The sequence below is a fragment of the Paenibacillus sp. FSL E2-0151 genome, assembly GCF_037993015.1.
GTDB lineage: Bacteria > Bacillota > Bacilli > Paenibacillales > Paenibacillaceae > Paenibacillus > Paenibacillus amylolyticus.
Map to the genome: position 1 here is coordinate 6,454,211 of NZ_CP150308.1, position 115,343 is coordinate 6,569,553.

At 47.7% G+C, this 115,343-nt stretch carries 88 protein-coding genes (2 of these 88 running past the window's edge); 25 read left to right on the forward strand and 63 right to left on the reverse strand.

Going from position 1 to position 115,343, the window contains the following annotated elements; translation table 11 throughout:
- The 5 genes from MHI55_RS28675 to MHI55_RS28695 all read right to left on the reverse strand — a co-directional run.
- Nucleotides 1–642, reverse strand: the 5' portion of a protein-coding gene (locus MHI55_RS28675) for a sugar ABC transporter permease (RefSeq protein ID WP_017691891.1). 243 nt of this gene lie to the left of the window's left edge; 642 of the gene's 885 nt are visible here — the first part of the coding sequence; the start codon lies at nucleotides 640–642; the stop codon falls past the left edge of the window.
- A gap of 179 nt (nucleotides 643–821) precedes the next feature.
- Nucleotides 822–2,102, reverse strand: a complete 1,281-nt coding sequence (locus MHI55_RS28680) for an extracellular solute-binding protein (RefSeq protein ID WP_340387835.1) — start codon at nucleotides 2,100–2,102, stop codon at nucleotides 822–824.
- 147 nt (nucleotides 2,103–2,249) lie between these two features.
- Nucleotides 2,250–3,359 carry a response regulator gene (locus MHI55_RS28685; RefSeq protein ID WP_340387837.1) on the reverse strand — a complete coding sequence of 370 codons (1,110 nt, stop codon included), beginning with the start codon at nucleotides 3,357–3,359 and terminating at the stop codon, nucleotides 2,250–2,252.
- On the reverse strand, nucleotides 3,356–5,146 hold the full coding sequence (locus tag MHI55_RS28690; RefSeq protein ID WP_340387839.1) for a sensor histidine kinase: 1,791 nt from the start codon (nucleotides 5,144–5,146) through the stop codon (nucleotides 3,356–3,358). The genes MHI55_RS28685 and MHI55_RS28690 overlap by 4 nt, the downstream gene beginning before the upstream one ends.
- Nucleotides 5,147–5,493: 347 nt before the next feature.
- A complete protein-coding gene (locus tag MHI55_RS28695) occupies nucleotides 5,494–7,497 on the reverse strand; it encodes a beta-galactosidase (RefSeq protein ID WP_340387841.1) in 2,004 nt (667 codons plus the stop codon).
- Between the two features lie 275 nt (nucleotides 7,498–7,772).
- On the opposite strand from MHI55_RS28695, the gene MHI55_RS28700 reads away from it, so the two are divergent.
- Nucleotides 7,773–8,717 carry an AraC family transcriptional regulator gene (locus tag MHI55_RS28700; protein WP_340387843.1) on the forward strand — a complete coding sequence of 315 codons (945 nt, stop codon included), beginning with the start codon at nucleotides 7,773–7,775 and terminating at the stop codon, nucleotides 8,715–8,717.
- Here MHI55_RS28700 and MHI55_RS28705 read toward each other — a convergent pair.
- Complete coding sequence (locus tag MHI55_RS28705; protein ID WP_340387845.1) at nucleotides 8,687–9,316, reverse strand: molybdenum cofactor guanylyltransferase; 630 nt, start codon at nucleotides 9,314–9,316, stop codon at nucleotides 8,687–8,689. The genes MHI55_RS28700 and MHI55_RS28705 overlap by 31 nt on opposite strands.
- 163 nt (nucleotides 9,317–9,479) lie before the next feature.
- On the opposite strand from MHI55_RS28705, the gene MHI55_RS28710 reads away from it, so the two are divergent.
- Nucleotides 9,480–10,673 (forward strand): MFS transporter, encoded by a 1,194-nt coding sequence (locus tag MHI55_RS28710; RefSeq protein WP_036667790.1) that lies wholly within the window; start codon nucleotides 9,480–9,482, stop codon nucleotides 10,671–10,673.
- 187 nt (nucleotides 10,674–10,860) lie between these two features.
- Here the strand turns inward: MHI55_RS28710 and MHI55_RS28715 are convergent, their stop codons facing one another.
- Together MHI55_RS28715 and MHI55_RS28720 are read right to left on the reverse strand one after the other, a co-directional pair.
- Complete coding sequence (locus tag MHI55_RS28715) at nucleotides 10,861–11,418, reverse strand: stalk domain-containing protein (protein ID WP_340387847.1); 558 nt, start codon at nucleotides 11,416–11,418, stop codon at nucleotides 10,861–10,863.
- 258 nt (nucleotides 11,419–11,676) lie between these two features.
- Nucleotides 11,677–13,410, reverse strand: coding sequence for a glutamine--tRNA ligase/YqeY domain fusion protein (locus MHI55_RS28720; RefSeq protein WP_127548964.1), 1,734 nt, complete (start codon nucleotides 13,408–13,410; stop codon nucleotides 11,677–11,679).
- Nucleotides 13,411–13,690: 280 nt separating this feature from the next.
- On the opposite strand from MHI55_RS28720, the gene MHI55_RS28725 reads away from it, so the two are divergent.
- Nucleotides 13,691–13,933: a DUF2164 domain-containing protein gene (locus tag MHI55_RS28725; RefSeq protein WP_244988428.1), complete on the forward strand. Its 243-nt coding sequence runs from the start codon at nucleotides 13,691–13,693 to the stop codon at nucleotides 13,931–13,933.
- 127 nt (nucleotides 13,934–14,060) lie between these two features.
- The gene (locus MHI55_RS28730) at nucleotides 14,061–14,609 is read left to right on the forward strand and encodes a GNAT family protein (RefSeq protein ID WP_036612698.1); all 549 of its coding nucleotides are present in this window, start codon (nucleotides 14,061–14,063) and stop codon (nucleotides 14,607–14,609) included.
- A gap of 114 nt (nucleotides 14,610–14,723) precedes the next feature.
- Here MHI55_RS28730 and MHI55_RS28735 read toward each other — a convergent pair whose 3' ends face one another.
- Both MHI55_RS28735 and MHI55_RS28740 read right to left on the reverse strand, forming a co-directional pair.
- Complete coding sequence (locus MHI55_RS28735) at nucleotides 14,724–15,512, reverse strand: SDR family oxidoreductase (protein ID WP_047840749.1); 789 nt, start codon at nucleotides 15,510–15,512, stop codon at nucleotides 14,724–14,726.
- Nucleotides 15,513–15,538: 26 nt separating this feature from the next.
- Nucleotides 15,539–16,039 (reverse strand): GNAT family N-acetyltransferase, encoded by a 501-nt coding sequence (locus MHI55_RS28740; protein WP_340387849.1) that lies wholly within the window; start codon nucleotides 16,037–16,039, stop codon nucleotides 15,539–15,541.
- 261 nt (nucleotides 16,040–16,300) lie between these two features.
- On the opposite strand from MHI55_RS28740, the gene MHI55_RS28745 reads away from it, so the two are divergent.
- Nucleotides 16,301–17,500, forward strand: a complete 1,200-nt coding sequence (locus MHI55_RS28745; protein WP_340387851.1) for a methyltransferase domain-containing protein — start codon at nucleotides 16,301–16,303, stop codon at nucleotides 17,498–17,500.
- A 79-nt stretch (nucleotides 17,501–17,579) separates the two neighbouring features.
- Here the strand turns inward: MHI55_RS28745 and MHI55_RS28750 are convergent, their stop codons facing one another.
- Nucleotides 17,580–20,972 carry a cellobiose phosphorylase gene (locus MHI55_RS28750; protein ID WP_340387853.1) on the reverse strand — a complete coding sequence of 1,131 codons (3,393 nt, stop codon included), beginning with the start codon at nucleotides 20,970–20,972 and terminating at the stop codon, nucleotides 17,580–17,582.
- Between the two features lie 161 nt (nucleotides 20,973–21,133).
- Complete coding sequence (locus MHI55_RS28755) at nucleotides 21,134–22,123, reverse strand: LacI family DNA-binding transcriptional regulator (protein ID WP_127548952.1); 990 nt, start codon at nucleotides 22,121–22,123, stop codon at nucleotides 21,134–21,136.
- A 721-nt stretch (nucleotides 22,124–22,844) separates the two neighbouring features.
- Between MHI55_RS28755 and MHI55_RS28760 the strand changes: the two genes are divergently transcribed.
- The 3 genes from MHI55_RS28760 to MHI55_RS28770 all read left to right on the forward strand — a co-directional run bounded on the left by MHI55_RS28760 (nucleotide 22,845) and on the right by MHI55_RS28770 (nucleotide 27,421).
- On the forward strand, nucleotides 22,845–24,491 hold the full coding sequence (locus MHI55_RS28760) for an AraC family transcriptional regulator (RefSeq protein ID WP_340387855.1): 1,647 nt from the start codon (nucleotides 22,845–22,847) through the stop codon (nucleotides 24,489–24,491).
- A 110-nt stretch (nucleotides 24,492–24,601) separates the two neighbouring features.
- Nucleotides 24,602–25,630: an ABC transporter substrate-binding protein gene (locus tag MHI55_RS28765; RefSeq protein WP_340387858.1), complete on the forward strand. Its 1,029-nt coding sequence runs from the start codon at nucleotides 24,602–24,604 to the stop codon at nucleotides 25,628–25,630.
- 78 nt (nucleotides 25,631–25,708) lie between these two features.
- Nucleotides 25,709–27,421: an ABC transporter ATP-binding protein gene (locus MHI55_RS28770; RefSeq protein WP_127548945.1), complete on the forward strand. Its 1,713-nt coding sequence runs from the start codon at nucleotides 25,709–25,711 to the stop codon at nucleotides 27,419–27,421.
- A 53-nt stretch (nucleotides 27,422–27,474) separates the two neighbouring features.
- On the opposite strand, the gene MHI55_RS28775 is transcribed toward MHI55_RS28770, so the two are convergent.
- From MHI55_RS28775 to MHI55_RS28875, 21 genes are all read right to left on the reverse strand, one after another.
- A complete protein-coding gene (locus MHI55_RS28775; protein ID WP_340387860.1) occupies nucleotides 27,475–29,049 on the reverse strand; it encodes a hypothetical protein in 1,575 nt (524 codons plus the stop codon).
- A gap of 197 nt (nucleotides 29,050–29,246) precedes the next feature.
- Nucleotides 29,247–30,539, reverse strand: a complete 1,293-nt coding sequence (locus MHI55_RS28780) for an ABC transporter substrate-binding protein (protein WP_340387862.1) — start codon at nucleotides 30,537–30,539, stop codon at nucleotides 29,247–29,249.
- Nucleotides 30,518–32,293 carry a sensor histidine kinase gene (locus MHI55_RS28785; RefSeq protein ID WP_047840756.1) on the reverse strand — a complete coding sequence of 592 codons (1,776 nt, stop codon included), beginning with the start codon at nucleotides 32,291–32,293 and terminating at the stop codon, nucleotides 30,518–30,520. The genes MHI55_RS28780 and MHI55_RS28785 overlap by 22 nt, the downstream gene beginning before the upstream one ends.
- Before the next feature lie 92 nt (nucleotides 32,294–32,385).
- A complete protein-coding gene (locus MHI55_RS28790) occupies nucleotides 32,386–34,035 on the reverse strand; it encodes an ABC transporter substrate-binding protein (protein WP_340387864.1) in 1,650 nt (549 codons plus the stop codon).
- 27 nt (nucleotides 34,036–34,062) lie between these two features.
- On the reverse strand, nucleotides 34,063–34,932 hold the full coding sequence (locus tag MHI55_RS28795; RefSeq protein ID WP_036667808.1) for a carbohydrate ABC transporter permease: 870 nt from the start codon (nucleotides 34,930–34,932) through the stop codon (nucleotides 34,063–34,065).
- Nucleotides 34,933–34,947: 15 nt separating this feature from the next.
- A complete protein-coding gene (locus MHI55_RS28800; protein ID WP_017691858.1) occupies nucleotides 34,948–35,913 on the reverse strand; it encodes an ABC transporter permease subunit in 966 nt (321 codons plus the stop codon).
- A 226-nt stretch (nucleotides 35,914–36,139) separates the two neighbouring features.
- The gene (locus MHI55_RS28805) at nucleotides 36,140–37,687 is read right to left on the reverse strand and encodes a response regulator (protein WP_340387866.1); all 1,548 of its coding nucleotides are present in this window, start codon (nucleotides 37,685–37,687) and stop codon (nucleotides 36,140–36,142) included.
- A gap of 269 nt (nucleotides 37,688–37,956) precedes the next feature.
- Nucleotides 37,957–38,871 (reverse strand): class I SAM-dependent methyltransferase, encoded by a 915-nt coding sequence (locus MHI55_RS28810; protein WP_340387868.1) that lies wholly within the window; start codon nucleotides 38,869–38,871, stop codon nucleotides 37,957–37,959.
- A gap of 205 nt (nucleotides 38,872–39,076) precedes the next feature.
- On the reverse strand, nucleotides 39,077–40,300 hold the full coding sequence (locus MHI55_RS28815; RefSeq protein WP_340390657.1) for an MFS transporter: 1,224 nt from the start codon (nucleotides 40,298–40,300) through the stop codon (nucleotides 39,077–39,079).
- Between the two features lie 192 nt (nucleotides 40,301–40,492).
- The gene (locus tag MHI55_RS28820; RefSeq protein ID WP_340387870.1) at nucleotides 40,493–42,556 is read right to left on the reverse strand and encodes a molybdopterin oxidoreductase family protein; all 2,064 of its coding nucleotides are present in this window, start codon (nucleotides 42,554–42,556) and stop codon (nucleotides 40,493–40,495) included.
- A 426-nt stretch (nucleotides 42,557–42,982) separates the two neighbouring features.
- Nucleotides 42,983–43,834, reverse strand: coding sequence for a formate/nitrite transporter family protein (locus tag MHI55_RS28825; RefSeq protein ID WP_340387872.1), 852 nt, complete (start codon nucleotides 43,832–43,834; stop codon nucleotides 42,983–42,985).
- 377 nt (nucleotides 43,835–44,211) lie between these two features.
- The gene (locus tag MHI55_RS28830; protein ID WP_253503821.1) at nucleotides 44,212–45,573 is read right to left on the reverse strand and encodes an FAD-dependent oxidoreductase; all 1,362 of its coding nucleotides are present in this window, start codon (nucleotides 45,571–45,573) and stop codon (nucleotides 44,212–44,214) included.
- 484 nt (nucleotides 45,574–46,057) lie between these two features.
- A complete protein-coding gene (locus MHI55_RS28835) occupies nucleotides 46,058–46,537 on the reverse strand; it encodes a glutathione peroxidase (RefSeq protein WP_047840764.1) in 480 nt (159 codons plus the stop codon).
- A gap of 240 nt (nucleotides 46,538–46,777) precedes the next feature.
- On the reverse strand, nucleotides 46,778–47,662 hold the full coding sequence (locus MHI55_RS28840; protein WP_036612750.1) for an ABC transporter ATP-binding protein: 885 nt from the start codon (nucleotides 47,660–47,662) through the stop codon (nucleotides 46,778–46,780).
- Nucleotides 47,663–48,316: 654 nt separating this feature from the next.
- On the reverse strand, nucleotides 48,317–51,523 hold the full coding sequence (locus MHI55_RS28845; RefSeq protein WP_340387874.1) for a hypothetical protein: 3,207 nt from the start codon (nucleotides 51,521–51,523) through the stop codon (nucleotides 48,317–48,319).
- Entirely contained in the window at nucleotides 51,520–52,779 is a 1,260-nt protein-coding gene (locus MHI55_RS28850) for a hypothetical protein (RefSeq protein ID WP_340387877.1), read from the reverse strand. Before MHI55_RS28850 ends, MHI55_RS28845 begins: the two co-directional genes overlap by 4 nt.
- 90 nt (nucleotides 52,780–52,869) lie before the next feature.
- Nucleotides 52,870–53,517, reverse strand: a complete 648-nt coding sequence (locus MHI55_RS28855; RefSeq protein ID WP_340387879.1) for a beta-mannanase — start codon at nucleotides 53,515–53,517, stop codon at nucleotides 52,870–52,872.
- A 19-nt stretch (nucleotides 53,518–53,536) separates the two neighbouring features.
- A complete protein-coding gene (locus MHI55_RS28860) occupies nucleotides 53,537–54,820 on the reverse strand; it encodes a vWA domain-containing protein (protein WP_340387881.1) in 1,284 nt (427 codons plus the stop codon).
- 85 nt (nucleotides 54,821–54,905) lie between these two features.
- Nucleotides 54,906–57,353 (reverse strand): transcription initiation factor TFIID, encoded by a 2,448-nt coding sequence (locus tag MHI55_RS28865; RefSeq protein ID WP_340387883.1) that lies wholly within the window; start codon nucleotides 57,351–57,353, stop codon nucleotides 54,906–54,908.
- A gap of 1 nt (nucleotide 57,354) precedes the next feature.
- Nucleotides 57,355–60,744 carry a tubulin-like doman-containing protein gene (locus MHI55_RS28870; RefSeq protein ID WP_340387885.1) on the reverse strand — a complete coding sequence of 1,130 codons (3,390 nt, stop codon included), beginning with the start codon at nucleotides 60,742–60,744 and terminating at the stop codon, nucleotides 57,355–57,357.
- 241 nt (nucleotides 60,745–60,985) lie between these two features.
- Nucleotides 60,986–62,779 (reverse strand): VWA domain-containing protein, encoded by a 1,794-nt coding sequence (locus MHI55_RS28875; protein ID WP_340387887.1) that lies wholly within the window; start codon nucleotides 62,777–62,779, stop codon nucleotides 60,986–60,988.
- A gap of 408 nt (nucleotides 62,780–63,187) precedes the next feature.
- On the opposite strand from MHI55_RS28875, the gene MHI55_RS28880 reads away from it, so the two are divergent.
- Nucleotides 63,188–64,120, forward strand: coding sequence for a hypothetical protein (locus MHI55_RS28880; protein WP_076209727.1), 933 nt, complete (start codon nucleotides 63,188–63,190; stop codon nucleotides 64,118–64,120).
- Between the two features lie 494 nt (nucleotides 64,121–64,614).
- Here MHI55_RS28880 and MHI55_RS28885 read toward each other — a convergent pair whose 3' ends face one another.
- From MHI55_RS28885 to MHI55_RS28980, 20 genes are all read right to left on the reverse strand, one after another.
- Nucleotides 64,615–66,219, reverse strand: coding sequence for a DEAD/DEAH box helicase (locus MHI55_RS28885; RefSeq protein ID WP_340387889.1), 1,605 nt, complete (start codon nucleotides 66,217–66,219; stop codon nucleotides 64,615–64,617).
- Nucleotides 66,220–67,651: 1,432 nt separating this feature from the next.
- Nucleotides 67,652–69,103, reverse strand: a complete 1,452-nt coding sequence (locus MHI55_RS28890) for a SulP family inorganic anion transporter (protein ID WP_340387891.1) — start codon at nucleotides 69,101–69,103, stop codon at nucleotides 67,652–67,654.
- 517 nt (nucleotides 69,104–69,620) lie between these two features.
- On the reverse strand, nucleotides 69,621–71,291 hold the full coding sequence (locus MHI55_RS28895; protein WP_340387893.1) for an AarF/ABC1/UbiB kinase family protein: 1,671 nt from the start codon (nucleotides 71,289–71,291) through the stop codon (nucleotides 69,621–69,623).
- Nucleotides 71,292–71,672, reverse strand: a complete 381-nt coding sequence (locus MHI55_RS28900) for a phasin family protein (RefSeq protein ID WP_036612779.1) — start codon at nucleotides 71,670–71,672, stop codon at nucleotides 71,292–71,294.
- A gap of 72 nt (nucleotides 71,673–71,744) precedes the next feature.
- The gene (locus tag MHI55_RS28905) at nucleotides 71,745–72,383 is read right to left on the reverse strand and encodes a ThuA domain-containing protein (RefSeq protein WP_036667831.1); all 639 of its coding nucleotides are present in this window, start codon (nucleotides 72,381–72,383) and stop codon (nucleotides 71,745–71,747) included.
- A gap of 43 nt (nucleotides 72,384–72,426) precedes the next feature.
- Nucleotides 72,427–73,149, reverse strand: coding sequence for an SDR family oxidoreductase (locus MHI55_RS28910; RefSeq protein ID WP_315371814.1), 723 nt, complete (start codon nucleotides 73,147–73,149; stop codon nucleotides 72,427–72,429).
- Between the two features lie 178 nt (nucleotides 73,150–73,327).
- Complete coding sequence (locus MHI55_RS28915) at nucleotides 73,328–74,827, reverse strand: cobyrinate a,c-diamide synthase (protein ID WP_340387895.1); 1,500 nt, start codon at nucleotides 74,825–74,827, stop codon at nucleotides 73,328–73,330.
- A 206-nt stretch (nucleotides 74,828–75,033) separates the two neighbouring features.
- A complete protein-coding gene (locus tag MHI55_RS28920; protein WP_036667837.1) occupies nucleotides 75,034–75,864 on the reverse strand; it encodes a uroporphyrinogen-III synthase in 831 nt (276 codons plus the stop codon).
- 130 nt (nucleotides 75,865–75,994) lie between these two features.
- The gene (locus tag MHI55_RS28925) at nucleotides 75,995–77,197 is read right to left on the reverse strand and encodes an endospore germination permease (protein WP_076319283.1); all 1,203 of its coding nucleotides are present in this window, start codon (nucleotides 77,195–77,197) and stop codon (nucleotides 75,995–75,997) included.
- A gap of 56 nt (nucleotides 77,198–77,253) precedes the next feature.
- Nucleotides 77,254–77,475, reverse strand: a complete 222-nt coding sequence (locus MHI55_RS28930; RefSeq protein WP_036612790.1) for a hypothetical protein — start codon at nucleotides 77,473–77,475, stop codon at nucleotides 77,254–77,256.
- Nucleotides 77,468–78,667, reverse strand: coding sequence for a Ger(x)C family spore germination protein (locus tag MHI55_RS28935; RefSeq protein WP_051449524.1), 1,200 nt, complete (start codon nucleotides 78,665–78,667; stop codon nucleotides 77,468–77,470). Before MHI55_RS28935 ends, MHI55_RS28930 begins: the two co-directional genes overlap by 8 nt.
- Before the next feature lie 4 nt (nucleotides 78,668–78,671).
- Nucleotides 78,672–80,267, reverse strand: a complete 1,596-nt coding sequence (locus tag MHI55_RS28940) for a spore germination protein (protein ID WP_051447282.1) — start codon at nucleotides 80,265–80,267, stop codon at nucleotides 78,672–78,674.
- A 174-nt stretch (nucleotides 80,268–80,441) separates the two neighbouring features.
- The gene (locus MHI55_RS28945) at nucleotides 80,442–80,777 is read right to left on the reverse strand and encodes a hypothetical protein (protein WP_036612792.1); all 336 of its coding nucleotides are present in this window, start codon (nucleotides 80,775–80,777) and stop codon (nucleotides 80,442–80,444) included.
- A 44-nt stretch (nucleotides 80,778–80,821) separates the two neighbouring features.
- Nucleotides 80,822–81,523, reverse strand: coding sequence for a pirin family protein (locus tag MHI55_RS28950; protein ID WP_036612794.1), 702 nt, complete (start codon nucleotides 81,521–81,523; stop codon nucleotides 80,822–80,824).
- Between the two features lie 198 nt (nucleotides 81,524–81,721).
- Nucleotides 81,722–82,135: a DoxX family protein gene (locus MHI55_RS28955; RefSeq protein WP_100528505.1), complete on the reverse strand. Its 414-nt coding sequence runs from the start codon at nucleotides 82,133–82,135 to the stop codon at nucleotides 81,722–81,724.
- 50 nt (nucleotides 82,136–82,185) lie between these two features.
- On the reverse strand, nucleotides 82,186–83,046 hold the full coding sequence (locus tag MHI55_RS28960) for a M56 family metallopeptidase (RefSeq protein ID WP_340387896.1): 861 nt from the start codon (nucleotides 83,044–83,046) through the stop codon (nucleotides 82,186–82,188).
- Between the two features lies 1 nt (nucleotide 83,047).
- Nucleotides 83,048–83,464, reverse strand: a complete 417-nt coding sequence (locus MHI55_RS28965; RefSeq protein WP_017691824.1) for a BlaI/MecI/CopY family transcriptional regulator — start codon at nucleotides 83,462–83,464, stop codon at nucleotides 83,048–83,050.
- Between the two features lie 208 nt (nucleotides 83,465–83,672).
- A complete protein-coding gene (locus MHI55_RS28970; protein WP_047840780.1) occupies nucleotides 83,673–85,136 on the reverse strand; it encodes a catalase in 1,464 nt (487 codons plus the stop codon).
- 288 nt (nucleotides 85,137–85,424) lie between these two features.
- A complete protein-coding gene (locus tag MHI55_RS28975) occupies nucleotides 85,425–86,231 on the reverse strand; it encodes a winged-helix domain-containing protein (protein WP_340387898.1) in 807 nt (268 codons plus the stop codon).
- A complete protein-coding gene (locus MHI55_RS28980; protein ID WP_036612807.1) occupies nucleotides 86,207–86,602 on the reverse strand; it encodes a transcriptional repressor in 396 nt (131 codons plus the stop codon). Before MHI55_RS28980 ends, MHI55_RS28975 begins: the two co-directional genes overlap by 25 nt.
- A 272-nt stretch (nucleotides 86,603–86,874) precedes the next feature.
- Here MHI55_RS28980 and MHI55_RS28985 point away from each other — a divergent pair, with 272 nt between their 5' ends.
- Nucleotides 86,875–87,987 (forward strand): diguanylate cyclase, encoded by a 1,113-nt coding sequence (locus MHI55_RS28985; protein WP_340387900.1) that lies wholly within the window; start codon nucleotides 86,875–86,877, stop codon nucleotides 87,985–87,987.
- A gap of 140 nt (nucleotides 87,988–88,127) precedes the next feature.
- Here the strand turns inward: MHI55_RS28985 and MHI55_RS28990 are convergent, their stop codons facing one another.
- Together MHI55_RS28990 and MHI55_RS28995 are read right to left on the reverse strand one after the other, a co-directional pair.
- Nucleotides 88,128–89,066, reverse strand: a complete 939-nt coding sequence (locus tag MHI55_RS28990; protein WP_047840782.1) for an aldo/keto reductase family protein — start codon at nucleotides 89,064–89,066, stop codon at nucleotides 88,128–88,130.
- Between the two features lie 153 nt (nucleotides 89,067–89,219).
- Entirely contained in the window at nucleotides 89,220–90,857 is a 1,638-nt protein-coding gene (locus MHI55_RS28995) for a histidine kinase dimerization/phospho-acceptor domain-containing protein (protein WP_340387901.1), read from the reverse strand.
- Nucleotides 90,858–91,337: 480 nt separating this feature from the next.
- On the opposite strand from MHI55_RS28995, the gene MHI55_RS29000 reads away from it, so the two are divergent.
- The 3 genes from MHI55_RS29000 to MHI55_RS29010 all read left to right on the forward strand — a co-directional run bounded on the left by MHI55_RS29000 (nucleotide 91,338) and on the right by MHI55_RS29010 (nucleotide 94,861).
- Nucleotides 91,338–93,299 carry an anaerobic ribonucleoside triphosphate reductase gene (locus MHI55_RS29000; protein WP_340387903.1) on the forward strand — a complete coding sequence of 654 codons (1,962 nt, stop codon included), beginning with the start codon at nucleotides 91,338–91,340 and terminating at the stop codon, nucleotides 93,297–93,299.
- Nucleotides 93,296–93,805, forward strand: a complete 510-nt coding sequence (nrdG, locus tag MHI55_RS29005; protein ID WP_340387905.1) for an anaerobic ribonucleoside-triphosphate reductase activating protein — start codon at nucleotides 93,296–93,298, stop codon at nucleotides 93,803–93,805. The genes MHI55_RS29000 and nrdG overlap by 4 nt, the downstream gene beginning before the upstream one ends.
- A 216-nt stretch (nucleotides 93,806–94,021) precedes the next feature.
- Nucleotides 94,022–94,861, forward strand: a complete 840-nt coding sequence (locus tag MHI55_RS29010) for a methyl-accepting chemotaxis protein (RefSeq protein ID WP_036612816.1) — start codon at nucleotides 94,022–94,024, stop codon at nucleotides 94,859–94,861.
- Between the two features lie 96 nt (nucleotides 94,862–94,957).
- Here MHI55_RS29010 and MHI55_RS29015 read toward each other — a convergent pair whose 3' ends face one another.
- Nucleotides 94,958–97,780, reverse strand: coding sequence for a glycoside hydrolase family 3 C-terminal domain-containing protein (locus tag MHI55_RS29015; RefSeq protein ID WP_076253690.1), 2,823 nt, complete (start codon nucleotides 97,778–97,780; stop codon nucleotides 94,958–94,960).
- A 368-nt stretch (nucleotides 97,781–98,148) separates the two neighbouring features.
- Here MHI55_RS29015 and MHI55_RS29020 point away from each other — a divergent pair, with 368 nt between their 5' ends.
- The 5 genes from MHI55_RS29020 (at nucleotide 98,149) to MHI55_RS29040 (ending at nucleotide 102,606) form a co-directional block, all read left to right on the forward strand.
- A complete protein-coding gene (locus tag MHI55_RS29020) occupies nucleotides 98,149–99,693 on the forward strand; it encodes an FAD-dependent oxidoreductase (RefSeq protein WP_076253691.1) in 1,545 nt (514 codons plus the stop codon).
- Between the two features lie 295 nt (nucleotides 99,694–99,988).
- Nucleotides 99,989–100,318, forward strand: a complete 330-nt coding sequence (locus tag MHI55_RS29025; RefSeq protein WP_076253692.1) for a PadR family transcriptional regulator — start codon at nucleotides 99,989–99,991, stop codon at nucleotides 100,316–100,318.
- Nucleotides 100,311–100,904 carry a DUF1700 domain-containing protein gene (locus tag MHI55_RS29030; RefSeq protein ID WP_076253693.1) on the forward strand — a complete coding sequence of 198 codons (594 nt, stop codon included), beginning with the start codon at nucleotides 100,311–100,313 and terminating at the stop codon, nucleotides 100,902–100,904. Before MHI55_RS29025 ends, MHI55_RS29030 begins: the two co-directional genes overlap by 8 nt.
- On the forward strand, nucleotides 100,901–101,800 hold the full coding sequence (locus tag MHI55_RS29035) for a DUF4097 family beta strand repeat-containing protein (RefSeq protein WP_036667854.1): 900 nt from the start codon (nucleotides 100,901–100,903) through the stop codon (nucleotides 101,798–101,800). Before MHI55_RS29030 ends, MHI55_RS29035 begins: the two co-directional genes overlap by 4 nt.
- Before the next feature lie 86 nt (nucleotides 101,801–101,886).
- Nucleotides 101,887–102,606, forward strand: a complete 720-nt coding sequence (locus MHI55_RS29040) for a 3-ketoacyl-ACP reductase (protein ID WP_017691809.1) — start codon at nucleotides 101,887–101,889, stop codon at nucleotides 102,604–102,606.
- Nucleotides 102,607–102,901: 295 nt separating this feature from the next.
- Here MHI55_RS29040 and MHI55_RS29045 read toward each other — a convergent pair whose 3' ends face one another.
- Nucleotides 102,902–103,441: a cupin domain-containing protein gene (locus MHI55_RS29045; protein WP_076253694.1), complete on the reverse strand. Its 540-nt coding sequence runs from the start codon at nucleotides 103,439–103,441 to the stop codon at nucleotides 102,902–102,904.
- Nucleotides 103,442–103,508: 67 nt separating this feature from the next.
- Complete coding sequence (locus MHI55_RS29050) at nucleotides 103,509–103,874, reverse strand: glyoxalase superfamily protein (protein WP_047840788.1); 366 nt, start codon at nucleotides 103,872–103,874, stop codon at nucleotides 103,509–103,511.
- A gap of 228 nt (nucleotides 103,875–104,102) precedes the next feature.
- On the opposite strand from MHI55_RS29050, the gene MHI55_RS29055 reads away from it, so the two are divergent.
- From MHI55_RS29055 to MHI55_RS29080, 6 genes are all read left to right on the forward strand, one after another.
- On the forward strand, nucleotides 104,103–104,777 hold the full coding sequence (locus tag MHI55_RS29055; protein ID WP_076253695.1) for an alpha/beta hydrolase-fold protein: 675 nt from the start codon (nucleotides 104,103–104,105) through the stop codon (nucleotides 104,775–104,777).
- A complete protein-coding gene (locus MHI55_RS29060; protein WP_036612835.1) occupies nucleotides 104,777–105,547 on the forward strand; it encodes a class III extradiol ring-cleavage dioxygenase in 771 nt (256 codons plus the stop codon). Before MHI55_RS29055 ends, MHI55_RS29060 begins: the two co-directional genes overlap by 1 nt.
- Nucleotides 105,548–105,871: 324 nt before the next feature.
- Nucleotides 105,872–106,468: an SMI1/KNR4 family protein gene (locus MHI55_RS29065; RefSeq protein ID WP_101313528.1), complete on the forward strand. Its 597-nt coding sequence runs from the start codon at nucleotides 105,872–105,874 to the stop codon at nucleotides 106,466–106,468.
- 144 nt (nucleotides 106,469–106,612) lie between these two features.
- Complete coding sequence (locus MHI55_RS29070; protein ID WP_101313527.1) at nucleotides 106,613–107,614, forward strand: cation diffusion facilitator family transporter; 1,002 nt, start codon at nucleotides 106,613–106,615, stop codon at nucleotides 107,612–107,614.
- A 172-nt stretch (nucleotides 107,615–107,786) separates the two neighbouring features.
- Entirely contained in the window at nucleotides 107,787–108,062 is a 276-nt protein-coding gene (locus MHI55_RS29075) for an Abi family protein (protein ID WP_076253696.1), read from the forward strand.
- Between the two features lie 872 nt (nucleotides 108,063–108,934).
- Nucleotides 108,935–109,435, forward strand: coding sequence for a hypothetical protein (locus MHI55_RS29080; RefSeq protein WP_036667859.1), 501 nt, complete (start codon nucleotides 108,935–108,937; stop codon nucleotides 109,433–109,435).
- 331 nt (nucleotides 109,436–109,766) lie between these two features.
- Here the strand turns inward: MHI55_RS29080 and MHI55_RS29085 are convergent, their stop codons facing one another.
- Genes MHI55_RS29085 through MHI55_RS29100 form a run of 4 tightly spaced genes read right to left on the reverse strand, consistent with a single transcriptional unit; the run spans nucleotide 109,767 to nucleotide 113,553 of the window.
- A complete protein-coding gene (locus tag MHI55_RS29085) occupies nucleotides 109,767–110,840 on the reverse strand; it encodes an ABC transporter substrate-binding protein (protein ID WP_074092622.1) in 1,074 nt (357 codons plus the stop codon).
- On the reverse strand, nucleotides 110,837–111,646 hold the full coding sequence (locus MHI55_RS29090) for an ABC transporter permease (protein ID WP_036612847.1): 810 nt from the start codon (nucleotides 111,644–111,646) through the stop codon (nucleotides 110,837–110,839). The genes MHI55_RS29085 and MHI55_RS29090 overlap by 4 nt, the downstream gene beginning before the upstream one ends.
- Complete coding sequence (locus tag MHI55_RS29095) at nucleotides 111,621–112,454, reverse strand: ABC transporter permease (protein WP_017691799.1); 834 nt, start codon at nucleotides 112,452–112,454, stop codon at nucleotides 111,621–111,623. The genes MHI55_RS29090 and MHI55_RS29095 overlap by 26 nt, the downstream gene beginning before the upstream one ends.
- Nucleotides 112,444–113,553: an ABC transporter ATP-binding protein gene (locus MHI55_RS29100; RefSeq protein WP_036612848.1), complete on the reverse strand. Its 1,110-nt coding sequence runs from the start codon at nucleotides 113,551–113,553 to the stop codon at nucleotides 112,444–112,446. Before MHI55_RS29100 ends, MHI55_RS29095 begins: the two co-directional genes overlap by 11 nt.
- 255 nt (nucleotides 113,554–113,808) lie before the next feature.
- On the opposite strand from MHI55_RS29100, the gene MHI55_RS29105 reads away from it, so the two are divergent.
- The gene (locus tag MHI55_RS29105; RefSeq protein ID WP_076253698.1) at nucleotides 113,809–115,164 is read left to right on the forward strand and encodes an MFS transporter; all 1,356 of its coding nucleotides are present in this window, start codon (nucleotides 113,809–113,811) and stop codon (nucleotides 115,162–115,164) included.
- 49 nt (nucleotides 115,165–115,213) lie between these two features.
- Here MHI55_RS29105 and MHI55_RS29110 read toward each other — a convergent pair whose 3' ends face one another.
- On the reverse strand, nucleotides 115,214–115,343 hold the 3' end of the coding sequence (locus MHI55_RS29110) for a nitric oxide synthase oxygenase (protein WP_340387907.1). It continues 1,082 nt past the right edge of the window; 130 of the gene's 1,212 nt are visible here — the last part of the coding sequence; the start codon falls outside the window, past its right edge — the gene reads right to left on this strand; the stop codon is at nucleotides 115,214–115,216.

Consider the following 115,343-nt stretch of genomic DNA (forward strand, 5'->3'; position numbering starts at 1 on the left):
CACGGCATGAGTAATCATTGGCAACACCACATTGCGCAGTACCTGGAATGCGTTGGCCCCATCAATAACAGCCGCTTCTTTGAGACTTTTCGGCACACCCTGGAGAGCAGCCAGATAGATGATCATCATATACCCTACACCGTTCCAGAGCGATACGATCAGAATGGAGTAAAATGAAAACTTCGGATCACCCAACCATTGCTGGTCGAGGAACGAAAAAGCCAGTTTCTCTGCGAGCTGTGGCAGCACCTGAGAGAAGATGAAGGTCCACATGAAAGCACTGATGATTGTACTGATCATGTTAGGCATGAAGAACAGGGTCCGGAAGAGCCCTTTGCTACGCGTTCGTGACTCAATCAACACGGCGAGCAGCAAGGCGATTCCATTTTGCAGAATCAGCATAAATATTACATATTTCATCGTGAACCACAGAGAGTTCAGAAAGTCAGGATCTTCTTTGAACAATTCCACAAAGTTGCCCAGACCGATAAAGCTATAATCCCGATTAAGTCCGTTCCAATCCGTCAGGCTATAGAACATACCACTAAACGTGGGATACAGCAGGAAAATCGCATAGATGACAAAGGCAGGCGCAGTGAACGCGAGCAGTGACAGATACTTCTTGAACACATTCGTAGCCATTGGTTCTCCCCCTTTTCACTCGAAGCGGATGATTGTAAACGAGGGAACAAAGAACGTTCTGCCTGCCGTATCATCTGCTTGGAGACTCTGACGAAACAAAGTACCGCTCATTTGTTGACAAAACTCTCAGACCGTTGAGATTTGCCAACAAAAGCGGATACTCCATTCCTCACAGCTCCTTACTTGTTGACTTTGTTGTAGGATTTCCACGCCTTGTCGAGCGCATCGATAACCTGCTGTTGATTTAATTGCCCAGAGTAGTAACCTTGCAACGCTTTGCCTGACTCGTCTTTCACCGCTTGAGGGAGCGATGGGTCCTCATAAGCTTTACCTTCACTCACATATTTCTGGGCATCGTCTACCCACGGGAAGCTCTTGAAGTCATGGATCTTGGCAATCGGATTGAACTTGAGCGCTTCGAAGAATGCACTTGAATCCTTGTCATCGAGAATGTAGTTCACGAAATCGAGTGCCACTTCTTTGTTTTTGCTAGATGACGATACTGCCAGTGAAGTGGAGGTGCTCAGATTGATTTTGGTATCATCCGGATTGTCATTGATCGGCATTGGTGCTACACCAAAGTTCAAGTCCGGGTTGGACTTCAGAATGGTTTCGGCAAACCATGGTCCCTGAATCCACATCGCGGCGCTTCCTGATGCGAAGGCTGCTGAACCATCATCTCCGCCCACTTCCAGCGCTTTGTCCGTTCCATTGGCATTAACCAGATCGAAGATATCAAACAATGCTTTCATATCGGAGAAGGAGCCCTGATCCTGATTCATCTTCTCCACGAAGTCTTTGTGCTCAGACTGAGTTAATGCACCCACGGTAAGTGGCAGGAATAATTGCGGAATCCAGGCTTCTTTGTAGGACAGTTCAAACGGTGTAATGTTGGCTGCTTTGAGTTTCTCCACGACCGCTTTCATTTCTGTTAACGTCGTTGGCACTTCCAGCCCTTGCTCTTCAAAAATATCTTTATTGTACAGATAGCCCCATGATACTGTTTCCAATGGAACAGCTACGACTTTGCCCTCCGCATCCGTTATGGAAGGTTTAACCGAATCCAGCAGCTTATCGACAAAAGGTTGGCCCGAGAGGTCTTCCAGATATCCAGCTTTGCTGAATGGTGGAATCTCATTGACTGCATGTAGGGCGAACACATCCGGTGCATCATTGGAGGCGAGTCGTGTCTTCAGAATCTGAGGCGCATTGTCCGCTGGCGGCATCTCCAGTTGCACGTTCACCTCAATGTTTTTCTCTGCTTTCTCCTTGGCTTTGAACTGTTCTATATATTTATCGTAATGTTCTTTCAGCCGAGGTTGTGCAACGAATACTTTGAGTGATACCGTGCTGCCTGACGCCGATTCCTCCTGCCCATTTTCCGTTCCTGCATTGGAGCCGCAACCTGCGAGCAGAACACTGACCAGTACCGCACTTGCTACGCTTTTCCATACTTTCATCTCTTATGACCTCCCGGTGTGTAACTGGTTTGTCTTTCATAGGCTCATTATATATCAGTAAATGAAAGCGCTTCATTGGACAGAATTAGACTTGTGTATTGGATTATTTTAAACCTTAATCCTGCCGCAAATGCTCTATCAAACGACTCATTCCGTGCTACTGGCTGAATTGCCTGACATACGAGGCTGTCCCTTACGCATCTCCCCTGGGGAAACTCCGAAATGCTTTTTGAAAACACGATAGAAGTAGGACACATCTTCATAACCCGCCATCTCGGCAACATGCTTGAACGGAATCTGTTCATCCATCACCCATTCTTTCGCTCTCGTCATACGTAATTGGACAACATAGTCGGTCACATTCACCTCATACTCTTTCTTGAATACCTTGCTGAGATATTCCTTACTAACAAAAAAGATCTGGGCGAGATGCTCCAGCGTAATCATCTCCATACAGTGTTGCTCAATGTATTGCTTCACCTCATTCAGGTTCAGCTTGTTCTTGAATTTACGCTGCGCAATCAGCTGCTCCAAAGCTTGATAGTACGGACTCGAAATCCATGCGATCGTGGATTCAATGGAAGCCAGCGCAGCCGCAGGAGGTAGCGCCGTTGCTTCGGGCCGCTCGTACAAGCCATTGGAGACGCACAGTTCGTCCAGCAAAGCCTGTAATTCATGAGCCACCCTTCCAAGCTGCCGAGGTCTGTTAATCTCGCATCGTTCCAGCTTCTGCTGTAATTGCTGGAACCACTCCCGCAGACTCTGAACGTTTAGGTCATTAAACCGCAAGCGAGCCTGCTGCTGAAACAGGGAGAACTCACCTGCGAAAGAAGATGGGTACGATTCCCACGATTCAGGTGCTGATTCAACCTTTTCCAACTCCTTTGCACATTTAGCAAGTACACCATTCAGTTCATCCGGATTCACCGGTTTGAGCAGATAATCAGCAGCCCGATGGCGGATCGCATGTTTTGCATAATTGAAGTCATCATATCCGCTCACCACGATCACCTTGATCTGTGGGTATTGTCCGCTAAGCATCTGCAACAGCTCCACACCGTCTGTGCCGGGCATGCGCATGTCCGTAATGATAATGTGAGGCTGATGCTGCTTGACCAGTTGAATGGCCTGCTCGCCATCCTCTGCCTCACCTGCAACGGTCATGCCAAGTTCATTCCAATCTCCTAGGTTGCGCAAAATATCCCGGTTCCACGGTTCATCGTCCACCAACAGCACTCTGTACAGTTCCTTGTTCACAAGGCTTCGCCTCCTGTATTGCAGGGGATTCGTACCGTAACGCTTGTCCCCTGTCCGTATTCACTTTCTATGCTCATCCCATATTCAGGTCCAAAATGCATTACCATTCGTGAGGCCGCATTGACCAGTCCAATACTTGTACCTGAACTCCACACCCGATCTGCCTGCCGGGTAAGCCGCTCCAGTCTGGACTGCATCTCCGTTAGTCTCTCAGCATCCATACCTATACCGTTATCACGAATTCGAATGGTTACATCTCTAGGTTTACAGACGACCTCAATGCCCAGTTTCCACTCGCCCTGTTTTTTCTCCAGACCATGCAAAAATGCATTCTCCACAATGGGTTGCAAAGACAACTTGGGGATATAACACGCCCGAAGTTCTCCCGTAATCTCCAGTGTATATTCAAGCCTGCCGGCAAAACGTTGCTTTTGAATCAGCATATAATGCTCCAACTGATCGAGTTCAGACTGCAGGGGCACCAGTCCATCCGGCGCTCGCACAATATAACGAAACATCTCGCTTAAGGCTCGAATGACCTTGTAACTGTCTGCCGGTTTTTGCGAGTAGACCATGCCGCCAATCATCTGCAGTGTATTTTGTAGGAAATGCGGATGGATCTGGGATTGCAGTGCTTTGAGCTCGGCCGTCTGCTTCTCCAGATTCATTAGATAGTTGTCGCGAATATGTTCCCGGATACGACTAGCCATGCCGTGCAGATTTTTCTCCAGCAGACCAATCTCATCTACCCGGCCACTTCGCACCACTTCCCTGTCCTTGATCAGTTGAATACCCTTCATGGAATTCGCCAGTCTGACAATGGGTTTCGATGTACGCCAGGCTACGAGCGCAGCTAGTCCTACAGAAATGACGGTTGCCAGGCCACCCACAACCAATCCGTATTTCATCGTTTCCAAGGCACTTTCGTTAACGACATGGGCAGGTACAATCTTGATCACACGCAGTCCTGACGGCTCGATGGAGTGAAAGAATACATATTCTTTGGCTGTACGGATAAACCCCGAACTTTCTTTTGTGCCTGCCAATTTCTCCAGTGCTTCCGCTGAAGGCTGAATCTCTTGGTTTGGCTGATAGACCGGACTGCCCGTGCTGTCAGCAATGTATACCGCATAGTCACCCCGGCTATCCAGCAGCTCCAGGGTCTGGTTGAACTCAGCCCACTTGACCTCCAGACTGATGGCCCCGATCTGTGCCTGATCCTCGAAGCGGTTCATGCTGCGGGTCATGTGAAACTTTTGCGGATCGTCCGGATCATTGATAATCGTAAAATCTTTATGTTGTGCAAAAAGCTGATGATATCCTTCCGGTATTTCCGATACCGCCTTGATGCGAGAATCCATCGAGTTGAAGGTGAACAAGGTGTCCAATTCTTTCAGGTACAGTTCAACGCCAAATACATAATTGCCAGCAGAATAGTATACACTGTTCAGCATATTGAACATGGCCTTCTGTTCATCGAATCGGCTGGCCGCCGGCGCTTCCTCGTTCAACGCCAGATATTGATGCAATTCGTCACTGATCTGAATCGAATAGATAATGTTGTTCATGCGCGCGAACTGTTCACCCAGATAGATGGAGGCCCAGTTCATATTGGCTCGGTTGGTCTCCATAATCTCCTCTTCCATGGAAGAGCGGGTATTCTCAGCAGCCATAGCGGTCATGGCAATGACGGGCAGAACGGCCAGCAGCGTCATGGTAAGAATCAATTTATTGCGAATGCTGCGTTTGAAAGGATCTATCAGCTTCCGATAACATTCGGTAAACACAGCGCATCCACTCCTGAGCTAAAATAGACAAACGCCCCAGCATGGAAGCTGAGGGCGCTTTGGTCTTTATATTCGTTTGGAAATGTTAAAATATCACGTTATACAATAGAATGAATGGTTACACGAGATCACTACGTGGTCAGAACAACCCTCTGATCGCTGTTATCACCGGATTTTTTTGATTCCCTTTTCTAAGGGGAAAATCCGTTGATAAAGGCGAGGTATATGCTTCCGATGCAGCTTTCTTTCAGAAAGCTTTTAGCTCCGCTTCCTCAGGTTTCTTCTGCCCTCTCCGTTAACGTGTACATGTTGAATTCAACTTATATACCTATATTTATTATTTACTATTATTGTTCGATAATCCGTATGCCCCATGGCTCCAGTTCGATCTTCTCTCCTGCAGCAATCGGGGTTCCTGCCAGAAGTTCAGTCCCTTCTCCATAAGCATTCACGAAGGATGTTGCCTCATCTGCATAATTGAAATAATAGCGAATCGTGTTCCCTTGATCGTTCACACCTGTCTTCACAATGATAGGAAAAGCCAGCTCCTGATCCGCTCCCCATACGCCCGCTTCCTTCATGACACGTTCCAACACCTTACGGATCACCGCAGAACTGGTATAACATCCGACATAGGTTGCTTTGCCTTTTCCATAGGCATTCTGGGTAATTGCCGCATATTCACCCCAATGTGGATGATCATACCAAGCGAGTACTTCAGCCGTTGTCGGCGTAATCAGTTCCATCCAGGTGTGAACCTGGTTTTGCTCCTCACCAACCTCGAATGGATCATCCCGCAAGGACACATGTTTTGGCTCTACAAAAAGGTTATAGCTGATCCCGCATGCTTCACTAATAAGGCCGGGCTGGCGAGAAGAGCGTACCTTGATATGCTCATTTGTAAATCCACTTTTGAAAGAGTAGACGATATGTCCGCCATCCTCTACGAATTGATTCAATTTTTCCAGCAATGCATCCGAAGCAGCATACAGAGCAGGTACAACGAGCACATCATATTCCGCATAACTCTCAACCGATGGATCGATCAGGTCACAGCCAATGTTCATCTTGTACAATTCATCGTACATCCAGCGCACCACGTCATTGTAGTTCTTGTCACTGGTGAAGTTAAAACCAAACCACTTGATGGATGTCAGTGCCTCATTGCTAAACAGCACGGCCACCCGATTCTTTTTCTTCAGATTCACGAGCTGCGGACTAAGCCGGGCGAAATCCCTGCCAATGGTCTTCGCTTCGTTATACACCGGATTCGGTTCAAAGTCATGACTGAGCAATCCTTTCCAGTACGTCTCAAACGAATTGTGCAACGAGTGCCAGTGCCAGTAAGCGACCATGTTCGCTCCTGATGCCAGATGACTGAATGCCTGCAAACGCAGCTGTCCCGGATAGGGAACCCAATGCCAGAACGCCTGCGCTTCGGTCTCCAGTACCAGATAATTCGATTGTTTGGTCGAACGCGCCACATCCCCGCCGAATGAAATCTCAATGCCGGTCAGATCATCCTGGGAAGGATGGTAGATGTCCACACTGGTGATGTCAAAAGGTTTCGATGCGGCAAAATGGTCCACATCCCCTTGAATGCCGTAGGAATATCCACGCCAATCGAAGTCAAAATTCTGGGTAACAAACTGTCCTTCCTGTTTGTATTCATTCACGATCCCCACTTGCCAAGCCAAAAAGTTGGTTACCAGCTGCCGCTGGAACTTGGCAAATTCAGCGCCAAGACTACCGTTGATCGTTCCTACAACAGACGGGAAGTCTTCCCAGCTATTGATTCGATTGCTCCAGTAGTCGAGGCCAAATTCCTTGTTGAGTTCATCCAGAGAACTGAACTTGTTCCGCATGTATTTGACGAATTGCAGTTGTACATTATCTCCGGCCGTATTGTAATGCTTCGTCTCGTTATCTGTCTGATAACCGATGACCGCTGGATGTGTGCTTACCCGAGAGATCAGCTTGCGGATGATCCGTTCAGCATAGAATAGATAGGTTGGATGTGTAATATCCATGATTTGTCTTGCGCCGTATTTGCCAGGTCCCTGTGAGGTTGTAGCCAGCACGTCCGGATGTTCCTTGACCATCCATGTAGGAATAGCATAAGTTGGTGTGCCAACGATGACCTGAATCCCCGCCTCATGCATGGCATTGAGCACACGATCCACGGAAGAGAAGTCAAATACACCATTCTGCGGTTCATGGGTACTCCAGGTTGATTCTGCAATACGGACCACGTTAATCCCTGCATCCTTCATCATCTGAATGTCTTTGTCCAATCTTTCGTAAGGCATATATTCATCATAGTAAGCTACGCCATATAATAATTTGTCCATGATTTAATCTCCTTTTTAGGTGGAAAATATAATGATCTTGACGTGTGCAAGAGTTGACATATTCCAATCCGTAATGGTAGCGTTTACATTAATGTCGGTTGAAGAACTTGGATTGTTCAGCAACCACTTCAAACGCTGATGTATTCCATGGATTATCCATGCTTGCGTTAAACTGATTATAATGAAGTATACTACGGGTGCCGATTGTATAAGGCAAGTTGTTTTTACCCTTTTCCGAGGTGAATATGATGGATATCCGATCACAGCTCCGAGAAATGCCACACCATACGCTGGCCCACTGGCTGCCTATTATCGACTGTAATATCAAATTCTATGGTGCTCACAGCCAACAAGTACCCTTTGGATGGGCGATGCCGGAGGAATCACATCCGGGCTTTGAGATTATGTTGATCATCGAAGGTACGCAGGAGAGTGTGATTCATGGTTATACCTATACCGTGGAGGAAGGTTCCATTCTTCTCATTCCTCCCGGGTTCAAACATACGAATCAATGTGTATCCACGGAAGGCATGACTTATTTTAGCGCTCACTTTAATGTGGATGATCCGGTCTTCACCCTGAAGCTGATGTCACAGCACAGCCGAATCTACGCAGCAGGTACGGCAGATAATAGGAAGATGCGCGTTGTGCTGGAGAGTTGGATGGGGATGATTAACGTATCTGAAGCCTACACGTCCACTGACAAAATGATCATGCAGGCACGCATGTTTGAACTGTTCGCCCTGTTGTCCCAAGCCGCTGACAATGAACCGGAGGCCACCACTTCCGTTGCTGCTTCACATGCACCAGCTCCAACAGCCATGCATTATGCGGGAGCTATAGCGGAGGCAATCAAGCAGGCATTCCATGCCCAGCTTCGAACCAAGGAAAGCAGTGTATCCACGGTCAAAGTAGAGCAGATTATATCCTCGTTTGGCATCAGCCCGGGATATGGTCTACAGGTCTTTCGCAAGGTGTATGGACGATCGCCCAGGGCTTACCTGTCCAGCTTGAAGTTGCAGGAGGCCAAAGTGCTGATCGAACAGCCAGAGCTGTCGCTCGGGGAAATTGCGTGGAAGCTCGGCTACACCCATCTGTCCCATTTCAGCAGACAATTCAAACGTTGGACAGGCCAAAGTCCGCTTCAATATCGCAATCATCATGCAGATGCATCAGGTGATCCTGTATCCTACAGATCGGAATCGAGTCCAGAATCTTGATTACGGATACGTTCGTACTCTTCCGGCGTGTTCATATTACTCATTTGCATCGCTACTTGATGGACACCAGCTCTCTCAAGCTCTTCCACTTCGACATAACAGCACCCGATCTCTTCAAGCCATAGCATGACTCGAAGATGACCCTGCATCAGGCGCTGCTCCAGATCAGGGAGAACTCGTTTGTGGTAAGCCCCTGCAAGAGGGTGGACTTGTCCATCCACGCGTGGAACGATAGCAGAATAAGAGTCATGCGATTCGACCAGTTTTTTTATTCCATCAAAGAAAGACGTGTGCAGGAGCGGCATATCGCAGGCGCATACCAGATTCCAGTCTGTATCGGAAGCTTCCAGCGCCGCGTGAAGACCGGCGAGTGGCCCCTTCCCCGGATAGTGATCCTGAACGCAGTCGTAGCCCATTGTACTGTAGGTTGTCACATTGGGTCCGGCAGCCACGATGATACGGGATACAGCGGGTCTCATGGCATTTGTGACATGTTGCAGTACAACGGAACCATTCAGTTCCAGCATGGCCTTGTTGGTCCCCATGCGACTGGATAATCCTCCTGCCAATATGATGCCTGTCCATTCACGCGTGTTCATGTTGTTATCCTCCCTCCTGGAAACGATATGTGTTTGACTACATCAATTTCAAAACGTTCGCTATGCATTGAATCCCCTTTCAACAAATGATACATTGAACAATATGCATTTGAAAGGAATGGCTTAATTGGACAGACCTGCACCTTCAAGAGGCAATCCCTCATTGGTTTCTCTGAAACTATATAACTTTTTCATATATGGAGCCATCTCCATCTTCGCCGGATTCCTGCAGCTTTACCTGCAAGAGATTGGTATGACCAAACTGGAGATTGGCAGTCTGATGGCGATTGGACCCTTTGTATCCTTGTTTGCCAACCCGTTCTGGGGTTTCTGGAGCGATAAATCTCGCAACATTCGCATCATTCTGATGATTATGATGGGAGGCACATTTGTGCTCGCCCAGGGTGTATTCTATGCGCCCACTTATACATGGATCTACGTAGCCATGATTTTCTTTTATTTTTTTCAAAGTCCATTATTTGCTCAAACCAACAGTCTGATTCTCGGATATATCGATGGTACAACCCAAAAATTCGGGTCATTCCGGCTCTGGGGTTCACTCGGTTGGGCACTGACTGCCGTCGCAGCCGGACCGCTCATTGACCGTTTTGGCATCGGCAGTGTATCCATTATATTTGCGTGCATGATTGCCACCGCCTTTGTATTATCCGTATTTCTACCCAGACAGCCGATCGCTTCGGATACACCGGTGGTTACTTTTCGGCGGTTTGGCAAAGTCATGTTCAATCCGTATTTCATGGCATTTATCGGCCTGGGTGTACTCGTGTCGGTGCCTAATGCGATGAACAGCACATTTATGTCGCTATACATAGTAGAGATGGGTGGCGATAAACAGATGGTCGGCTGGGCCATCTTCACCTCATCCATTCTCGAAGTCGGCGTATTCCTGCTGCTCGACCGCTTGCTCAAACGCAAAATGAGCATGCTCTTGGCATCTCTCATTCTGATCAGTGTGCTGTTTGCACTTCGCTGGCAGCTCATGGCACTGGCTAACAACCCACTGGAGATTGTATTCATTCAGTTAATGCACTCCATTACGTTTGGTGGGTACTTCTATGTAGGCACACAGCTGACCATGCTGTTCATTCCAAGACCTTACCGTTCCTCCGGTCAAGCGGTCTACACGATGGCCTGGGGAGGTCTCTCCGGCGTGATTGCCGGTCTGTTCGGCGGCTGGTTGTTCCAGAGCTTCGGTGCAGAAATCATGTATAGCATTGGCGTATTCTTCTCGCTCATCGGCGCTGTTGGATTTAGCATCATGTGGTTATCGAATCGACGTAACGGCTATCAGCCGGTTGTGTTGACGGAGATGGGCAATATGGATGAGGACAGATAATCTTTTGTTAGAAAAAGTTGAAAAAGATTTCCACTGGAGCACTACGAGGACAGAAGAATCTTTCGATCGCTGTTATCCCCGGATTTTTTTGATTCCCTTTTCAAAGGGTAAAATCCGGGGATAAAGCGGAGCTGTAGTTCGTTCTATCATAATATGAACACGATGCTAGTTTCTCTATAGATTTTAACTAATCATTAAACTGAACAAACACATGCATATACTTATCTAATCCTGGAAAACCGGTTGTACCTTTGATATCCAAGAAATTCAGTTTCTCTTTCCAGTCCACTCTTTCTTGATCGGAGTCATCAGTCGAGAGTTCAAAAATATATGCTAAGACAAATGCATCCATACTCGAGATCCCCTGTTTCAATTGTACCCACTCTTGAGGGAGCACAACTTGATTGTTACCCGCTGTGATTTCTTTGCCAGAGAAATTAAGAATCAGTTCTTGTCCTTCATTTTTAATCGTGGTGATTTTTTTCTTTCCATCCCATTTAAACGTTGCTCCAGATCGTTTAAAAACATCTTTCACTGGGATATAAATGGATTTATAAGTTGTTTTTGTTGCCTTTCCATCCTTTATGACACTTAGTTCAACTTTTTTTAGTGATGAATTGTACACATTCGCCGCACGTTCCTTAAAAGGTAGATCCATTAGGGATTGGTCCAAAGCAGCAGAGGCAACAGAGCCTACACAGACAGCTAAAGTTAACATCAACAATAAAGAGACAAATCGCTTCATCTTGATTCCTCCTTGAAATTATTGTTCACATTAACTTAAACGCCGAAAGTTGGAAAAATGTTTATTTAAGTATCCCGTTGTATTAATAATTATTTTTTGTGTATCCACGCAGAACCAGGACTTGTATTAGTACAACCTTCTTTATCAATTGCAGGCGCACAAGAAAAAGGCGTCTCCATTGGCTTATTGCCCTGGAGACGCCTTTTTCGTTCATAGATTTAAGTTTACTGCTAACCTATCGTCCTACCTATGTTCACATTACGCCTTCGGCAGTTGGAACGAGCTTTTCAGGGATACGACCCGGTTAAATACCGGACGTCCTGGTTCGGAATGTTTCGGATCTACACTAAAGTAACCGTGACGGAAGAATTGGAATTTATCCTGAGCATTCGCTTCTTTCATCTCTTGTTCCACATACCCATTAACAATCTCAAGGGAGTTCGGGTTCAATTGATCCAAGAACGTTTTCTCCGGTTGCTCTTCCACAACCTCAGCTTCAGCCCCAGCTACTGCCACTTCCACCTCTGCTTCCGGTGCTTCATCCAGGATCAACGGCTCGTACAGACGGAATTCAGCAGGTACCGCTTGAGTCGCTTCTACCCAGTGGATTGTTCCTTTGACTTTACGGCCAGTGAATCCACTGCCGCTCTTCGTCTCCACATCATAGGTACAATGAATCTCGGTTACATTACCTTCTGCATCTTTGATCACATCGTTACATTTGATGAAGTATGCATGTTTCAGACGAACTTCGTTGCCAGGGAACAAACGGAAATATTTGTTCGGCGGATTCTCCATGAAATCGTCTTGTTCAATATAAATCTCACGGGAGAACGGAATTTGGCGATTACCCATCTCCGGGTTCTCCACATTGTTCTCTGCTTCAAGCCATTCCACTTGCCCTTCAGGGTAGTTGGTAATAACCACTTTGAGCGGATGCAGCACAGCCATCGTACGTGGAGCTTTCAGTTTCAAGTCTTCACGTACAAAGTGCTCCAGCGTTTGCAGGTCGATAACTCCATAGTTTTTGGAAATGCCTGTCTCATATACAAAATCACGAATAGCTTCCGGTGTATAACCCCGGCGGCGCAGACCCGAAATTGTCGGCATACGTGGATCATCCCATCCATCCACATGACCTTCGTCCACAAGCAGTTTCAGCTTCCGCTTGCTTGTTACCATCTGGGACAGATTCAGCCGACCAAATTCGTATTGACGTGGTTGGTTCTCCATCTCACACTCGGCAATAACCCAATCGTAGAATGGACGTTGATCCTCAAACTCCAGGGAACAGAGAGAGTGCGTCACACCTTCAATCGCATCTTCAAGCGGGTGAGCAAAGGCGTACATTGGATAGATACACCATTTGTCGCCCGTGTTATGATGATGTGCATGAGAAATCCGGTAAATAACCGGATCGCGCAGATTGATATTTGGTGCAGACATATCGATCTTGGCACGCAGCACTTTCTCTCCGTTCTTGAATTCACCTGCACGCATACGTGTGAACAGGTCGAGATTCTCTTCCACCGAACGATCACGGTACGGGCTGTTCTTACCCGGCTCCGTCAGCGTTCCGCGCATTTCACGGATTTCGTCGGCGCTTTGGTCGTCGATGTAAGCTTTACCTTTTTTAATCAACAAGACAGCACGGTTGTACATCTCGTCAAAATAATCCGAGGCAAAACGTTTCTCATTCCACTCGTATCCGAGCCATTTCACGTCTTCCTGAATCGATTGAACGTACTCTACATCTTCCTTGACCGGATTCGTGTCATCAAAGCGCAGATTCGTTTTGCCGCCAAATTCGCCGCCCAGCGTAAAGTTAATCCAGATCGCCTTGGCATGGCCGATATGCAGATAACCGTTCGGTTCCGGAGGAAAACGGGTAATAACTTCCTGGACTTTCCCAGACCGGAGATCTTCGGTAATAATATTTTTGATAAAGTTAGGTGGGGTTGTACGATTGTCCACAGGTATCAAACCTTTCATGAATGGATTGGAGCCTTAGGGAATTGCAGCAATTCCGGCTATAATTCCTTAATAACGAAGTCATTTCCTGAAAAAATCTATTTTCTTGGAAAGTTTCGTACGCGTTTCATTTAAATATACCTTTAACGGGGGAGGAGTTCAATAAAGAACGGCACCAAAGTCAGGATAAGCCGTGCATAAATAGGCCCTAAACCATTTTGACGGGTTGGCTCGAATCATGTAGCATGATAGTAAAAACAAATTAAAGGGAGGGTTTCCCATTCCATCGAACTCGCTTAAACTGACCAAAGAACAGCAGGATGAAGCCATTCGCACCATACAGTCGTATTTCGAAGAGGAACGTGGCGAAGAACTCGGCGATCTGGCCGCTTGGGGTGTCCTCGATCTGTTCATGACACAGCTCGCTCCCTACATATATAATCAGGCACTCCGTGACGCACGCACAACGGTTAATCAACGCATGGCCTCAATGGAAGAAGACCTGTTTGCACTGGAGCAAAAGTTGCCCAAGACCTCACGTTAATCCACTACAAATACGTGTTCAAAAAATCTGGTTTTCATATTCGATGCTGATAATGCCGCTAGGCATAATTCGTAATCAAAAGTGGACTTTTTTGAACAACACTATACAAAGAAAGAAGGTTGCATTCATGTTTACCTATTCATTGGATGAATATACCGAACTCCGGCCACTGGCCATGGAACATACCAAACCGCTGTTTGAACTGACGGATCGCTCGCGGGATCAACTGAGACATTGGTTGCCGTGGGTGGATCATGTGACAGAAGTGGAACACACCTCGAACTTTATTACCAACGCGTTAAAACAAGGTGCCGAGAATGGCGGATTCACCGCGGGAGTATGGTCAAAAGGGGATCTAGCCGGCGTCATCGGATTCCACGAGATTAACTGGACCAACCGCTCGGTAAGCATCGGATACTGGCTTGGCAAAGGTTTTGAGGGTCAGGGCTTGATGACAAGCGCTTGTCGCGTTCTGGTTGATTATGCTCTGGTGACCCTGGACCTGAATCGCGTCGAGATTCGCTCGGCAACGAATAACAAACGGAGTCGTGCTATCCCTGAAAGACTCGGATTTGTTCTCGAGGGTGTCATTCGTCAGGCAGAGAAACTGCCTAAAGGTTACGTGAACCATGCGGTGTACGGCATGCTTCAGCATGAATGGGAACTCTTGCGCTAATTCGCCTACATAATGAATCGGGAGTGATCTCTCCCAACATAATGGATCAACACGAATACCCTCGATCTCCACGAAATGTGGTGACAGAGGGTATTTTATTGTATTCAATGACTTTTATAGTGCTCGGACCATGCCACCATCCACGATCAATGAGGTTCCGGTAATGTACGTATTGGCCCCGGATAACAAGAACACCACCGCTTTGGCAAACTCCTCTGGTTGACCATAACGGCCCAGTGGAATCTCTTTACGGAATTGGTCAGATACCTCTTCCTCACTGATTCCATTCTGCTCAGCCCGTGCTGCATCCAGCTCACGTATACGGTCTGTTGCAATACGTCCTGGCGCCACCGTGTTGATCAAAATTCCGTATGGAGCAAGCTCTTGAGACAAGGTCTTCGCCAATCCAAACACGCCGGTACGGAACGTGTTGGACAGCACCAAACCCGGAATGGGTTGTTTCACTGAAGTTGAAGCGATATTGACAATGTGTCCTCCACTTTCTTTCATATAAGGAAGAGCACCGCGAATCAGCCTTACATAACTGAGTACATTTAATTCAAATGCACGTTCCCAATCCTCATCCGTCAGTGACTCAAATGAACCCGATGGCGGGCCACCCGAATTGTTCACCAGAATATCAATCTGTCCAAACAGCTCCGCTGTCTTGTGAATAAGAGCCTCAATATCTTCCTTGCGTGTCACATCGGTTGCACAATATTCCACACGTCCGCCACCACCAAGTGCCAGAAGCTCCTGCTTCACTGCTGCGAGCTTTTCTTCGCTCCGGCTGGCAAGCATGACGTCAGCACCTTCTGCTGCCAATTGAGCGGCTACCGCTTTGCCCAGTCCTCGACTGGAAGCCAGCACCAGTGCTTTTTTACCTTGAAGTCCCATGTCCATCGTTGTTCCTCCTCCTCAGCTACTTTCTATTTGTTCTGGATAAAATAACCCATAAGAATATCGTCCACATATTTGCCTCCGATATAAAACTCGGACACCAACCTGCCTTCCGTCACAAATCCACACTGTGTATAAAACGTGATGGCTCCCGGATTACTGGAAAGTACGCGCAGCCTGAGCTTGCGAACGCCTTGTTGGGCCGCATGCTGCTTAATGGCATCCATCAAAGCTGTAGCAATGCCACAACGCCGATCATGAGGATGAACTGCAATATGAATCTCGTAGACATGACGGTTGACCGGCATACCTGTGGCTGGCTGAAAGCCCACATAACCACATACCCGCTCTCCCTGCACCGCAATCAATTGACTGCCTGGCGGGCAATGTTGCAGATATTGTTGTCTGGAACGCCATTGCATCGGTGCAGGAGAGGTGTATTTGTCCCATACCAGGGCATCCAACTCCATTAGCTGGGCAGCATCTTTAATCTCGGATGGACGAATCGTAAATGTATGGCTGGTAAGCATAATGATTCAACCTTTCGTGCTATAGTCGACAACGCTGTGCGCTACAACGTCGGGAAAGTTAAGAGAGTTAAAAACGTTGAGAAACTTAGGAATACGTTGTTCGTTTGCTTCACTATTTAAGTTTTTTGTTCTATATATTGTAGCATAGCCTCAGCTTTGACTAAAATTCCACTCGGTATTGAACCTTTTCGCAAAATGAGATAAACACTTAACCTTGCCTTAACGTCATGGTTTATACTGATTCGATAAGGAGGGGGATGCATGATGAACATCAAAGAGGCAGCAAGCAGGCTTGGTATATCGGCGAGAGCCATTCGTTTTTATGAGGAAAAAGGATTAATTCTCCCCGCCAAACAGTCCAGTAACGGGTATCGTACCTATACGGAGAATGATATCTGGCGGCTTCAGACCATTGCTGCGCTGCGTGAGATTGGCATGTCGCTACAGGATATTACACATGCGCTCGGAGAGATTGATCAAGGGAATCAGCAGCGGCTGGAAGAATATCTGGAGCTGCAACAGGCCGTCATGTATGCCCAGTGGATTGAGCTCAAACGTATGATGGATACAACCCAGCGCATGATTGACCTGAATCGTCAGGACGGACCGCTGGATGTAAGCCATCTGCACGATCTGGCGGACAGTGCCCGTCGCCTGCGTGAAGCCCGGCAGAACTGGCATGATCGGTGGAATTATGACATGCAGGCAGCCATCCATGATCAGCGAGTGCAGGCAGAAGGCAGAGTCAGTACTGAACATCCCAATTCAGAGGACAATCATCATTCGGACAACGCCTCCCCTGTAAGCCATGAGAATGAAGTTCTACATCCACACCAGGATACAGATCATTCCACGCCGAGCGATTCCAATGATACGGTACAGTCTTCCTTTTATCTGTATCACAACTATGACGAAGCGCTCGAACAGACAGCTCATTGGATCTCTCCCGCCCTTGGTGAGAAAGGACTTGATATTGGTACAGGCACAGGTAATCTGGCTGGGAAACTGCTACAGCACGGCGCAGACATGACTGCAATCGACCAATCCCGGGAGATGCTACGCAGATGTCGTACCAAATATCCTGAGATGCATGTGAAACTTGGTAATTTCCTGGCGCTGCCTTTTGCCGATCATTCCTTCGACTTTGTTGTATCCAGCTTTGCTTTCCATCATCTGAGTCCAGATCAGCAACTATTGGCATTACAGGAGATGCAGCGGGTATTAACCTCGCGCGGACGTATCGGCCTAACCGATCTGATGTTTGTTGATGCGACTCACCGTGATTCCTATATTCGGCAGGCAGAAACCACAGGACACGAGGAACAGCTGCGCGCCTTACGCGAGCGTCACTTCCCTCTGCTGGATGAGCTATGCGGCTGGCTGGAGCAACAGGGCTACGTAACAAAACATGTGCGGCATAATGAGCTGTTGTACACGTTGCTGGCGGTCCCGCTGCGCTAGTGGATTATGAGCATATGCCAAAAAGGCCATCCCGCCTTGATTAAAGGAGGATGACCTTGGTGTACATCATGTTATGAAATTACATATAGATATCAACAACCGTACGCTCAGTTGCACTGCGTGCTTGTCTGAACTCATCCAGTGAGATGCTTACTCCGCCTTGACGGTAACGGTTCGCTGTACGCTCAGTACGAATGTCTTTGCCATTCACCGCTACACGGCTCACAGCACCTTCGTTCAAGTGATAGATAAACGTCACCGGCTCACCCGCATACTCAAATTCGAATTGCATGCCGTTCAGCTCAGCTGGCAATACCGGGTCAATGACCAGATCGCCGCCCTCTTGACGAATGCCAAGCGCATTGGAGATCAGCTGGTTCATGTAGATTCCAGGGCCACTGGAGTAGATTCTCCATCCGCCTTTCACTTGTACAGTCCCTTTACGAAGCTGGTCAAAATGCTCCTGTGCCTCGTAACGCGTATTAAACTTACCGTCCGAACTACTGAAGTATGAGTTCGCTTGGCGAATCTCCGCGTTAGGTACAACCTCGCCGATACCAACCGGGTTGATCATCGCGAGACCATTCCACACCTGATCTGTCTTACCCAGCTTCGCCATCGCTTCCACGTAACGGATATGGGCGTGCACATATTGCAAACCAATCTCACGTCCGAAGTTGGACGCTTGCTCTGCACGTTTGAAGTGTGTGCTTACACCACCAGCATATTGAGCTGGACGATTCATCAGACGCACGCCATCCGGGCATAGGAACTGCTCACGGATCAAGGCATAATGCGATTCTGCTTGCTCCGCATTCAGCAATTCACCGATCATGCTGCGCGTCATTGGCAACAGTCGATATTGAATGCCTGTCTCTGTGTCTGTTGGATGAAGCATCAGCTTCGCTTGGTCCGCTTCTTCCATGTATACAAAGCCTGGAATCACATCTGTGCCCAGCATGTAACGGTTAAAGTCCTCACGGATGCCTTGAGCCAGCACGTCAAGCTCCTGTGCAAAGTCCGCATCCTTGAATTTCAGCGCTTGCGAGAGCACATTCACGGACTGATACGTCAATGCCACCGTCCAACTGCTTACCATGTATTGCTTCAGCTGTGCATTGGCTGGTTGGAGCGTATCATCCCAGTCGCCATCTCCGTAGGAAGACAGGAACGTATCGTGCAGGAAGTGCGAACGGATATATTCGATCTCTTTTTTCGCGTGATCCAGTACCGTTGCCGTCTCTTCCGTGAACCCGAAGCTATGTTTGACGGTATAAGGTACTTTCTCATCCAGGATTGCATAGTCGCGAGTCGCTGTCAGGTAATCCGCCAATACTTTCAACGGCCATACGATGATGTCGCCATGACTCTCTTCCTGTTGGATCGCAAAGTATTTATCAAACATGAACCATTGCGGCCAGTTGCCATCATCTTCATATTGGTGGGTATACACCATTTTGATGATATCGCGAACTTGCTCATATTTTTGCGTTGCCATAAAGTACTCTACCGGACCTTGGCACACATCTCGTGTACCCCAAGCCGCGCCACCGTACTGCTCCAAACCGTGAGGCACAGAATAGTGAACCAGCATATTGTGGGTGTACCACCAAGCCAGCGCATTTACTTTGAACAGATCCTCAGCACTCTGGCCTTCGCCACGGGACAAACGGAACCCGTTCATCACACCTGCGAAGAACTCGCGGTATGCCTGCACTTCCTCTTCAAACGTCAGGCTTGAACCTGCTATCACTCCGCTGGCCGCTTGACCTTCCAATACCCCTTGTACCTTCAGCGTCCATTCAGCACTCGCTTCCAGACTAAGCGTAACCAGTGATGCGGAACCACTGCGGATACCACTTGCCAGCAACGTTTCGTCCCCTACATTCACAGCTGCGCCGTCCACCGACATGCGGTATTGCAGATCTGGGTACGTCCCTGCACTAATCGCTTGTGGATCAGCCTTGAAGATCAAAGTATCGCCATCCTGCGTCATATGCAACGGATACTCGTATTCATTCACATTCATCGTAATCTGGTTTGTTACCAGGTAACGGTAGGCTGTGCCACTTGTGGAGCGTACGTTCATGCTCACTTCGGTGGTGTGTGCCCCTGTATAGTTCGTTACGATAATCGTATCAGATGCCGTTTTGTAGATCCAACGTACATAGTTGAAGCCAATCTCGAACAGGGAAGGCATCGTCAGCAGACGATATTGTCCGTCCATTTCCACATAGATGCGTTGTCCCGCCGTTTTCGGCACGTTTAATGCATTGCGGGCATTACTGATCATTTTATTAAAATTGGTGTTACCAATAACGAGTTGTGAGTTGAAAATACCGTACATATACGACGTTGTCGTAATAACCTGTGCTCCAAGTTGCACGTTGCCACCACTCATCAGAATGTGACCGTGTGGACGCTCTACGAGCAGTTCTTTTGCTTTCAGAACGATATGCTCATAGCTACCTGTGAAGAAGGACAACAGTTCCTCACCACTGTGCTCTTCCTGATGACGATCAGGAAACAGATCATGAATCTCACCTTGTGTCAGATCGAGTGTTACCAGCGGTTCACCCAGGAAGGAGGACAGTTTCACCTGTTCCAACGTATCGCCGTTTTCCACAGTCAGAGCCTGTACTTCATTCCATGCTGCGGTAACTTGATCTCCGAACTCCAGTGCAGAGATTCCTTCGGCATGATTAGGCTTCGCCAGTCCATAGAAGACCACCTGAGCTTCTCCGTTCAGATTCAGCAGTTCAGATTGCAATGCCGTATAGGCAAATTCATACTGATATGTCTCATTTGCCAGCGTTGGGTGATTCAAGCTCTCTGGTTGATTCGTTTCCTTGTATGACAGACCGAAGAATTGGAATCCATCTGTGGAGTAACCAACTGCTTTGGTCAGGGAACCTTGTTGCATATATGGAAATGCACCGCCCTGAGGCTGGTTTTGACGGGAACAAACGACATAGCCTTTCGCCTCATCTTCAAACACCGTATGGTCAATGTATTGTGACAGATAAGCCTCATTACTGCGTACCGCACCTGGATCTGCAAGCCCAACATCCTGTCCGTATACCACATCTACGTTATGTTGTTGTCCTGTGAGCTTCACATCCCAGAACCATACACCTTGAGGTGTAGCTGTAAATACGACCTGATAGCCAATGCCTTTTTCGCTACCTTCCAGCTGGACTGTGCCCTCCCAGATCAACTGGTTGCTGGATTGTGCCTTGCTTGTAATCACCTTGCTGTTCGAACGTACACCGAGCAACGGGAACGAGCTGATATTCTCTCCCTCATGTACACGCAGGTACAGGTTGTTCAATGATCCATCAATCTGGTTGCTGAGCAACTGGTTTAACATCGTTGTACCGGATGTAGCCTGGTATAGGTCGCCACTGTTCAAAAAGGTAAAGGATAACTCTCCGGCACTTAACCGGATCGGTTCATTAATCATCGTTGTCATAAGGTTCACTCCTTGAATTAGTTAAAATCGAAACGTTTCGATAAATCTGAAAAAGAATAGGGGCCTCTTCAAACCGGCTTTTTAAAGCCCGTCCGGACGATAACCCCATCATTAAACTTTCACTTCAGCATGCGGGTAGTTCTTTGTTGTTCAGACTCGTTCTAAACCGAACGTACAGAGCTGCGCTCGATCATATTAATCGTTAACGTATATGAAGGGTCAACCGCTTCGCCATTGAGCATCTGGAATAATAGATGTCCGGCGAGCGAACCGGCTTCATGCTTCGGCTGGCGTATCGTTGTCAGCGGTGGATGCACATATTCGGACAACTGAATATCATCAAAACCGATCACGGAAATATCATTTGGCACCGATACACCACGCTCTTCCAATGCCTTCAGGCCGCCAATCGCCATCTCATCGTTACCGTAAAATACCGCTGAGGGAAGATCGCCCTGCATGATCATCATCTTGGTTGCACTGTATCCGCCCTCACGTACAAAATTACCGCTCAGACGCCATTTGGACTTTTCTTCAAGTCCCGCTTCCCGCATCGCTCGCAGATACCCTTGGTAACGGAGCGCGTTGTCATACGAGTTGGATGGACCGCTGATATAAGCAATCTTCTGATGTCCAGCCTGGATGAGGTGGCGGGTAGCAAGGTAACCGCCCTGCTCTCCATCCACCAGCACGTTGACTAGATGGTCACTCGACAGCTGACGATCCATCACAATGATGGGAAAACGATGACCGGCAGATTCTACCAGAATATCATCATGAATGTTATGCGCCAGAATGATGGCTCCATCTACTCTTTTTTCACGCAAAAATCGCACTGCCGTTGAATCCCGTCCACCCATGGAGCTGCAAGCAATCAGGTCATATCCGTTCGCGAGGGCTACATCCTGTACACTACGGATCAACTCCGAGTAATACGGGCCCGACAGATCGGTCAGGATCAAAGCGATCGTGTTTGTCCGGCTCCGTTTCAGGTCCATGGCAAAGCCGTTCTTGCGGTAATTCAGTTCTCGTGCTGCCTCAAGCACTTTAGCCTTGGTCTTGGCACTAACCTTGCTATCCCCGCTCAGCGCATAGGAAGCAGTCGAGAGTGCTACACCTGCCAGCTTTGCCACATCCTTAATCGTTGCCATTCCACGTTCGCTCCTTCTAAACTATATATAAATTGAACTACAGAATATTTACACTGACCACTCCGATGACAGAACAACCTTCCGATCGCTGTTATCCCCAGATTTTTTGTTTCCCTTTTATAAGGGTGAAAATCCGGGGATAAAGGCGAACGCCTTGCTTCTTCAGGTTCTTTCTGCCCTCTCCGTTTTGTGTAAATGTTAGTTCAATTTATATAGAACAAATTCTAAGGTTATCTACATTTTATACGGTACATGGTTAGAACAACCACTAAATCCTTCATTATCGTTTATTAATCTTTATACATATCATAGCGATGGATGTCAATCGAAACGTTTCGAGGTGTTCTCAAAAAAAATCCTCGTTCCCATCCTTATGGGGCCACGGTTGAATGCGTCCCGTTCCACTCCATACCATTAGTGATGGTCATGACACGTCTTTCAATCTGGCGCTCTATAAACAGTTCGTGCCTAATACAATGAAACTGGCAGTAAACGCCAGATTGAAACGTTTCGACATTTTCATTATAGTCGGTGTTGATAGCGATTTCAACCACTTTATCTATTTTTCAAATAAAAAGTTGATTTGTTCAATCTGTCCATCCACGTCACTCCGTTTATAGTATATACTGCATAATAGTCGAGATCCTAGAATTACGCCAGTATACCAGGGGCATGAGACGAATACTGTCCCTGCTGACTTATGTAAGGAGACAGTTATCTAATGAATATTCCCAAGCCTATTTATCATAAAAAATCGCTGTCCCGTCCCATTTCCTTGCAGAAGATTCAGTCCGTACCTGTTGCCCACTTCAAGCCGTGCCATCTGGTGCAGCTTCACGACCGCGAGGCATTCTCCCGCATAGATGAAATGTGGAGCACTCTTCATGTGTTATACGTCATTACTGCTGGCCAGGCCAGGCTGATCAGTACAGAGGGTAAACTGACATTAAATGCAGGCTGTGCAGTCGTTCGGCAAGCTGGAAACCTGCTTCAGCACGAGAACAAGCGCGGCTCCCTGTCGCCAGTACAGGGCATTGCTATTGCTTTTGATTCCACTGAAAATGAACAGCTGTTCTGGCCGTTCGGGATACCAGTTCCCATTGCGAGTCGCACTCTCACCGACAGGGCAGTAGAGCTGGTTCAAGCCAGTACGGCAGGCCGTGATTCCAGCCCCTTCAGGCCACATATGCTTTTTTATGAGTTACTGGATATTTTACGGGATCATGTGGCTCATTCTGCTCATGAAGATCACTCTTGGCTTGATGCCGTGCTTAGACATATCCATCAGATGTATACCCATCCGCTGACCCGCGAACAATTGGCTAGGGATGCAAATGTGAGTCCTGAGCATTTTTCGCGGGAGTTCAAGAAACATACAGGTCTTACGTTTGTTGAATATGTGACCCGTCTCAGGATCCGGATGGCTCAGGAGCATCTGTTGTTCGCGAACCCTACGCTACAGGAGATTGCACAACTGACAGGCTACAGGGACACCTTTTATCTAAGCCGCAAATTCAAACAGATGGTTGGATCAGCACCAACACACTACCGGAAAATGCCCAAAAGGATTGTATCTTTGACTTACAATTATACGGCCTCACTTCTGGCACTGGGCCACACTCCCCACATGGGCGCCGTAGCAAGCTGGATGGAAGAAAAAATGTGTGCGCATGATCATGATGGTCATGAGCAATTTGAGCGACATTCCGAATATGAGCTGGTTAAACATACGGATCTGATTGCAAACGCTCAGCCCGATGTCATTGTCGGGTATGCGCCGCATCCCGCTTCCGATGAACTACGTCTGATTGCACCGACCATTCTGATGCCCTTTGAGGAAATCGATTGGCAGGAGCAGCTTCTTCTTTTGGGCAGAATTACCGGGCTTGAGTCCAATGCACAAGCGTTGTTAGATCAATATCATCAACTGGAGCAAGAAGCCAATCATAAGTTAGACCAACAGATGGAAGGAACACGAGGGTCCGCCGTTTGCATGTTTATGATTGGAGAAGACGGGGCTTATATCTACGGTCATGGCTGGGGCAGAGCCTCTCATGTGCTGTATCAATCGCTGGGCTTCACTCCACCCTCACTTATGGAGCAGGATGGACAGTTACTTACGGGGTACGTTCATGTTCCGTTGTCCGAGATTCACTTGTATGCCGCAGATCACATGTTTGTCGCCTTCCCTGAGGAACCTGCCAAACGAGAAATGCTGGATAACCTGCCGAATCAGGAATCCTGGGGCACCCTATCCGCCGTTCGTGAAGGACGTGTATACGAGATTGATGCCGACATGTTCTATGGATTTGATCCCTTGTCCGTTATGGAGCAGTTGCAGCATATCATGCGTCACCTCACATCATAATTGTCCATGCAGTAGTGATCATAGTTGTCCATGTACAAATATCACATCTTCCTCTATGTTATTAATGAGAATAATAATCATTATTGATTATACACAGGGGGAACAAAAATATGTTTGCTGCAAAAAAACGCTTTTCCGGCTTGCTTCTTATGCTCGCCATCATTATGATTCTGGCTGCATGTAGTAGCGGAACAGGCTCGACTGCCACTGAACAGACTTCGGCAGCGGGAACCGAAACAACAACAGCCTCTTCCGAGACGAACACAGACACGTCGTCCGGTTCAGACAATTCAAGTGCTACACGGATCTACAAGTCATTAAGCGGAGAGGTTGAAATTCCGGCTGAACCGAAACGAATCGTTACCGATATGTACGTAAGTGATCTGCTCGCACTGGGTGTGAAACCCGTTGGTGCTGTTCAATATTATTTGGAAAACCCGTTCTATGCAGATCAGGTAGCGGGCATAGAGAGTATTGGTGATCGGGCGGCGGTATCCATGGAGAAGGTTGTTGCCTTGAACCCGGATCTGATCATTACCTACTCTGATCAGGCCAGCGAAATTGAGAGTTATCAAAAAATCGCACCGACCGTGGTCATTCCGTATGGTACTTTCACCAATGTACACGACGAAATCCGGGGATTCGGAGAGCTGATGAACAAATCCGAAGCAGCCGAAGCTTGGCTGAAAACGTACGATGAACGGATTGAAGCCGCTCGCGCTAAGGTGAAAACAGTCATTAAACCGGAGGAAACCTTCTCCATCCTTGAAGTATCCGACAAAAGCTATTATGGATATGGAGACAATTTTGGCCGAGGAGGACAAGCGGTCTACAGTGCTTTGCAACTTGCCCCACTCGAAATCACCAAAAAAGAACTGATGGGTGATACCCAATGGAAAGAGATTTCGCGTGAAGTTGTTGGTGATTATGCAGGGGATCATATCTTCTTGACCGTTGGAGAGAACAATAAAAATTACCAAGGTGATGCCATCTGGCAATCCCTGCCGGCTGTAAAAAACAATCAGGTGTATGAGTTGCTGGAAGACCGTTACTGGTACTTTGACCCGATTGCGATTCAAGGTCAGGCTGAAGAATTCGCCGATATGATCGTAGAACGTGCCGAGCAAAACCGTAAATAACATAAGCATGAATACAGGTGTCCGGACAGGTTAATCAGCCTGCTCGGGCATTTGTGTCATATCGAGGAGGACTTACATATGCTTCGCCGTTTTATGTCTTATTATCGTCCTTACAAAAGGCTCTTTATCTTGGACTTTTCCTGTGCGATCGCTGCCGCTCTGCTGGAGCTGGCCTTTCCACTCGCCGTTAACCGGGTGGTCGATCAACTGCTTCCGGCTGGCAATTGGTCCATGATCTTAGCGGCGTGTGTCGGGTTGCTCGGCATCTACCTACTCAGTTCCTTTTTCCATTATGCAGTGACCTATTGGGGCCACAAGCTTGGTATTAACATCGAATCCGATATGCGGCGTGAACTGTTCCAGCGTGTACAGAAACAGTCCTTCCGCTTCTTCGATAACAATAAGACCGGGCATCTGGTCTCCCGCATGACCAACGATCTGATGGATATTGGTGAGATCGCGCATCATGGACCCGAGGATCTATTCATTGCCCTCATGACACTCGCTGGAGCTTTCGGGATTATGCTGGGGATCAACTGGCAGCTCGCTGTGATGACGTTCATCATTGTGCCGCTGATGATCTACCTGTCACTGTACTTCAGTCGCAAAATGTCCAAGGCGTTCAAGCGCATGTTTGCGGATATCGCCGATTATAATGCACGGGTTGAGAACAATGTGAGCGGCATCCGTGTGGTACAAGCTTTTGCCAATGAAAAACATGAAGTAGGACGTTTCGTTGAGAATAACGAACGTTTCCGGCTTACAAAACTAATCACCTACCGTATTATGGCCTGGAACTCTTCACTCAGTTTTATCCTGATGAAATTTGTATCGCTGTTTGTACTGGTATGTGGAACCTGGTTTGTCATTCAAGGCAGTATGACCTACGGGGAATTCATCGCTTTTGTGATGCTCTCCAATGTATTCCTCGGACCGATCGAGAAGATTAACTCTGTCATCGAGACGTATCCCAAAGGCATCGCCGGATTCAGACGTTACCTGGAGCTTCTTGAAGCTGTACCGGATGTAGAAGATACACCACAAGCGAAACCGATTCCGGATGTCAAAGGAGATATTGCTTTCCATAACGTTACCTTTTCTTATGGAGAACACAAACCTACGCTTTCTCAGGTCAATCTGGATATCCAGGCAGGCCAGACGGTTGCTCTGGTTGGACCTTCGGGCGGAGGTAAAACGACGTTATGCAGTCTGATCCCACGTTTCTACGATGTGGATGCAGGACATATCTCCATCGATGGCATTCCGGTGAAGGACATGACGCTGGAATCACTGCGCTCCCATATCGGGATTGTGCAGCAGGATATTTTCCTGTTTGATGGAACGATTCGAGAAAATATTGCATACGGCAAACTGAATGCTTCCGATGAGGAAATCTGGCAAGCCATTCGCCGGGCCCAATTGGAAGAGCTGGTACAATCCCAGCCAGATGGACTGGACACCATGATCGGTGAACGTGGCGTGAAATTGTCCGGCGGACAGAAGCAACGTTTATCCATCGCAAGAATGATCCTGAAAAATCCGCCAATTCTCATTCTGGATGAAGCAACATCCGCACTCGATACCGAGACGGAAGCCGCCATTCAGCTGGCCTTATCCGAGCTGGCGCAGGGACGTACGACATTGGTGATCGCCCATCGACTGGCGACCATCAGACACGCCGATCGCATCGTAGTCGTGGAGAACGGCACCGTCGCTGAACAAGGAAGTCATGAAGAACTTCTCGCGCGTCAAGGCTCGTACAGCCGACTGCATCAAGCCCAGTTTGGTTAAATGCAATGACAGAACAACCCTCCCTCTTGTAATAGAGGTGAAGGTTGTTTTGTTCATTTCAGGTATCCTTTGGATTTCCAAAATCGTTTTGCAAATGATTCAGCAGCGTAAGGCAGCTCCCCATTCAGTAAATCCTCATTCGCTTGAATGAGCACTTTGCGTCCATGTTCCAGCAAGTGAACGGCATGCAGTAACTGAGAGCCGCCGATGTAATGAAGTTCAAGCAACAATGGATCTTCTTCCTCGTCATCCTGAGCCGAGTATTCGATCAACACACTTTCCGAGCCGTCCGCATGTTGGTGCAGGGTATAATAGTATTTCTCCACCTGCGTCTCCCCTTGAGCATCCACATACTCTCTTCCAATACGTAGCATAGCTGGCTGGGGAACACCATCAGACATCTGACCTGCTTGTCGAAATGCATAATATAACTCTCCAATCCACAGCCCGTGCCGATCATCATCATAATAATCGTCATATGGCTCCACGACAGGCAGTGCTAATAAATCGTGGATCAGTTGGTGCGAAATTAAGGAACGGGCATACTGATAATTCGATACAGACTGCAACAAGGTGCTCCATCCTTGCTCGCTTAACTGCTGAATATCAGCAGGTGAGTTCTCCGATAATACGTTCCATTCCGACTTCTCATTGTTTAGATAACGATATGCTCCTGAGATCATCCAGACAGGTTCACCCGGTTGTACGATATGTTTATCAGGAGAGTTGGAACCTTGATCTGATGGCTCCATCTTAAGCAACAATGCACAATTGTGGTCATCCTGAAAATACAGACTACGGAAATATCCCTCCGTATGCTCATCTCCATAGACCGATACTCGGCAAAATTGCTCGTCCAACCAAAATTCATAGCTGTTCAGTAACTCATCCTCCTCTCTTACAGGTAACAAAGATGGATGAGTAAGACGCTCTATATTCTCAACGGTAATCCGATGATCTTCGAACCAATCCGGCGCATCTGGCTCTGATTCATCAGCATGAATGTACTTTCGGTTGATTACAGGTTGTCCTTGTTGCAGCCTCTTTAACATTTCTTCTCGCCAAGGAAACGGCTCTGTATCTTCATCAATCACACATTCAGGAACCAATAACGCCAACATGTCAAAGCCCCGCCATGGTCCGAGATCCTCCCATTCTTCAAGCTGACGCTTCACATTACGCTGTCCTTGAACCTGAATCGTATATTGATCGGTACTTACCAGCAATCCACCTTCTACATTCCCTCTCACTGTCAATTCTCCATGGTTATAATCCCCCCAGAACATATCCTCCACATAGAGATTACCTGTAATATATATTTCCTGCCCACCCACGATCATATAGGGCGTTATGAGATTCCCAAGTACAACCAGATTTGAACTGGCCGCGTCGGAACTTGTATTTCCAATATAACGATCCACTGTCAGATTTCCTTCAACTAAGATCAAAAAGGGTCCTTCATCCAACAACAGTTCACTGATATGAAGATCACCAGAATGTAACCATACTTCCTCGGCTTCAAATTCACCGTTGTGCGCTTCATTCTGAGTGTACATCCAGCTCTCCTGAGGCAACTTCATTTTCATATCGGCAAAAGACACCTTGTGACCTATCTGATGTATGGACATGTCCTGACACTCCTCATCCATTAATATATGGATAGAATCTATCTAATCTACAGATAGGACAACTACCCATTTTCATTATACTAGAGGAAATATACACCATTCCATAACAAAAACCCTCACCCGAGTAGAATGAAGGTTGAGCTTGTGAACGACAACAGCCCCAAGTCCATTAAATACATATATGATCTAGTCCATTCTTATAACTTCCCACCCAGAATGGCATTCGCCCGTTCACGAAATTCCACCGCCGCCTCCTCAGGCGTAATTTTGCCAAACAGCAGCAGATCATACAACTCACGTAATACCGCAGTGACCTCTGGCGCACCTACAGGATCAGGCGGGTCCATCTGAGTGCTGTTATCCGCAACCCAATCAATATAATCAAACACCTGCGCCAGCTCCGGTTCAACCACCAGCTTCATCCGCTCTTTGACACTGGATGAGACGGGCACACCCCGCTCCCCTTTGAGCAGCAGATTGGCATCCAAATCATTCACAAAAAAGCTGATGAACTTGGCTGCCTCTTCCTTATGTCTGGAATTGCCCGCCATGGAGAAAAACATGCCTGGCTTCAAGAACAATCCATCCTGACTGTTTGGCCCAGGCATTGGGGAGATGGTTAAGGGTTTGCCATAACGCTGAGCGGTGCTGATAAATTGGTTGGAATACCCCCAGCTAAACAAAGCCTCTCCCAGATAAAACGGGTCGTTATCAGGCTGGCCAATATCTGATGTCCAGATATCCGGTGCAAAAATAAGCTTCTTCTCTGCGAGCTGCTGCATCCTGCCAAAGTACTCAATAAACAGCCCATCATCCTCATATCCCAATCTCTTGCCATCCTCGGCGTATAGCTTGGAACCATACTGTCTCAAGTAATACGCGAAAAACTGTTCCGGCGTGAAATAGGTTCCCAGATAGATGCCTTTCCCGAGCAATTGCTCGCCCATCCGGTCAAAATCCGCCCATGTCCACGTATCCGTTGGCAATTCAATGTCATTGGCCTTTAACACTTCCGGATCATAGATGCTGAGCATGGCATTAACCCCCAAACTGAGACCATAGGTTTTTCCATTCAGGCTACCACTCTCCAGCTGTTCCTTCTCAATATCTGTCGTGTCAATCAGCCCGCTCTGCATGTACGGCGTCATGTCTTCCAACAGTTGCAGCGAACTGTACTGGGACAGATAGGAGATGTCCATCTGAATAATGTCGGGCAACGCATTGCCTGCTGCATGTGGGGCAAGTTTTCTCCAGTATTCGTTGAAACTGCTATATTCGTATTCGATGTTCACATGTGGATTCAACTTCTCATACAGGTTGATAACGGCAATCGTTGCATTGTTGCGGAACTCTCCACCCCACCAAGCGATTCGTAGCGTTATCGGCTCTTCTTCCACAATCATGCCTGGCCTTTGATCCAACTGGTTCACGCAGCCAGGAAGAGTCAGCATAAGGCAGAGCATGCCTATCATTCGCATCCATCTTCCCATAACTTCTCCTCCTTACCTGGTGATGGGGGTGGCAGCAGCACTGTTACTCTCGTTCCAAGCCCCGGCTTACTTTCCAGCAGAACATCATATTCTTCGCCAAAAGCCAGACGTACCCGCTCCCTGATATTCAGTAGACCAATACCTGTGCCTCTGGTCTTCACTTCACCGAGCAGCACCTGTTCCACATATTCGGGTTCCATTCCGGGACCGTGATCCTCCACGATAAGAGCCAGCTTGCCACCTGATATCTCGGCATACACTCGAATCAGACATGATCCAACCTGTGGTTCCAAACCGTATTGAATGGCATTCTCCAGTAGTGGCTGTAGGGTCAACTTTGGAATAGCACACCCCAGATAAGGAGCGGGCACATCCATACGGAAATCCAGCCGTTGCCGGAAACGGTAGGTCTGAATGGTGATGTAATGATTGACGATCTCCAGCTCTTCCGCAATGGTAATGATATTTTGCTTGAAGCTGATGGAGGAACGCAGCAAATATCCGAGTGATAACACCATACTGGAGATTTGCTCCTGCCTGTTCTTTTTTGCGAGCCAATGGATCGAATCCAGCGCATTATACAGAAAGTGGGGATTGATCTGCGCCTGTAGCGCCTTGAACTCCGTTTCTTTAATGACCAACTGGCTTGCATAATTTTCTTTAATCAATGTATTAATATGTGTAATCATCAGTCGATACGTACGCTGTAGTAACCCCAGTTCATCCATGTGCTGGTGCGTTGGAATGGACAGATTGGCGTCTATATTCTCCAGATCCCCATACTGAACCTCCTTCATCTGACTGATGAGCTGCCTGATCGGCCTTGTCAGACTTCGTGCGAACACCATACCAAGCGCGAGAACAACCAGAATGGCGATAAGATAAACGACGATCAGTATATTTTTCAACCATATAATACGTTCAAAAATTTCATCATAAGAGGCCATATTATAATACACCCAGTCGGTGTATGCGGATTTCTTCTGGGAAAGAAATATCTCCCTCCCATCCAGATTCTTGATCTCATATCCCCCACTGCCTGGAAGTGGATTCAGTCCGGCGGACACCGCTTCTGGAAGCTGGCGATAAGGATACACCACATCACTACCTGCTTTTAAAATAATGTCACTGTCCTGGCTATCGATGCCCGCATACTCCTCGACGAGTCGCTCGATATTAATACGCAGAAACAGTATGCCTACCGGTTCCAGGGTCATCGGTTCATAGGCTCGCACTTGACGCACCATAACCAGCATCGGGTCATCGTCATCCGGGTATAACCAGCGCACTGCACCATTGGCCTGCTCCGCAGCCGCAATCATCCGATCATATTTTTCCTGAGATACGGTTAGTGTCTCGCCATATTTATTGACTCTTCCCCTGGAATCAATCAGATGAACGGACTGCACATATCGTGCAGCCCCACTAATATGCTCCCATAGCCGATCCGTGATCTTTTTTCGTTCAATAAAGCTTGAATATGCGCTATCGTCATCCAGCAACGACTTCAAGGCTCTTTGAATCTGCGTATCGGAGATCATGTTTAATGATAACGCTTCCAACTTCTGAAGTTCAACATCCACTGTAGACGAAGAAAGGTTCAGAAGTCGGGACGACTTATCAAACAGCTGTTTGTCATACACCGAGTACGTATAATACAGGGACCCAAACGCGAGGATGATGACAAACGCCATCATGAACATAATCATCAGAAACATTTTCATTTTGATGCTGAGTTTGCGGTAGGCTGTCATGACCAAAGCGCTCCTTTGAACCACGTGATACTACTAGGTATATCACATACAGGAAGGTTTCCCCAAAGTTTTAGCGCTCGATTTCTCACGTATTATTTAGACTGATATCGATCATACGCAGCCTGATGAACCTCAATCGCCCGGTCAATATCCATGCTCTTGATTGTTTCGACCATCTTGTCAAATTCGGTGATCGGTTTCTGTCCGCTAATAATGGCAGTCATCGTTTCATTCAAATACGTATTCACCTGACTCATGATGGATGTACTTGTGGTCACCTCATCTGTTGACAAACGAATTGGAGGAAGCGTTAATGCTGAGCTTGCTTTCATCCATTCCGCGTTCGCCGCACGCTGTCCGTCGTCAAATAATAGTGCATCCAGATAACGACTATCCTGATTAATCGGACCGTCCATAATGGATAAGGCATAGGAAGCCAGTGCCTGATCATACGTCAGACCGTTCGGATTATTAATGATGGTATCTGTGAATTTGACACCTTCCCCGTCACGAACATAGCTGTCATTTTCGATACCAAAGTTGAACAGATCACTACCCTCTTCGCTATAGTTGTAGTCCATCCACTGTACAATATATTTCAATTTGTCTTCGTCTGCGGAAGCCGTAATAGCCTCACCATAAGACAACACTTTAGCGTCCAGATTAAATGTCGCATACGAAGTTCCATCCGGAGATACAGGCCATGGTACACCCGTCACGTTAAAGTTCGGATCCGTATCTCTCATCAGATTGAAGTATTTCCCCATGCCGCTGAACACACCACCCTGATATGCGCCTGCCAGATTGCTGGTGACCTTGTAATCGAAAGCTTTACCGTCATTGGTCATGATCTCGGGATCAATCAGCCCTTCCTTGTACCACTTGGCCATGGTCTCTAAGAAATCTCGGTAGCCCGGTTGGATCGGTCCGAATTCCACCTTGTCCCCATTCATCTGGAAGCCACCAATTACCCCAAAAGCCGCGGCAAAATCATGGAGCTTAGTCAGGTTACCCGGTCCCCAGTTTCCGGTGAATGGTAGCTCATCAGGCTTGCCGTTGCCGTTGGGGTCCTGTTCCTTGAATGCCTTAAGCACCGTATACCACTCATCGATGTTGGTAGGTACCTTAAGGTTCAATGCATCAAGCCAATCCTGGCGCATAATTAAACCGGAAGTGGCATTCAGCTTCAATGCATCCAGCTTCAGCAGTGGGAACATATAGATCGTGCCATCGTCGAGTGCAATCTGCTTTTTCACATCCGGATCGGATTCAATAATCCGCTTTAAGTTTGGTGCATAACTGTCGATCAGTTCATTCAATCGAATGATTCGACCATCCTTGATCATTTTTTCTGGTCCACCAACCGCATCCGCCCAGTTATAATAAATGACATCCGGTAGCTCTTTCGTGGAGATCAGCAGATTGAACTGGTCACGCTGTTGTCCAAGCGGAGGATGTGTGAACTTCACTTGGATACCCGTCAGCTTCTCCTTTTCCTTATAAGCCGCCATATCGCCAAAATTGTTCAAGGAAGCTGTCAATTTGGCATCATTGGCGCGCCAGTAGTCAATGGTAAAAGGCTCACTTGTAATCGGTAGCGGAATCTCGGTCAACGCCTGAACCGCAGGTTCTGTTCCTTCTGCTGGCTCTGCGTTACCTGGTTCATTATCCCCCGTACAGCCCGCCAGTAAAGACATGGTAAGTAGCGATGACAACAGGATGGACCCCATTCTTTTTTTCACGTAATTCGCCTCCATAGGATACATTTTTTATTGTTTCACAGCACCGATTAGAGCGCCCTGAACAAAATAACGTTGGATGAACGGATATACCAGCATAATCGGCAGCGTGGAGATAATAATAGTCGCATATTTGATGTTTTCCCCAATGGCAAAGCCGGTATCAGCGCCAGCGCCCATGGCCTCCGTACTGCTGCTGATCAGAATATCACGCATAATAATCTGTATTGGATATAACTCCTGACTGCGCAGGTAGAGCATCGGTCCGACATAATCATTCCAATGGTCAACCGCATAATACAGCATCATGACCGCCAGGATTGGCTTTGACAAAGGCAGTACAATTCGGAACAAAATCAGAAAGTCATTGGCACCATCAAGCTTCGCCGATTCGATCAGACTGATCGGGATGCCTTCAAAGTTTGTTTTCATAATGAGGAAATAGAATGTGCTGATGGCACCGGGAATAATAAGCGCAAAACGGGTATCCACCATGCCCAGATTCTGAATCAGCAGAAAAGTTGGAATCATACCCCCGCCGAAGAACATCGTGAACGTAATTAATTTCATCAGCGTTTTTCTGCCCATCAGATCACCGCGTGACAACCCATATGCAGCCAGTGAAGTCATGAGCAGATTAATGGCGGTACCCACCACAACATAGAACAAGGTGTTCATATATCCCGTATAGATGCGAGTATCCTGAAATACCGACTTGTACGCTCCCAGCTGAAAACCTTCAGGAATGAGCATCAGTGAACGGGAACGCAGCATCTGGTCCGGGTCGCTGATTGAAGAATTGAACACGTACAGCATCGGGTACAAGCATAAAACCATGATCACCAAGAGCAGCAGTGTATTAAATACATCAAAAAGTCGTTCCCCTATAGACTGTTTCATCGCTTCACCTTCCGATTACCATAGACTGGTTGAGTTAAGCTTTCTGCTGATCGCGTTTGCGATAATGAGCAGCGCGAAATTAATGACGCCGTTAAATAGTCCGATGGCGGTTGAGTACGTATAGTTCCCCTCCAAAATACCGGATCGATAAACAAAGGTGGATATGACATCCGATGTCTCATAGGTCGGTGCCGTTTGCATCAGCAATATTTTCTGAAAATCCGCGTTCATGACCGCCCCCATACGCAGAATTAACATGATCACAATCGTGGGCATAATGCCCGGCAGTGTAATATGTAACAGCTGTCTCCAGCGGCCTGCACCGTCAATTTTGGAAGCCTCATACAATTGAGGATCAATACCACTGAGCGCTGCCAAAAAGATAATCGAGGCCCAGCCTGCGCCCTGCCATATGTTGGACAGGATGTACATCGGACGGAACATATCTTTTTCCGCCAAAAACATAATCGGCTGCAGATCAAAAAAGTCACGAATGACGTTAAATAACCCACCGTCCAGAGATGAGAACGTTTTCAACATTCCAACCACGACGACAACCGAAATAAAATGCGGCATATAACTGATGGTCTGTACTGCACCTCTGAACCACTTCTTCCGGACTTCATTCAGCAACAGTGCTAGTAGAATCGGAGCCGGGAAACCAAATACAATACTGTAAAAACTCAAAATCAGTGTGTTCTTAATCAGTCGCCAGAAATAATAACTTTCAAAAAACATGGTGAAGTTATCAAATCCAACCCATTCGCCTGCCAAGATTCCTTTGATCGGGTTGTAGGATTCCTGAAATGCCATCAGTAGCCCGTACATTGGCCCATAGCTGAAAATCAGATAGTAGGCTACCACAGGAACGAGCATCAGATAAACGTATCTGTTGCGGACAAGTTCCTTTTTCACCGAACTCCATTTGCCAGCTGGCTTCAAACGCCCAGGTTCAATCCCCCGGCTTCGATTCAGCTCCATCCACTCAACCTCCACTCTCGATGTTCATTCACTAACATGACACTTCTAATGATAGAAGCGAGCGCCTTTTCTTCCCATGCTCATTTCCGATAAATGGATGTTCAAAACCGAGTTCCGTCCGACAAAAAAAGACCCTGCTGCCGATGAATGGCGTACAGGGCCCGATCACAGATTAGATGTAGATCGGATATAAAGATTAGCTATGTAGAAGCGCAGCAACGCTGTCTTAGGGTACTTTTTTATACTCGGAAGGGGAGAAACCCGTGTATTTCTTGAACATTTTGCTGAAATACGGCCAGTTGGCACCAAACCCTGTCTGCTCGGCAAGCGAGGATACAGTGCAGTTCCCGTCCTGCTCCAGAAGCTCCAACGCTTTACGGATGCGGTAGCTTAATACATAGTTCGTAAATTTCTCACCGGTTTCTTTTTTGAACATTTTGCCGATGTAGTCTGGATTCATGTATATTTCCCCGGCGATGGACTGGAGTGTCAGTGTCTCGTCCCTGTAGCGTTTCTCTACCAACTGTTTCACACTACCTACCATCTGCGATTGTCTGGAGCGATGTTGTTCATAGCGGCGCAAGGTGATTTCTTTGGCGACGGCAAGCAGAAACTGTTGAAAAGAATGCAGGGTGCTGGATTCAATCATGCCTGGCAACTGGTCCATATACCTTTTCATCTCGGCAGAACCACTGAGTCGAATCATCTCCATAAACATCTGAATAAGATAGGACTTCGTTTGGGATATATCGTATCGCAAGCTGGCAAGCAGCTGAAACATCCGGTTCAGCTCTGATCCAACTTCCTGCCAATGTCCCGCCTTGATTGCAGTAACCATCCGCTCCGGATCGTATTCGAATTCAGGAAGAATGCGCTCTCCGGGAGAGTAAATATCCCGCTCCATAATGAGACTGCCCTCACCGAGGTAAAAGCGGTAATTGAGATACACCAGCGTCTGCATGTACAAATGGCGTGCCTGCGAGAGGTCTCCTGGCTCGCTCAGGGCAATCGTGAGATCATCATGATAATATCGGGTAAAGGTGGCGCGAATCTCATCGATATTATGGAACAACTGCGTTTCAGACAACTTGTCCTCCATAATTAGTAGCACATGCCTTCCAACCGTGGCACTTAATATTGGATTGTGAAAAATATCCTCGGCAATGTTCTTCACCGCGAACAAGTGCAAATACTCATGATCCCCCTCAATCTCTACCAGCAGCAACCGCACACGCTGATCCTGAAACTGTACATCGAATAATTCCTCGAAATACTTCCATTCCTTGACCCCGTATGTTCTGTTCGTGACTAGCTCTTTCAGAAAATATTCCTTGGCATGCGGCAGTACACGCTCCAGATTATATTGGATCGACTGCACAAAACGCTCCTGATCGGTCAACTCCCGCTTCTCACTGACCAATTCACTGATAGCCTGTACAAGATGCTCTTCACTGCAGGGCTTAAGCAAATAGTGCTTCACCCCATACTGCATGGCCGTTTTCGCATATTCGAACTCCGTAAAACCCGTGAGCATGATGAATGAGATATGCTGATACTTCTCTGCCACAGCTTCAACCAACTGTAACCCATCCATTCCCGGCATGCGGATGTCCGAGATGATGATATCCGGGCGTTGCTGCTCAATTGCAGCAAGCGCTTCCAATCCATCTTGAGCAATGCCGATCAGTTCTGTTCCTAATCTGGACCAGTTCACCACACTGGAGATCCCGTCCGAGATCATAAATTCATCATCAACCAGCAAAACCTTGTACATCGCATGCATCCTCCTGCCTTTAACCAGTTCCATTCTATTATATGGGCATTATGCACAAATAGAGGGGAGGACATTGAATGACATGGAATTGCACCCTAACAAGTCTGATTGTTGAACATTTGTATCACGTGTGATGTTATTGGCTACAGAATCATGGTTTGTGCTGTTCCTTTGATCAAACCAAACAACCTTCACCCTGCCACAGGGTGAAGGTTTGCCGCTGCTATGCAAATGCCGGCTATATAGGTGACTTACATGCCCGGATCGATTTATTTTTTTACTGCGTGAATGAAATGTATCGTTTCAAATGCCCTTAGATGATCGATTCGATCCTGGAAAAACTGTTCCTGAATCGCCTCGGGAGTCAGATGCTCATAAATAAGTAGCCCTGCTTCATCAAGCAAGGCCTCCATCTCCGCATATGCGTACCCGGATTGCATCGGCTCACCACCCATTGCAGCCAATTTAACCATATTTTCAACCCGATTAAACATTCCTTTTTCCTCAAAAAGGTGCTCATCTGCATAATCCAGAACTATAGAGCTTCCGGTTGGCAGGTTCGCAAACACATGACGAATCACGTTAAACAGATCATTCTGGGGCAAATAATACGAAACACCCAAGAGACTAGCCAACGTCTTCCGTTTCTTCAAACCTTCAATAGTCAAGCTGTCATTCGAAAGCTCACGCGTAAAATCCATGGGTACCAAGTGAAGATTGTCCGGAATAGTCAGCTCGGCCTGATTCAGCCGCTCTTTCTTGAATTGCTGTGTAGCCGGATAATCCACTTCAATGATATCCAGCGTGTCCTCCAATTCCGGATGCCTCAAAGCAAACGTATCCATCCCGGCGCCAAGAATGACTACCTGCTTCAATCCCAACGCGACTTCATGCAAAAGTACATGCTCACAGTAAGCGGCCCGAGCCAGAGTTATTGGAGATAACTGTACCTGGGTAATCCATTTTAGAATCTTTTCCGGGTCGTCCTTGAGCTCGTGAGCCATATCCGGGTTGAAAAAATGAATGCCTCTAACCATGTTATTGCTGATATCTGAAAACTCTTGAGGAGAGATCAGCAATTTCGCCATAAAATCATCGAAAATGAGGGGTGTGTCATGTTGGCTGTGATAAGCTCGGCCAAAAGTCGAAATCAATGATGTGATACTGGATTCATTTTGCTTCATACTTATTCCTCCCGTACAAACAAAAATAAGATTCCCCTGGCCAGGAGAATCTTATTATATACGGAATATTTTTATATGTAAATTATAGCATAAATACATTTTTTTGTCAACCATAATTTACGGATGAACAGACAGTTTACAGTGGATTTACCGTCCACTTCAACTCGTTTTTCCTTCCGCATCCGATCCAACCCGATGAGATCTGTTAGGCGTCCATTCCATACTCCTTCACTTCACGATTACGGTTCAACACCGCATGCAACACAAAACCAAGTACCGCAATAACTGCTGTGCCTGTTGCCAGCCACGCTACCGGAATAAGTCCCTGTTTGTCATACATGACCCCCATCGCATAGGGGCCGATAACCCGTCCAACCGCACCGATCCCACCCGATATCCCAATGTAAAAAGGCGCCGCCCTGCCCGCATGCTCCGAGATAAACGCAGGTGTTGCAGGGGAGATCAACATCTCTCCAAACGTGGCCAGTACCATTGCAAGCACCATGCCTGGATAGCTGTACATGGTAATCATCACAATGTAGGCCATGCCATAGAATACCGCACTCGCCGTCATCTGGGCAGTGGAGGTACGGGCCATGGTCCGTTTCACCCAGCTGGTAAAAGGTTGGCCCACAAAGATCAGCACCCCGTTCAGGGTCCAGAGCAGACCGTACATTCTTTTTTCCATACCCTCAGAGATGATATACGGGGAAACACCTGTGTTCCAGATGGAGTTGCCGAATAACAGGAAGAGTACGCCCAAGCTCATAAACAGATATAGTCGGGTATTACCCAGCAATGCCCAGACGCCCGGCCCATCGGGGACGGTTTTCCGTTTGGTCAGATGTACTTCCCCCTGATCCGGTTCAACCCGCGACAGATAATACCAGAAGAAAATAGCAAACCCGGCTGAGGTCACTCCGTTCAGTACAAAGCTGAGGTGATAGGAAAAGTCAGCCAGAAAACCGCTCAACGCCGTACCAATCGCCACCCCGATATTGTTCGCCACATAGATAATATTGAATAATTCACCGCGTCGCTCCGCAAACCGGAAGCCAATAAAGGCTTGAATCGCTGGCAGCGACAATGAACTGAACAGACCAATCCAGCCCATGGCACATATAAATACGACCCAATACGCACTAATCCACGGCAACGCAAACAAACCTAACGCATTAAGCGCCAGTGAGCCAATAATCAGCTTCTTCACGCCTACTCTGTGATACAACGAACCACCAAGCAATTGTCCAAAGATGCCACCCAGGGACTGAATGAGGATTACAAAACCCGCGTTTGCCATCGTCCGTCCAAGCTCATCAAACACATACATGGTGGTCAGCGGCCACATCAAGGCACTGCCGGTTGCGTTAACCAGACTTGCTAATAAAAATATTCTCACTTCTTTTGGATAGTTATCCAGCCATCTCATCATCTCTAGTTCATTCTCCTTAGTACCTCTGCACATACAAATGGCCATAAAAAATAGACCTTTGCCCTGACGGCATAAATATAACCAGCCAGAGCGAAGGTTTTATGAAGTGTTACATCAATTGCACTATAATCCTGCTCAAATTCTAGCCTTTGTTCATCTTACCTCAAAAAAATCATGCTGCAAGCACACTCATTGACGCTTCACTTCAACAGTGGCTGAGAAAAAGGTCGCCCCGTTCCCCATGTCCGACAACCGATTGGACGTCAGTGAATTCGCCCGCTGCTTCTTCCCGTCACCATCCCACCATAAGCCTTGGCTAATCACTGTTCCCGGCAGCATGGCTTCACTCACCTTGGCGGTAAGTTCAATGCGCCCACGATCATTCCATACGACTACTGCATCGCCATCCTCCACATTTCTACGGATGGCATCCTCGGGGTGTATCTGCAATAGAGGCATCTTTTCCAAACGTTGATGTTTGGCTGAATTGCCAAAGGTGGAGTTCAGGAAATTATGGTTTGGCGGCGACAGGAACATCAATGGATACGTATCGGCAGGTCCAGCCGGATTCTCCCCATCGTATCCTTCGACCAGAGCACTATAGGTAGGGAGCGGCGGAAGCCCTCTCTGTTCCATCGTCTCCGAATACAATTCGATTTTGCCTGAAGGCGTGGGCAGCTGATCCAGATATGCAGCATGTGGCGTCATATCCAGCTTCACGAATCGGTGTTCCTTCAGTCCCTCCAACGTGACCCCATTCATGTAGGGGTTGCCTGTGCCCTGAAGTGCGTCCTCAATCATCTGTTCCGGCGTTTCTCCGAAGATTGCAGGATCGTACCCCATAGCCTGCCCAAGCAGTGAGAACAGTTCCACGTTGCTCTTGCTCTCCCCAATCGGTGCAATTACCGGCTCTTGCAGATGAACGTACTGATGCCAATAAGAGGTGTACAGGTCCGTCGCTTCAAATGAAGATGTGGCTGGCAATACGATATCTGCATATTTCGCTGTATCCGTCATGAACAGATCATGCACAACCGTGAATAAATCTTCCCGTGCAAAACCTCGCTCCACCCGCTCGGTATCCGGTGCCACCACCAGTGGATTGCTGCAGTAAACCATCATAGCCCGGATTGGCTGCTCTGCTTCCAGCAACGCTTCACCAATCCGGTTCATGTTCACCACTCGCGGCTCGGGATTCTGCCGCAGCTCCGGACGTTCGAGCGCGTCGCTATTTGTGCTCGCGTAGCTGTTGGTGCGAACGGCACCGCCGCCTTGCTTCAGCCATTGCCCTGTAATAGCAGGCAGACATGCAACGCTACGCACGTTCATCCCCCCATTATCATGGTGCTGGAGGCCATTGCCGATGTGAATATGGGCTGCCTGTGCGTTGCCGTATAGTTCGGCCAGCTCCACAATCGTTTCCTCCGGCACGCCCGTAATGCGTGCCACACGTTCAGGGGTGTAACTGCGGACATGATCACGTAGTGCCTCATGACCTATCGTATACTTTTGCATAAACGCTTCATCCGTTAGTCCCCGTTCGAACAACACATGCATCAATCCTAGCGCCAGTGCACTGTCCGTGCCCGGATACAGCGGAATAAACCAGTCGCCCCACTGTGCGGTACGATTGCGATGAACGTCGATGACGACGATCTTGGCGCCTTTTTTGCGGGCTTTCTCCGCCAAAACGACCTGGTGCATATTTGTACTGACGATATTGCCACCCCACACCAGGATGAGATCCGCATGCTCCGTATCTTCCGGCACCGTTCCCCGATTGGCACCCATCGTATATTTCCAGCCGGTATTTCCAGCGGAGTTACAGATCGTCTGCTCCAGTACACTCGCACCAAGCGCATTGAAGAAACGCCGATCCATACCGTCTACGCCGAGAATGCCCATGTTACCGTAAAAGCTGTAGGGCAGGATACTCTCCGAGCCGTAGGTTTCGGACAATGCAGTGAATTTGGTCGTAATCTCGCGAATCGCTTCATCCCAACTGATTCGTTCAAACTGGCCTTCACCTTTGGCTCCTACACGTTTCATCGGATATTGTAGACGCTCGGGGTGATACACCCGCTCAGTCATATTTCTGACTTTATTACAGATGGCACCCTTGGTGATCGGATGATCCGGATTGCCTGCCACCTTCACAATTTTGCCGTTCTCTTTATGTAATAACAGACCACAAGTGTCCGGACAGTCGAGCGGGCACACCGCCGCAAATACACCATTCTCCTGATCGATCATCGTAAGGCTCCCCTCTTTAAAAGCTATCCCTATATCATATCTTCTTCGAGGTTATCGCGTAAAGAGAACAGTATGTTTTTGCTTCATATTCGCCGCTATAGCGGCTTTAAATTATTTTCAAAAAAATGTTTTTGAGTTTGATTCAACTTCAGAATTCAGGGGTAAATTAAAAATAAGGCATTAGGCTAGTGTTTCCCCACTTCCTCCTCATGCCATATCATGGACCACTCCCGAAATTCGCCATGAACAGGTTTCGTTCCCCCGAACCTTTTCATGGCGAATTTATTTTGCGTTAAACTCCAACAAGAACCCCATACAAAAAAAACGATCCCGCCCTGCTCCCTCACAGCATATTCGCCATGAACCGAGCAAGATCAGAATCGTCTTCTCTTCTATAACCCGTGCACACATGCTACGCTGTGCCCGCTATGCTTGTTTACTCAACATCACTCTAGCCTCCGTCTCCACAGCTTCGATCGACGTTGCCATCTCTGGCTTCACTTTTGGCTCAGCTTGGCGCAGGTACACCACCCAATAGGCTGCAGCTACAAACAGAGCACCACCAGTCAGATTCCCGAGCCATACCGGAATGAAATTCATCACATATTGACCCCACGAATAATGTCCTTCAAAGATTGCCGCCGGGATGAGGAACATATTGGCCACAACGTGCTGGAATCCAATCGCCACAAATGCCATCGTTGGAAACCAAATGCCCAGTACCTTGCCACTCATCGTATCCGAAGCATAAGATAACCACACGGCCAGCGCGACCAGCCAGTTACAGCCGATGCCAGAGATGAAAGCTTGCAGGAAGCCGTCATGCAGCTTATGCCCAGCCATATCCACCACTTTTGCCAGATATACACCCTCTCCGGTCAGGCCCAGCACATGTCCAAACGCGTACGCGACAAACAAAGCTCCAACAAAATTACCAATCGTCACTAAGGTTAGATTTTTCAACATGCTACCCACGGATAATTTTCTTGCAATCGTTGCAAGTGGAACTGCCATCATGTTACCTGTCAGCAGCTCTCCACCACCGATGAGTACCAAGATTAATCCAACCGGGAACACTGCTGCTCCAATCAGATTGACCAGACTTCCCCACTCAGCTGGCGCAGAAGCAATCACCCGAATATCCAGTAGAAAACCTAGCGCAATAAAAGCCCCTGCCAGAAAACTGAGCACCAGTACAGAAGACGCCGGATATTGAGCCTTCTTCATGCCTGTTTGCGCCGTATATTGTGCAACCTCAAGAGGTGTTTTTGCTGCCATATCATTCATCCTCTCCTTCATTGTTCATCGTTGGATAAAACCATCTGAATTCCTTTGTTTATGCGTTGAATACCATATCTCAATTGTATCTTGCTACTGCATGAAACTTTGTGCAAATTATCACAATGTTACTTAAAAAGATACTTTAAGAGTGTCTTGGAATAGTTATGACAGCAAGAGTGTAGTAAGGCCTTTTGTAGCTAAAACAACAAAAAAGAAGACTGACGATATACTCGCCAGTCTTCTCTTTCCTTTATAATCGTCCGCCTTGTTTCGTAATCTTGGCAGTTATTGTACACCTCTTATTTACGGACAAGCATGACTTATCTTTGTATGGCGTTTATCAAGATCGCTGTTAAACCATCTATTCTGCTTCCTTACACCATTGCTGGTGCTTTTACTTCTATTGGAGGCAGTGCTTGCAGACCCGCCGTGTTCAGGAAGTTCCACGGTTTGTTGTAATGTGGCTGGAAGAAGAAGTCGATGAAGGCCAGCTCATCTACGGTCATGTTATTTTGGATGCAAACCGAGATCGTATTAATCGATTGAGTCAGATCAACCTGAGACATCACCTGTGCTCCAACGATCCGACGAGTAGCCTGCTCATATACTACTTTGAGTAACAGTTTCTCAGCCGTTGGCATGAACTCCGGACGGTAGCTGTCTTCCAGTACCACGGATTCAACAATCAGGCCTTCGTCAGCAGCAGACATTTCCGTCATCCCTGTACCCGCGATATTTTGCTCATAAATTTTGATACCCGATGTTCCTTGTGTACCCATATACGGTGTCGTAGGACGAACCAGGTTACGGGCTACGAGTGTACCCATCCGCACGGCGTTGGTTGCCAGTGGAATGTAAGATGCTTTGCCTGTTGGGTTGTAATGAATAGCACAGCTGTCACCCGCAGCGAAGACGTCTTTTTGGCTCGTTTGCATGTATTTATCCACGATGATTGCGCCGTTTGGCAGCATATCCACTTGGCCTTTGAGCAGCTCTGTATTTGGACGGAAACCAATGCACAGAATAACCAGATCGGTTTCGAACTCTCCTTTGGACGTGATCACCTTAGTTACTTTGCCATCTTCACCAGTAAACTTCTGTACCGTTTGACCAAGAGCCAGTTTGATGCCGCGTCCAGTCAACGTGTCTTCGATCGCATCCGTGAATTCAGGGTCCAGGTATTTGTTCAAAATCCGGTCCACACTGTCGATCAGGGTAACTTCCTTGCCGTTCATTTGGAAAGCCTCCACCAGCTCTACGCCGATATATCCTGCACCTACAACGGTAACACGTTTGGCATCTTTGGCTTTTTCAATAATCGTGTTGGAATGATTGTAGTTTTTGCAAAGTAAAATGTTATCCATCTCGATGCCTTCAAGCTTTGGAACGACAGGCCATGAACCCGTTGTCACGATCAGTTTGTCAAACGTATCTTCAAATTCTTCCCCGGTTTGCAGGTTTTTAGCCTGAAGGGTATGGCCCTTGGCATCTACTGCTGTTACTTCATGAAGCATCTTAGTCTCAACACCAAGCTCTGCCAGTTGATTAGGCGAAGAATAGAACAAGCCGTCAGGGTCTTTCACAACCCCACCTACGTAGAGCGCAATGCCACAAGATAGGAAGGAGATATTGTCATTGCGCTCATACACCGTGATGGTAGCATCCGGGTACAATTTGGCGGTATTTACGATGGCTGCGGTTCCTGCGTGTGTACATCCGATAACTGCGATTTTCATTAAAAGTTCCTCCTCGAAATATATAAATGAGTTTGAATATAAGGTTGTTATGGTTGTGAAACATTTCACTTCTTGTCCGAAACAGTGTATGTGATTTATTTCACTTTATATACTCATTATAATGTGATATTTTTCACATTGCAATAGGTTTTGAAAAAAAAGTTTGTCGAAGGAGGTCATTCACCTGTATTTAAGCCTTGCTTCCCTTCATTGTATTGATTTCATTGTCCCCGGATTTGGGCGCGTTTATGCTATGTAATGGCTTCCGTGATCCCTGTATGAATGCAGTGTGGACGTATAAAGTTAGAGTCCTCTCTTACATTCATGTTTTACTTGTACAAAAAATAAATGGCTTCAATTTTCATTACAGGGTTGATTTCATGGATCCGACTCCTACCTGTGAAGAGAATAAATCCGCGTATATAAAATAATCAAAGAAGCCCATCCTTGCTTATGCAAGGACAGGCTTCTCAACGTTCATGTATTAACCGAGCAATTTCTCGATATCTGCAATCATTGTCTCCGGAGATTCTTTCGGTTCAACACGACCTACCACTTCACCTTCACGGTTAACAAGGAACTTGGTGAAGTTCCATTGGATGTCGCTTGTTTCACCTACGCCAGGTTGTTGCTCCTTCAGGTATTGGAACAGGGGATGAGTGTCCTCACCATTCACGTCTACCTTGGCAAACACCGGGAAATTCACACCATAGTTAATCTGGCAAAATGATTCTGCTTCCTCACTTGTACCTGGCTCCTGCCCTCCAAACTGGTTACAAGGGAAACCCAGTACAACCAAGCCTTGATCGCGATAACGATCATAGAGCTTTTGCAATTCACCGTATTGCGGGGTCAGCCCACACTTGCTGGCTGTATTGGCAATGACCAATACTTTACCTTGATACAGATCCAGTGAGACTTCTTGGTTCGCGGTGGTTACCGCCTGATATGAATATACGGACATGACTGATTCCTCCCATGACATATGTTGGTTTGGGCTGTTGCGAGCATGTTGGCATAACCAATGAACTCACAGCCTGTCTTATTATTATAGACCTGATCCGATGCGATTACCAAATCCAGGGTCTACCCGTCCCCTTTGCTCCCATGCATTGCAAATCCCCCATGAATGCAAAAGAGCCGCGTGCGATAGCGCACAGCGGCTTCATTCTATAATGTAAGGACCCACATATGGCCCATTTCGTTAACTTCCTGTCGCTTGAACACGTGGTTCTGCCCGTCCTCCAGCATGAACCATCGCACTGTTCATGACCAGCTGCTCTGGCGTCTTCGATTGCTGGCGTTCGCCTGCAAGAGCGTAAGGCAAGCAGAGCGGTACACCGGAACGCGGATCAATCACGATATCTGCTTCAATGTTGAATACTTCACGAAGTACATCTGAGTTCATAACTTCCACAGGTGAACCATGAGCGATGGCTTTACCTTTTTTGATACCAATCATGTGATGTGCGTAGCGGGAAGCATGATTCAAGTCATGCACAACCATAACAATGGTACGGTTGGCTGTGGCATTCAGTTGCTCCAGTAATTGCAATACTTCGAGCTGGTGAGCCATATCCAGGAACGTAGTCGGCTCGTCCAGGAAAAGGATATCTGTTTCTTGTGCAAGTGCCATGGCAATCCAGGCACGTTGACGCTGTCCACCAGACAGTTGATCAATCGGACGATCATGGAATTCAGTCATGGCTGTCACTTCGATAGCCCATTCAATCATACGTTTGTCTTCCGCACGCATGGAGCCAAATCCTTTTTGATAAGGAAAGCGACCATACGATACCAGTTCAGTAACGGTAAGACCTTCAGGAGCTGTTGGATTCTGTGGCAAAATCGCAAGTTGCTTGGCAACTTCACGCGTGGACTGTTTATGGATGGACTTCCCGTCGAGCAATACATTACCTGCTTTTGGAGCCATAATACGTGCCATCGTTTTCAGGATGGTTGACTTTCCTGAACCATTGGCTCCAACAAGTGCTGTAATTTTTCCTTGGGGAATCTGAATATTCAGATCCTCTACAATTAGTCTTTCCTCATAAGCGATATCCAGCTTGGTCGTCTCCAGACGAAACATGCGATCATCCCTCTCTCATTTATCCCGGTTATGTAATCCGGCTATGACAACAAAAACGAAATTGTAATTCTGTGATTTCCGACGCAAATATCTTCTACACTAAAGATACTGATAATCATTATCATTTGTCAACATAAAAAACCAAATTTTCTTCTCTTTTCGTGCTTTATTTGGTCTTTCTGTAGCAGAAATCCCGCTCTTTTCCCAAGTACACATGAGATCTTTTCTCATTCATTCCGCGCACTTTATCACTTCTGACTGTTTTTCAAACTCTTGAATCGTAAATTTTGTGTCTGAATTGTGAATGTGGCCACTCCGATGACAGAACAACCTTCTGATCGCTGTTATCCCCAGATTTTTTATCCTTTCTTAGAGGGTAAATCCGGGGATAGCATATGCTTCCGATGTAGCTTTCCTTTAGAAAGCTTTTAGGCGAACGCTTTACTTCTTCAGGTTATTTCTGTCCTCTCCGTTTTTGTGTAAATGTTAGTTCAATCTATCCAGCCGCCATATCAAACAAAAAAAGATGACCTTGAAATCTAAAGTTCAAGGTCATCTCACATACGCTCGTTTAATAAGGTATGAAGTCAGCATTTTCATTATTGAATTAAAAGACACTTAATGAATCTATGCAACACGCTCATATAAAATAACTTACAGCTTCGGCTGCGGCATCAATTGGATCACCGTCATATTGCCCTGCGTACTCTTCACACTGACAATGCTCTCGGCATCCATATTCGCTGGAAGATCGATCTGCAATCCATACGGATAGAGACGATCTACCTCTCCAATAGACATCTGTGCAGGAGTGTTCGCATCCTGTTCATTGGATACAGATGTGTCAGGCGATGTAGAACCAGTAGCTTGATCGGCATCCGTACCTTGATCCGTGTCTCCACTCGCAGCATTAGACGATGCATTCGTCTCTGCATCCGTTGTTGTATCAGTAGCAGGATCTGAAGTGGAATCACCCGATGTTGAAGGATCGGCCTGCTGATCGCCATCCTCCGTCTGCTCTATGTTTCCCGCTGAAGAACCATCCGTGCTTCCTTCGGAAGTACTTCCTGAGCCACCATCGGAAGGAACTTGGTTATCTGGCTCCTCATTCCGATTAAAACTCTCCCACTTACCTGTAGCATCCAACTCCTGCGTGTTGCCATCTTTCATCGTCAATTGCAGCGGGCCTTGCTCAAACTCAGTGCTTCCCGTATCATTCCTGAAACGGATCACCAGTTGAGCAGGTGACTCCGTACCCTCCTGTTCACTCGCAGGAATCATATAAGCAATCTGCTCCGCGAGCTGCACCTCAGGTTCAGCCGGTATGACAGGCTCCTGGGTAGATGGAGGGGATGCCGCTGGCGGCTCTACAGAATCTTTCATCCATGCATATGTACCGCCAGCAATACCCAGAACCAGGATCAAGAGGATTAATCCGAACAGGTTTTTCCTTTTACCCGTTAGCATCCGCACCAGTGGAGAGGACAATTCCGTCTTCGCACGGTCATAGACCGGCTTCATTGTCTTGCTGGCTCTCACATAATACGGTTTGAAAGCTGACTTCGACTTGAAAGCTTCACGGTCATGGGCTTTGAAATACGCCACGATGGCATCCGCATATCCTTTATGCGCATTGGAACCCCGGACAAACATCCGATGATCTCCTGACCATTCGAAGAATGGATACAGCCCTTCAGCACGACTTGCATTGGTACGGATGAATTCAATCAGGCCAGGATAATCCAACCGATTGCTGCCGCTTCCTCCCCGATAAAAAGCCATCGGCAAAGCTTCATATGCCGCAATCCCCGGATGAGCCTGCAGCTCTCCGGCAAGCCAGCGACGCGTCCAGCGTTGAAGTTCATTGCGTTCTGCCAGGGAAAGTGCCTCCAATGCCTCTTCTTCATTCCCCTCGCCACTAAGCCACACTCTCGCAGCCAGCATCATGTTCGTTCGAGCAGATACATCAGAACCCTGACGTGCCGCCCAATCCCGAACCTCATTGCCATGCTGCAAAATATCAATGCTTAATAGCTGTTCACGGTTAACCCGCTCCAGATCCAGATCCTGAATCATAAACAGGTTAATGACATAAGCAAGCTTGTCTGCAAGGCGGGTTAACTCCTCCTGATATGCCGGATCTTGACTGGCAGACGGAGATCCCCCTTTGCGATTAGGACGGGCTGTAGCTTCAGATTGACCAATTCGTGCTGTAATGCCTGTATCATAGGTGACATCAGCGGATACCCGATCCAGTATGTTAACACGCTGGAGGGCTTCATTCGCAGACTGTACCGGATTAGGCGCAGAACATAACCGTTCACGCAACTCATTGGCTGTCCGCTCCTGCAAGAAGCTGTAGTGGATCGCAGATGGATGGGACGTAACCCATCTTCGGATCACTTCAACAACGTTCGCTGCCGATTCCGTGCGTTTCAGCTGATTGTCCAGATAAGGCTCGAACAACAGCTTGGTAAGCGATTCATTGGCCAGCACTTTATCAAAGAAAGCCCGATTCAGCTGCGGATCCCGATCCAGCACAGCATACAATTCCTGCACAGCACGCATACGCTTCTGGGCGCGGGCATTATTCACACCGTAGATAAAATAGTCCACAATCCGGGATTGCACCACGGGCGTGGCAACACTGAAATATTCGCCAATGCGAGCTGCGACGTCTTCTTCGGGTACGTTCTCACGCTTCACGCTGTCCAGTTCCCTGCTGAGCAAGGTCAGGAACAGCTCGTTCAGACGGGAACGTTGCTGTAATCCACCATCCGGCTTCAAATAGGTCAGCAAGCCACTCAGGACATGACTTTTGTTATCCAGATACAAGTCTTCCATGCCTTGTTCAAGACCATAGAACACCGCAAGTTCGCCATAGGCTTCAATGGAAAGTTCCCGCCCAGGTTCCATGCCGGACAACATTTCATCCGCAAACGTATAGAACGCATCCGCCGCCGCAGGTTCCTGCAATAAGGCCCAAGCGAATTCCGCGTAAGGTAACTTCGCCACAGATGCATCCGCATGTGTCACTCTGCCTGATACCAGATCAAAGGTGAAATCCTTCTCCGTATTCCGGTCTTTCGGACGTAACGTCCCTCGCTCTACAAACTGGACGTGGATGCCCTTCTTGGCCTGTGGCTCCTTGGCAAACGTCATGAATCCCAGCTGCCGCCGGAATGCGTAGGGTAAAGCCGTGTACAGCAAACGTAACAATCCTTTGGCCCCTGCGGTCACTTCCTCTGCGGGAAGGTCCAGCGCAATGTATACTTTTCTACGTGTCGCTACAGACTGCATTACCGCATAGAGCAGGCGCTTGAACAGCACTTCGTTCATTTTCAAAGCGCTCAGCACTTGGGTTGGTGATCCTACGCCAGCATCGGTCGCCCCACCCTGTCCGCTCCGAGGTGATATAGGCAATTCAGCAAGTGCCGGCAGAACTGTACCTTGTTCGATGTCATAGGACGTGGCGAACACGGCATCCAGCCAGCCGCCTTGTTTCATCTGCTCTTCCGAGCGTTCGGGAGACAAGACGTAATTATGTGCAAAAAAGGCACTGCGTAGCCCGGTGAAATCTGCAGACTGGTACACATTTTGCCCAAGAATCGTCTCTCCACTCTCCAGATGAAGCAGGTGAATGGAAGCCGGAAACTTCGTCTCGTCCTTCTCGCTACGGCCTGTTAGCTCCGCTGGAGCGTCATAGACACAGTAGGGGTGAAGCACTTTTTTGATAAAAGAAGGGTCTAGTCCCGGCGATGCCGCAACCGTATCAAACCCCTCCGTTGTGCGAAACACCCCGCGCCGCTCTCGGGTATACAACTGTTGTTCAATGGGCGGGGTTACGGTAGAACGCATCATCCCACTCTCCCCTCAATGTACTTCAGCTTGTACAGCAGCCACAGGAAGGGTTCATCCACGCGGATGGGGCTAACCACACCCTGCAATTTCATATCCACCGGATTGCTGCCCAGCGCAGAGACTGCGAAATAGGCTGTATCCTTGAAGTACACATCCATCGTGCCCTTGAACGGACGATCCACCTTCTCGATAAAACGCCGGATCTCTCCATCGATATTCTCGAACTCGGTTAAGTCGAACCAATCGCGGTGCACCATGTTGCGGAAGACATTACTGTTGGATTTGATATAATCGCCCTCTTCATCCTTGAGGGAATGCAGCATGTCGCTTTTGGTGAGCACAACGGCCGTTGGAATATTGGTCTTGGCTTTATCCTGATACGCGATAAAATCTCCAAACATCGTCAGTACCACGTCACGTGGCTCATCGTATCGTGGTGTCCACTCTCCCGGCTCGTTGCCAAGGTTAATGCGGATTTTGTCCCGAATCGAACGAATCTGAAGCGGGTCCACCATAAACAGAATGCCTGCCGAGTTCTTGATGTGCTGCCCGTGAAGTCCGAGATAATCCTGCTCCACCATACCTTCACCCGCAACGTCAAAGAACACCAGAGTCAGCGGCGCTTTATCTTCGTCCTTGAACACAAACTGGAAGATAAACGGCTCCTGTAATTTCTCCTTCTGTGTGGAATCCAGCAGATCCCCCCGTTCGAACAACGGTTCTTCATAATCTGCACGGAACCGGCGGCTGATCTCCGCATTCAATGGCATGCAAGCCGCGTCAAAATGATCGGCCGTATAATGCTGCAATGTATGAATTAGTGAAGTCATATAGACGGATTTCCCCACCTGGGATGCACCAATAATGGAAATGATATTGCTCGGTGCTTTACCTGCCGTAACAGGCAGCTCGTTATGACATTGCGGACACAACCGGCGACGCGTAACGACACCATACCGATCGTTCAGCCCCATCACGATGTTATCGGAATAAATACGGTGTTCCTCCGGTACATCATGGGGTGCCAATACCGCCTCCATATCAAATACCGTGTCGAGTCCGAACCTTTCGCGATACCGATTCAACTTCGCATCTTCCCCGAGTGCGTAGTCCTCGTCATCATCGCGGTGATGTGCGGCGCGGAACACCACCCCTTCCGGTGAAAACTTGCTGAAACAATAAGGGCATACAATATCATAAAACAGCGGACGTTCCTCCGGCTGTTGTCTCTTCAAAAACCGACTAAAAAAGCTCATAGCCACTCCCCTCCCCTGATCAGTCAGACTAAGGTGATTTACACTTGCACTACGATGACAGAGTAACCTTCCCATCGCTAGTCCAACTATCTAGTCTGATATAAGCCGATAGGCGGCTCCATATTTCGGTCCGTCCGTGAAGAATAATCGCACATAATCATCCTTGGCAACTTCAACGGGCGGCATCTCATTTCTTCCGGGAGCAAAATCACTCACAAAAGGGTACACCGTACCATCTTCCTTATTCAGCGGAACCCCGCCCTGTTTGCGAACATAACAGAGGGCTTCCTTTGGAACAGGTACTTCCGCTGTGACGGTGATCAATACACTTTTTCGTTTCTGAAAAAAACCGCTCTTGTAACGAATGGAAAAGCGGATATCCGCCTTCCCTGCGCTTGCAATCACCATGTTGTCCTCGTCTCGTTGACGGATCAGTACAGGTCCCTCTTCCTCCATCTGACACACATACACGGTGTACTTGATGGCACCAAAACCTGTAATCCGATCCGTGTAACCATTGCTCGCCTTATATTCCTCTCTCGTGTACAGCTTCAGCTTGCCCTGTGCAGCCTCTTCCCCGGTACGATCATCGCTCATCATATCCAGCTCCAGCCGTTCCACATACACAGCTTCTACCCGTTCCGGCCAGAGCCAGCGAAGTGTACAACGCCCTTCGTCCACCGCAAGTGTCAGTTTTCGAATCAAGGGTGTCGAAGGGTCTGCATCCGTAAACCGCATTTCCATTGACCTCCCGACGTTAGAATCCTTTGCTGCGTGTATCTCTTGGTCTCTGACCAAACCCTTCGGCAGAAGAAGTTCCGCCGCCAGCTTCACGACGACCCCTGCTCTTCCGCGGCGTGTTCTCCTTAATCGGAACAATCCAGGAGAAGAGGGTCAATACGCCAGACAAAATGAGCATCGCACCAAGACGTACGAATGTATCACCCACGTTCGAACCGTCGAGTCCCCACTCCAGCAGAAGCCCTGCCAGTAGACCCGACACCGCACCACCAATACCAAAGCTGAGCGCGAGATGACGGTTATCAAACACAAGTCCGAGTGACACACCCAGTGCTACTCCAATTAGCAGTACGGCAACGACACGGAAAATCGCAAGATAAACGCTATGCTCCATCATACCTGTACGCTCCGTTACCAGTGTCCGTTCATCAATCGTATCGTAGATCTGCTGGAATGCCAGATTCAGACCACCGGAATCCGGTACATCATAGTACATGCCACCCGTTTGCTGGGCAATATTACGCAGCAAATCCGTTCCTGATGGGTCTACCAGACTGAGGCCGACTGTATTAATGGTAATCTGTTCGTTGTTATATTGGGACAAAATATCGGTCGTGTCCGCTTCACTGAAGCCATCGGATAACAAGATGACCACCGTACCGCGTTTCGGGTCCTGTTTGCCCTGAATCTGTTCCATACCTTCCCGCAGCACGGCATCAAAATTGGTGCCGCCCGAAGTCGTGACAATGCCATCGATTTTGCCATAAACCTCATTCTTGGCCGCTTCATTATCGAGCGCAATAAATGGCTGTAACAACTGCGGCTGGTCATCAAACGTAATGACAGCTACCTGTTTGTCACTCTCCATTTGGCTGATTAGTGTCTTGGCGGCTTCAAAGCGTCCGTTATCCGGATCTGTCTCGCTCATGCTGCCCGAGTTGTCGATCATCAGTACGATGTCCTTCACTTGCTTCACACCGCCCGGATTGATCTGATACAACAATTGCAGGGCGAGTCCAACAACAAATAACAGAGCCAGTGTTGCCGGAACAAGCAATTTCCACGACAGTCCCAGATACCGGAGCTTCCATGAAGCGCCATTCAGCTTGGGTGAGATCATCTCTGCGATCAAACAGAACAATCCAACGCTCAGCGCCAGTACGCCAAAGTATAATCCCATCAGCAACAGACGTGGCATCTCCCCAAGCCATTGACGCAGCATGATTTCTCCTGCCGCAAAGCCCACTGCCCCGCCAATCAGGCTGAACAGGACCAGGAGAAGATTGATTTTTCGCTGCATGTGTGCATGCATCCTTTCCAAACCAGCCTTAAACAGGCTGAGTTAATACAAGATTGGTGCTGGGTGTCAGGACACCGTCGGCGTCTTAACGAATGGGTGACAACTTTTCCACCAGACCTGCGGGGTGAAGTTCATAACCATTCTCCGTGTACGAGTCATAATATACCTTGCCGTTCCGATACACCATAAGATCCTCCAGATGGAAACCGCCCATCAGATTCAGCTTCTCCACGCCACTGCTGCGTTCTTCGTACACCACACCCAGCTTGTAGATGCGTGACGTCTCTTCGGCATGTGCCGCGTAGTCCATGAAAGCACTATGATGGTCACCAAAGAAATACTTCTCTTCATATCGATGTTCCTGCGTATAATCAAATACCCGGACCCGAACCACCGCCTGATCCTCCAGCGTATGGTACAACCTGCGGAACAGATCATCCCGGGTCAATACGTCTTTGTCTCCATAGGCAATCGTTACATTGGCCCGCTGCAGCAGCTCTTCTTCAAATGGCAATCGCAATGGCTCTGCTGTAAGCAGCAACGAGTGACATACCTCCATCAACCGTTTCAGCAGACGGTCATCGCCTTCCGTGGCGAGCCGGTTCATGTCTCCCATGTAACGTTCCTCAAACCATACGTCCCGTCCGCGTTTGGCTTCCAGGTCGATGATTAACTCTTCCGTCACTTTGCCGTAGTACTCCATCACGTTCTGCCCGATGTATTCATCCGCAGCAGCGATACTTTGGGCAGCTGTCTCTCGCAGTGTGCGTTCCAGCGCTTCAAGTGTTGCTGTGACGTGGCGACTAAAACGATGAAGTTCTTCCATCTCCGTATCGTAGATACGCAGCAGATGTAATTCATTTTCCAGTCGCAGTAATTCTACCTTTGGTACATACACTCGCTCCAGCATGCAGTCAATCAGATTGCGCACATTCTGTTTATCACGGAACAACGCTCGTTTGAACGACTGATCTTCCACTCGCTCTTGCTGACGTTGCTCCAGCAGAGCACGTGCCGATTCAAGCTGCATCGATTTATCCCGAATCAATCCGAGCAGCGCTTCACGCACACTGCCAGGCTCACTGTCACTCCAGGCCGCCCACTGGAAGTAACCAACCTCTGGATGCTCCACGCGGGAATGTTCAGCATGACGGCGCAGGGAACCGCTAGAGCTGCGCTCGCGCACACGCTCTTCGACAAGACGGACAACGTTATCGCGGAAGTACGCTTCAGCTCCTTGTCCAAACAACGCTCTCTCCGCTTCACGAAGTGAGAGCGGCTTCAGATCAGAGAAACTGACGTTATGCGTCATGATGCCACTCATGCCACTAACCAGATCTTCATCGGGCAGCAGGCCTTCGACTTTGCGTTCCACCGAGGCCGCGTCCAGTCCAAAGAAAGATAGCTTGTCCTTAATGCTCCAGTCCGGCTCCTGCCGCATGCGTGCGAGCAGATACCGATACATGTGATATAACACTGCCAGTGCAATCGGCTTGTTTGGCCGCCTGATCTCGGCAAAACCCGCGCTGGCATAACCATGCTGATCAGAGGTAGTACGAATATTGTTTTTAAAAGATGTATTGTTGTATGTGTTCGCTCCCGTGCTTGAAACGCTACCCGAGTGATCCACATCCTGCTTCCTGTTCTTCAGCAGGCAGATGCGGCAGATGATCTCGGCATTTTCGATCCAGCCACCGGGAACGCCGGTTCCACGCTCATTTTTGTCGGACAACAGATATACCAGATCAAACAACGGTGACGCGGGATGTGTAACCGGAATGGAGATCCCATCCTCCGTCACCAGCAGTTTACCGCTGAACGTGTAGTCCAAGGACTGCATATAATCCAGTTCCCGCAGAAAAGCGAGGCCTGCTGCGCTGGCATACCCGAAGGAATCCACCTGTTCCATCTCGCTCACCAATACATGCAGATCCGTCTGCACCGACTTGAAGGCTTGGGACAAAATGGTCTCCGTCAGCTTGGTGAGCTCTGACAACAATACATTCAACGGATCATCTGCTCTGGTTACCACCGTAACGTAAATCCGATCAAATGACGAGTATAACCGTCCATATTCGGCAATTCGGTTACTGACCCGACGAAGCGTACGATTCAGATCGTAGAGCGCCTGATCCGATTCGTGGAAACTGCGGTGTACATCCTTGCGCCGTGTTTTGGACGGTCGCTCCGTCTGCCCAGCGGACAGAGGCAAGCGGTGACAAGTCACCTGACCATCATCGGACGAGCCACCATTCCTCGTTTCACCCGGATGCTCTTTCTGATCTTCTGTACCAATCTGAACGTAGACCACACCGTCTCCGTTATCCCATTTCAGCCGATTGATCTCCTGCACGGCAGACACTGCAGGTGCAACCAGATCACCCACAAACAGGAACAGCGCCGGGTAATGGATACTGCTGCGTCCATCGCCCAGGCTGCCTTGACGCTCCTGCTCTATTGCATACTGCGCTGCATACTTCTCCAGATCACGCTTCAGGGTATTGTTCGAATTGAACTCCATCCCGGCCGCCATCTTACTTCAGCCTTCTGCGAATGTCGTTCAGCTTGGACGACATTGTTCTGTAGAACTGATAGATGTCTTCTCCGTTAGCCAGTTCTACCCGCTCATATTCCAGACGATCACGCGATTCCATGAACAGCGCAGCCAGATCATCCAGCTTTGTCAGCAGTGGGGTGATATCTTCTGAAGCCGTCAGATCATTATCCCGACGGGAGGCTTTGCGCAGCAATGTACTGCGATCCTTCTCCGCCAGACCACGGAAGTTGCCAAACACTTCATACTCGGCAAAGTTACGGCTCTTCATCAGGTTTGCGAACGGCTCCCATGCATCTTCTTCCGGGTCACGGTCATAGACGTAGAGCGCACCTTTTTTGACGATGGTGTCAGTATATAACGCTTCGATGAAGCGGTCATACCACTGCTCTTCGTCCTGGTACTGGGCAAGAATGCCTTCGAGTTCGGCGACTTTGGCCGAGATGGCATTCATCTTTGCCAGTTCCTCACGTACGCGCGCGATCAGCTGCGGGGAGCGTACCAGGTTTTCTTTGGCCATATCTTCATTAATACTGCCGAAAATATCCTTAACTCCTACACGTGGCAACCCTTCGGATTGCAGACGTTTTAGCTCGATCACCGCCCGCTTCACTTCCCCGAGGTTCGGCGTGGTGGACGTGAGACGCATGTCGTAGGCTCCCAATTTGGCAGACAAATCAAACGCTTCTGTTGTCACAATCGCATACCGGTTGCTTGTATTCTCATCAATCGATTTGGCTGTCACAATGTTGTATCCGAGTGCCTGTACGAATTCGTTACGTACACGGGCGTTATACTGCTTCACGCGGGCGTTCTCGTACACATCTCCCCATGATTTCTCTGGAATCGGAGACGGCAGATAGGTCCAGTTGTTTTTCTCCGTTTGCACCAAGTGACGACCAATGCCTTCTTTGTCCAAAATGGTACGTTCATAACTTTCCTCATATACTTTGAGTGGTGTATAGACAAAGAGTGGCACCCCGTTGCGGGTGTTCAGCCAGAATATCCGGTTACGCACTTCACTTTCCTTAACGGTAAAATGAGACTTGCCCACCGCATTGTTCTGATAATTGCGAATCCCTTTCAAGATGCCTGGCGCCTGTGCCGGTACCGATACAAATCCCCATGAAGGGAAATGCAGACTGCCTGTACTGTTGCTCAGATTGAACACCGGAACAGCCTCATCATCCAACTTGCCAGCAATGAAACGTTCCACGAATTTCTCAACCGACTCATCCTGACCATATTTGATCACCAGGAAATCTTCCATGGAACGGGTAATCAGATCACCGAATTTCTCACTCAGGAAGTCGGAGATGGAGCTGACGATATCAATCTCGTTTTCTTTCACCCACTGGCTGGAGTTTTCCAGCAATTCACGAGAGAAGTCACGGATCAGATCATCTGTATCACGCTTATCCAACAGCCCGTCCACCACACTGACGATATCCGGTACACTTACAACGTTCCAGTAATATGTTTTGTTGCCTTTGTGATCGGCTTGTTCCTCGCCACGTGTCAGCAGATCACCGTTCTTGGCGAATATCGAGCTAAGGGCATTCAGCGTTTCGGTAAATACGTTATAAATGCGGCTGTTCTCCTGGTTCAGCAACTCATACAGATCTTCATAGAACTCGATCATCTGATCGTTGCGTTCCACGTCGGCGTGCAGCCAGTACTCATGAATTTTTGCTTCAATATAAGCATTCTTTTTCTTCTCTTTGGAGACAAAAGCACTCTTCGCATCGCCCAGCTTCTCTTCGGACTGCTCCTGAGCTGCTTCAATATCACGCGGAATGCGGAAGGCATTCTCACGCAGCGTTTCGATGTACGACTGAATCATCTTCAGTACACAGAAACCTTTTTCCGTATAAATCAGACGGGAGACATAAAACGGACCTTGTTCGGGATGCAAAAACATACGCCGGATCTGTTCAGTGAACTGACCCGCAATCTCACCAGGCAGTTGTTTCTTCGCCTTGATATATTCTTCACGAGCACGAGCCAGGAAGTTCTGCTCCAGTTCGGTATCCATATTCACAACCTGTGATTTCACCACGTTGCCATAGGATAGACGCTCACTGTTCTGATAACCAGGTAGCGGCTCTGGCACGCGTGCTTCAAAAGACTTGACCACACTTTCGAGATCAATACCCAGCTTGCGGGCAAACTTCTCGGTATCCTCCTGGTTTGGTGCTTTGGAGAACATGGTGTTCATTTTATCGAACATCCGATACGCCAGATAAGTGGTCATCTCTTCAATCGGCAGGACAGCCGAAGATGCACCGATGATGTTGTAATCATAGTTAGCCGGGTACACCTTGTTCATCTGTGCAATGTTGGTGCGAATGTTGCTGATATAGTCATGGATCGCAAACTCCTCACCAGACTGCTTCTCCTCACTTGCCATGAAGTTGGTAATGTTCTCGGCCGTGACGTTCATGCAGTAATCGTAGGCGTTCTCTAGCAGTTTGCCTTCGGTGTTCGTCGCAGAGATCAGATGACACAGGTTAAATGGCGGCAGTGGTGAGTTAACTGTTAAAATATTGCCGTACTTCTGTGTAAATCGCTCACCGCGGCTATCCACGTTCATCCAATAATCCAGCTCTTTGAGCGCAGCATATCCATTCTTGCGAATGTATTCGCGAGTGTGTTCGCTTAAGCTTTTGTTGGACAGGTTCACGTCTGGCGTGAACAGGTATCCAAGCGTATTGACGCGGTCAATCCCGGCAGAGCCGTGATCCCGTTCGATAATACCGCGCACGATATAGGAAATATCGAGGAAACAGCCGCTGCCTGTACCGCCGGACAGACCTGTCAGCAGGAACACCATCAGTTTTTTGTTGGTGCCTACGGATAAGGTTTTGATCTTTTTGTCGATAGCCTGTACGACCTGATTAATCTTGGTGAACAGGAGCAGACGTCCAGCCTGACGCACACCTGCGGCGCCGTTCATGCCGTCCGTAATGCTCAGTTCGGGAGACAGCCAGTCCGTAATATAAGGCTCCAGCACGCTGCGGTTTTGTAGAAGTCCGCCAATCTCGGCATTGGACAGCAATACGAATTCATTGATCGGATCAAGTCCGATTCCTTTATACTTTTTGGCACGATCCTGTTCGTTTGTCTCAAAAGCCAGAAACTCCACATTGTCCGGCTTATCCATTTTTTTCTTGGATACCGGGTCCTGTGGCAGCTTGAAACGACGGTTGATCTGATATTTGAGGCGCAGCAGCGCATCAATTCCCGTTCCTCCCAGACCAATGATCAGAATGGGGTTATCAATCGTATCAACTCTGATCTTCTCACTGACAATACCTCCGCCAAGTGATACATCCAGTTGCTGAATATGTTCTCTAACAATCGGTTTCATTCCATGTCCTCCCTTTAGTTAGACCAGTTGGGCACAAACTCATTACACTTGCCACTCCGATGACAGAGTAACCTTCCGATCGCTGTTATCCTCAGATTTTTTTGGTTCCCTTTTCTAAAGGGAAAAATCTGAGGATAAAGGCGAACGCTTCGCTTCTTCAGGTTTTCTCTGTCCTCTCCGTTCTCGTGTAAACAATTATATCCAACTTAAATTTGCATTCCTTTTAAACCAAACAATCAACTTACACCAGATACTCAATTAAAATGGTCTTGTCCGCCTGTTGCAGCGGGATGCTCAGTCGGTCACCGTTCTTCAGTTCAACGCCTGAGCTTGCATCAACTGCACGTCCGGATTTCTCCAGCGTACCGCCTGCGGTGTTACGGATTATAATTCGATCCCCATTGCTGGGCGTAAATACATATTTTTCGGTTTCCTTCAGCTCAGGGTCCAGTTGCAACAACTGATGCAGATGGAATCTGCCCCGGAAGGATACCAGCTTTTTATATTGCGGATATGATTTATCTCCCGTGTTCTCATCACGAATCTCCACGACCATCTGGCCTACAAAACCTCGATTTTTTCGTTTCAGCCAGCCCAGCAGGAACCATGCACCAACACCGACCACAATCAGAGCTACAACACCCAGGATGACAGGCAACCAAGGAAACGGCTTGTCCTGTTCACCGCCAGACGTTGTTGGTTGAGATCCACTTCCAGCTGCTCCGGTCGCGTTGATCGTGATTGGCTCACTTTCACGGTAGAAGCTGTCTTCTTCCGCACGGATGACTAATTCATAGTTATGATTGTCTGGTACTTCAAACGTTCCGGCAAAACCAGAACCTGTGTTTTCCAGCGGTTGTTCTTCACTTTTGCCTGTATCCACATCTTTCACAACCAGCGTCGCCTTCATATCTGTATACAGATCATTATCCTGAAGTGGCTGACCGCCATTCTCCAGTTTGGCTGCAAGATCTACCTTGTCCCCTTTGGTATAGGACTTGGTCTTAATTGGGTCCACAACGAGCTGAAGATCATAGTTGAACACCAGGTTGATATCGATGCTGTCTTTCGGAGCCCCTTTTACCCGAAGTTTCCAGTCTCCCTCTTGGGGTTTCAACAGCTTCACGAGTGAATAACTCTTCGACGTCGAGAGCTTGGCTGCATCCGAATTCAGGTCCACGGCTTGTCCGGAAGGGTCCGTCAATTGCACTTCCACCGGCTTCGAAGACATGATCGAAATATTTGCTTCCAATACACTGTCGTTCGGCACATTCACGGTAACTTCCTGATAACTGCCGTTTCCCGTTACAGAGGGCAGCTTCACGACATTCAGCTTGGCATGATCGGCGAAGATCTCACTCAGAATCTGTGGCAGATCATCCGGCGTATCGGTAATGAATGATTTACCTCCGGTCTGCTGAGCCAGGTCTGCGAGTGCATTCTTGTTCAGTTTTCCATCGGCGTTTAGTCCAATCGTATACACCGGAATACCCTGATCCTGTGCTTCCTTCACGGCTTTTGCCAGGTCAGCATCAGATTGTGCCTGTGTACGGCCTTTGGTTTTGTTAAAGTCATTGTTGCCATCCGCCAGCAGCACAATCATTGGCGAGTGGGATGGGTCTGCACCATGATTCAGTATGTTGACGGCTTCGGCGACACCAACTGAGACATCGGTATATGGCCCCCGGCCGAGCTGATCAATAAAATCTTTCAGGCTGCTCTTGTCCGCATCGGACTGAATCTCCAGCATAGCCTTTTCCCGCTCTACCTGATCGGTATAAGCAACAATCCCTACCTTGTCCCCCTGGACCGGCAGCATATCAATAAACATTTTCATGGCTTCATTACTAATCTTGTCACGGTCACTTGTATTCATTGAGTTACTTACATCGGCTACAAGTACCGCATCGATTCCGCTTGTCTGTGCCTGAGCCGCTGCAGCTTGTGGCAGCAACGCTTGAGGTAACAGTAGCGTTAGAATTGCCAGTAGAACCATCGTTCCGCTGAGCCAGCGTATTTTGCGTGTCCGCAGCATTGGGTGTACTCCTTCACGTTTGAGATTAAAATGGGAATAGTTTATTATAGGCGTCAAGCCTTAAGGAAATCTTAACAGTCTACTAATAAATTCTGAAAAGCACCCCTATCTTGAGTTACAGTTTTGTAATGACTGACAAAAATCGACGATTTCATGCCTTGAACTGGCACAAAAGTACCAACTATGGAAATATGATATAGTTATTGCCAGCAAACTGCAATATAACAGCGCTTGTTCACCAAGCCATAGAAGGGAACGGATTATGGTTACATACGGATGCCTCGCCATATTGTTTCTTTTTGTCATCATAAAGGGTTTTGCACTCCAGCTTCATCGGAGGAAACCAATTTCCCGCGAAGACACGGATCGTACCCTCTACACTATTCTGAATGGTGAGCGTGATTAAGCATGAGTACTAAACTAGTTGTATCCATACGACCATTTCATCGAACGACCTATGCCTATGAAAAGTTGCAAGTCTGCTCACGTTGTGGACAGTACACCTGCCTGTGGGAAGAGGAGTGCACGGCCTGTGGCCGGGGTACCCTGAACTCCGTTCAGTCGAAGGCGACTTCCCGTGTGAAACGCCGCATTGCACGCGACCTGTTCATTACCATATTGTTCGGTGCTGCTGCCACCTATTTTGGTGAAACCATAGATCAGACCATGGCGGCAGCCAGCGTTTCCCTGCTGCTTCTGGCCTTACTCATCTTCATGCAGAAACGTTCGTTCGAGGTAGAGCAGCAGCGCGAGTTGAAGCGCACGTTGCAACAGGATGAGGAACTCATCCGCCAGGGTATTAACCGCAACTGGGCTCTGGTCGCCGAAGCTCGAAAGCAGGATGAAGCACTTGCCTATGAGATGCTCCGCGAGATCGGCTCACTCGTCTACAATGACCGGATTCGACTGCAGCAGGTTGCGCTGTTACAATCCTTTGTCCTGCGCAGTGATATGGATCTGCAGCTCAAGCCCTTGCTACTACGCAGTTTCGAGCGGCTGCTCGCTGAATATATCGGTGAGATCGCACGACTTAAGCCGGATTTGATCCGTGAAGATGCGATTCGTTATATCGCGACCTATGAAGTGAACATTTTACAGCTGCACAATGGAATTCAGATACTTACAGCCGTAGCTGCTGCTGCCGTGCGCAAGAGCAAATATATTGAGTTATTCCCTAGTCTTATTACCCGCTACGCCCGCTTTATGCCCAAGGATCGCTTCATGAGACTTTATCACACGATTGAACGCTATCCGAGCAAGGCACGAGGGGGATTGGCAGAGTCGGTAGGTCGGGTGTATAACGAGAAATATCGGGATCAATACGCAGATGTTCAGCTGTAGGGATGATATATTGAGAAAGAAAAACGTAGTTTAGTGCAAACTCACTCCCTGTATATAGACGAATGCAATTTTGTCCACCCCTGCATGCGCGTCAGCACCACAGATCGAAGGTTATGCTTCTAATGATATAAGAATTAATCCAAAAACACCCCATCCTTAGGTCTAGGATGAGGTGTTTTTGGATTTTATGGCAGTCTGCCAAATGCTAAGCGAAGTACACGAAAAAAAAAGAAAGACTAGATGGGGAATACCTAAATGGCATCTTCCATGGATCAAGCAGGCGCGCCAACAGACACTCGCAGATGACAAAAAGAATAAGCGGAATTGATCATCTGTACTGGTGAAAAAAGGGCCGCGACGTGGTTCCGTCGCGACCCTTGATCTGAGGGTTCGGTACATCTGTACCCGAACCCTCTCATATGTGCCATGCCAAACCCTGTGGCATGGCATGTTGCCTGCGCAATTGCGGCTGCATCGCCGCTTGCGCCAAGGCTTTACCGTCCGCGACGAGAATCGCGACGGTCGCCCTTCGCCGGTCCGCGTCCTGCGGATTCCGGACGGCGAGAGCCTTCGCTGCTGCGCCCGGCGGTGCGCTTGTCGGCACTACGGCCAGCCCAGCCGCTGCTAGCTGCGCGGCCTCCTTGGCCCGCTGCACCGCGACTGCTGTCGCTGCTGCGCGCGGAACCACGACCTGCGCTGCGCTCGTCGCCACTGCGACCCGCACCGCGTCCACCTTGACCTGCTGCACCGCGACTGCTGTCGCTGCTGCGGCCACCGCTACGCCCCCCACTGCGGCCGCCTTCACTGCGTCCACCTTCGCCGCCGCGGGAACCACGACCCCCACGTCCGCCATCTCTGCGATCGTTACGGCCTGCACCGCGACGGGCACTGCCTGTTCCGGAAGAGCGTCCGCCTGAACGTTCGTCATCCCCTTGACCGTTGATGGAACGTCTAGCTGCTCCAGTTGAAGCAATTGGACCTTCGCTCGTCCACTGGATACGGGACAGCTTCTGGTCGATCCCTTGCTCAATACGTGCAAGTTCCGGTCTGTCGTGCTCTGTTGCAAACGTTACAGCAAGACCTGTACCGCCTGCACGGCCCGTACGACCAATCCGGTGGATATAACTTTCCGCATCATGCGGCATATCGTAGTTAAACACATGCGTTACGCCTTCAACATCAAGTCCACGTGCAGCTACATCTGTAGCAACGAGCACTTGCAGTTTGGCATCGCGGAATGCTTTCATTACGTTCTCACGCTTGGATTGGGACAGATCTCCATGAAGTTCATCACTTGCATAACCTGCTTCACGCAGATCTTGGTTCAGCTTGGATGCACGACGCTTGGTCCGGCAGAAAATAATCGCCAAGTATGGGCGATACGTATCAATCATGCCGCGAAGTGCTTCTAATTTACCGCGATCCGTACATTCCAGCACTTGCTGACGAATCTGTTTGATCGGGATAACAGATTGGGAAGATACTTTTACATCTTCCGGATCTTTCATGTAGGTCTTCGCCAGATTGCGAATGCCCTTTGGCATCGTTGCTGAGAACAGCATTGTCTGACGTTTATGTGGTAGCTCGCTAAGAATCGTCTCCACATCGTCTAGGAAGCCCATGTGCAGCATTTGGTCGGCTTCATCCAGCACCAGTTTTTTCACATTATCCAGCTTCAACGTGCCACGGCGCAGGTGATCCAGCAGACGACCCGGTGTACCAATAACGATCTGGGTACCGTTCTGCAATTTACGCAGTTGTTTGTCCACATCCTGCCCGCCGTATACGGCAAGCACGTGCAGTTTATCGTCGTGAGCAGTAAGCTTCTTCGCTTCTTCCGTAATTTGCAGCGCAAGCTCACGCGTAGGCGCGATAATCAGCGCTTGCGGAGAACGGTCGGATACGTTAATTTTCTGAATAATCGGCAGCAAAAATGCCAGCGTTTTCCCTGTTCCTGTCTGTGCCTCGGCGATAATATCGCGTCCACCCAGCAGTACCGGAATCGAACGCTCCTGTACCGGAGTCGGCACGGCGATGCCCTGATGTTTCAGGATCTCGCACCATTCCGGGCGAATGCCCAGTTGTTCAAAGTTTGCCAATCGTTACACCTCTGTATATTCATTTAGATAAGTCCATTTCATAATGACCTTAGTATCAGTATCTGCCATCAAGACTAGTTTTCCTTATATCAATCATGATTATGAAATGAATTTTTTAAAAAGCAATCCACTCGTTGCTCTTCTTCTCCATAACCTGTAGTTTACACGTTAGTCAAGCAAAACAAAAGGGGATACAGCGTTACACCCCTAACTTGTAGCACAAAATCCCAAGATCAGCGTAACTTGTATCGACCAAGTGAGTTTGAGGTTGATTTTGACAGAGAGTGTGAGGATGATTTTTACAGTAACCATAGGATCCCCTCTGAGAACGATGATGAGTGGAGCAAGATAAGGCGCTAACTCGAAGTATGACTCTGACTCTGTAGAATGGGATTGAGGATTGAACTGCACGTGGTCAGGCTGAGGGCATAGCGGGTCACACTGTCTATGGTACTTTTTGAGATGGATGTAATGGATCGTTATGTTCATAATCCCAGGATAGTTGAGAGATATCGTTGAGATAGAGATAGCTGCTATGATTCTATAAATTGTTGTGAAGGTCATCCTGAAAAATGATCAAAAGGAAGCAATTTTGCGAAAGTATCAGGAATTGAAAGGTACCTTACATAACTCTGTACATTGAGATCAGAATTCAAGATTTCTCGCGGTTCGAAAATAGCTCTCACGATGAAATCCCACGTACCACTAATTCTAACGAATCCAGGATACCCTATTACGCCAATTAGAGCCGTTTGGATTTTCTAACGAACTCCAGTCACCTTATTACTCGGAAATACCCGCGAAACGGCATCAGTATATGTGGAATCAGCAAAATAAGATGTCTGAGATTCGTTAAAATAACGAAAACATGAAATACCCCCATATAAGACGTGCCAGGTTCGTTAGAGTTTACACACACTGAAGGAACAAGCTTGAGCACAATAACATCGGCTACAGTAATAACAACATTTACTAGGACCAGAACACCAACTACAAATACTAGAACTAACAACAACAACCAGCACTACCTATACTTCTACTAGAACTATTACTACAACTGCTACTCCAACTTCTACTTCTACTTCTACTAGAACTACCACTAGCACCATTAGAACTACTACTACTTCTTCTTCGTTCTTCTCTCTTCTTCACTGTTCACACCACACACTCTAATAAAAAAAACAACGACCCCCTCTCCCCGAACTTACATTGGGGAAAAGTGCGCCGCTGATAAAAAGTATCTTTTTATGTTGTCTACTACACAGGGCTGTCGCATGTCTGCTCAACACTACTTTAGGACAGTAGCCTTCATAACTTCATTGCTTGTTTAGATCCTTAATTCCAGATTCACTAAACCGTTCATTTTTCACCTTGTCCGCGTAACTATAGTCAGACAATGCACCTTTGGACAACAACCTTCGTTGCAACCAAGTTACGAACCGTGCCCTCCAGCTGTAGCAAACCCACTCCGTTCAAGAATGCGAGTGCTCTCTTCGTTTAACCCGCGCAGGTGCACGGTTTTGCCAAGCTTCGCATATTTGAACTTCACTTTTCCAATAGCCACAACCGCAGTGTTATCCCAGATATGTGACCCTCCGAAATCAATCGTGATCTCCTTCGGATCGGCCTCTGCATCGAACTCATCCACGAATCGGGACGAAGAGCCAAAGAAGAATGGTCCGTGAACCCGATATACCTTCTCCCCTTGCTCTTGGCTCGCCTGTACACGAATCTTGGTCTGTTTCCAGCCAAAATGCAACACACTGAGCACAACGCCGACCATAACCCCGATCGACAGATCGTGAGTATAGACCACAATTGCCACCGTCACGATCATGACAAAGGCTTCCGCCCGCGGCACGCGAGTTATATTTTTGATGGAACTCCAGTCGAATGTTCCGATACACACCATAAACATTACACCAACGAGCGCCCCCATTGGTACCTGTTTCACCACACCGCTAAACAGCAACAACAGGATCGCGAGAAACGCACCCGCAGTAAACGTAGATAATCTTCCACGTCCGCCAGACTTCACATTAATGACCGACTGCCCAATCATCGCACAGCCGCCCATGCCGCCAAACAAACCGTTCACAAAATTCGCGATACCCTGACCACGCACTTCACGGTTCTTGCTGCTCTTGGTCTCGGTCATCTCATCCACGATTGTTGCGGTCAGCAGAGATTCCAGCAATCCAACCAGTGCCATGGTGAATGAATAAGGCAGCAGAATCATCAGCGTGTCCCAAGTCCACGCAATATTTGGCAAGTGGAACATCGGCAGAGTGCTCGTTATATTCCCCATGTCGCCGACTGTTCTTACGTCAAGATGAAACACCAAGGTAATAATCGTCATCACGATAATTGCAATCAGTGGAGCTGGAATGCCTTTGAAAAACCGTGGCAAAATATAAACGATCGCCAGCGTGCCCGCTACCATCGCATACATGATCCAGTTCGCTCCCGTGAAGTGGGTTAACTGCGCCATAAAGATGAGTATCGCCAGTGCGTTAACGAATCCGGTCAGTACCGAATGAGGCACAAACGTAATAAATCTCCCAACTTTAAATATGCCCAGTAAAAACTGGATAATGCCCGTCAAAATCGTAGCCGCAAAGAGATATTCCATGCCATAATCCTTGACGAGTCCAACCATTAGTACCGCCATGGCACCTGTTGCCGCCGAGATCATACCTGGTCTTCCACCAGCAATCGAGATCACAATCGCAATCGTAATCGAAGCGTACAACCCGACCATCGGATCGACACCGGCAATGATGGAGAACGCAATGGCTTCCGGAATTAACGCCAGCGCTACCGTAATGCCTGCCAGCACGTCTCCGCGAATGTTGCCAAACCATTGTTGTTTTAAAGTATTCATATGTTCTTGCCGTTCCTCCTACGCGTATTCCTCATAATGAACAATCTGCTGAAGAGTAACGGAAGCCGTTCACACTAACCAACTACCCAGGACAGCACAAAACAACGGATTCCTCTCCGCTTCATTCGCCTATGCTCTTGCCTGAGTTGCATCATTATTTACCATCCATATAGCCTTGACGGGTTAATATGCACTCATGTCTTTTCCGTTCCAGTGTGTACCGCTGGTGTTCCATTACTGCCTCAGTTGTCTTACTCGTGCGACATCAGGAGCTGATCCTGATGCCCATAGGTTTTCCCCTCTCAGAAAAACCGGGTCCGTTAATGTACTGACCTATTATTATAGTCACAGGACCGGATATGTACTAATACAGTTAAGGCGAAAAAACAGAACCTTTTCTTCTATTATCTTAATCTTTCTATAATTTACTCACCAATTCTCTATTCACAAAAAATAACCCGCAAAGATCCATTGAAGAAAGTCTCTTTACGGGTATTCTTGTGATGTAATGCTGTTGCTAGAACCTTCCCGATTTGAATATCGAATAGAGCAGGAAAGCCACCATCAGAATCGCCACCAGGAAACCAATCTCAATGACCGGAATATCCCACAGCATCGTGGACTGATGACTGATCGACGAACCGATAATCAGGCCCACCATAATGATACAGAAGGCAAGTAACACAATACTGAAAGACAGCCGATTGCTGATCTGGTCCATTCTGCGCATGAGTGCATCCAGTTCAGGGACACTAATCTCCAGTCTCAGCTTGCCTTTGCTAATAATGGATGATAATTGCCTTAACTGCCCTGGCAGACCAATGACACTCTCGGCCATATCGGCCGCACTGCGGAACAAGCGATTCTTGATTCTTCCAGCGCTAAAACGTTCCTTGATCAGCTTCCGCCCAAAGGGCTCGGCCATATCTACAATGCTCAGGGAAGGATCGAGATGTTCGATTACACCTTCCATCGTCAGCAACGATTTACCAAGCAGTAGAATATCCGCAGGCATGACAACCCGGTGCCTCTGAGCTACGCCGAACAAATCATTCAACGCCTGACCCACACTGATCTTGGAAAAGGGAATATCGTAATATTTGGTACGTAACTTGTCCAAATCCACATGAAGCCCACGCAGGTCCATGTCATCTGGCATCATGCCCAATTTCTCAATCGCCCGAATCATACTGTCGGTATCTTTGCGCATTAACCCAATAATAAGCGAAGCAAGCTGTTGTTTCATCTCATCACTCAGACTGCCCACCATACCGAAGTCTATAAAAGCAAGACGTCCATCCTTCAATACCATTAGATTGCCCGGATGTGGGTCAGCGTGAAAGAATCCCTGAATAAAGATCTGATTCAATAATGAATCCACCAGCCGCTCCGCAATGTTGTTCAGATCATGGCCGCGTCTGACCAATTCTTCACGATCATTGAGCTTGATACCTTCGATATACTCCATAGTGAGCACACGGGACGAAGTCTGATCCCAGTAAATTGTCGGGATTTTCACCTTGTTGTCCTGTTGGTACTGCTGTGCAATCTTTTCCGTATTCCGGCCTTCGACCGTATAATCCAGCTCGGCCATCAACGCCTGAGCATATTCTTCGACCATTTGCGGAATCTGATATTGCTTCACCCAGTCCCAGCGCTTCTCGGCCATGGCTGTCAGTTCACGCAAAATATCCAGGTCACGCTGCACAATACGCGATATGCCCGGCCGCTGAATCTTGATGGCTACCGATTCACCGCTTTGAAGTTTGCCCAGATGCACCTGTCCAATGCTGGCCGCAGCTACAGGGGTATCCTCGAACCGGGAAAAGATCTCCTCCAGCGGTGTATCCAATTCCTGTTCCAAAATACCCCGTGCCGTCTCGGAAGAGAACGGCGGGACCTGATCCTGCAACTTCACCAGCTCGCGAATGACAGACTCAGGCAACAGATCTGCCCTTGTGCTTGCGAGTTGCCCCAGCTTAACGAAAGCTGGCCCCAGCTCCTGCAGCACAAGCCTAATACGTTCACTCAGCGTTTTGGTGGTGTGTGCTTCACGCGACATCCACCGTCTGGGCAGAGCCAGCAACTGGAACAAACCCAGCTCCTCGACCATATAACCGAAGCCATGACGCACTAGCGCCATGGCAATTTCACGGTATCTGCCGACATGTTTGATTCGCACTGCCATCTACTCGATCTCGTTTCCTTTGAGAGGAGGAGGAACTTCAAGTGGAGCTGGGGATTCATCAGGTTGAAGCTGTGGTGAGTGGCCCAGTTCGGCAAGTTTTTTCTCCAGAACGGCAACGCGCTGTTCCAGACTGGTTACATCACTTTCGGATGCCACACCAGCTTCCTGAAGCACACGCTTGACCTGTTCTTGAATCACTCTCTTGAACTGGCCTTGCTCTTCATCGCCCCGTTCCAGCAGACGTTCAACCAAAGCTTTGGATTCACCGGGCGCAAGTTCCCCGCGCTTGACCAAATCATCCACGGTTTTCTCAATTTTTTCTTTGCTTACGACAGTAAGACCAAGCCCTAACGAGATCGCCTTTTTGAACAAATCGCTCATTTTTGTCATCCTCCTCTTCGTTGATCTCTATATTATACCCCTTATACTCTGCATGCAAAAATGTCAGTCCGATCAGACGTAACGCGCAGCCCATTTGCCTGCTTGCAGAAGTAACTTCCGGTACGTTTCGTGTGCAAAAGACGGCACATGGTGACCCGGCATCAGATAAACAATACGCCCAACACCATATCGATGAGCCCAAACCGCAGGCTTTGGTCCTTCTTCGGATTGATATTCAAGTAATATTTTCGTTTCGGCAAAAGAACCAAATTCGAACTGATAAGGCTCTTCTTCCATTGTGAAATTCGAAATGCCCTCCGTCACGGGATGGCTTTCCGCCGTTACAGTGAATTCAAGCGGTGCATACGCCGGATGATGCAGGAACTTGGCACCGATCATCTGTTTGAGCTCATAACGATTTTGGAGCGAAATGCCGTTATGTATAATGACCAGTCCACCCCCATTACTTACATAGGACAACAAACCTGCTGTCTGCTGTGGAGAGACTTTACCCTTCCAATCGTCCATGTATGAGATACATACATCAAACCCGGTTATATTTTCTTGCAGCAGCATATTCCGATTCTCACTGCACTGCACAGTCATAGTATCATGGAAAATTCGGCTAATCTCCGCATCCACCCCCTGAAGCGGGTGCCAATCCGGATGTGTATAATCGCCAAGTAATAATGCTTTTTTACGATGATCCATTCAATTAATCTCCTTTCTTGTTCACCTCACTGTATAAAACCAACTACCAGGGGAGCTTCTCTCCCTTGTAGTCCACATATGCGGGCTGATCTCCTTTAAACTGTTCATGGCGGTCGATAAGTACTGCGATATGCTGTGCAGATTGCTCGGGCGTGAGATCCGCAGCAACATCCAATTCGCCCCTCATATAACTCTGTACCCAACCGGGATGCACAAGCATCACTTGTCCGCCTTCATCCTTCAGACCATTGTGCACAAGACGGGCCTGCATGTTCAAAGCAGCTTTGGACATACAATAGGCATACCACCCATCCCGACTGCATTGTTCTATACTTCCAGCCTCGGAAGAGATATCAACAATCAGCTTGACCTTTCCTTGAAGAAGGAGGGGTAACAGGGAATGAGTCACACGCAGTGTACCTAAGGTGTTCACATTAAATACTTCAGCCATCTCCGCCATATTCAACGGCCCGCGGATATGATCCGTAATACTTCCTAGTATAGCCGCATTATTGATCAGCATATCCAAATGATTCGTATCCAGCTTCAATGTCTCCGTGAACAGAGCTACCGACAGGTCGTCCGCGATATCCAGTTCGATGGCGCGCAGATGGTCAGGATATCCTTCTGCAAGCATACGAATTCCCTCGGAATCTTCCACGTCCAGACCGGCCGCATACACGAGATACCCTCTCTTCAGCATCTGTGCCGTCAAAGCCAATCCCAATCCACGAGCAGCTCCCGTTACACATACGGTTCTCATCATGATGTCCCTCCCTCGCATAATGATTCTGTCTTTTATTCATTCCACATATTCATCTGAAAACCTTTAATTCAGAATCGGATCGCCAACTTCACGACCAAAGACTCAGGAGGTAAAAGAAAGATTAGAGCCATTTTGCTTATTGAATTCAGCTATCTATTTGAGCTATAAATAGTTGTTGTTATCTCTGCATATATCGCTCCTGCCGATAGGCTAGACAATGCTCCACCCATCTTCGAGCAGCTGCCGGATAAGAGCCCAGATGAACGTGCGTATACCCCGCCACGATGTTGCCTGCGGCATATCCCTCTTGCTTCAAGCCACGCATCCCCTTGGTCTCATACGCATAAGGAATCGTTTCTTCATCACGATAGGTCATTGTCGAATAATGAAATTCATGACCCCGAAGTACTTCACCCTTTTTCAGCAAAAAGGAATCCCGAACGCTACTTGCTTCACGGTAGCCAAGCGCAGCGCGCTTCTTCTGCATCTGCACCTGTGCGTGGATAATGCCCGCCATGTCGAAAGTAACTCCCTCTCGGTCGGTCAACGTTTCTCCAAGTACCATGTAACCACCACACTCGGCAAATAAAGGCATGTTGGATTGTGCTGCCAGTCGAAGTCCTTCCAAGAAATCTTGGTTACCGGCAATCTCTGCTGCAAATTCCTCTGGAAACCCGCCGCCCAAATAGACGCTATCCACATCTGTTGGAATACTTTCGCCAGCGAGCGGACTGAAGTAATGTAATCGTGCCCCGGCTGCTTCGAGCAATTCCAGATTATCGGGATAATAGAAATTAAATGCCGCATCGCGCGCAACGGCAATGACAGGCTGTACCGCATATGATACATGTCGATTATTAACGTGGATCACTGAATTGGAATGTAGATCGTAATTCGAGCCAGATTCAGCATTAGCCGAATCAGCGTGGGCAGTAGTCGCAGGACTCAATTCTTCTGTATTCAAAGGCGGGGCGCTTGTCGCCAGATCCAGCAGAAGATCCAGATCGGTGCCTTCCATCAGCACATCGGCAGCCCGCTGAAATAATGGCTCCAGTTCACCGCGCTCAATGGCAGGTACCAGCCCCAGATGTCTCTCCGGGATGGACATGTCTTCGTCCCGCTTCAGCCAGCCAACCACAGGAATGCCGCACATCTGCTTAATGGCTTTTTGCACAATGGTATAATGACCCGCACTTCCACAACGGTTGACGATTACTCCGGCAATATTTAATTCAGGCTCCAGCTGTTGAAAACCCAAGACAATCGCGGCCGCACTGCGAGCCATGCTGCGTACGTCCACAACCAGAATCACAGGGGTCTGCGTGACCAGAGCAATCTCTGCAGTTGAGCCTGTATTGCTGAGCGGATCTTTGCCATCGTAGAGGCCCATAACGCCTTCAATAATGGAAATATCATGTCCCGCCGATGCCTTCTCGAACGTATCTCTCACGTATTCAGGCGATGTCATCCATGCATCCAGATTACGTGACGGTCTGCCCGTGACGGCGGTATGGTATGTCGGATCAATATAGTCCGGGCCGCATTTGAACCCTTGTACACTCAAGCCACGCTGAGCAAGTGCTCTCATTAGCCCCAAGGTCACTGTCGTTTTTCCTGCACCACTTCCGGTCCCTGCAATGATAAGTCGGGGTCTGGCGTTACGATCTGCAATGGTCATCGTCATATCCACCTTTACTTCTAGATAAGAAAAGCTTCTGATCGAAGCACTATCAAGGATATACATTCGTGTTTTAGTTATAACGTATAAATTCTATAATCTAAACAAAACCGCATCATATAGCGATGCGGTTAAGATTAATGCACACTCTTTATTCATGAAGCGACGCCAAAAGCTTTTTGTCGAACTGATCTAAAAGCAGGCCACTAATCTCTAATCTTGGCCGCACGCCCTGCTGCAAAGTAACGTCCAAGCTCAACGATGAGTGCTCCCATCTTCTCTTCCTCCGGAATGACCAGTGCCTCAATGCCTTCTTCACGCATGGAGTTTGCGGTAACTTTACCTACAGACGCAGGAATTACACCTTGTCTGAAGGCTGCAAGCATCGGCTCAAGCTTGTCCTGGGAGGCCGCATATTGCGTCAGAAATCTAACCTGCGGCCCACTTGTGAACGCAACAGCATCTACTTCGAAATTTAGAATTTCATTCAATAACTGTTCCAGTTCTGCCTCTTCTGGCGGTACATGGCGGTAAGGAAGCACTTGTCTGACGATGGCACCTTGTTCTTCCAACCATGCAACGAGTTTGGGAGCTGTCTCCCCATGAAGCTGCAACATAACCTTTTTCCCTGCGAGATCATGTGGGGTGAATTCTCGGATAAGCCCGTCCGTGCTACCGTCATCATCTCGTACCAGCGGTGTTAGCTTGCGCTTTTTGAGCGCATTCACCGTCTTGTATCCCCTTGCCGCAATTGAGGATTCTGATAATACATCCAACAATTGGCCTGCCACTTCCATATCCTCAGCCATTTCAAACAATGCATCCAATCCCATACCCGTCGTTAATACCGCCCAATCTGGCGGGTCTGAGATCCAGGATACCAGCCCATCCCTGATACTCCGATCATCCAGGAATACGGTCCCCTGTGCCGGTCGCACAAGCGGGATTCCACCCATTTTTTCAACCAGTATGGACATTTCTTTCGATTTTCGTGGTCCTGTCAATGCTACACGCACACCTGCCAAATGTTGAGCCATTCATGTTCCCCCCGTTAGTTCAGCCGAATGTTCATCAGTCTGACTACAGTATACAGGGTACTTCTGTGGAGGGAAACTGTACTTTCCCTCTTTTTGCCCGTTCATCTATAAGGATTTTTGATGGAATGCATCAGGAAGGCTGGAGTTCTCCGCCATGAGAATCTTTCCGTCTTTTCTCTCCGTCCTTCTCCGAATCAGCCGATTTTTGTTCCGGCTCATGTTTCTCTTTCTTTGACTGTTCTCCCGATCTCTGTTGGGTAGATTCTTTTTTATCCTTTTTGCGAGGACGAAGGAAAAGAAACAGCACGATAGGGAACATCACTTCAAATACAATGGCGATCCACGTCCATTCCCGAGTAAAACGATTGAGCTGAATGGCATTTCGGAAGAACCAGAATGCACAGACAAATCCGACAAGGGCAATCGGGCCTGTCAACACCTTTCCCGATACGTTCGGAATGATTCGCTTCAATCCCCAGCAGACAAAGTACAGGTCAAATGCAATCTTCGTGATCATAGTAGGCAAGGTTGCCGCTGCCAGCGCAAGGTCAAACCGATCCAAGAAATCACTGATTTGCAATTGTCTTGCCAATTCATAGGAGGGATACACCAACCTTGAAGCGATAGGAACTCCAATGGAGGTAATGGTCTCCACAAGGATTAACATCATCAGGAGTGCAGAGAGGATAATACCTGACACAACCGATTTATATCGAAAATCACTGCCTTTGATAACAAAAGGTAATGCAATCATCTCTCCGTAAAACGAAAATATGTACCAACTCCCCTTGCCCACTCCCGTAACATCAACGTGAAAGTACGGCATCAAATTATCCATATTGATCTGTTGAATGAGCATGAAAGGCACAATCACGGAGTTTAAGAGAAACAATGTCACATACAACTCCGACATACCGATCAAGGAGCCGAGCCCACCTCTGACGATAAAAACTCCCATAACGATCAGTGATAACACAATGATGGAGATGGGCGTGGTCTCTAACAGAGTTATGCTGATATAATCCCCCGTTAACCGGATATCCCTCGCAAACACAAAGAAAAAAAACAAAATGTACATCAATCCTGCGAGCCTTCCCAAAAAGGGGAATCGCCCAGCAAGGGCTTGAAATAGATCCTGATCCGGAAATCTCCGCTGGACCCGACTTAACATCCACATGGATGCAAGCATCACTACGACTACAGGTATATACGAGAGATAAGCGTGTTGTTCCGCATAGTAGATAGCTTGCGCGTGAGGCTGAATTAACGTTCCTGAAATACTGAGCAGCAGCACGAGCAGGATCATCTGACGGTGTGTCACTCTCTGATTCATGATATACCTCCTTTCCCTCTCGCGATCTCGCAAACTTAATGCATCCTGTCGACAACCTAGGGCAGTGGCAGTAAGCGCTGGATAACGTGGCTTATCCATACCGACACAAATAAGGTTTTGCTTAGATTAGTCACATAGAACCAAATGCCTGTAGCCACTGCTATCAAACTATAGGATAGCCAGCGATTAATGGCAGCTGCCTGTTTCAAATGTCTGAAATCCATCAAAATGACCACGATTACCATGGCCAGGAAGGTAAATAAGAGTGGTTTAATCATGTACAACTTCATCCTCTCCGACGCCAATTGGTTTATTGCTCACCCCAACGTTTTCAATAATGACATGGGGAGTAACCGTCACCTCGACTTCAGGGTATATGTCATCCCAGCGATCCTTCATCGTGTCCCACTTGGCCGGCAGATGTTGATGAATGGATCGACCGATTCCAAGAATGTCCGCATGATATTTCCCCTGAACCAACCGGACACCTTCCTCGATATCCAATTTTATTTTCTCGTGAATGGCTTCATTTATCTTCTGAATCTCATTCTCACGTCGGTCACCATAATTGGATTCGTTATCTACGAGAACTCCCTTGGCATATAATTCAATATTCACGGTGACCTTATCAGCCTTGATACTGGGATGTAGTGAAGCGTTGTTCTCGTTCAACTTGATGAACATATCTCCATCTCCGCCAGGAGCTTTAACCATAATCTCCGGCGCATTGGCTTCGCCCATAGCAAGAATGAGCGCATCAGCTGGAGCTTTGTCAATCATGCCAACCAACTTATCTTTCTTGAAGATGGCCAATCCATCCAGCTTGATGTTTGTTTTGGCGTCCTTCCACCCTTTTGGAACATTGGTCACTTTCGAAGCGACCGGCAGGAATGGATCCACACCTTCACTAAGAATGGCATCTATAAACGTTTTAAGTGAACGTGGATTACGCATATTGAGGAAACACAGTTCCCGCACCATCTCGGATGGAAACTTCTCTATAGGTGCATCCGTATCCATGACTTCATATGCTGCACCTTTTGTGACCACTGGCAATGCAGAGAATCGGTTCAGCGGATACCGCGTAAACAGATCAAGCATGGAGGCCACGCCATCCCGGGCAAGCTCCTCACCAATAAGCATCGTACGGCGATGCGCATAGTAGATTCTTCGTGAGAGTTCCTTTTGACCTTCAATAGACGTACCATGCAATGATTTGGCTGTATTGGATAACATGAACCAGGATTTATCTCCACTCGTGCCGCCTCCGCCTCCTTCACTACCGGAAGAACCGGATTGTCCCGGCAGAGCAATCTGAAGACTGGATCTGTAATTGTCTCCCTCCTTATCGACAGCAATACCAATCACAAAGGCAACATCGTTAATCTCCTTACGATCCCAGCAACCTGAAATAAAAGTGGTACATAACAACAGCGCTATCACTGCCCGGTACTTATATATGAACTGCATGGGTTCACCACCCTTCCTCAGCTTCAGGGGAACCGTTGATCTTTTCGGTCATCCGTTTCTGATCCCGATGTACCGTAGAAGGACGATTGATCATTTTCCACCATGGCACACGAATGAGAATGTCTTTGGTATCTGTTTTACTGTACGGGCTAAGACCGGAGAGATATGGGACACCGAACGAAGTCATCTGTGTCAGATGTACCGAGATCAGAACCAAGCCGATGACGATGCCATATAGTCCAAGCATACCTGCCAGTAACATGATCGGAAATCGGAGTAGACGCACCGTAATCGCGAAGTTAAATCGCGGGATCGTGAAGGAAGCTATTCCTGTCATGGATACGATAATAACCATCGGTGCGGATACAATCCCCGCTTGAACTGCGGCCTGTCCGATCACAAGTGCACCGAGGATACTGACAGCCTGACCCACTGTTTTGGGTAACCTGACCCCCGCTTCCCGGAGAGCTTCGAACGACAGCTCCATAATGAGCGCCTCAACCAAAGCTGGAAAAGGAATGGCTTCCCGGGCACCTGCGATACTTAGAATCAGCGTAGTTGGCAGCATGTCCTGATGAAATGTTGTAATAGAGATATACAAGGCTGGCAGGAACAGAGCGATGGCTACGAATAGGAAGCGAATCCACCGCACCAGATTACTGATGAAGAATCGCTCGTAATAATCCTCGCTGGCTTGCAGCATCTGCCACATCGTGACTGGAGCAATCAGCGAGAATGGGGTTCCATCTACCATAATGGCAAAGCGTCCTTCCAACAGATTGCCTGCAACGGTATCCGGCCGCTCCGAGTAGTGCATCTGAGGAAAAGGGGAATACGGATGATCTTCAATCAATTCCTCGATATAACCCGTCTCCAGGATGCCATCAATATTGATTTTTTCCAGACGTTTCTTAACATCTTGAATCGTTTTTGGATCGGCAATACCTTCCAGGTAGGTCAGCACAATATCTGTCTTGGTGTCTGTTCCAAGGGTCATACTCACCATCTTGAGAGCAGGTGTTTTCAGCTTGAACCGCAATAAGGCCGTATTCACACGGAGCGTTTCCGTAAATCCCTCCCGCGGTCCCCGAATCACGGATTCTGTCTGCGGTTCCTCCACACCACGTCTGACTCCACCTTTGACATTGAACATCCAGGCTTTGTTACTTCCGTCGACCACCAGAAGGGCAGAGGATGCCAGCACCCCTTCTGTCGCAGCAGCCCAGGTATCCACTCGCTTCACCTGTGTTAGCTCAACGGTTGTATCATCCAGTGGAACATCAGGTTCATCTGTTCGCTGCTGCACCAGCCCTCGAATAATCGGTCGCAGCATGTGTTCCTGGATATCAGCCGAATTGACAATACCTTCAATATAGACGAGAAGTCCTTTCACTTCAGGCGTAATCATGACGTTGCGAAAAACCACATCAGAACAATCGGAGAATATCTCCTTTACCGCCTTAATCTGAGTTTCATGTACTGCACTAATTGGCTGCCGAAGAAAAGGCGGGGACGGCAGTCCCAAAGGAATATGTTTTTTTTCTTCTGAAGCTCGTCCCGGTTGTCCGGACTTGTCTTTCCCAGATGTTTTGTCTGCCATATGCCGCCCCTCCGTTCTTGTTTTTATACAAGGTAGCTTGTGCCAGACAGCAGGGAATTATGTGGTCTTTTTTGCAAAATTACGATTAAATTCTCTGAGTTTTTAGACAGCAAAAAGGCCTCTGTATTTAACAGAGACCTCTGAGATGTTCCAAGTTCTATAGGTACTTATAAGTTAATCCGCAAAATAATCTTCAGGCACATAACGAATCTCCGACTTCGCATAGATGCTTAGCGTGTGACTCTCCCTGTCGTATACTACCCGTTCACCATCTACGTAGTACCAGTGTTTCAAAAGGGGCTGATCCTTGCGTTGGACAAAACGGAATACATTCAGTTCCTGTCTAAGCTCCATAATCTGTTCCACAATCTGCTCGTCCAGACCCGTAACGGTAAATATGAAACTTGTACCCTCCTGTTGGAACCGATAGGACAGGGAATCTGTTTTGCTATTAGCTAATCCTCGTCCGGTCACCGCATGTTTAACCATAAACCATTCCTGTTGCGCCATACGTGTATATCCTCCTTCATCTTGGAGTTCATTTCATCAGCCATCTACGGCAAATCAATAATCATATAGAACGTATCTTCGTTTCCTTGCAGTTCGATTGAATCCCGCTGTTCCACACGAGCCGTGTCGCCTTCGTTCAACAGGTACTCTCCATCCAATCCCAGCTTGCCTTCGATGGAGAAAATGTACATTCGGCGGCCTGCATCCTGATTAAAGGTTAACGTTTCGTCTTTGGCTAATCGGCCAAGGTAGATCGTCATATCCTGATGAATGGTCGCAACTCTTGGTCCCCCATCTGGGGATACAATCGGCACGAGTGCTCCTGCCAATGCCGCTGGATCAAATGATGTCGTCTCATAGGAGGGCTCCAACCCTTTTGTCTGTGGCATGAACCAGAGCTGAAGCAAACGTACTTCTTCGGTATCGGATGCATTATGTTCGGTATGAATCATGCCACTGCCTGCTGACATCCGCTGGATACCACCAAAGCCTGTAACGGCTACATTGCCCAGATTATCTTCATGTCGTAACTTGCCGTTCAGTACGATCGATACAATCTCCATATCACTATGCGGGTGAGCCCCAAAACCGCGACCAGGCGCGATCACATCGTCGTTCGCTACCCGCATCGGTCCAAACGCCGTATTCTCCGGGTCTTGGTATTCTCCGAAAGAAAAGCTGTGACTACCACGGAGCCAGCCTCGATCGAAGCTGGAGCGGGCATCGGATGGAATGACGTTAATCATAAAATGCATCCTCCTTATTTTTTCTTAGTAGCATACTTATTCTCATTGTAACAAACTATAGGCATGTCGTCCAAACGAAAAAAGTTCTCTACTGATCAGCCCGGTTCGCAATCAATTCCCGAACCGGCCTGGCCAATAAAGAACCTCGTTACAGGACTCATCCTGCACTTCATTATTTTTTAGCGATCGTTAGTCAATTCAAGCACTCACATTCTGGCGAGCGTTCCCCTGTCTGGAGAACAGATAATCCACGGCCAGGAGGCGGCTTCCTGTGAAGAGCAGTGTCAGGGAACCCGCAAGCAGCAGGTAATCTAACTCGGTACCACTCAGGAACGGCTCACCCACTTTGGCTGTAAACAGAACGCCAACCATCACGATGGCAAACAGGGCAGCAAACACACGTGTTCCCAGACCCAGAATCATCGCTGCACCACCTACCAACTCAATGATGGCTACAACGGATGCAAGAAATCCGGGAATACCAATACTTTCGAAAAAACCTACCGTACCGCTGATTCCACCTTCGAATTTACTCCAGCCGTGCAATACAAAGATCAAACCGATCATAATCCTTGAGAAAAGTAATCCAATCTCTACACTTTTATTATTCATGTTCATCTTCCTTCCTCATTATATTCGACTTCACATTTAGCCCAATTAATCTATCCGATGGACCAAACAAACAAGATAGACAGCAATAGAAAAACAGTAGCCGACATCAGAACAGCATAACGTGGCAACCTCAGCGTCACGTCCTGTTCCGGGTCCAGCAGACGTGAAATGCGGACATTCACCGACGTATCCGCAAATGAGGATTGAACGGTCAGTTCTTTGGCCCCCCAAGGCTCTGGACAAGCACGGAGCAGCTTGAGCAAAGCACTGCCAATGCCTGCCACATTGCCTGTACGCTCAATGGCCTCATTGTCTGCCAGAATTTCTCTAACAATATTGTAATGTTTCGAAGTATGCTTCAATACAGGAATATACGGCATCATGATTGCAAATACCGATAACAGTGTTGTCTTCAGTGGGTCACGGTGCCACAGATGATGGACTTCGTGGTACACAACTGCAGTCTCCTCTTCTGCATCCAGCATCGTCAGAAGTCCCGTGGAGAGTACGATGCAAGGTCTCCATAAACCAATTGTAAATGCAACCGGAGAATGCTTGTCCACCACAATGAATCCCGGCTGTCCGAGATGGTGATACTTGGACTCCAGTTCACGAGACAATGCACGCACTTCCATGGAGCGAAGCTTACGTACGGCTGCTCTGGTTTTCATGATACGCACCATTAACAACCAGCCTGTTCCCGCAAATGTCAGCAATACCAGTGCCAGCAGGAAATGTCCCACAGATAACCATCCCAGTCGACTCATCCAATGATTGCAGAGCCAGAGCAGGTTAAACGGGATATCCCAGCCAAAAATTTTGTACATCGCGTACATGAACATCTGCATGAACACGAGTAACGGAATGCCAAACCCGACGGTAAACAAAAGTTTCGAGCGGGTCTTCCACATCTTAATCGCTATCCTTTTTCCATTGTTTGATCTTCTGTTCCAAGCGTTCAATCAGACCCGCATCTGCTTCGTCCAGCGCATCCAGCATATGATTCAATGCCAAAGCTCCGAATTCATCCACCAACTCATGTGACAGTTCCTTGGATTGGTCGTTCATAAACTCCTCCTTGCTCTGTACCGGTTGGTACAAAGATGTTCTGCCCTTTTGTGACTTTCCGAGAAGTCCCTTGTCTACGAGCCGGTTCATCACGGTCATGACTGTATTAAAATTGACGTCTTTGTCTTGTTCAAGTGCGGTCTGCACTTCACGGATGCTACTGCCAGGACGAGCCCATAAAATGTCCATGATCTTGGCCTCCAGCGGACCAAAAAATCGGTTGAGCCCACGCTCACCCACTTTGAAATTGTGTATTCTCATTTTCTGACACCCCTCACACTACCCATTGTAGTGCCATCATATGAGAAGTCAACCTCTATGTCAGCTATTTTATGTAAATGATTTGTAAATTTGTTTTCCATTTCAGTAAAAAAGGCCAAAGACCGGGAGTTCCGCACGTTCGCGGTTCTGCCCGGTCTTCAACGAATATTAGTCCGTATGATGTTGTAGAACATGGTCAAACTGTACTTTATTTTCCATCCTGTGACGGCATATGTGCAGAAATATCCACGCCGAGTCCATGAGCCAAACGTCCGCCAAGCTGTCCATCCGCTCGGAAGAAGTGGCACAGGGCACGCATTTGAATATCAACAGATACGCCCTTAAGGTCATTGATCAGATTATCAAGCAAATGCTGCTGCTCTACAGGAGTAAATGAACGGAACAGCTCCCCTGACTGCGTATAATCATCCGTCTTCTCGATTTTCTCTCTTGTAACATGCCCTTGCAACGGAACCTGACTGTCCCGGTATGCCGGATCTTCTTGCGGGCTGTTTCCTGAACTGTTGGGTTCATAGTTCACCGGAGATGGGTCCTGATTCACATTCATGAGTCCATCACGCTGATGATTACGAACGGGTGCGTACGGGCAATTCACCGGAATTTGCAAATAGTTCGGTCCAAGCCGGTGACGCTGTGTATCTGGATAGGAGAATAGACGTCCTTGCAACAATTTGTCTTCGGAAGGCTCAATTCCGGGTACAAGCGCACTAGGAGAAAAGGCCGCCTGCTCCACTTCAGCAAAGAAGTTTTGTGGATTCCGATTCAGGGTCATGGTCCCTACCGTATGGAACGGCAATACATCTTCAGGCCATGTTTTGGTTGGGTCGAGTGGATCAAAAGCAAAATCATCCATTTGCTCAGGCTTCAAGAGCTGTACCTGAAGCTTCCACTGCGGGTACTGCCCGTTCTTGATATGTTCATGCAGGTCCCGGGTAGCATGATTAAAGTCCTGTCCTTGTACCTCGGCAGCTTCCTGACGAGAGAAGCCTCGCACGCCTTGTGCAGACTCCCATTTGTATTTCACATAGTGGACCTGTCCCTGTGCATTAATCCATTTGAAAGCATGTACGCTGAAACCATCCATCTCCCGATAACTTGCTGGTGTGCCCAGATCAGAGAACAACCAAGTCATCATATGTGTTGATTCCGGTGAGAGGGTCATAAAGTCCCAATATCGGGCAGGTTCCTGAATGTTTGTATCCGGAGCCGGCTTCAAGGAATGCACCATATCAGGGAACTTCATCGCATCACGAATGAAGAAAACGGGCAGATGATTACCGACAATATCATAGTTGCCTTCCCGTGTGTAAAATTTGACGGAAAATCCACGTGGATCTCGTGCAGTCTCTGGTGATCCCGTACCATGAATAACGGTTGAAAAACGAACCAGCACATCCGTCTCCGTACCTGGATCTTGTAGGAAGTCAGCTGTTGTATAAGCCTTCATACTCTGCTCCAGCGTGAATACACCATGAGCTCCGGCACCTCTCGCATGTACGACTCTTTCGGGAATACGTTCACGGTCAAAGTGGGCTATTTTCTCAATGAGATGGTAGTCTTCAAGCAGTGTCGGCCCTCTTCTGCCTGCTGTGCGGGAATTCTGGTTGTCACCTACAGGTGCTCCCTGATTCGTTGTCATACGTTCTGTCATCATGTCGTCCTCCTCTAATGGGTCTCACGGCTGTTATATATCTACTATTAAAATCATATTCGGCTTCGGTTTAAATATACATTTAGACTTGATCTAACTGTTAAATTGATTCTAACATGTCCCACTCTACTCTTGCATGAGGTTCACATGAGATTAAGATGAGGTTCTTCAACATTCATGAATGAACTATGAACATGTTTTAAGGGAATGATTCTGATCTGCCTCTCTATTAGGTAGTACCCGAAAAAGCATGAAGTGAAAGATAAAATTTGGGCAAAAAAAAGCGGACTAATCCGCCAGGCGGTAGCCCACTCCTCTTACTGTTACAATATATTGCGGCGAAGACGCATTATCGCCCAATTTTTTGCGCAAGCTTTTGATATGAACATCGACCACATTACTTCCACCCGTAAAGTCCGTCTCCCAGATATCGCTGAGCATTTCCTCACGGGAAATGACTGCACCTTTGGCATCAATCAGCTTGAGTAACAGATCATATTCGGTCTTGGTTAGATGAATCCGGTTATTATCGCGCTGTACACTCATCCTTTCACGATCGAGCCACAGATCTTTGAATCCGATACGGTGCCCTTCCTCAGGCAAAAAACCACGGTTGGGCAGAGCAGGGCTGTTGCCAATCATGCGCTGCACTCGGTAAAGTGCTTCCTGCGGGCGTGCAGGCCACACCAGCAATTCCTCCTGAAGCATCGGTCCACTTGCACTGCCAATCATCTTCTCACCAACCAGATACAAACAAGGGGTTGTATGCTCAGCCTCATGATTCAATCGGCTGCTAATGCCGGCAAATGCATCGATAGTTCCAGCAACAGACAGATCATAGATCAACAGATCAAAGACAAGACGCTCATGCAGATCCGGTTCCCAGCGATGGAAGACCAGTACATCAAAGCAACTATCCGTTAAGGCCTTTACCAGTTCATGAACCTGCCCCGGCATCGGGCTGATCAGAATAACACGCCTTGTAACCGGACAATTGTCCACAAGGGGTGTTGAGTCAGACAAGGCTGGTTTAACCCTTAGGGGTAAACGGCGGCCAGGCAGTTTTATTTTTACTTGATCCGTTTGTTTCTGCATTCCCCGCAGACACCTCCAAAGACCACATGAGCATGATCGATTGCATATCCGGTTTCTTCAGCTACCTGTTTCATCCATTGTGGAGGAACCTCTGTCATCACCTCGTCCACTTTGCCGCACACTTCACACATAATATGCTGATGATCATCCATACGGGCATCGTACCGGCTTGCTGTCTCTCCGAGTTTAAGTTCCCGTATCAATTCTTTGTCCGTCAGATAACGAAGAGAATTATACACCGTACCATAAGCAAGATTATATCCTTGTTCCACGAGTCGATTCATGACATCAGCAGCTGTCGGGTGATCCTCTGAATGGCGCACCACATCATATACCGCTTGCCGTTGTATCGTCAGATTTAAAGTTCTCACAACCATTTCTCCTTTATTATTGATCCATTTTATATGAAATCAGACACTGATCTTCTACTTATGATGGTCTTCCCAAAAAGAAGGAATATATTTTGATTTAGATTAAGTATAAATCTCATTGCATATTGAAGTCAATATCACTCTAACATCCTGTATATGCAAATAAACCACCTTTACCAGCAATCCCCTCATAAATTTGGGATAATATGGTTCGCTACAGCGCAAATTTTCAGATAAAATATAGGGATGTGCGTAAAAAGGGGGAATGTCGGTTGTTTAGCACTTTTTTCATTAATATCTGTGTCATGATTACGTTTATGTATGTGTCCGGGATCATCGCAAAGTTCTATAGTATCCGATTGCCTTTTCCCTCGTTACGTGTTCAGTTGATCGGCGGCTTATTATTCGGTATATATGGCACAGTACTCATGAACTATTCATTCCCTCTGAACGAAACTACGATTGTAGATCTACGGCATCTGGCCATCGTTACCGCAGCGGTATATATGGGAGGATTGGCTTCGGTCGTTACGGGACTCATGATCTCGATCATTCGTATTCTGATGTTCGACTTATCATCCTCTGCCATAGATGCAGGTTTTGTCATGACTCTGATCGGACTGTCCGGTGTATACTTCGCCTATGCTCCTTGGTCCAGACTGACCAAAATAATTACAATGAATCTGCTTGGCATGACATTAATCTTTATCATTCTTATGTTGAATACAGACAGCATGAATTCATTAATGAAGATATATCCGTTACAAATGACCATTTCCTTTGCCGGTGGATTATTTATCTATTTCATTGCAGAATTCATTAATAAATCTAATGAAATGTTATTTCTATTGGAAAAAAGAGCTTCTACCGATCATCTTACCAACCTGAGCAATCGACGACAGTTCGAAAAATCACTTCAACTGGAACTCCAGCGTGCGCGGGATTACCAACAGAAGCTTTCCTTGCTTGCCATTGATATTGACCGATTCAAAAAGGTAAACGACACCTATGGTCATTCCGCTGGCGATGCGGTCCTGAAGCAACTTGGACAACTACTTGTTGAACATGCACGTTCTGCTGATATCGTATCACGAAATGGTGGGGAAGAATTCGCCATTCTCTTGCTCGACTGTGGACACCGTCAGGCCGTGGCTACCGCCGAATCTATACGACAGGCTGTAGAGAAATACCATTTTGCTCTGCCTGACGGGCACACGACACGTCTAACCATCTCCATTGGTGTAGCCGTGTACCCCGATCATTGTGATGATCATGACGATGATGATTTCTTCGAACAGGCCGATCGTGCTTTATATGAAGCCAAGAATACAGGGCGTAACCGTGTGTGTGCCTTTACTTTTCGTTCCTTGCCTCTTACACTTTAAATTCCGATCTAACCTTTCAATAAACTAACCTTTCAATGTTCTCCAAAAAAGGGATGTCTCGTTCGCCTATTCAGGCGCACAGGACATCCCTTTCTTTATAGATCATTAGATATCATCTCAGCTTGTGTGCTGACAGGAGATCAAGCAAGGATACTCTCAATCTCCTCCACAATGGCAGCATCCAGCTTCACGCCAGATGCAGCCGCGTTCTCTTTTACCTGCTCGGGACGACTCGCCCCTACAAGTGCACTGGATACATTGTTCTGGCGCAGAATCCAGGCAAGGGCCAGTTGGCCAACCTTCAGATCCAGCTTGTCCGCCACTTCAATCAGTTGACGAACTTTCCCGATACGATCCGCATTGATCTTTCCTTCGTCCCATCCTAGCTTGGCAGCACGGCTATTCTCTGGGATATCGGAAACGGACGTATATTTCCCGGTCAATAGACCTTGAGCAAGCGGGGAGTATACAACTTGTCCGATGCCTTTACGCTCGCCGAGCGGGATAATCTCATTTTCGATATAACGGTCAAACATGTTGTACACCGGCTGATTGACCACGATACGATCCAGAAGCAAACGATCTGCTGTACCCAACGCAGCTTCCATCTGAGCCGCTGTCCACTGGCTGACGCCTACATATAACACTTTGCCTTGGCGTACCAGATCATCGAGCGCGCGGAGTGTTTCTTCAATTGGTGTTTCGGTATGATAACGATGGCAGTAATAGATATCCACATATTCAACGCCCAGGCGCTTCAAGCTGGCTTCACATTGCTCCTTGATATGTTTGCGAGACAACCCCTGGTCATTCGGACCATCACCCATTTTGCCAAATACTTTGGTTGCAAGTACATAAGAGTCACGGGAATATGCTTTGAGCGTCTGCCCCAGCAGTTCTTCTGCTGCACCCCGTTCGTATACATTGGCAGTATCAAAAAAGTTAATGCCTTCATCAAATGCAGTTTCAATTGATTTCACCGCATTCTCACGTTCCACATACCCTCCGTACGTCAGCCAGCTTCCCAGGCTGATCTCGCTTACTTTCAGTCCGCTTCCACCTAATCTGCGATAATCCATTGATTGCATATCCTCCTCTGTTGGTTATAAAGATGAAGTTCACTTTCTATTGTAACGTAACCAGCTCGGAATAAAAGGGCTTTGGCTCAGAAAATGGAAAATGAAAAAAAGCGCACCTATAAGGTGCGCCGAATAAAGATCTATGATCATGATCTAAGGCAAAGTAATGCTCAATGCATTCAACAGATCAGCCTGTCTGACCGGCTTGGTCAGAACAGCATCAAAGGCTTCTGCTTCATGCAATTCAATGTGCATACCATAAGGAACAAGAACAATGACGGGCAGATTCTGCAGTCGCTGTTTCAGTTCATGTACAAAATCGACCGCACCGCCTTCCATTAATCCCATATCCACAACGGCTACATCCGGCATGAATCCTTCCTTGATCCAATCATGCGCTAATGTCACACCCGAGGTCATGTGTACATCCATCTCCCACCTACGCATCAGGGAAGAGACACCTTGCAAAATATCAGGGTCCTTGGCAAGCAACACCTTTTTCCCTTTTAACCGCTGCTGAACACTTGCGAGTTGAGGTAACTCCCAGTATCTGCGCAACGGAAGGGAGATGTTGAATTCCGTCTCATTTTCCTTCACACTGCTCACCTGAATACGGCCATGCATGAGAATGGCAAGATTCTGGCTTACAGCTAAACCCAGATTGCTTCCAATCAGTTTTTGGATATTCAAATTTTCATCTTGGCTGTTAAAGGTTGGTGTCTTCTTGTCCGATAACATCTGACCCGTGTACTTCACCTTGAGCTGAAGTGTACCGGTCTCCTCCAATTCTTCTCCGTTCACCACTGCTGTGATCAGAACGGAACCTTCACGCGTTGAATCGAGAGCATATTGAATGACGTGTGCAAGCAACTGTCCAATCTTGACTTCATCACCAACGAACACTTGAGATACATTCAGTTCAAGATTTAATCCCAGCTCAATGTTCTTGCCCGTCGCAATCCCGGCATAGAGATACACGGTATTCTCAATGGTACCTACCAGATCAAACGGATCATCATGTATAACCGTTTTACCTGCTTCATTTATGTTGAAATTCATCATATTATTCAGCAAGGAAAGCAGAATATTGCCGCTTGTCTCAATCATGTTCACATATTCGGACTGCTCCTCAGGCATATCCGGTGTGCGCATCAGATCTGTCAGTCCCAAAATACCGTTCAAAGGATTGCGAATCTCGTGACTCATTAGCTTCAACATCTGTGTTTTGGTCATAGCCTCAGATTCGGCACGTTCTTTCTCTGCCTGGAGCTGTTCTTGCATTTGTTCCGAATCACTCAATTTCTGCTCCTGAACATGCAACGTGCTTTCCAGATCAACAACATAACCCAGGAATACAGCCATCGCCTTCAGTGTCTTCATATCGGTTTCGCTGATCACATAACCAGGATCATCCATCAGACAGATGGTGCCAAATGTTTCGCCCGATCTTCTCATAATAGGCACGCCCACGAAGAAGCGATTGCCAAGTCCGCTCGTAACGCCCATGGATCGTGTCATCGGATGTTCACATGTATCCGGGATCGTAAGCACGTTACCGTTGTCTCTTAATACCAGGCTGCAATATGAATCCGTAAATGGAAGTGCACTGCCTTTAACAACTAACTCTTCCGTACGATTAAAGGCCTCCAAAATGACATTGGTCACCCCGTCATTCGTGGCAACAAAGATGGTATTGACCTTCAATATACCACTTAATACGTCTACGATATGAGCCGCAGCTTCCTTTATATCTTCATAGAAGCCTCTTGTAATGCCTTCTGCCGTCCCCATGATTCACCCCTCTTATCTTAGCTGCACTTTCAAATCTGTATTTCAGAATGTTTAATCACGTACAGGGGTCATCAAAAATCCGAATAGCTGTCACAATCTATACTTATATGATTAACACCGTAGAAGTATAAGAGAATCATACTCCCTGCCTATTGCCCATTTGTGGACAAAAGCAGGTCTTAAACGGATGGTTTAACGACCGCGAATTCATTGCAACTCGCCTTTTCAGCTTGATTAGAGTCCATCTTGTCCGACTTCGGATATTATACTTGCAGAATAACTAGAAATTATACGCTTCCGCTCAGACTTTGGAAACCTTTATCCGCAGCAATTAAAGGAAAGTCCACTTTGCCCACTACGTTGTGTGACCATTATCACACCCAAAAAACCACATATAGTTTATAAATGGATAATACGAATCTACATATAGTATTTAACGTGAATTAAATGATAACCAAATCATTTTAGGAGGAACCTTACATGAACATGCTTGAGTATGCCACTCCACCGGCATCCGATCTATTATCCGACCTGGGAAGACGCATTATTGGCGCAGAAGACGCCGATACGCTGAGGGAAAATGCAAATCTGAACGGGGACTCCTTCAGCGGCAAGATGAGCAGGCTCGGTTCGGAGACAGCCAAGTGGCATGCTCTGCGTCATGTGTTGCCGGAAGAGCTTGCCCAAGCTGTGGAGAATGGGGATCTGTATGTACACGATCTGGATCAGTATGCACTTGGAACGACCAACTGCATCTTTATCCCGTTTGACCGTCTCCTTGCTGCGGGTTTCAATACAGGCAACGGATCGGTTCGCACACCTCAGACGATCATGTCTGCAATGGCCCTGGTTGCGATCATCTTCCAATCCCAGCAGAACAGTCAATATGGCGGTGTATCGGCCAATAAGATTGACTGGGATTTGGCCCCTTATGTACAGCGATCGTTCCGCAAACATTATCGCAAAGGGCAACGCCTCTTTGGTGAGCATGCCCTGCTTGAGGATGAACAGCTTTATCTGGACAGCATCGAAGCGAAAAATCAGTGCCCGCGCGCATATGCCTTCGCCTATGAAGAGACTGAGCTGGAGACAGGACAAGCTGCTGAATCACTGATTCATAACTTGAATACAATGAGCAGCCGGGCAGGTGGTCAGATTCCATTCACTTCACTGAACTATGGATTATGTACTTCAGCGGAAGGAAGGTTGGTATCGCGTTCATTGCTCGAAGCAACCATCCGTGGCCTGGGCAACGGGGAGACTCCCGTGTTCCCTCAACATATTTTCCAATGTAAACAGGGGATCAATCAGGCTCATGGAGAGCCGAACTATGATTTGTTCCGCCTCGCAGTCACCTGTTCATCCCGGCGGATGTATCCCAACTTTGTCAATGTTGATGCTTCGTTCAATCTGCCTTTCTATCATCCGGAAGATCCGGATACGATCATTGCAACTATGGGATGCCGCACACGTACACTGGCTGACCGGTTTGGTCGCAATCGTCAAAGTGGCAAAGGTAATCTGTCCTTCAACACCATTAACCTCGTGAAACTCGGCATCCGGTTTGGCATCTGCCAAGGTGCCAGAGCTGTCGCTGACAGTGCGGGATTCTACACTGCTTTGGAGTCGGTTATGCATAATGCCACTTCCGGCCTGCTGCATCGCTACCGAATTCAGACAGCACAGCCTGCCAAGGCATCGGACTTCATGATGCGGGAGGGTGTATGGGAAGGTGGAGAACAGCTTGGCCCGAACGAGCCGGTTGCCGATCTATTAAAACATGGAACATTATCTCTTGGTTTTATCGGTCTTGCGGAATGTATGACAGCTCTCTATGGGCGCCATCATGGGCAGGACCCACATGTACACCACGAAGCGCTCAACATTATTCGGACCATGAGAGAGTTCTGTGACCGGATGAGCGAGCAGCATAACTTGAATATCACACTGTTTGCCACACCTGCTGAAGGGTTGTCCGGCAAATTCACGAAGATCGACAGAGAACGATACGGCCTCATTGCTGGGGTTAATGATCGTGAGTATTATACGAACTCATTCCATATCCCGGTATACCACACTCTTCCAGCTTATCGGAAGATTGAACTGGAGGCCCCGTTCCACACTTTATGTAACGCGGGTGCAATCTCCTATGTGGAGCTTGACGGAAACGTTCGGGCCAACACCGCAGCTTTCCTGCGAATTGTGCAGTATGCACTGGCGCAGGATATCGGTTATTTCTCTATTAATCATCCGATTGATCGCTGCCCTGCATGTGGTTATGAAGGCGTCATTGGGGATGTATGCCCAGGCTGTGAAGCCCACGAGAACCATGTGCACTTCCAGCGGTTACGCCGCGTAACTGGCTATCTAACCGGAGATTACAAAGTACGCTTCAATGCTGCGAAGCAAGCCGAAGTGCGGGATCGGGTGAAGCACCGGTGAATCTATATGGTTACATCCCGGAATCGGTGAATGAAGGGACAGGCCTGCGTGCTGTGTTGTTCATCAGCGGATGTGGTCACGCCTGTCCAGGCTGCTTCAGTCCGGATTCGTGGAGCTTTCGAGCGGGTGAGCCCTTTACAGAGGAGCGGCAGCAGCAGATTCTGCATGAAGTGACGAGTCATCCATTGCTGGATGGCGTTACGTTGTGTGGTGGTGATCCCTTTTTCTCGGCAGCAGAATGTACGTCTTGGGTCCAGCAGCTCCGAGCTGCACGTCCTGATCTGACGGTATGGGCCTACACGGGATTCGAATATGAAGAACTGATTACCGACCCTGCGAGAGCGGAGCTTGCCCAGTTGTGTGATGTGATTATTGACGGGCGATACGTTGAAGCGGAGCGTGATGTCTCCCTTCCCTTCCGCGGCAGTCGGAATCAACGTTTGATTGATGTCAGTGCAACACTAGCCACTCGAACCATCGTTACAATACAGCTCAGTATGCTGTAAACATTGGTTTTATTCCCCTCACCAACTAACAAGGCACGGGTCCCCAGCGGACTCGTGTCTTGTTGGCGTATAGTGGTCTGCTTTAAGAAATAGGTTTTATCCATTCTCTCTATTTTCTTCTCTATTGCATGACGATATATAATATAGGTAGTTACTAAGTTAGCATTTAAAATTTAACCGTTTACATAAGGTAACCAGGGAGGAATCATCTTTTATATGGATATTGTTCAAGCATTAATTACATGTATGCCTTTCTTTCGAGATACGATTCGTCAGGATGTAACCCTCTCCGTTATTGATCATGAGAAATTCCTATATTTCTCAGCAGGGGAATCGTTAAAGCAACTGAATTATCAACCCGGCGACCCTCTGTTGGATGGAAATCGAAATTTTGCTGATCTCAACGGCGGTACCGTCAAACGATTCGATCACTACCCTAAAGATTTATTCGGTGTTCCTTTTGACGTGGCTTTTATCCCCATTAAAAATGAAAAAGGTGAAGTCATCGCCCTGTTCAACCTGCTCTACAGTATGGATGACCAGGACCAGCTGCAACAGCTCATGGATGCTACCGAAAATCTGACCAACCAGTTAATTGACAGTGTACAGCATGTAGCTGCACACTCCGAGGAACTCAGTGCCACAACCGAAGAGATCCGGAATAATTCCAAACAAGCCGTACAGAAATCAGGCAATGTAACTCAAGTCGCCAGCTTCATTCGTGAAATCTCCGAACAAACCAATCTGCTCGGCTTGAATGCAGCCATTGAAGCTGCTCGTGTAGGTGAAGCAGGTGCAGGTTTTGGCGTTGTTGCCAAAGAAATTCGCAAACTGTCTGTGGATACCAAAGAAGCAACGGCCCGTATTGAAGATTCTCTTCTCTCTGTTCGGCAATCCATTCAAGGCATGGAGAATGAACTTGGTGAGATCACTGCCAGCTCCCAAGAACAGGCTGAACTCGTAAACAATTTCATGAGCACAATTGAGCAGCTGAATGAAACCAACAAACAATTGAAGCAATTTGTGCAAAAAATGATTACGTTTGACGGAAAATAAAAATACGTTTAATGGACAATAAAAAATGCGTTTGATAGCAAACAATAAACAAAAGCCTCCGAATAAGTTCGGAGGCTTTTTCATGAGTTATTTGACTTAACGAATCTTGAAGTGACTGATGCGCACGCCTGCAGACAACACAATGTATACATCCTGCGCACCTGATGCACCTGTGAGTTCAGCCTTCACGGTAGACCACTGCTGGGCTTCACCTTGCGCCAGTTCCACACGTCCTGCGAGCGTACCGTCTGGTGAACCGAGTCGAACTTCTAACACAGCACCTGCTTGTTCTGCGGAGACACGCGCTTCAATTGCTGCTGCCCCACTACCCAGATCGGCATCCTTGAAAGCAATCCATCCTTGCTCTCCAACTACACGGACAGCACTTCCGCCCTCTTTGCTCTCATCCAGATCAACACCCAGGTAAGCATCATAATTCTCGGCACGAGTAGCCACACCTAGATTACGGGCAGGGATCGTCTCTCCTTCTACCGTCAGGTCTGCAACCAGTTGGACATCAGAGGATGACTTGGCAACCATGATGGAGTAAGTTCCACTTTCCACGACATACCGATCACGAGTTACATCCCAGATTGCCAGTTCCTGAACAGGCAAGGTGAAGCTGACTTTCGCTGTAGCTCCCGCTTCGATATGAAGACGACGGAATCCTTTTAACGTTTTGAGTGGACGTTTCACCCGGGATTTGCCTGCACGAACGTACAACTGTACAACTTCGTCACTGGCGATTGAACCCGTATTGCTCACATCTACAGTTACCGTAACGTTGCCCTCTGTACCCACTTGAGCTGGGCTAAGTTCCAAATTGCTGTATTTAAACGTTGCATACGTCAGACCATGTCCAAACGGATACAATACATTACCTTCAAAATATTGATATGTCCGACCAGATTGAATGATATCGTAATCCTTGATGTCGGTCAGTTGATCTGCCGATTGTACCCATGTCATATTCAGACGGCCTGCTGGTGCATAGTCGCCATACAAGACGTCAGCTACTGCGTTACCCAGTTCCTGTCCTGCGTGTGAAGTATACAATACCGCCGGGATGTTCTCCTGAACCCAGTTGGATGTGAACGGATAACTACCCACGATGACAACTACCGTGTTCGGGTTCGCGGCATAGACCGCCTCAACCAGACGTTGCTGGGATCCGGCGAGATCCAGACTTGGACGGTCAATCTCTTCTTTACCATTTACAAGCGGATTATTACCAACAAAAACAATCGCCGTTTCCGCAGCCTTAGCCGCTGCTACCGCTTCTTCAAGTCCGTTCACAATCACATCCTGCTTGAACGTCTCTGTGGCACCAAAGGTTTTCAGTTCTTCGGACACTACTAATGCATCGTTTCCACCATTAGGTGCAGTCACCGTTTTGCCATTCCAAGTAGTCAGACCTACACTGCCATCCTCTTGTGGCAACAGGTGGAATACTTCCTTCACGAACCAGCCGTATACTTCATCAGCGGAAGCCGTTACGGTCTCTTCATCTGTGGTCAGATATTTGCCGTTGCTTTCGGCCTGCAAGTTATAACTTCCGAAGCCCCAGTCGGAAACCATGAACGTCTCCGCTTCTCCCGAAGCAATCACAGGTGATTTTTCACCTTCTGCCAGTCCAATTTTCTTCCCACTGGCTACGGAAGTTAACGTAATACGGTCATTACCATCCTTAAACGATACTTTATCGTTGCCTACTTTGCCACGGATCGCCTCAAGTGGGGATACGTTATACGGCATGGTGCCTGCATACCAGTCACGATAGACGGTTCCGCCCAATTGACCAATCACAGCCACTTTACCAGCTTTTGTTTTGTCCAGCGGGAGCGTGCCTTTGTCATTTTTGAGCAATACCACTTGTTCTCTTGCGGCTCTGAGCGACAGTTCTTTTGCTTTCTCCGTCATCATGGACTCTTCACCAATAGCAGCGTACGGGTTGTCTTCTTCCGGATCGAACTCGCCTAGACGGAAACGCACACGGAACGTATTGAACAACGCCTTATCGATGTCATCCATCGTGAGTGTACCTTGTTCCAATCCTTCACGCAGTGCCTGTTTGGACAGCTCAGCATCATCGGTGATGCTATCAATTCCGGCCTTCACGGATTCTACGGTACCTGGTGTGTGGGAATCATAGTATTTATGATCATTCTTGATGCCCATTACGTCGCCTGCATCACTGACAATGAAACCATCCATGCCCCATTCGCCTTTGACAATCTCGTTCACAAAAGGATGCAACAACGCTGGCGTACCATTAATGGAGTTGTACGCTGTCATCATGGACTGTGCGCCGCCTTCCTTAAATGGCTTCTCAAACGCCTTCAGATAATATTCACGCATGTTACGTGGATCAATGCTGGACGAACCACTTCCGCGATCCACTTCGTTATTATTGGCGAGGAAATGCTTCAAGGTAGCGACCGCTTTGTAATACTTTGGATGGTCACCCTGGATTCCTTTGACCAATGCTGTTGTCAGCTCGGCTGTCAGTTCCGGGTCTTCACCATACGCCTCTTCATTCCGTCCCCAGCGCGGGTCACGTTCCATATCCACTGTAGGTGCCCACAGCGTAAGACCGTTCACTGCCGGATTTCGTTTATAAAATACACGCGCCTCGTCTCCGAGTACGGAGCCAATCTCTTTCATCAGATCCGCATCCCATGTGCATGCAAGCCCCACCGGTTGTGGGAAGGATGTTGCTTCTCCAAGCCAGGCCAAGCCGTGGGCCGCTTCTGTACCATGTTTGTATGCAGGCACACCCAGGCGGTCTACTGCCGGCTGATATTGCAGCATGGATTCAATTTTTTCATCTTCCGTCAAGCGGGATACAAGGTCCTTCACCCGGGTGTCTAACTCTAGTGCTGTATCTTGAAACGGATATTTCGTTTGGTTGGTCGTCATATAGAATCTCCTTTGGTTATCGGTAGTTAATTAAAATGATAGCGAATACATATATTAAGAAAAAACGGGGTTAATTCGGATGAAATCTTTCTTCCGATGAATCAATTAATCCTTTTATAATCAACGTTTATAGGTGTGAAACCTGATCTCCTTTTCAAAACCTAAAACGATTTCGGTAATCTTATCATATAGCATATTTAACAAAAAAAACAGAGGTTCTGCGCAGGAAATTGTGAACATCCCCTCTGCAAAATCTGAACAACACCGTTTTTTCCTGGCATAGTCTGGCAATCATGAATAAGAGTACAACGATGTGCGCTGAACAACACCCCATACGATAGATTGAAGATAATCAAGGAGGAAAAAAAATGAGCGACAATCAGCAGCCCAAGACGGGTCTGCCCCCGGTCCCCGAATCGCTGTGGCGTGCTACGCACCAATTCGATGCCTATCCAAAACTGACCGAAGATATCACCGCGGATGTAGCGATTATTGGTGCCGGTATTGCCGGGATCACTACAGCCTATCTGCTCGCACAGACGGGTATGCGTGTAGTCGTGCTAGAAGCTGGAAAAGTATTGGATGGCACGACCGGTCATACCACGGCCAAGGTATCTGCACAGCACGGTGTCATATTTGATGAAATTATGCATCACTTCGGACAAGAACAGGCTCGGATGTACTATGAAGGCAATGCCGATGCCGCGAAGTGGATGCGCAATCTGGTGAAGGAAAAACAGGTTGATTGCCAGTGGGCAGAGGAAGATGCCTACGTCTACATTCAATCGGAGGAAAACATCAAAAAACTGGAGATCGAGCTGACCGCCTATGGCAAACTCAATATCCCTGGTGAGTGGGTAGACCCACTCCCTATTCCAGTTCCCGCAAGGGCAGGCATTCGCATGCCGGGTCAGGCACGATTTGATCCGCTAGCCTACCTGCACTACTTGCTCGATTCCGCTGTGAAACAAGGAGTACAGATCTACGAGCATACGACTGTTACGGATGTAGAGGAAGACGCTTCCCTGCATGTCAGAACTTATGGAGATGGCCCATCCGTAACAGCGGAACATATTGTTGTGGCTTCTCATTTTCCCGTCTATGATCCCGGATTTTATTTCACACGATTACACGCCGAACGATCCTACGCTGTATTAGTCGAACCGGAGAAAGCCTATGCGGGTGGCATGTACATCTCGGACGATACACCGTACCGCTCCTTGCGTACCGTCTTACATGATGGTAAGGAACTTATCCTCTTTGGCGGTGAAAATCATAAAACTGGACAAGGCATCTGTACCTTTGGTCATTATGAACGCCTAGAGCAGTTCGCAGCGGAGACATTTGGCATTCGCAACATTCCTTTTCGCTGGTCAGCCCAGGATCTGATCTCCATCGACAAGGTGCCTTACATCGGACCGATTACCGGAAGACATGAACGAGTCTATGTGGCGACCGGGTTTGCCAAATGGGGAATGACAACTGGCACGATGGCAGGACACCTTCTTGCAGATCGCATCACTGGACGTGACAACCCTCATGCTGCCATATTCGATCCGGCAAGATTCAAGGCCGATCCTGGTATGAAACACTTTATTGTGGAAAATGTGAATGTAGCAAAGGAATTAATCTCCGGTAAAGTAGGCATTGTGCATAAAAAGGTTAGCGATATTGGTGAAGACGAAGGAGCCGTCGTTCGTCATAATGGCAAACGTGCTGGCGCCTACAAGGACACCAGTGGCAAGCTGTTTCTGGTGGATACTACCTGCACCCATCTGGGTTGCGAAGTCGAATGGAACGAGGGCGAACGTTCGTGGGATTGCCCATGCCATGGTTCCCGCTTTGATTATGCAGGCCATGTCATTGAGGGCCCTGCTGTGGAAGACCTTAAAGTCCTGGATGCACAAGAATAACCGACATTTAGCGATTAACCTGTAACCAAAGAAACAAAAGTTCATCTCACAGACCGGATCGGAATCCGCCTCCAGACGGAAGTAACCGATCCGGTTTTTGCGTATGCTGAATATAGCTAAACAAACAGCTTCAGCTGATCATCAGTATTAAACGAACTTATTATCGATCAATCGTGATACGGAACTATTTTAAAGTCACTACCTTGCATTAAACAGTACTGGATGCTATGATGAATTCACCACTACTGAATAATATACACTAGCTATATAATGAAGCTACTAAGGAGGAACCTGTGTGAATGTGAACATCCAGTTCAAAAAAGGAGTATTGGAGCTGTGCGTCCTGGTATTAATTAACCGCCAGGATCGGTATGGCTACGAACTGGCTCAGGCGGTCTCCAAACATATCGAAGTTGCTGAAGGTGCACTGTATCCCTTGCTTCGCCGGCTTGTAAATGACGGTTACTGCACCACCTATCTGCAAGAATCAAGCGAAGGACCGCCGCGCAAGTATTACCGACTGTCCGATACAGGTCGCGACTACATGACGGCACTGACGACAGAGTGGAATGATTTTGTGCGCAATGTCGCAAATCTGATTGAGGAAGGAATCCCCAATGAATAGACAACAATTTATGAAAGCCATGGAAATTCATCTACGGCCGATGGACCCATTCGAACGGGCTGAGTTGCTCGCCGACTATGATCAACATTTCGAGCTCGGACTACGAGAAGGCAGGCTGGAAGAAGAGATCGCTCGGGAACTCGGACAGCCGGAAGAAATCGCCAAGGAAGCACTCGGTGATCGTTATGACATGCATACGCCGGGTTCAGACGCGTTCTATGCACCGACGTATCGCGAGATGCGGTCACCCAGAAACAACACCAGCGCCACTCGCAAATTTTTCACAGCCATCGGCCTGTTATTCTTGAATCTGATCCTTGGCATTCCTCTTGGTCTCATGATGTGGTCGGTATGGCTTGTTATTGCCAGCCTTTCCTTGCTGGTAGTGGCTCCTGTAGCAGCAGTTGTGGACTTTGTATTCCTGGGCCAACTCGATAAACCGGAAATTTTCGTTGCGATTGGCGCTTTCGGTGTCGGCATTTTGTTTGCCATCGCATCGAAGTATGTTTTTAGAGCCTTCAAAAACACTACTCTTCAATACATTCAATGGAATAAAAATATGATGAAAGGAGATGTTTCCGCATGAGTACCAAAAAATGGCTTGCGCTTGCCGTGATATGTATCGGAATAGGTTTGCTCGGGACATCCATCTATGGCGTTCAGTTCGGGGATGAACGGGAGCATTATTCTAAACGATGGGATTTCAAAGCAGATGAATTGCAGAACATTATCATGAATGCTAATTTCAGTGCAGATATTGAATTTGTCATAAGCCCCGATTCGAATGGTTATATCGAAGTGGATGGTAAATGGGACCCTACCGTAGTCAAAAGCTTCGAACAAGCCACTTTATCCAAAGGCACATTCCAACTGTCTCAGACAGCACGTGAACGATTGCAATTTTTCACCTTGTACTGGAATGATCAAGACTCCACAATAACGGTTGCTCTGCCTGAAGGACACCAATTAAATGAGGTTAAGCTGGACTCCTCTTCAAGTGACTGGGATCTGACAGGTCTGAATGCCAATCAGCTTGAGCTGAACAATACCTCAGGTTCCATACGTCTGGAAAATATTAAGGCGCCCAATATTGAATTGGTTCTAACTTCTGGTGACATTAACGCTTCCATGATTGATGGAGACATGACCGTGAAACAGACATCCGGAAGCTTCACTGCTGATCAGATAGTCGGTCAAGTCAACAGTGAGATTAAATCAGGAGATATTGAGATCACTGAATTGAATGGTGCGGCCGATGTTAAATTCACCTCGGGTAGCATTCATATTGAACAGTCCCATGCTGCGCCAATCAATGCATCCGGAACATCTGGAGATATTTTCATTCAAGCTGCACCTGATTTTGACGGAATCTATGATGCTAAGGCTACTTCCGGAAGTGTCGATGTACCTGAATCGCCAATGGTGAGCCGCGAAGTGATCAAGGCCCGTACTTCTTCTGGTAGCATCGAGATTACCAGATAGTGATGAAGCCAATTTCCGAACTGTGGGTAATAATAGTATAATAGTATAATTGAATGCTAGTCCATTTCTAAGGAGGAATTACCCACATGGAACTTAAAAATAAAACAGCGATCATCACAGGTGCCGGAAAAGGTATCGGCCGTGCGATCGCTGAAGCTCTTGCCAAAGAAGGAGTGCACCTCGGCCTTATTGCACGTACCGCTTCCGATCTTCAGGCTCTGCAACAGTCTCTGAGTCAAGAATACGGTGTGAAAGTAACCAGTGCAGTAGCAGATATCTCGGATCGCACGCAGGCCGAAGCCGCTGTAGCAGCCATCGAGATGGAACTCGGTGCGGTGGATATCCTTATCAATAATGCGGGGATCGGAAAGTTCGGAACGTTCATGGAGATGGAGCCGGAAGAGTGGGAGCGCATCCTGCATGTTAACGTTATGGGTACATATTACGTTACACGCGCTGTCCTTCCGAGCATGATCAAGGAAAGTAGCGGCAGCATTATCAATATTGCTTCCACTGCAGGTGAGCGCGGATTCGCTACAGGTTCGGCATACTGCGCGTCCAAGTTTGCATTGCTTGGCATGACCGAATCTCTGATGCAGGAAGTGCGCAAGTCCAACATTCGTGTAACGGCACTGACTCCAAGCACCGTTAATACGGAGCTTGCGACCAATGCCGGACTGAAAATTGGCGACGAAGATCGCATGATGCAAGCGGAAGATGTAGCTGAACTTGCACTCGCAACGCTCAAGCTGTCCGACCGTGTCTTCGTTAAAGCAGCAGGCATCTGGACGACTAATCCGCAATAGGCAGAGTCTCCCTCTGTCTTTTCTAACGAACTTCTCGCACCCTATTGTTGTCATATGCAGGAAATGAGAAACGTAACGAATCTCAGAAACATTATTTCGCTAAAAGTCTGTGAACTGTAGCCAAAATACACACACAGCAGTGAAATAAAGCGTATGAGGTTCGTTACATCTCTGCACCTGCTTAAACTCACCTAATAGGGCTCGCTCAGTTCGTTAGAAATATAAAAGGACGTTTCCCATTGTACATGTATGCAGGTTCGCATGTTCATGACTTGGGAGCCGTCCTTTTTGTATTTTACAGATGATCCAGACCCAATTCTCTGGACACCGCAATGAGCACCACCGCAGGCTCCTCACCGATATTGGTCACTTCATGGGGCACGATCGCATTCCAGGTAAACGAATCACCCACTTCAAGAACTTCCACATCTTCGCTTTGCTCCGCACGAATCTTGCCCTGCAACACCAGATGACTTTCCTCCCCGGCATGTTTGCTTACCCCGGTCGATGCGCCTGGCGGCAACTCCACAATGGACATACGCATCGCACCTTTGGCTGTAAGCTGCTGCACTTTGATCTGTCCGCTTCCTGCTGTCGTCTCCTTGCGCTCGTTCTTGCGTACCACATTCATCCGTTGCTCCGGTGTCAGCAGCAAATAGGGCAGTGGCACTTCCAGATAATCCGCAATACTTTCAAGCGTAGCAATGGAAGGTGATGTTTTGTTATTTTCCACGTTGCTGATAAAACCTTTGGACAACCCCGTGCCCTCACACATCTGCATGATCGTAATCTGTTTCTGTTTGCGGATCGTACGAATAGCCAAGCCAATATCCATATTGCGTCCCTCCCCTTCTATTCACCTATATAAGACACCAGACGTAAGCTTAGCTACTACAGGTTATCTATTCGGCGCTTGCCTCAACAAATATAATCCGATTACCAAACGGATCTGTCACGGTCATTTCTCTTGATTGCCAAGGGGTCTCCTCTATACCGGGTCTCGCATTTTTGTACTCTTTCTGACGAAGTGCACCATGAAATGTATCCAAGTTATCTGTTTCCACGCGCAAGGCAGCTCCAGGTGTACAATCTCCATGATGTTCGGAGAGATGAATCACGATGGAATCGAGCGAAACCTGCATATATAAGGGCATTTCTTGCTCAAATCGATGTTCCCAATCCAATTGGAAACCCAGGTATTCAAGGTAAAACTCTCTAGCTTTATTTTCATCAAATATTCTCAAAATAGGCACGATACTCTTTAACATCCTGATCACGTCCTCGGGAATAAAATATGAACCATGCGCAACGACACTTCTTTTAAATCCATTCAAGGTTTCTTATAAACAACATATATTCATCATACAAAAAAAGTATTGACCCTACAATGAAACCATGATAAATTTTGTTCATAAATAAGAATATTTATTTCATATTGGTGAACTTTATTGTCAGAACGATATATTTAACTCATTCCTCTTCAGGTGGTGTTTTTAATGAATTCTCCTTATATACATGAAGTCCGATTACCGTCTCATTACAATCCAGATCAACGTTATCCTGTCATTTTCGCCTTACATGGCATGGGATCAGATGAGCAAGATATGCTTCGTTTAATGGAGCCTATGCAGTCTGATTTTATTATCGTCGCCATCCGTGGACCTATCGTTCAGGGTAGTGGTTATGCTTATTTTCAGATCAAAAGCATTGGCAACCCTATCCGTGAATTGTATGATGCCTCCGTGTTGGGACTGCAACAGTTGATTGTTGATCTGTCCGCCAAATATGCTATTGATCCCACACGGCGTTATATCGCCGGATTCAGCCAGGGCGCCATTATGGCAATGACCCTATCGCTGGTGATGGGAGATGCAATTAAAGGCATTGTAGCGATGAGTGGGTACATCCCGCAATTTGTGAAAGACGAGTACATGCTGCACCCCGATTCGGAGCTGTCTGTGTTCATCTCGCATGGAGATCAGGATCATCTATTCCCGCTGCAACTGGGCGAAGATAACGCCAATTTCTTCCGTCAACACACCAATCACGTCACATATGTACCTTACAACGGTGGACACCAGGTGACCCCCGAACTATATCAACAATTCCAACACTGGCTTCGGACGGATGCAAATCTGACTACCGAAGACCCGAAAGGACTGAATTCATAATGATGCCATCTCTTTTTATTGCTCACGGTGCCCCATCACTGGCACTGGAGGAGAATGTGTACACCGAATTTTTGCAAAAACTTGGACAGGAACTGCCGAAACCCAAAGCAATCGTATTGTTCTCTGCTCACTGGGAATCCACAACTCAGCTTGTATCCTCGGTAGCCAACTATGAGACCATTTATGATTTCGGCGGTTTCCAGCCCGAGCTGTATCAGATCAAGTACCCGGCTCAAGGACAGGCAGAGACCACAGCCGAGGTGGAACGTTTATTCACAGAAGCCGGGATTCCGGTACAGACCGATGACGTTCGTGGACTGGATCACGGCGCTTGGGTCGTTCTACGCCTGCTCTACCCAGATGCGGATATTCCTGTAATTGCCTTGTCCGTGAATCGCTATCTGACAGGTGAGCAGCAATATCAGGTCGGACAAGCGCTCGCTTCCTTGCGTGAGCAAGACATTCTTGTCATTGGTAGCGGAGGAACCGTCCACAATCTACGTCGATTGAACTGGGAAAGTAACGGCGTTGACCCGTGGGCATCAGAGTTCGACAACTGGCTGCATGACAAGCTGGTGAGCTGGGATACGGAGTCTCTCTTCTCCTATGATAAACTGGCACCTTCAGCTCAAGCCGCCGTGCCTACGCCGGAGCATTTTGTACCGCTGTTACTCGCCATGGGTGCGGGAGATCAGAACAAACGTGCATCGCTCCTGTTCAAAGCCTATCAGTATGGCAACCTGAGCTTGTCCTGTTGGAAGTTTGATTAAAGAGGACTATATAAAAGGTTAGTTTCACTTATATAGTAGATAAAAAATGTAGCGTGGGTTACAGGGATTACCCCTGTAACCCACGCTTATTTGTTGTTAGGAGTGACTTTCATGATGGTTGTACGTAATCGATTGGAATGGAGACAGGTGTGCTGATATGCAACAACCGCCTATAAATAATGAGACCATTGTATTACATAAGCAAGGTCTCCGGTTTCTTGTGTGCTTTTCCGGATTATAACTATAATATGAGGTGAAATTAGGCACAGTTTGCTCGCATATCACTCACCATATTATCTGAATAGCTCATACGGAGGGAATTGGATGCCAGAACAGCGTATATATGAATTGATGGAAGAACTGGATATGTTGCTGGAGGAGAAGGTACAGGATGAGGAAAACCGGGAGCTCTTGGAGGCATATCGCGAGTTTGAAGGCGTGACGGATGAGCATCTCGACGCATTCGAGCGTGAACAAGGTATTCGATTACCTGCTGATTTTCGTGCGTTTTATAAACGTAAAAATGGGAGTGGTTATGGCTTTCACGTCTTGTACCCAAGCCTTGAGGAAGGACGGGAATCCGAGCCATTTTACCTGTTATCCCTGGAAAAAATTCAAAAGGAGCAGTCCACGCTGGTGGAGAACCGCATGGATGATTATTTTACCGAAGAAGAGATCCGTGAGCTTGATCCCCGAATCAAACCCTACCTTTTTCAAAAGAAATGGATCACGTTTGGCATGCTTGGAGGTGGTTCGCTGTATCTGATGTTCGACTTTGATCCGACAGAGCAAGGAACGGTTGGACAGATTATTATGTACGTGCATGACCCGGATTTTGTATATTATGTCGCTGGGACGTTTACGGAACTATTGGAACAATCCAACCGCAATTTACGTGCCTTGGAAGCCATTGAGTACTGAAATGCGCATGATGATATGACCTTTTTTGCATAATGCTGGGATATGTCAAAGCGGTTATAATAACATTTAGTGGAAATGCACATGCTGTATAGATAAGACTGCCTTTTCTACACCTAATACATTGATCTGGGAGGAACATACGAAGTGGCTGAACAACCGAAGTCTGAGAGCTTTATGTCTCTCATCAAAAAAGGAAACACATCCTCCGCCGTAGCGATGGCAGGTAATGCTGTTCTTGCTGTGTGCAAAGGGGGAGCCTTCCTATTCAGTGGCAGTGGTGCCATGTTCGCTTCGGCGATGCATTCACTCGCTGATGCCATTAACCAAGGGTTTGTCTTTGTCGGAAGTGTGTTGTCCGAGAAAAAACCTACACGCCGCTTCCCGACCGGATTCGGACGGGTCATTAACATTTTCTGTATGATCGCCGTTATTGTTGTTACCATTATGGCGTATGAAACGATCCATGAAGGCATCCATCTGTTGCAGCATCCTGTTGGTCATACCGGCGGTCTCTGGATTAACATCGGAGTGCTTGTTCTGAACATTCTGATCGACGGTGCCATTCTGATCAAAGCCATGAAGGAAATCCTCAAAGAAGCACGCGCACCCAAAGCCGCCGGATTTGCCTTGGTCCCTGCTGCCATTAAAAATGTAGGCCGTGCTGCACCGCCAACCCGTCTCGTGTTCTACGAAGATGTTGTCGCTGTACTCGGTGCCCTGCTTGCGCTGATTTCCGTCGTGGTGATTGCCTTGACCAACTTTGCATTGCTCGATGGCATTGTGACAACGATTATTGGATGTCTGATGATCGCTGTAGCCTTCCGTGTCGGTTACGATAATATGATCGGATTGATCGGTGTTGCGGCTCCGCAGGATATTGAGGACAAAGTGTCCCAGACTATTCTCGCAGACACACACGTTGCTGACATTCAGATGATGCGTATCATTCAGGAAGGCCGTTATTATCATGTCGAAGGTCTGATTGAGTTGACCAAAGGACTCAGTCTTGCCGATGCGGATGACATCAAGTTCCGTATTCAGGAGAAACTGATGACAAACCCCGACATCGCCGACGCTGCCATCTCCATTATTGAGGATGACGGTGTGAACAGCTGGGGCAAGAAACATTCGGATGTGGTGAAATAACAAGCTTCGTTTTGGATGACTCAGCTTTACCATTCAGTAGTTGCTAAATTTAAGTTTAACTGTTGACTAAACAGTCAACGAATCGTATATTCTTAATAACAGATCTCGCCCGCACCTCTGCTTATGCATGTGGAACAGGGCGAGACATTTTTGCGTTATGGGGGTATTTTCCTTGCCAGATGATGTTCAGCTACGTGAAATGAAAGCGCCTACTACATATGAAGAACAGCTCGAAAAGTTTAAAAACCGAAAAATGACAATTGAAAATGATGTAGAAGCAATTACAATCCTGAAACGCATTCACTATTACAGGTTTACTGCATATGCCTTAACTTTTAAACAGGATACCTCGGACAACTACATTGAAGGAACGACTTTCAACAAAGTGTATAAGCATTATTTGTTTGATGCAGCCCTTAGAAATCACTTTATGAAGATTGTCGAGTAATCGAGATTGCCTTAAGATCACAAATTTCATACAAGCTCGCCCACGAGTATGGTGCTCTTGGATATACGAATGCCGCTAATTTTTCTAAAATTCAATTTCACCAACGCTTTATGGAGGATTTGCAAAAATGCATTCAAAAACAGCACAAAGAAGTGCTTATTGCTCATCATAGAGAGAATTACCAAGATAGATATCCTATCTGGGCGGCCTTTGAAGTTAGTACAATTTCTATGATGTCCTCACTCTATAAAAATTTAAAAACGTCTGACAAAAAATCTATTGATCGAGAATACTACCCTTCTCGAAACATAAGTTATAGGGAACTTAAGAACTGGTTCCACGTCTTAACTGTTTTTAGGAATAGATGTGCTCACTACAGCAGACTTTTTAATTATAGAATCCCTGTTACCATAAGATACACACGAAATGATGAATTATTAGGCTTAGACAAAGCCTTTCTTTTTGGAGCTATCTACAATGCGAAGTACCTGATAAAGGATAGAACAATCTGGGATAGTTGGGTGACTGAGCTATCCTCATTAATCGAAGCTTACACTATAGTTGATATATCCCTTTTGGGATTCCCTACAAACTGGGAGCATCTGCTACGAAAGCAATGATAATTCTCTCTCGCAACATGCAAGCCTAAATCAAATTTTTCTGTGTAACTTGTTCACCACCGTTTGGCACGGATTGTTTGCATGAAAAAACGACTGAGCATCTTTCGAACCTAGACTTTGGTCTAGGTTCATTTTAACTCCAAAGACGGAGGATAGAGTTTTCCAGTTCATGGTATGCTGTGAATAACGAAAGTAATTGCTCTACATACAACCGTTCGGAAAATTGATCTTGTATTAAGAAGGAGAGATATTATGGCTAAACGTACGATCCTTGCGCCTGTTCTCATTTTGCTGGGCGTGTACCTGATTCTGAACCAGGGAGGTTCACTCGGTCCAGGTACAATCTTCGCTACATTCTGGCCCACGTTGTTCGTGATTCCACTCGGGCTGTTCTTCCACTGGCTGTACTTCTCCATGATTGGCAGAGGGGTTGGACTGCTGGTTCCTGGTGGACTGCTGCTCACCGTCGGTATCGTCTGTCAGATCGCCATGCTGTTCAACAATTGGAGTACAATGTGGCCGGGCTTCATTCTGGCTGTTGCTGTTGGTTTGTTCGAATTGTATTGGTTCGGTGGTCGGAACAAATGGTTGCTGATTCCCATCAACATTCTAACGGTGATATCGTTGCTATTCTTCGCTGTGATGTCGATTGGCACGATGCTGAGCAGCTTGAGTTTTATTCAACCGTTCGTGGCGATTGTGTTGATTATGGGTGGGGCATGGATCATGGTGGGTCGCAAAAAACGCATGTAGTGGCAATTATATAAGATGAATGGGGTGCGATTAACTGAGTCACTGCGGTGACAGTACAACTTCGGATCGCTGTTATCCCCGGATTTTTTTGAATCCCATCTAGCAATGGGAAAACCCGTTGATAAAGGCGACCGCTTCGCTTCCTTCGTTTGTTCTGTCCCCTCCGTTAACGTTTGATCTTAAATGTTCATCTTATATGGCACTTCAAGCGCTATTGCTCTGAAGTAAGTAATAAAAAAGGGGTGCTGCTCGTCATTCAAATGAAATGACGAGCAACACCCCTTTTTGTCTTTTTTGCAAATCTAACGAAATGTGCACACGTTATTGGCGGTTATTTACTGTGCATTTTAAACTCCAGGAACAGGTCGTTATAATGTGAGAGCATTTTTTTACCCAGATTATCGTAGACCTCCAGCTTACCTGTCAGTGTCTCGTCTGGATAGAAACGTTCATCCTCCGAGATGTCCTCTGGCAGTAGCTTAAGTGCCTCGGCGTTTGGAGTGGAATACCCGACATACTCCGCATTGCGAGCGGCATGATCCGGGTCCAACATGAAGTTGATAAACTGGTGTGCCCCTTCAATATTACTCGCTGTTTTGGGAATAACCATGTTATCGAACCAGAGGTTCGAGCCTTCTTCCGGCACCATGTAATCCAGCTTGTCGTTCTCATCCATAATCTCGGACGCATCTCCGGACCACACGAGTCCAACCGCAGCTTCCTCGTTCGCAAGCAGCATCTTGATCTCGTCTCCGACAATTGCTCTGACGTTTGGCGTCAGTGTAGACAGCTTCTTCAGCGCTTCTTGCAGATGATCTTCGTTGGTATCGTTCAGGGAATACCCGAGACTGTTCAATCCCATCCCAATGACTTCACGTGCGCCATCAAGGAGCAGGATTTGATTTTTCAGACGCGGGTCCCACAGGTCATTCCAGCTATCAAACGTTAATCCATCCACCAGTTCGGGATTGTACACAACCCCCACCGTTCCCCAGAAATAAGGGATGGAGTACTTGTTGCCTTCATCAAAGGACAAGTCCATGAACCGCGGATCAATGTTATCCAGGTGGGTCAATTTGCTATGATCGAGTGGAACGAGTAGGTCTTCCTCTTTCATTTTGCTAATCGCATATTCGGAAGGAATCGCCACATCGAACGTAGTACCGCCCTGCTCAATCTTGGTCAGCATCGCTTCATTGGAGTCAAACGTCTGATAGATAACCTTAATGCCTGTCTCGTCCTCAAACTCCTTGAGCAGATCGGGGTCGATATAATCGCCCCAGTTATAGATGGTCAGCGTGTTGCCGCCAGAATACCCCTGACTCTTGTTCAGATACGAAGCCAGGATCATTAGGGCAAACGCGGCCACAAAAACAAGCGCAAATGTCCGTACCAGTTGCTTCATGGTCGCAGCCCCTTTCCTCCGGGTGGTATCCGTGTTGCACGGCGGTTAATGAAGTAATATCCAACCACCAGCAACACCGTGAGCAGGAACAATAGGGTGGACAGAGCATTGATGGACAACGAAACGCCCTGCCTTGCTCTGGAGTATATCTCTACAGAGAGTGTGGAGTATCCATTACCCGTGACGAAGAATGTTACTGCAAAATCATCGAGCGAGTACGTCAATGCCATGAAGAATCCGGCAAAAATACCCGGTTTCACGTATGGCAACACCACACGCGTCAGAATCTGCCATGAGCCAGCACCCAGATCGCGTGCCGCGTCCATCAGAGTTGGACTCATCTCCTGCAGCTTCGGCAGTACCATGATCACGACAATTGGTACGCTGAATGCAATATGAGACAGCAGAACCGAAGTGAAGCCCAGTTTGATACCAATCATGGTGAACAGAATCAGGAACGATGCACCAATGATGACATCCGGACTAACGATGAGCACGTTATTGAGTGACAGTAGCGTGTTCTTGGTCCGTTTGCGACGCACATGGTAGATCGCCAGTGCTCCTGCTACACCAAGGATCGTCGAGATCGCTGATGACAGGAGCGCAATGATAAATGTATTCAGCACAATGATGAGCAGCCGAGTATCAGCGAACACCTCTTTGTACCATTCAAGCGTGAATCCTTCGAAGCTGCGCATGTGGCCGCCACTATTGAAGGAATAGAAGATCAGATACGCAATCGGTGCGTACAATATGGCGAATACAACGGCTAGATAGACGTTAGACAGCTTTCCGTTTCTTCCCATTACGCACCTCCTTCTTGCCTGATCCAGTCAGGAACATAATAATCGCCATCGCAATAATCAAAAAGACGGCAATTGTTGAACCCATCCCCCAGTCCTGGGTGACGAGAAAATGCTGTTCGATCGCTGTTCCCAGCGTAATTACACGGTTCCCCGCAATGAGGCGGGTAATCATGAACAGAGACAGCGCAGGAATAAATACAGCCTGACAGCCTGATTTTACTCCACTAATCGTCAGTGGAAAGATAACCCGGCGGAATGTCAGCCACGATGAGGCTCCCAGATCACGCGCCGCATAGATCAACGATGGATTCATCTCTTCCAGCGCATTGAAGATCGGCAGGATCATGAATGGAATGAAGATGTACACCGAGACAAAAATAAAGCTGAAATCGGTGAACAAAATCTGCTGTGTACCAATACCCACCACTTCAAGCAGGGAGTTGGTCAGACCGTACGTTCCGAACAGGCCGATGAAGGCGTACGCTTTTAGCAAAAGATTGATCCAGCTTGGCAGAATGATCAGCAGCAACCATAGTTGTTTGTGCTTCGTCCGGGTCAGCATATACGCCGTTGGATACGAGATCAGCAGTGAGAACGCCGTAATCAGAAATGCATACCAGAACGAACTGAGCGTCATCTGCAAGTACACCGGTGTGAAGAATCTGGCGTAGTTGCCAAACGTGAAGTTACCCTCCACATCGAAGAATGAATAATAGATGACCAGCAGAACCGGCGCCACAACAAACAACACCATCCATAATACATATGGAATCAGATACGCATTGCGTGTGCTGGCCTTAGTCTGCATGAGCGGCCTCTTGGTAGGCTTCGAGTCGTTTGTCGAACTCTTCTTCGGTCTCGTTAAAGCGCATGACGTGTACTGCTTCCGGGTCAAAATACAGTCCAATCCGTGCGCCGACAACGGCTTTCTTGGTTGAATGAACAAGCCACTCATTGCCCGCATCATCGTACGTGGATATCTCGTAATGCACCCCGCGGAATAACTGGGAATCCACATTAACCTTGAGTTTGCCTTGGTCTTCGGTTGTAATCTCCAGATCCTCTGGGCGAATGACAATCTCTACCGGCTCGTCCCGCTGGAGACCCTGATCAACACACTCGTGCTGTGCGCCAGCGAATTCCACCACAAAGTCCTGCTTCATTTTGCCCGATACAATGTTCGATTCACCGATAAAGTCTGCTACAAAGCGGTTAATCGGCTCATCATAGATATCATTCGGTGTACCGCTCTGTTGAATCACGCCGCCATTCAGGACAAAAATCTCGTCGGACATCGCCAAGGCTTCTTCCTGATCATGCGTAACAAAGATAAACGTGATGCCCAGTCGCTGTTGCAGCTCCCGTAGCTCGTACTGCATTTCGGTCCGCAGCTTCAGATCAAGTGCCGAAAGCGGCTCGTCCAGTAGCAGAATTTCAGGTTCGTTCACAATGGCGCGTGCAATCGCGACACGTTGTCGTTGTCCGCCGGACATTTCGCCAATCTCCCGGTTTTCATACCCGGATAGATTGACGAATTTGAGGGCTTCCAACACTTTGCTGCGAATTTCAGCCGTTTTCATCTTTTTGATCCGCAAACCAAAGGCTACGTTCTCAAATACATTCAAATGTGGAAATAACGCATAATCCTGAAATACGGTATTCACCTGCCGCTGGTGGGCAGGCACTCGGTTGATGAGCGCACCGTTAAAATAAATACTGCCCTGTGTCGGCTCCGCAAAACCAGCAATCAGCCGCAATATCGTTGTTTTCCCGCAGCCCGATGGGCCAAGAAGCGTATAAAATTTACCCCGCTCAATCTCAAAGCTGACCGCCTTCAATACGGCTTCATCCTGATCGTATTGCTGAGTCACCGCTTCGAAGCGGATAATCGGTTGTTGTTCTGACATGCTTCACATCGCCCCCTTATACTTGAGGTACCTCTTAAGTCTGTACACTTTCGTTCATGCATCCTTATAGATAACCCATCTATTATATATGATTCAGGTATATCCGCAATGGTTTTGATGTAAACGCCGCGTGTCATTTCTTCTTATTTTCAAAAATCCTGCATACATTACGGGTAATCTCGATAATACGTACCCATATGGAGTAAATGAAGGATTTTTAGGATTCCATTTTATGTGTGAGAGGAGTCTTGGCTCTTGGATATTCGTCGTAACCTGCCTTTGCTGATGACCATTTGTTTCTTAAGTCAGATGGGCGGATTCATGATCCTGCCCCTATTTCCTTTGTTTATTGAGGAATTCGGCCTGTCCGGCTGGATGATGGGGGTTATTTTTGCACTCTTTTATGTGGGGAAAGTAATTGGTGGCGTTCCAGCAGCGGCAATTTATAAGAAACTAGGTGGTAAAAAGGCTCTCATCCTGATGCTGATCCTGCTGGCTGTCTGTATGGGCGGCTTCGCGCTGTCTACTGCTGTGGTGTTATTCGGCCTGCTCCGACTTCTACAGGGGCTCGCTTCCACGGGCCTTACCGTGGTCGTACGTTCCATCATCGGAGATGAGGGTAATGTAGACAACCGCGGCCTGTACAATGGATATATCAGCAGTAGTGAGGGCGGCGGCATGGTGCTCGGTCCGGTCATAAGTGGCTGGCTCGCGCTGCACTGGCCATTGTCGGTGCCTTTTTTACTCGTTACCGTATGTTGTCTGATGGCCGTGGTCGCTGCGATGGGGATGAAGACAACGGCACAAGCTAGAGCTAATCATGAGTCTGGGGATACGCTAAGTGATCCTCTGATGGAAGAGCCTTCAGCTGGCGTAAAGCAAGAACCTCTGGACAACTTAACACATTCATTAATCTCCACGGATGAAGTTGTAGAACCCACCACAAATGACTCCCATCCTCATACTACTGTATCAACTGCGCCTCCTTTATCTTCATCACCTTCTGATGCAAAGTATACTCGAGATTTGTCTACAAGGCGCACACAGCGTCAACAGCTTCTCGGTTACGGCACAGTACATTTTCTGGAGATGAGCGCGTATGCGGTATTCCTCACCTATTTTGCACTGTATGCAGCTCACATCATGCATTGGGACCCGTTTGCAACCAGTCTCGCCTTCACCGTCTCAGGGATTTCTACGCTTGCCGCTGCTCCCTTTGTCGGTTATCTCTCTGACCGGATGGGCGATCGTCTGCTGCTCTGCATGCTTGGCATGTTCCTGATTGGAATCGAAGTTGTTGTATTTCTAAGCACGTCCTCTCATCTATGGGTCTACGTTGGCATGCTGATTGGCGGGGTTGGCGGTGCATGTTATATGGATTCGTTCTTTGCTCATATTGGTGATCACATCCCAGACGAGAGTCGAAGCTCTGTCATAGGCAAAATTGTCTCTGCTGCCGAGATCGGCTCCATCGTGTCTCCACTGGTTGCAGCGCTACTTATGGAAGTTGGCTCGCTGTACTCCGTGTTTGTGTTCAATCTGGTGCTGATTGCTGTTGCCATTGTAGTTCAGGCTGTGATGCGCAGTCGGTATCGATTGAAAGAGGGGTAGTTCTTCGTTTGATAAAAAAGGATCACAAAAAATAACCCGTCTGCACAATTTAGTGTGCAAACGGGCATTTCATTGGTGCATCTCCGGCCTGCGGCTGGGGATTCTCTACCTGTGCATTCTGCTGCTCACTGATTCGCAGTTCTGCGGCAGATTCCACGCCATCTTTCAGGGTATACGCC

What these genes read in the sequence shown, in the direction of transcription:
- MHI55_RS28680 (WP_340387835.1), bottom strand. Translation starts at nt 2,102, where the DNA reads ATGAAAGTATGGAAAAGCGTAGCAAGTGCGGTACTGGTCAGTGTTCTG.
- MHI55_RS28695 (WP_340387841.1), bottom strand. Translation starts at nt 7,497, where the DNA reads ATGGACAAATTATTATATGGCGTAGCTTACTATGATGAATATATGCCT.
- MHI55_RS28700 (WP_340387843.1), top strand. Translation starts at nt 7,773, where the DNA reads ATGCCACACCATACGCTGGCCCACTGGCTGCCTATTATCGACTGTAAT.
- MHI55_RS28705 (WP_340387845.1), bottom strand. Translation starts at nt 9,316, where the DNA reads ATGAACACGCGTGAATGGACAGGCATCATATTGGCAGGAGGATTATCC.
- MHI55_RS28715 (WP_340387847.1), bottom strand. Translation starts at nt 11,418, where the DNA reads ATGAAGCGATTTGTCTCTTTATTGTTGATGTTAACTTTAGCTGTCTGT.
- MHI55_RS28720 (WP_127548964.1), bottom strand. Translation starts at nt 13,410, where the DNA reads ATGAAAGGTTTGATACCTGTGGACAATCGTACAACCCCACCTAACTTT.
- MHI55_RS28730 (WP_036612698.1), top strand. Translation starts at nt 14,061, where the DNA reads ATGTTTACCTATTCATTGGATGAATATACCGAACTCCGGCCACTGGCC.
- MHI55_RS28735 (WP_047840749.1), bottom strand. Translation starts at nt 15,512, where the DNA reads ATGGACATGGGACTTCAAGGTAAAAAAGCACTGGTGCTGGCTTCCAGT.
- MHI55_RS28740 (WP_340387849.1), bottom strand. Translation starts at nt 16,039, where the DNA reads ATGCTTACCAGCCATACATTTACGATTCGTCCATCCGAGATTAAAGAT.
- MHI55_RS28745 (WP_340387851.1), top strand. Translation starts at nt 16,301, where the DNA reads ATGATGAACATCAAAGAGGCAGCAAGCAGGCTTGGTATATCGGCGAGA.
- MHI55_RS28750 (WP_340387853.1), bottom strand. Translation starts at nt 20,972, where the DNA reads ATGACAACGATGATTAATGAACCGATCCGGTTAAGTGCCGGAGAGTTA.
- MHI55_RS28755 (WP_127548952.1), bottom strand. Translation starts at nt 22,123, where the DNA reads ATGGCAACGATTAAGGATGTGGCAAAGCTGGCAGGTGTAGCACTCTCG.
- MHI55_RS28760 (WP_340387855.1), top strand. Translation starts at nt 22,845, where the DNA reads ATGAATATTCCCAAGCCTATTTATCATAAAAAATCGCTGTCCCGTCCC.
- MHI55_RS28765 (WP_340387858.1), top strand. Translation starts at nt 24,602, where the DNA reads ATGTTTGCTGCAAAAAAACGCTTTTCCGGCTTGCTTCTTATGCTCGCC.
- MHI55_RS28770 (WP_127548945.1), top strand. Translation starts at nt 25,709, where the DNA reads ATGCTTCGCCGTTTTATGTCTTATTATCGTCCTTACAAAAGGCTCTTT.
- MHI55_RS28775 (WP_340387860.1), bottom strand. Translation starts at nt 29,049, where the DNA reads ATGTCCATACATCAGATAGGTCACAAGGTGTCTTTTGCCGATATGAAA.
- MHI55_RS28780 (WP_340387862.1), bottom strand. Translation starts at nt 30,539, where the DNA reads ATGGGAAGATGGATGCGAATGATAGGCATGCTCTGCCTTATGCTGACT.
- MHI55_RS28785 (WP_047840756.1), bottom strand. Translation starts at nt 32,293, where the DNA reads ATGACAGCCTACCGCAAACTCAGCATCAAAATGAAAATGTTTCTGATG.
- MHI55_RS28795 (WP_036667808.1), bottom strand. Translation starts at nt 34,932, where the DNA reads ATGAAACAGTCTATAGGGGAACGACTTTTTGATGTATTTAATACACTG.
- MHI55_RS28800 (WP_017691858.1), bottom strand. Translation starts at nt 35,913, where the DNA reads ATGGAGCTGAATCGAAGCCGGGGGATTGAACCTGGGCGTTTGAAGCCA.
- MHI55_RS28805 (WP_340387866.1), bottom strand. Translation starts at nt 37,687, where the DNA reads ATGTACAAGGTTTTGCTGGTTGATGATGAATTTATGATCTCGGACGGG.
- MHI55_RS28810 (WP_340387868.1), bottom strand. Translation starts at nt 38,871, where the DNA reads ATGAAGCAAAATGAATCCAGTATCACATCATTGATTTCGACTTTTGGC.
- MHI55_RS28815 (WP_340390657.1), bottom strand. Translation starts at nt 40,300, where the DNA reads ATGAGATGGCTGGATAACTATCCAAAAGAAGTGAGAATATTTTTATTA.
- MHI55_RS28820 (WP_340387870.1), bottom strand. Translation starts at nt 42,556, where the DNA reads ATGATCGATCAGGAGAATGGTGTATTTGCGGCGGTGTGCCCGCTCGAC.
- MHI55_RS28825 (WP_340387872.1), bottom strand. Translation starts at nt 43,834, where the DNA reads ATGGCAGCAAAAACACCTCTTGAGGTTGCACAATATACGGCGCAAACA.
- MHI55_RS28830 (WP_253503821.1), bottom strand. Translation starts at nt 45,573, where the DNA reads ATGAAAATCGCAGTTATCGGATGTACACACGCAGGAACCGCAGCCATC.
- MHI55_RS28835 (WP_047840764.1), bottom strand. Translation starts at nt 46,537, where the DNA reads ATGTCCGTATATTCATATCAGGCGGTAACCACCGCGAACCAAGAAGTC.
- MHI55_RS28840 (WP_036612750.1), bottom strand. Translation starts at nt 47,662, where the DNA reads ATGTTTCGTCTGGAGACGACCAAGCTGGATATCGCTTATGAGGAAAGA.
- MHI55_RS28845 (WP_340387874.1), bottom strand. Translation starts at nt 51,523, where the DNA reads ATGATGCGTTCTACCGTAACCCCGCCCATTGAACAACAGTTGTATACC.
- MHI55_RS28850 (WP_340387877.1), bottom strand. Translation starts at nt 52,779, where the DNA reads ATGAGCTTTTTTAGTCGGTTTTTGAAGAGACAACAGCCGGAGGAACGT.
- MHI55_RS28855 (WP_340387879.1), bottom strand. Translation starts at nt 53,517, where the DNA reads ATGCGGTTTACGGATGCAGACCCTTCGACACCCTTGATTCGAAAACTG.
- MHI55_RS28860 (WP_340387881.1), bottom strand. Translation starts at nt 54,820, where the DNA reads ATGCAGCGAAAAATCAATCTTCTCCTGGTCCTGTTCAGCCTGATTGGC.
- MHI55_RS28865 (WP_340387883.1), bottom strand. Translation starts at nt 57,353, where the DNA reads ATGGCGGCCGGGATGGAGTTCAATTCGAACAATACCCTGAAGCGTGAT.
- MHI55_RS28870 (WP_340387885.1), bottom strand. Translation starts at nt 60,744, where the DNA reads ATGAAACCGATTGTTAGAGAACATATTCAGCAACTGGATGTATCACTT.
- MHI55_RS28875 (WP_340387887.1), bottom strand. Translation starts at nt 62,779, where the DNA reads ATGCTGCGGACACGCAAAATACGCTGGCTCAGCGGAACGATGGTTCTA.
- MHI55_RS28880 (WP_076209727.1), top strand. Translation starts at nt 63,188, where the DNA reads ATGAGTACTAAACTAGTTGTATCCATACGACCATTTCATCGAACGACC.
- MHI55_RS28890 (WP_340387891.1), bottom strand. Translation starts at nt 69,103, where the DNA reads ATGAATACTTTAAAACAACAATGGTTTGGCAACATTCGCGGAGACGTG.
- MHI55_RS28895 (WP_340387893.1), bottom strand. Translation starts at nt 71,291, where the DNA reads ATGGCAGTGCGAATCAAACATGTCGGCAGATACCGTGAAATTGCCATG.
- MHI55_RS28900 (WP_036612779.1), bottom strand. Translation starts at nt 71,672, where the DNA reads ATGAGCGATTTGTTCAAAAAGGCGATCTCGTTAGGGCTTGGTCTTACT.
- MHI55_RS28905 (WP_036667831.1), bottom strand. Translation starts at nt 72,383, where the DNA reads ATGGATCATCGTAAAAAAGCATTATTACTTGGCGATTATACACATCCG.
- MHI55_RS28910 (WP_315371814.1), bottom strand. Translation starts at nt 73,149, where the DNA reads ATGATGAGAACCGTATGTGTAACGGGAGCTGCTCGTGGATTGGGATTG.
- MHI55_RS28915 (WP_340387895.1), bottom strand. Translation starts at nt 74,827, where the DNA reads ATGACCATTGCAGATCGTAACGCCAGACCCCGACTTATCATTGCAGGG.
- MHI55_RS28920 (WP_036667837.1), bottom strand. Translation starts at nt 75,864, where the DNA reads ATGGCTCAACATTTGGCAGGTGTGCGTGTAGCATTGACAGGACCACGA.
- MHI55_RS28925 (WP_076319283.1), bottom strand. Translation starts at nt 77,197, where the DNA reads ATGAATCAGAGAGTGACACACCGTCAGATGATCCTGCTCGTGCTGCTG.
- MHI55_RS28930 (WP_036612790.1), bottom strand. Translation starts at nt 77,475, where the DNA reads ATGATTAAACCACTCTTATTTACCTTCCTGGCCATGGTAATCGTGGTC.
- MHI55_RS28935 (WP_051449524.1), bottom strand. Translation starts at nt 78,667, where the DNA reads ATGCAGTTCATATATAAGTACCGGGCAGTGATAGCGCTGTTGTTATGT.
- MHI55_RS28940 (WP_051447282.1), bottom strand. Translation starts at nt 80,267, where the DNA reads ATGGCAGACAAAACATCTGGGAAAGACAAGTCCGGACAACCGGGACGA.
- MHI55_RS28945 (WP_036612792.1), bottom strand. Translation starts at nt 80,777, where the DNA reads ATGGCGCAACAGGAATGGTTTATGGTTAAACATGCGGTGACCGGACGA.
- MHI55_RS28950 (WP_036612794.1), bottom strand. Translation starts at nt 81,523, where the DNA reads ATGATTAACGTCATTCCATCCGATGCCCGCTCCAGCTTCGATCGAGGC.
- MHI55_RS28955 (WP_100528505.1), bottom strand. Translation starts at nt 82,135, where the DNA reads ATGAATAATAAAAGTGTAGAGATTGGATTACTTTTCTCAAGGATTATG.
- MHI55_RS28960 (WP_340387896.1), bottom strand. Translation starts at nt 83,046, where the DNA reads ATGTGGAAGACCCGCTCGAAACTTTTGTTTACCGTCGGGTTTGGCATT.
- MHI55_RS28965 (WP_017691824.1), bottom strand. Translation starts at nt 83,464, where the DNA reads ATGAGAATACACAATTTCAAAGTGGGTGAGCGTGGGCTCAACCGATTT.
- MHI55_RS28970 (WP_047840780.1), bottom strand. Translation starts at nt 85,136, where the DNA reads ATGACAGAACGTATGACAACGAATCAGGGAGCACCTGTAGGTGACAAC.
- MHI55_RS28975 (WP_340387898.1), bottom strand. Translation starts at nt 86,231, where the DNA reads ATGCAGAAACAAACGGATCAAGTAAAAATAAAACTGCCTGGCCGCCGT.
- MHI55_RS28990 (WP_047840782.1), bottom strand. Translation starts at nt 89,066, where the DNA reads ATGGATTATCGCAGATTAGGTGGAAGCGGACTGAAAGTAAGCGAGATC.
- MHI55_RS28995 (WP_340387901.1), bottom strand. Translation starts at nt 90,857, where the DNA reads ATGGGGACGGCAGAAGGCATTACAAGAGGCTTCTATGAAGATATAAAG.
- MHI55_RS29000 (WP_340387903.1), top strand. Translation starts at nt 91,338, where the DNA reads ATGAACATGCTTGAGTATGCCACTCCACCGGCATCCGATCTATTATCC.
- MHI55_RS29010 (WP_036612816.1), top strand. Translation starts at nt 94,022, where the DNA reads ATGGATATTGTTCAAGCATTAATTACATGTATGCCTTTCTTTCGAGAT.
- MHI55_RS29015 (WP_076253690.1), bottom strand. Translation starts at nt 97,780, where the DNA reads ATGACGACCAACCAAACGAAATATCCGTTTCAAGATACAGCACTAGAG.
- MHI55_RS29020 (WP_076253691.1), top strand. Translation starts at nt 98,149, where the DNA reads ATGAGCGACAATCAGCAGCCCAAGACGGGTCTGCCCCCGGTCCCCGAA.
- MHI55_RS29030 (WP_076253693.1), top strand. Translation starts at nt 100,311, where the DNA reads ATGAATAGACAACAATTTATGAAAGCCATGGAAATTCATCTACGGCCG.
- MHI55_RS29035 (WP_036667854.1), top strand. Translation starts at nt 100,901, where the DNA reads ATGAGTACCAAAAAATGGCTTGCGCTTGCCGTGATATGTATCGGAATA.
- MHI55_RS29040 (WP_017691809.1), top strand. Translation starts at nt 101,887, where the DNA reads ATGGAACTTAAAAATAAAACAGCGATCATCACAGGTGCCGGAAAAGGT.
- MHI55_RS29045 (WP_076253694.1), bottom strand. Translation starts at nt 103,441, where the DNA reads ATGGATATTGGCTTGGCTATTCGTACGATCCGCAAACAGAAACAGATT.
- MHI55_RS29050 (WP_047840788.1), bottom strand. Translation starts at nt 103,874, where the DNA reads ATGTTAAAGAGTATCGTGCCTATTTTGAGAATATTTGATGAAAATAAA.
- MHI55_RS29055 (WP_076253695.1), top strand. Translation starts at nt 104,103, where the DNA reads ATGAATTCTCCTTATATACATGAAGTCCGATTACCGTCTCATTACAAT.
- MHI55_RS29060 (WP_036612835.1), top strand. Translation starts at nt 104,777, where the DNA reads ATGATGCCATCTCTTTTTATTGCTCACGGTGCCCCATCACTGGCACTG.
- MHI55_RS29065 (WP_101313528.1), top strand. Translation starts at nt 105,872, where the DNA reads ATGCCAGAACAGCGTATATATGAATTGATGGAAGAACTGGATATGTTG.
- MHI55_RS29080 (WP_036667859.1), top strand. Translation starts at nt 108,935, where the DNA reads ATGGCTAAACGTACGATCCTTGCGCCTGTTCTCATTTTGCTGGGCGTG.
- MHI55_RS29085 (WP_074092622.1), bottom strand. Translation starts at nt 110,840, where the DNA reads ATGAAGCAACTGGTACGGACATTTGCGCTTGTTTTTGTGGCCGCGTTT.
- MHI55_RS29090 (WP_036612847.1), bottom strand. Translation starts at nt 111,646, where the DNA reads ATGGGAAGAAACGGAAAGCTGTCTAACGTCTATCTAGCCGTTGTATTC.
- MHI55_RS29095 (WP_017691799.1), bottom strand. Translation starts at nt 112,454, where the DNA reads ATGCAGACTAAGGCCAGCACACGCAATGCGTATCTGATTCCATATGTA.
- MHI55_RS29100 (WP_036612848.1), bottom strand. Translation starts at nt 113,553, where the DNA reads ATGTCAGAACAACAACCGATTATCCGCTTCGAAGCGGTGACTCAGCAA.